This is a genomic window from Variovorax sp. Varisp46 (assembly GCF_059491885.1).
On the sequence record NZ_CP168515.1, the window covers coordinates 563,540 to 676,005 of the forward strand.

Consider the following 112,466-nt stretch of genomic DNA (forward strand, 5'->3'; position numbering starts at 1 on the left):
CCCGGCGACTACGTGGTGCTGTCGGCCGAGCCGCTGGCCATGGCGCGCATCAAACGCAGCACCGATGCGGCGGGCTGGCAGCTCGACCGCCTCCACGATTTCTCGGGCTACGCGCAGTCCCTGAAGAAAGACAGCGGCGCCGAGCAGCCCGAGGCGCGCCTGTCGCTCGCGCCCGCGCTCTATCCGCTGGCCGAAGGCAAATGGGCCGTGGCAGTGCTGCAGACCGTGTCGGAGATGTACTCCGGCGGCGGCGCCTCGTTCGACACCGCGGACTTCGTGCCGCTGGAAGGCGGCAAGGCGGTGCATGAGGACATTCCGTTCTCGTGCTTCAAGATGATCCGCGCCTGCTTCAGCGAGAAGGAATACAAGACCTCGAAGCACTGCCACGACGAGAGCAACGGCAGTCTGCGCATCGCCTACGGCGAGGCCGCGAAGCCGGGCGCGCCCTACGAGTGGCAGTACACCTGGCTGCAGAGCAAGTGGCCGCAGAACGAGCCGCAGAGCGCCGCGACCACCACGCGCATCCGCTTCACCGCGAAGACCACCGAGCGCGCGGATTTCTGCGGCGGCCCGCAATGAGGCTGTTCAGCGACTGGGCACGGTCGTCGCGCCCACATGCATCGTGCGGCCCGCGCCCAGCCCCGCGGCCACGAGCGCCACGCCCAGCCCGATGAACAGCCACGACGAGGCGCGGAAGCTCCCCGTCCAGCCGTGCAGCAGCCCGGCCACCAGCGGCCCGAAGGCGGCCACCATGTAGCCCACGCCCTGCGCCATGCCCGAGAGATGCGCGGCCACGTGCGAATCGGGCGAGCGCAGCACGATCATCGTGAGCGCCAGCGCGAAGGTGCCGCCCTGCGCAATGCCCAGCAGCACGGCCCAGGCCCACACGCCGCCCACACCGCCGAGCGGAGCGAACAGCATCGCCAGCATCGCGCCCACCGTGAGGAGTGCCAGCGCGACCGCCAGGCCGCGCTGGTTGCGCAGCTTCACCGCCAGCGCGGGCACCACGAGGCAGGTCACCACCTGCGTCATGACCGACAGCGACACCACGTAGCCGGCCGTTTCGCTGGCGAGCCCGCGCTCGCGCAATATCGGCGCGAGCCAGCCCATCACGATGTAGGCGAGCGCGGACTGCAGGCCCATGAAGAAAGTGACCTGCCAGGCCAGCCTGTCGCGCCACAGGCCGCGCACCGTGAAGCCCGATTCGCTCGCCACCGGCTTCAGCGGCAGCGCCTGCGGCGCCCAGATCAGCGTGACCAGCGCGGCCGGCAGCGCCCACATCGCGAGCGCCATGGTCCAGCCGCCGCCCAGCGCGTGCTCGATGGGCACCGTCAGGCCTGCGGCGCTGGCCGCGCCGCCCCCCCCCGCCATGGTGTAGAGGCCCATCATCAGCGCGGCCTGCTTCGCGAAGTCGCGCTTCACGAGGCCCGACAGCAGCACGTTCGACACCGCGATGCCGCTGCCCGCGATAGCCGAGGCGAGGAACAGCAGCGGGATGCTGCCGGTGCCGCGCAGCACCGTGCCGGCCAGGATCAGCACCATGCACGCGAGCAGCGTGCGCTCGGTGCCGAAGCGGCGGCCCAGCCCAGGCGCGAGCGGCGCGAACACACCGAGGCAGACGATCGGCAGCGTGGTCAGCAGGCTCGCGGCCGTGGCCGAGAGCCCGGTGGCCTTGATGATCTCCGGCAGCACCACCGAGAGGCTGGCGAACACCGGGCGCAGGTTGAAGGCGATCAGCACCACGCTGGCGGCGAGCAGGATGCGGCGCGCGAGGGTGGGCGCGGGCGTGGGGCGCGGGGCGGGTTGGCTGTCGACTTCGGCGTCGATCAGCAGGTCGTCGGCGGTGCTGCTGCGGGAAGCTAGCGTGAACGAACTCATCGCGTGCCCAGCGCCAGCGCGTTGATCATCGGCGCCATGAAGGCGCGCACCGCCGCGGCGGCCACGTCGGGGTCGCGGCTGGCAATGCCTTCGACGATCGCGCGGTGTGCGGCGTCGTCGGGCTCGGGCAGGTCGGTGCCGCCCATCGAGCTCGCGATCGTTTCCTTGATGTAGCCCGTGATGAAGCGGCAGGTTTCGGCCAGCGCGAGGTTGCCCGATACGTCGACGATGGCGAGGTGAAAGGCGAGATCGCGCTCGATGAAGCTCGCACCGTTGTCGTTGGCGTCGGGCACGCCGCGCTTGTCGAGCAGGGTGTGGAGGCGGCGCAGGTCGCGCGAGGTGTGGCGCACCGCGGCGAGCCGGGCGGCTTCCACCTCGAGCGCGCGGCGCACTTCGAACTGGTCGCGCAGGCTGGCCAGGCGCAGCTTCTGCAGGCTGGACGAGGGGTCGAAGCCCGAACGAACATAGGTGCCGGAGCCTTGCCGCACTTCGAGCAGCCCGCGCGACACCAGCGTCTTGACCGCCTCGCGCACCGTGCCGCGGCTCACGCCCAGCAATTGCGCGAGCTGAGGCTCGATGGGGATGCGGGAGCCGACGGCCCAGCGGCCGGCAGAGATCTCGGCGCGGATGCTGTCGGCGGCGGTGTCCGCCAGGGAGGTTCGGGGGGCTTGGGCAAGCATCGGGAGGACCTGGGTCATTCAATGATTGGACGAATTTTGCCGCCAAACAAAGCCCGGACTGTACATGTGGTGGTTGGCCTGGACAGCATCTTTACCAAGCGCCGGCCCTCTCCTCGCGCCCCGAAGCGCGTCGCCCGAGGTCTTTACCGGCGCGCGCTTTTCGTCACCACGCCGGCGCCGCGCACTTCGAGCCGGCGCTGGTCGACCACCTTGCCGCCGGCGTCCACCAGCTCGATCACGTGGCGCCCCGGCCAGGGAAACCACTGCACGCTGTTGCCGCGCTCGAAGGGCTTGCCGTCGATGCGCCACTGCACGCCGCGGCCTTCGGAGTCGAAGCGCACGCGCTGGCGCTGCGGCGGGATGTCGGGGTCGAGCGCGATGATGGTGCCGTCGGCCGGCGCGGTGATGCGCGCCGAGGCGGCGTCGGTCGCCATGCCGGCGTCGAGCGCGAACAGCGTCTGCTCGGTGCCCTGCAGGAACCACTCGCTGCGTGCCGCTTCGAGCGGGTTGCCGTCGGCGCCGTTGCCGAAGCTCACGCGCGCTTCGACGAGGCCGGGCGGCGGCGCGGGCGCGCGGCTGGGCTCGCGCGCGTGCAGGAAGCGCATCACCTCGGCCCACACCGGCGCGGCGCCGCTGGTGCCGCTCACGTCCCACATCGATTCGCCGCTGGCGTTGCCGACCCACACGCCCACCGTGTAGCGCTGCGACCAGCCCACGGCCCAGTTGTCGCGCATGTCCTTGCTGGTGCCGGTCTTCACGGCGGTCCAGAAGCGGGTGGAAAGGATGCTGTCGAGGCCGAAGGTGCGGGTGCGCGCGTTGGGGTCGGAGAGGATGTCGCCGACGATGAAGGCGGCGCGCGGGTCGAGCATCGGCGGCTTCGATCTTTCGGCCGGGACGGGTGGCCGCATGGTCAGCGTCGTCGTGCCGTAGCGCCCGCCGTTGGCCAGCATGCGGTAGGCGTTGGTGAGCGACAGCAGCGACACCTCGGCGCTGCCGAGCGCGAGGCTGTAGCCGTAGTAGTCGCCGCTCTCGCGCAGTGGCAGGCCGGCGGCGCGCAGCTCGCGCGCGAAGGCTTCGGGCGACACCATCACCAGCGTGCGCACGGCCGGCACGTTGAGCGAGGCGGCCAGCGCGGTGCGCGCCGACACCGGGCCCTTGAAACGGCGGTCGTAGTTCTGCGGAATGTAGAGGCCGCTGGCGGTGCTGATCTGCGCCGACGAGTCTTCGATCAGCGAGGCCGCGGTGATGCGACGCTCGGCAATCGCCTGGCCATAGAGCAGCGGCTTGAGCGTGGAGCCGGGCTGCCGCAGCGCGGTCACGCCATCGACCTCGGCCGCCTGGCTCAGCGGGCCGGAGGAGCCGACCCAGGCAAGCACCTCGCCGGTCGTGTTGTCAAGCACGACGAGCGCGCCGTCTTCCACGTGGCGCTCGCGCAGTTCGCGCAGGTGGCGCTGCAGCGTGTCCAGCGCAAAGCGCTGCAGCGGCGCGCGCAGCGTGGTGCGCACACCGGTTTCCTTGCTGTCTTTCTCCCTCCCCCTCTGGGGGAGGGCCGGGGTGGGGGCTGCCACCGCATTCGCATCCCGAATCTCGCGCAGCACGCGCCGAGCCGCATGCGGCGCAATCCCTTCGTTCGTCTCGAAGGCGCGCCGCTGCACCGCTGCGCTCGTGAACATGTCGAGCGCCTCGCAGTCGACCTTCTGCTGCGGCTCCATCGCGCGCAGCACCTCGCAGGCGCGCTGCGCCACCGTGGCAGGCTTTGCATTCGGCGCGCGCACCAGCGCCGAGGCCACGGCGGCCTCGCGCGCATCGAGCCCGCTCGGTGCCTTGCCGAACAGCGTGCGCGAGAGCGCATCGATGCCCACGATCTCGCCGCGGAACGGCACGGTGTTGAGGTAGGCCTCGAGGATCTGGTCCTTGCGCCAGTTGCGCTCCAGCTGCGCGGCCGCCACTGTCTGGCCGATCTTCTGCGTGAAGCTGCGTCCGCCAGAGGCGCGGCGCAGGTCGTCGTCGAGCAGGCCCGATAGCTGCATCGTGATGGTCGAGGCGCCGCGCGTGCGCGTGTTCCACACGTTGGCCCAGGCCGCGGCCGAGACCGCGCGCCAGTCGATGCCGCTGTGTTCGTAGAAGCGCTTGTCCTCGCTCAGCACCATGGCCGTGCGCAGCGCGGGCGACACGTCGGCCAGCGCGGTCCACCGGCCGCGCCGCACGGTGGGATCGGTGCGCACGCGCTGCAGCAACTCGCCGTTGCGGTCGAGCACCTCGGTGTCGGACGAGCGGAAGTCGCGCTTCACTTCTTCGAAGCTCACGAGGGCCCAGGCCGGATGGACGCAGGCCGCCGCCAGCAGGGCTGCGGCGAGGGCCTTGCGGACGGGAACGAAGAGGGGCGCGGATTGCATCGAAAAGGTCGGTGTCCGGAAGCGTGGGCGCCGACATTCTCTGCGATGCACCACGGGAACGGCGCCTACCCCGCGACGGGCGGCTTGCCGCCTTGCGGGCATGAAGACTTCGGCCCAAAGTTCTCGCCATGTTCCACATCCGGTAACCAACTTCACGCAAGCGCTTCAATGGAGAAACCCGATGCGTACCGGCGTGGCCTTCAATGCGGTACCGGCTCGCAGGAGGCGAAGCCCGGTTCCACAAACACTCCAAGGAGAACTCACATGACGAAGACATTGGCGATCCTGCTGGCTGCGTCGGCCATCCTGGCCGGCTGCGTGGTCGCGCCTTACGACCGCCCGCCGCCGCGCGGCCACTACTACGGCGACCGCGACCGCGACGGCGTGCCGAACCGCTACGACAGGGACCGCGACAACGACGGCGTGCCCAATCGCTACGACCGCGCCCCGAACAATCCGTACCGCTACTGACTGCCGCAGGCAAAGGCCGCGAAGGCATGGCGCTTCGCGGCCTTTTTCATGAGCACGCGCGGGCCGCTCAGCCCGGCCGGCGCGCCATCAGCGCCCAGATGCCGGCCGCGCCCAGCAGCGAGCCACCCGCGAAGTTGAAGCGCCGTTGCGCGCGCGGCGATGACAGCAGCCTGCGCGCCGAGCCCGCGAACACCGCATAGAGCGTGGCATTGGTCGCTGCCATCACGACGAAGGTGACGGCCAGCACCCACAACTGGTACGTGACATTGGCCGCCGGGCTGATGAACTGCGGCAGGAAGGCCACGAAGAACACGATGCCCTTCGGGTTCAGCGCCGTCACCAGGTAGGTGTTGGCGAACAGGCGCAGCCGCGAGGCGGGCGCGGCCGGCGCGGCGATTTCGGTGGACGAGATGCCCGCGCGCAGCAGCTTGATGCCGAGGTACAGCAGGTACAGCCCGCCCACCCACTTGACTACCGTGAACCAGAAGGCCGAGGTGGCCAGCAGCGCACCCAGCCCCAGCAGCGACACCACCAGAGCGGTCGAGTCGCCGAGCGCCACGGCCGCCACCAGCGGCACGTTGGCACGGCGCCCGTGCGACATCGAATAGCTGATGACAGTGAGGATGGTCGGCCCCGGAATGACCAGCATGACGGCGGAGGCCGCGACGAAAGCGAGCCAGAGTTCGATAGGCATGGGTTGTGTTCCTGTGTGGCTGTTGGTTGGATGGAGGCTGTCGCTTGTCTTCTATCACGCGGGGCTGTTGCCGAAGCGCAGGGCCGCGCGGGCCTTGGCGCGTTCGGCCTCGGCGCCCCGGTCGCGCGGCTCGGCCGTGGTGACCAGCGATTCGATCAGCCGAGCCGCGGTGGCGGCCACTTCATCGACCGCGCGCCCGAAGGCTTCCTCATTGGCCTTGGACGGCACGCTGAAGCCGCTGAGCTTGCGCACGAATTGCAGCGCCGCGGCACGAATTTCCTGCTCGGTGGCGGGCGGCTCGAAGTTGTAGAGGGTCTTGATGCTGCGGCACATGGGTGCTCTCCATTCGACGACGCCATCCAGTCTAGCGAAGGAGGGCCATGGCGTGAGAGTCGTAGTAGATGCCATCGATGTGGCGCAGCACGGGCTCGGCAGCCAGCGCCGCCGCCGCCAGCCGCGCATCGTCGCCGTGCACCGACGCCAGCATCAGCCCCACCGGCAGTTCGCCCGGCGCATGGCATGGCAGGCTGAAGGCGCAGCCGTCAAGCAGGTTGATCGCGAAGGTGTTGCGCAGCAGCAGGCCGTTGGCCTTGAAGAAGGCCGCGTCTTCCGCCAGCGCATCGATGGGCGGCGCGACGATGGGCACGGTCGGACACACGAGGGCGTCGAAGCCTTCGATGGCGCGTTCGACGCGGCCGATCCAGTCGCGCCGGCGGTCTTGCATGGCGATGTAGTCGGCGGCGCGTACTTCAGTGCCGAGCGCGATGCGGGCGGCCACGCGCGAATCGAAGCCGCTGCGCTTTGCGGCGAAGCGCTCGCGATGCACCGCAGAGGCCTCGACCGGAGAGAAGCCGCCGGGCGCGTTGACAGTCGCGATCTCGGCGAGTTCGGCCAGCGTGATGTCCACGATCTGCGCACCCGCCGCCGAGAGCGCCTGCAGCGCGCGGTCGAAGGCGCGCGCCACCGCGGGCTCGATGTCGTCGAACATCAGCGTGCGCGGAACGGCCAGGCGCATGCCCTGCAGCGGACGGCGGCGCACCGCGAGCGGCGCGTCGGCAATGGCGGCATCGGCGATCAGGCAGTCTTCCACGCTGCGTGCCATGGCGCACACCGTGTCGAGCGAGCGCGCGAGCTCGAAGGCGCCCGTGCGCGGCACGCGCGACTGCGTGCTCTTGAAGCCGACCAGGCCGCACAGCGCGGCGGGGATGCGGATCGAGCCGCCCGTGTCCGAGCCCAGCCCAGCCACCGCGAGCCCGAGCGCGACCGACACTGCAGCGCCGGACGACGAACCGCCCGGAATGCGCGGCGTCTGTGCATCGGCCGGGTTGCGCGGCGTGCCGTAGTGCGGGTTGATGCCCACGCCGGAAAACGCGAACTCCGTCATGTTGGTCTTGCCGACGATGGCCGCACCCTGTGCGCGCAGCCGCGCCACGGCGGTCGCGTCGTGCGCCGCCGGCGCTTCGCCCGCGCAGACGGCGGAGCCCGCCATGGTGGGTTCGCCGGCCACGTCGTACAAGTCTTTCACCGACACCGGCAGCCCGGCGAGCGGGGCGGTCTCGACGCCGGCCTTGCGCGCCGCATCGGCATGGCGCGCGGCGGCGCGGGCTGCGTCGGCGTAAAGGCGCGTGAAGACATGCTGTGCAGCAGGCTGTTCAGCCGCTTCGAGCACCTCGTCGATCAGCGCCTCGTGCGACAGCTCGCCGCGCGCGATGCGCTCGCGCAGCGCCGTGATGGTGTTGCCGTTCTTCATCGTCATGCCACCACCGGCAGTGCTTCCACCGCGTAGCGATGCACGATGCGGCGCTGCAGCTTCGGGTCGTGCAGCTCGATCTCCATCTGCGTCGCGGGCCGGATGCCTTCGCCCTTGGCGTTGGGCAGCGCGCCCAGTGTGCCGCAGGTCATGAAGAGGCCCTCGGGAACCGCATCGGCACCGGGCATGCCGTCGCGCAGGCCCGCCAGCGGTCGGATCGATGCAAGCGTGCCGCGCTGGTAGTCGACCCAACGGCCGTCCTCCAGGATGCGCGAGCGCAGCTCCAGCGTGTCCTGGTGCGCCTGCACGTCGCGCCAGCGCCATGCGGTCTCGGCCACGGGCTTGGCGCACATCTGCTTCGACACCGCCACCGAGTAGCTCTCGACCTGCCGGTCGGTGTGGTCCGAGGCCACGCTCAGCCACCACTCGCCCTGCGAGAAGAAGAGCACCGGCTCGGCCTCGCCGGAGCTCTGGTCGCCCAGCGCTTCGATGGTGGGCGATTGCGTCAGCAGCTGGGCTGCCACGCGGTAGTACAGCGGCACGCTCGAAGGACGCGGCACGCCGAGCGCGGCCAGCTCCTCGATGTGGTGCTCGATGGCGGCGATGTCGCGCCCGGTCCAGCCCGCTACCACCAGCGCGCGCGGCGCGACGAGGTGCAAGGCGGTGGAGCGCGTGCCGTCGTCGGCGATGCTCTCGCAGGCGAAGCGCAGGCGGGAATTCGTGTTGCTCGTCGTCATCGGTCAGCTCTCCAGCGGGCGCTTGGCGGTTTCGCGCGCCACCACCAGGGCGATCAGCGTCACGCCCAGCGCGGCCACGACGTAGAACGACACGGCCACCGTGCTGCCCCACGACTTGAACAGGCTCGCGATGATCAGCGGCGCGAAGCCGCCGCCCACGATGCCGGCCAGCGTGTAGGCCAGCGAGGCGCCCGCGTAGCGCACGCGGCCGGGGAACTGCTCGGTGACGAAGGCGGCCTGCGGGCCGTACATCATCGCGTGGATCAGCAGGCCCACCACCACCGCCGCGCAGATCGCGACCGGGTGCGCGCTGTCCATCAGCACGAAGAACACGAAGGCCCAGACCATGCCCAGCAGCGCGCCGGCGATGTAGACCGGGCGGCGGCCGATGCGGTCGGACAGGCTGCCGAACCACGGCACCGCGATCGCGTTGCAGGCGGCGCCGATCATCGTGGCGGTGAGCGCCAGCGGGCGTGATAGATGCAGCACCGTCGTCACGTAGGTCAGCGTGAACACCACCACCAGCGCATACAGCACGTCGGAGCCGATGCGTGAGCCGCCGGCCACCAGCAGGCGGCGCCAGTGCTGCGTGAGCACTTCCTTGATGGGCGTCTTGGCGGTGGCCTTCTTCTCTTCCATCTCGCGGAAGACGGGCGTCTCGTCCACGCCCCGGCGCAGCCACAGGCCGAACAGCACCAGCGCGACGCTGGAGATGAAGGGAATGCGCCAGCCCCAGCTCTGGAAGTCCTCAGGGCTCAGCCAGGCCGACACGATGGCGATGAAGCCGGTGCCGATCAGCGTGCCGCACGAGGGCCCCACCTGCGTGAACGAGGCATTGCGGCCGCGCTCGTCGGGCCTGCCGTGCTCCATCGACAGCAGCACCGCGCCGGCCCATTCGCCGCCGAGCGCCACGCCCTGCACGAAGCGCAGCGCCACCAGCGCGACGGGTGCCCAGATGCCCCAGTTCGCATAGGTGGGCAGCAGGCCCATCAGGCCGGTGGACACGCCCATGATGACCAGCGTGGCCACCAGCACGAAGCGCCGGCCCAACCGGTCGCCGAGGTGGCCGAACACCACGCCGCCCAGCGGGCGCGAGATGTAGCCGACCGCGTAGGTCGAGAACGCGAGGATGGTGCCGGTGAGCGGGTCGAACGAGGGGAAGAACACCGCGTTGAAGACCAGCGCCGCCATGATGTTGTAGACGGTGAAGTCGTACCACTCCAGCGTGGTGCCGATGGAGCTGGCCATGGCCAGCCGGCCCATCTTCGCGGAGGCCGGCGCGGCCTGCCCGGGTGCCACGGAAGCCGCGGCGGGAAGAACATGTTCGGTCATTGGATGCCTTTGTTCGGTGAGGGGATGTGTAGGGGACAGATGCCTGCTGTTTCAGGCCAGCTCTGCTGCAGTCAGCTTCCAGCCGAGCGTGAGCAGCCAGCCGCTGGCCGGATCGGCGTCGAATGCGGCGGCAGCCGTGGCGCGCGCCGCGCCTTCGCTGCTGGTCTCGATCACCAGCAGCGACTGCAGCACGCGGCCTTCGGTGGATTCGCGCGGCAGCGGCGTGCTGAGCGCAGCATCGGGCACGAGCAGGTACGACTGCACGAAGCCTGCCTGCGCCTTGCGCAGCTGCGCGCCGGTGCTGGCGGCGGCTGCCACCTGGGCTTCGGCATCGGCGGCGGGCGCCAGGGGGAGCACGGCCACGTGGCTGCCGCTGCCGAAGCCGGTGACGGCACGCACGGCGCACACGCGGCGCATCGGCTGGCGCATGCAGTCGAGGTTGGAGACCGACCACGGCGTCTGCTTCTCGAATGCGGCGCGGTAGCCGGGCGAGCCGAACACCGCCAGCGACTCGGTGCGGTACAGCCCCAGGTACTTGCGGCCGCCTTCGAGCGAGAAGTAGCGCGCGCCCGAGAGAAAGCCGGGAATGCGCACGCGCTCTTCCACATGCTCCTGGTCGTACCAGCGGTTGAAGTCGGCCTCGTCGGCGGGCTCGACGTCGGAGGCGACGAACAGCAGGCCGTTCACTGCTGCTGTTGCTGCTGCCGTTGCGGAAGAAAGGGAGTCAGGGGGGGGCATGACGGCGAAAGAGGAGCGGGCCTTCGAAAAAATGAAGGCGCGATCTTCCGCCGCGTGGTCGGGCTGTCACAAACGAGTTTTTCTGGGCGACAGCCACAAGAATTACTGGCCCCTTTTCGGGGCCGAAATGCGCCATTTCGAGGGTTAATCCTCTGTGGCCGTGCTCCAGGTTGGTGCGACAGCCGAGGTGGTGAACTGGTCGGAGGCCCGGCAGGCCAGTTCGGCCACGAGCCGGATGGCGTCGGAGTCGGCGGCTTCCAGGTGGCTCACCACGATGCGCTGGGGTGAGATGAGCGCGTCGCACTCGATGATCTTCACGTCGCCGATGGCCACGTATTCATAGCACGGCGGCAGCGGCACCAGCGCGTTGCCGAAGCCCGCCTTCACCAGCCGCGCCAGCGCCGAGATCGAGCTCACGCAGTGCACCTTGCCCAGCGGAATGCCCGCCGCGCGGAACAGGTTCTTCAACGCCTCGTGCGGCTGCGAGCCGGGGCTCATCGTGAGCACGGGCTGGCGCAGGAGCTGCTCGACGGTCTGCACGGGCTCCGCACCGGGCGCGCCCACCCAGCCCATGGGCATCGGCAGGCAGGGTGTGCTCACGATGCCCGCGCCGGCGATGTGGTCGGTCTGCAGTGCGATGTCGAGCGCGCCCTCGCGCAGGCCGCGATGCAGCGCCAGAGTGGTCTCGGAGGTGAGCTGCACCTCGATGCCCGGATAGGTGGAGCGAAGGTTGGTGAGAAAGCCCAGCAGCCAGGTGTGGACCACGGTCTCGATGGCGCCGATGCGCACCAGCCCGAGGATGTCTTCCCGCGGCCGGCCGAGCGAGACGATCTCGCGCCGCAGCTCCAGCAGGCGCTCGCCGTAGTCCATCAGCCGCACGCCCACGGGCGTGAGCCGCAGTTCGCGCGCGTCGCGCTCGAACAGGCGCGCGCCGATGTCTTCTTCGAGGGAGGCGACGCGGTTGGACACCGCCGCCTGCGTGATGTGGAGCCGGTCGCTCGCCGCGCGGAAGCTGCCGAGCCGGGCGGCCCAGAGGAAGGCTTCTACAAATCTTGTGTTCATGAGGGCACCTGCGGGGCATTCTGCCCGCATCGCGCCTACAGGAGAACTTGCTTCCTACTTGTGCCTGCGTGAGGAAGGCTGCCGGCGCTTATTCGCCGGTGTCGTAGAAGAACTCTTCCCGCACGATCTTCCCGTCCTTGACGGTGTAGAGCGCCATCTCTTCCATCGTGAAGCGGTGGCCGTTGGACTTCATGGTCACGTCGAAGCGGAAGCCGACGATGAAGCGGTCGCCATGCGGCCACGGGCCTGCGACCTGCGCGGAATGCACCTCGTGGTTGGCGACCCACCAATCGCCCTTGGCCTTGATGGCCGCAAGGCCGGCCGCTTCGCGCGCCTGGCCGGGCGGCGCACCGGCCTCGACGCTCACGGCCTCGGGTGCGTAGAGCACCTTGGCATCCTCGTATTTACCTTCCTTGCACAGCGCCACGAGCTTGTTGGCGATCTCCAGGGTGTCCATGCGTTTCTCCTGCACTGATCGAGGCGCGAGTGTAGGCCGGTGTGCCTGCCGAAGCTACATGCGTGTGTGTGTCTTCAGCAGGGGCCGGCTCGCTTCAGGTGCTGCTCCACCCCCCACCCAGGGCCTTGTAGAGGTTGACCATGTTCACGGCTTCCTTGAGCTGCAGCTCGATCAGCTGCTGCTGCTCGGAATAGAGTTCGCGCTGCGCATCCTGGCTGGAGAAGTAGTCTTCCAGGCCGCTGCGAAAGCGCGTGCGCGAGATGCGCGCCACGTTTTCCAGCGCCTGCACGCGGGACTGCTGCGCCTGCAGCTGCGGGCGCAGGTGGTCGCTGGCGATCAGCGCATTGGCGGTTTCGCGGAAGGCCACTTGCGCGGCGGATTCGTACGAGGCCATCGCTGCCGCAAGCCGCTCTTCGCTGCCCGTGATGTTGGCCGAGCGGCGTCCCCAGTCGAACAGAGGCAGCGACACGCCGAGCACGCCGGCCCAGCTCCGGCTGCCGCTGCTCAGCAGCGTCGACAGCTCGCCGCTGACGCCGCCGGCGAGGGCCGTCAGCGAGATGGTCGGCAGCATGGCCGCCTTGGCCGCACCGACGCCCGAGTTCGCAGCCTCGACGCGGGCATAGGCCGCGAGAAGGTCGGGCCGGCGCTGCAGCAGGCTGGACGGCAGGCCCGCCGCCACGGATTCCGTCGACTGCTCGGGCCAGGGCCGCGCGATGCCGGTGTCCGGCGACACGGGCTGGCCCACCAGCACGTTGAGCCCCTGCAGGTCCTGGGCAACGCGCATGCGGTATTCCTCCTGCCGCACGCGGGCGTTCTGCAGCAGCGACTGCGCGCGGAAGACGTCCAGCTGCGCCGCACCGCCCGCGGCCTTGGCGCGGCCGATCATGTCGGCGTTGGAAGACAGCGAGGCCTCGTTGGCATTGGCCAGTGCGAGCTGGGCGCGGTCGGCGCGCAGCGTGAGATACGCATTGGTCACTTCGCCCACCAGGCTCATGCGGGCTGCGGCGTAGTCCTTGTCGCCGGCCTCGGCGAGAGAGCCGCTTTGCTGGGCGGTGCTCTGCTGGCGGCCGAAGAAGTCGAGCTCGTACGACGTGACGCCGGCCTGCACGTCGAAGCTGTTCGAGATCCGCCCGTCGGACGGCACGTTCCCCACCGGGCTGAGCGAACCCTGCGCCGTGGTCTGGGCGCGCTGTGCATGGCTCGACAGCCCGATCTGCGGGAACAGCGAGGCGCGGCTGCCCGCGTAGGCCGCGCGGGCTTCGCGCGCACGGGCCGCATAGACGCGCAGGTCGCGGTTCTGGTTCAGGGCAGTGGCGATCAGGCCGCGCAGTTCATCGTCCCGCACGAAGCTGCGCCAGTCCGCGGGCTCCGATGCCGGCACCGCTTGGCCGGCGGGCCAGCTGGAAGGCACCGCCAGGTCGGGCTGCTTGAGCGGCGGCGTGAGGTTGCAGCCGCTCACCACCAGCAGGAGGCCGGCCGCCAGGACGAGCAGCGACAGCCGCAGGAACAGGCGCACGAAGCCGGCGCCAGGCGCACGGAACCCCGCACTCGCGAGCAGCGCCGAAGCCGCCCCCCACGGGCGCACCTGCACCGCGACGTGGCTCGGCAGCACGTTGAAGACATGGCTCACCAGTTGCTCGCGCTGCGTCTCGGTGCCGGCGAAGCGCAGCTCCGCGCTGGTGCGCCTGCGACCGGCGACGAGCGCGGGCAGCCAGCCCACCGCATCGACGTAGACCTCCAGGGCCTGCCCCACGCGCAAGCGTTTCAGCAGGGCGCCGCCTTCGAGCAGCGCCCCGTCCACGGCGATATTGACGAAGCGCGAATCGCCTTCGCCCGTCGCCGTGCGGACCCGCGTCGCGGCGCGCCAGGGGAAGCGCTCTTCCTGGTCGGGCCGCGGCAGGTCGACGCAGGCGATGAGCGCGCCAAGGCACAGGATGAGCGCGATGCCGGTCCACACCAGATTGAGCTGGTCGCCCGGCGTGAGCGCATCGCCGCTCATGACGGCCGATGCACCGCCGCCCTGCAGTGCGACGAGCAGCCCGCCGAACACGGCGACCAGCTTCCAGTGCACCACCGTCTTGGAGCGGTCCAGGCCCTTGGCGGTCACCTTGAAGGGGTGGCCGAAGGGCTTCAGCATCGCGGCGAGCAGCGTGCTGGTGACGGCCATCGCCGCCACGAGCTGGCTCACCTCGCTGAACACGGGCAGGCAGCGCCGCTGGCTGATCCAGTAGCTGTAGGCCCAGAACATCACGAGCGGCGGCAACCCGTAGGCTGCGAAGGCCTGCGGCGCCGCGTGGAAGACCGAGACGCCGGCATACCAGTACAACGCCGGCGCCACCATGATCATCGCCATGAACGGCTTGCCCAGCCAGTGCAGGAGCCCGTGCAGGAAATGCAGCCGCGCCGACAGGCTGTAGCCCTTGCCGCGCAAGGGTCCCTGGGGCAGCAGTGCAAGCTGCACCGTGCCGAGGCACCAGCGGCTGCGCTGGTTGATGTAGTCGACGATGCTCTCGGCCGACAGGCCGTGCGAAAGCCGTTCGCCCAGCCAGCGCGTGATGTGGCCATGCCGCAGCAGCAGGTAGGTGGTGTGGATGTCCTCGCAGACGCTGCCGACGGGGAAGCCGCCCGCGGCCGTGATCAGGTCGCGTCGCACGATGAACGAAGTGCCCACGCAGAAGGCCGAGTCCACGGCATCCTTCGCGGGCTGCAGCACGTCGAAGAACACGCGCTGCTCGTCGACCCAGCTGTTGGTGGCGCGCAGGTTGTGCTGGATGGGGTCGGCGTTGTAGTAGAACTGCGGCGTCTGCACCAGGCCCACCTTGGGATCGTCGAACAGGCCCAGCATGCGGTAGGCGATCTGGCGCTGCGGCGCGAAGTCCGCGTCGAGCACCAGGATGAAAGGCGCGTTGGTCACCTCCGCCGACAGCCGCAGGCCGTTGTTGAGGTTGCCGGCCTTGGCGTGGCTGTTGTCGGGCCGCCGCGCGTAGTGCACGCCCCGGCGCTCGCAGTAGTCGCGCAGCCAGTCGCGGCGGGTGTCGTCCAGCACCCAGACCTTCAGTTGCGGGTAGTCGATGGCCTGGGCGGCGATGATGGTTTTCTCGAGCACGGCCAGCTCCTCGTTGTACGTGCAGATGAACACGTCCAGCGCCGGCACCTGCTCGCCACGCCCGCGCAGCGCAGCCTCGCCGCGATCGGCCAGTCCGTGGTTGTCGCGCCGCCGCAGCAGCATGTGGATGGACATCAGCGTGTAGACGATGGCCGTCAGCTCGAAGACCAGGAAGACCCAGGCGAACAGGGTCTCGAAGCCGAGATCCGAGGGCGGCATGGTCGCCACCACGCGCCAGACGGCGTAGCGCATCAGCAGCAGTGCAGCGAGTGCCCCGAACAACGCGCGGTGGCCGATGCGCTCGACGCGGCCCCACGTCATCAGGAGAAGCGCGAGCCCCGCCACGAGGGCATTGAGCTGGAACTCCGGCGTGGCGATCAGGTGGGACATGATGGATTGGCTCCGGTTGCGGCGGTCTTGCCGGTGAATGGGTTGAAGCCGGTGGCGGCCAATGCGATCCACGCAGTGGCGCCCAGGTGCGGCCAGTGGTAGTAGAAGAAGTCGGCGCCCGCCGAGTCGGGCCCGATGGCCAGCCCGGTGGAGATGCGGGGAGCGGGGGTGGCGTAGTACAGGCCGTTGTCGGCGCGCTGCGACGCCAGCAGGCGCCACAGCGCTTCGGGCGCCGCGCCCTTGCGGGCCACCAGCGTGGCGGCGACCTGCGCGCTGCCTTCGGTCCAGATGCCGTCGGGGCTGCGCGAGAAGCCGTAGCCTTCGCCGAAGCGATGGTTCTTCTCCACCCATTCGAGCCCCCGCATCCAGCCGCAGGAACGGTCGGTAGCCGCCAGCAGCGGCCAGAGCTGGGCATCGAGCCCGGAGCCTTCGGTGGCGATGGTGGCGCCGTCTTCCTTGGTGCCGATGTTGAAGCGCTGCTCGGACGGGTTCCACATGCGGGTCACGAAATCGAGCGCGGTGCGCGCCTGCTGGGTCTCGGCCTCGCCTTGCCCGCCGGCGCGCGCCGCCCACGCAGCGACCACTGCGACATCGATGTTGTGCTCGGTCGACTTCCAGGTCTGGGGGCGCTGCTTGTTGTCCCAGCCGTACCAGCCGCCGTTGTAGCCGTCGGGGGCGTTCCGGGCGCGCGTGCGCTGCTCGATCCAGCCGAGCAGCCTGCGCGCGCTCGCCAGATAGGCTGGCGACGGTTCGGCCTGGTTCAGGTTCAACAGCAGCAGCGCGGCCCATGCCACGTTGCCCGTCGCGGTGCTCACCTGGTAGGCGTCGGCGATCCATTGCTTCTTGCCCGCATCCCAGTAGCCCGGCAGCGCGGCCTTGTCCTCCGTCATCGGCCCGGCGCGATAGGCGTTGCGCACGCGCCCGTCGGCCACGTTCGGGTCGCGCTCGAGCGCGCGGACGATCGCGTCGCCGATGCGCCTGGCCGAGCCCGCGTCGCCGCATGCCAGCAGCGCGATGCCGGCCAGTGCGTTGTCGTAGGTGAAGGCTGCGCCCGCCAGCGCGGGTTCCAGCGGTGGCGTGCCCTGGCCGCCTGCAGCGAGCCTGTAGCTGGCAAGGAAGAGCGGGCCGGACGCAGCGCCCTTCTGGTCTTCGGCCACCGCCCGTCGCAAACCCTCACAGCTTTGCTGTGCGAGCCGCTGCTGCGTGGCACCAGGTTGCTGGGCGAGCGCCGGCGGCGAGGCCAGCGCCGCCAGGGCGGCCGCGCAATGCGCCAGGGCCAGGCCGCGGGGGGAAAAACGCATGCTTGTCTTTCGATGCAGGGCAGTTCATTGCCTGTACTCAGGATCTGAGGCTGGCCGAGACCACCTTGCCGGGCGCGCACAGGTTGCTCTCGCCAGCGGACTGCGCCTTCGGCGGCTCGTTGCTGTCGATGCGCGCCACGGCGTAGATGGAGCCCTGCTCGGCAAAGGGGAAGGGCACGCTGTAGGTGCTCTGCAGCGCGTCCGATGCCACCGGCAGCAATTGCTCCACGCGCGCCGGCACCGATGCGACGGCCTGGCCGACCTTCACGTCAAGCACCGAACCGATGCTCAGCCGCTTGGCCAGCCGGGCCGGAAACACCGCCACCACGCCCAACCGGCTGCAATCGGTGATGCGCACCAGCGACTGCCCCGCCGTCACGTACGCGCCCTCGGGCGCCAGCACGGTGTGGACCTGCCCCGGCTGGCTGGCCTTGATCTCGTAGGAGGACAGTTTCTCCACCCGCTGGCGCTCCTCTTCCTCGAGCGCCGCGACCTGCTTGAGCTGCTGGAGGATGGCGGTGCCGTCCTGCCGGGCACGCTCGACACTGTTGCGCAGCACGCCGCGCCGGCTCTCCAGCGTCTGGAACAGGCTGTTGCCGCCTGTTCCCACGAAGGCGCCCTGTCCGGCGCTCGCCACCGTCTGGGCCTGCCCGGCGAAGGCCTGTGCCGCCACCGCGGCGTTGGCGCGCGCCGTGTTCAGCTGGGCCTCCGACGCGTTCATCACCTGCTCGCTGATCGCCCCCTGTTCCAGCAGCGCCTGGTTGGTGCGGACCTTGTTCTCCTGCTCCTCCACCACGCTCTGCGCCACGTCGCGCTGGCGCTGGGCGATCTGCCAGGCCTCCCAGGCCTGGGCCAGCGAGGCCTCGCGATGGACATTGGCCTCATGGCCGACGAACTTCATTTCCTGGCTGTCGGCCTTGAACTGGTTGCCCAGCTGCGCAAGCTGGCTCTGCAGCGCGAGGTGCTGCGATCTCAGGGTGGTCAGTAATTCCTGGCTGACGGTCGGATTGCGTACCGTGGCCACGACGGTGCCGGCTTCGACCGCATCGCGCGTGTGGACCACCATCCGGGTGACCACGCCGTTGATCGGCGAGGTGATCAGCCCTACCGGTGCCTGCAACACGGCCCGGGTGGCCTGCGAGGACAGCAGCGGCTGGATCAGCGTCTCGACCATCAGCCACAGCACGAACGCGAGCAGCCCGTAGCCCGCGAGCTTGGGCACGAAAGCGCCCCGCTGCCGGTGGCGGCCGGACGAGCCGGAAGGTCGGCGGGCCGAGGCGCGGGCATTGCGCCTTAGGGCGCGCGAAGGACGGAACGAACCGGTTTTCGAGACATGCATACCAACCTCTCGTGGCGACGGCGCACGCCGGAACGTCGGCGTGCATCCATAGGATTGAAGAGACTGCCCGCGGCCCTCACGTGGCATGCTGCAGTGCAATATAAAGGTAGGGCAAAACCCGGGTTTGGGCTGCTTCGAGGCGAAACAAAGTGTGCAAACTTCACATTTCAGCCACAGCGCGAGTCAGGCCAAAGTCCTACAAAGGCGTCGGATTGCGCGCTGTTGACGATCAAAAGGCGCAGCGGCATGCCGGCCGAGGCGGGGCCGGGCTTCTCAAGGGAAAGCATGGGGTGGGGGCGCCGAAAGACGCCGATGGGCGGTCGATGTCCTTCCGCCATGCGGGACGGCGGGAGGCGAACCGGCGGGGTATTCAGTAACGATGCTGACCGCGGCCGCACAACCTGGCCAGGTTGCGCCGCTCGCCGATCCCCCCGCGCTGCGCTCGCCCGCGGCCGGGGCGAAACAGCCGGATGCGCCGCGGGGTGCGGAGCCGGCCGGGGCGACGAGGTAAGGAAGCCGGAAGAAGCGCGGTGGACCGCTACTTCGCCGCTTCCACCTTCACCCGCGCATTCGGCGTCTCGCCGAACATCTCGGGCGCGTACATCGCCTCGACGCGGCTCGGGGGCAATGCGAAGTCGCCGACGTTGTTCAGGCGCACCGTGTATTCCATCTTCACGACGCCCTTGGGCAGGTATTCGTAGTAGCTGCGGAAGGCCTCGAAGCTGCGCTCCTCGAATGCTGGCCAGCCGGAGCCGCTCTTCTTCTCGCCTTGCGTGGCGATCTGCGAATCGCGACCCAGGCCGCTGCCGAGGATGGTGGCGCCGCCGGGGATCGGGTCGCTGATGACGACCCAGGTCATGTCGGTGCTGGCGTTGACCTCGATGCTCACGCGCAGCACGTCGCCGCGCGTGTACTTGCCGGCCACGGCCTGCTCGACCGGGGTGATGGTCTTCTTGAGCGCATAGCCGGCCGCGAACGGCGCCTTCAGCTGTACGGCCGCGATCGACTGCAGCGTGAGCCACGGCTTGCCGGTGCCCTGTTGCGTGACCAGCAGCGTGTCGCGCACGGGTGCACCCGACGGCGATGCAGCCCACGGCAGGAACATCGTGTTGTTCTTCAGGTTGCCCGGCGAGGCGGGCGCGCCGAAGAAGGTGGTCTGGTTGGGCGCGCCAGCCGCGTCGCTGGTCTTCACGCGCTCGACCTTGCTCCAGTCGACCTGCGCCTTCACCGCGCCGAGCGTGGCGGCGGTCACGCCGGCCACCGGCGTGCTTTCGAACACCTTGCTGAACTTCTCCAGCGCCAGCCCGCCCCACAGGTTGGCGGTGGTGGTGTGCCAGGCGCCGTTCTGCTGGCGGCCGATGAAGCCGTTGGCCAGCTTGCCGATGTCGTCCTTCCAGGCCGGGTCGTCCATCACGCTGAGCAGCAGGCGGGCGGTGTTGACGTCGCCATTCGTCATCAGCCACCACCAGTAGTCGTCCTGCTCGGTGCTGAAGATCAGCTTGGTGCCCTGGTACGACAGGCGCGCCTTCAGCACGTTGTTGGCTTCGTCCAGGCGCTGCTGGCGCTGCGGCACGTCGTTCACGCGCTTGAGGATGTTGAGCCAGTCGATCACCGCGCCGGTGGGCCACTGGTTCGGCGCGATGGTGATGCTGCCGAGCATTGCCCCACGGGCCTTGCCGTAGCGCGAGAGCGCTTCGAGCGCGGCGAGCTTGCGCACGTCGAGGTCCTTGCGCGGGCTCCAGAACTCGCGCGTGATGCGGCCTTCGACGAAGGCGATCAGGCCCGACTCCATCGGCGCGCGCACGTCGTCGGCGAGCGCGAAGGCGGGGTTGAGCTGCGCGGCCTCGTTCGTCGCCGCGAGCAGGTACGAGGTGAGGATGTCGCTGCCGCGGTTCGCTTCGCCGTCGCGCGGCGGGAAGTAGTTGGCCAGGCCGTCGCTGTCGAGGTACGTCGGCAGCTGGGCCAGCACGCCCTGCCACATCTTCGCGTCGCGCAGGCCGACCGACTTGCTGGTCTTCTGCTCGAGGCAAATGAAGGGATAGTTTGCGAACCAGTCGCGCACGCCCGGCAGGCCTTCGGCCAGTTTGGGCTGCAACGACATCTTCAGGCCGCCGCGGCCGGGCAGGGCGTCGGCGGGCGGCGCCACGTCGAGCGTGAAGGGGCCATCGAGCTGCACCAGCGTGGCCTGCTGCACCGTGAGCGGCACCGACGGGATGATGCGCTGGCGCACCTTGAGCGCGTCGCGCGCGCCGCCGATGGTGTCCTTGGCCTCGATCTCCCACAGGATGGCTTCGGCGCGCGTCTGCGCGAGCTGCGCGGGCGCGGTCACGGTCCAGGCCACCTCGCGTGCTTCGCCGGCCGGGATGTCCACGGTCTGCGTCTCCAGCGTGAGCAGGGTGGCGCGCGGCGTGGCCTCGACCTTCATCGGCTTCTGCGTGGTGTTGCGCAAGGTGATCTGCGCGCGGAACTGGTCGTCCTCGCGCACCAGCGGCGGCAGGCCGCTGATGATCTGCAAATCCTGCGTGGCCTGGATGCTGGCCTGGCCGGTGCCGAACAGGCTGGCGCCCGAATCGGCCACCGCCACGATCTTGAAGGTGGTGAGCGCGTCGTTCAGCGGCACCGTCACCACGGCCTGGCCGTTGGCATCGAGCACCACCTTCGGGTTCCACACCAGCAGGGTGTCGAGCAGTTCGCGCGTCTGGCCCTTGCCGCCGCCGCCGCCCGCGGGCACGGCCTTGCGCCCGTAGTGGCGCCGGCCGACGATTTCCATCTGCGCGGTGGAGGTGCTCACGCCCCAGCTGCGTCGCTGCAGCATGGCGTTGAGCAGGTTCCAGCTGTCGTTGGGCATCAGCTCCAGCAGGGCCTGGTCGACCGCGGCCAGCGCCACTTCGGCACCTGCCGCCGGCTTGCCGTCGGGCAGCTTGGCGCTGATGGTGACCTGCGCCTTGCTGCGGATCGGGTAGCTGGGCTTGTCGCTCGTGACGGTCACGTCGAGCTGGTGGGCGCGCGTGCCGACGCGGATCTCGGCCATGCCGAGGCGGTAGGCGGGCTTGCTCAGGTCGACCATGGCGGTCGGCGCCACGTATTCCTTGCCTTCGTACCAGAAGGCCGTCCACCACTCGCGCGGCGACTTGAAGCCCCATGTGAAGAAGCTGTACCACGGCACCTCGCGCAGCCGGCCGCGCAGCGCGAGCACGCTCACGTAGGCGTTCGGGCCCCACTCGGGCTTGACCTGCAGGGTGACGGTCGGGTCCTTGCCGTCGAGCTGCACCACGTGCGTCTCGATGATGCCTTCGCGTTCCACTGCGACCAGCGCGGTCGCGAAGCGGAACGGGCTGCGCACCTGGAACTTGGCGACTTCGCCGGGCTGGTAGCTCTTCTTCTCGGGCAGCACGTCGATGCGGTCGTTGTCCTCGCCGCCGAACCAGAGCTCGCCCTGCTTCGTCACGTAGACGGAGCTCACCGCCTTGGCGTCGCGGCCTTCGCCGTCGGTGGCGCTGGCGATGAGTTCGACTTCGCCGGCTTCCTTCAGCTCCGACTCGCACAGCAGCAGGCCGCGCGCGTCGCTCTTGCCGCTGCAGACGGTGCCGATGTCCTTGGTCTCGGTCTTGTTGTCGTAGGTGTAGAAGCCGCCCACCATGCGCTTGCGGCTGGTGGTGGTGATGCGCGCCACGGCGCGCACGTTGAGCGTGACGTTGGCCTGGGGCTTGCCCGAGAGGTCGAGCGCCAGCGCCTGGAACTTCAGCTTCTGGCTGGTCGAAACCCAGCCTTCGGTCTTGATGCCGGCGATGACGGAGGCGGGCCACAGCGTCTGCGTGCTGCGGATGGTCTGCACCTCGCCGTTCGGGTCGGCGTACGTGGCTTCGAGCAGCAGCTCGCGCGCGGCCTTCACTTTCGGCACCTTGTCGATGGTGACCTTGCCGGCGCCGTCCTTGTTCAGCGTGAGGGGCAGCTTGTCGGCGATCACGCGGGTGTCGTTCACGCTGTTGAGGTCTTCCTCGCCCGAGCCGGCCTCGGCCGCGGCGCTGACTGCGGTGGCGGCCTCGCTGCCGTCCCCCTGCGCTGCGCGCGGCGGGTTGAAGCTGAAGGCGTCGTAGTCGGAGAAGCTCAGGCTCTTGCCGCGCACCATGGCCGACACGCGCACCGGCAGGTTGGCGGCGCCGCCGCCGGCCACGTAGTTGATCTGCACGTCGGTGGGCACGCTGGTGGCGGCCACCAGCGGCTTCTTGTCGGTGGGCGCGATGCGGCCTTCGAGCACGGGCAGGCGGAACTCCTCGACGCGGAACATGCCGGTGGAGAAGCTGCGGCCGTAGCCTTCGTCGCCATCGCTTTCGCCCTCGCCGTTGGCGTCCTTGCCGCCGCCGGTGCGCAGCATCACCTCGTACACGCCGAGCTTGGCGGCCGGCGGAATGGGGAATGTGTTCTCCGCGCTCAGGCCGCCGGTGGCGGTCTTGCGCCATTTCAGCGGCTGCGTGAAGCGCTGGCCACTGCCCACGTGGGTGATGACCAGCGTGTCGGGCCGGTTCTCGGGCAGGCCGAAGCCCTTGCTGGTCTGCGTGCGGATAAGGCTCTTCATCGACACCGTCTCGCCGGCGCGCAGCAGCGTGCGGTCGAAGATGGTGTGGGCGACGCGGTCGGCCTCGGCCTGCAGGCTGGTGGGCACGTTGAAGCGCCAGGGCTCGATGCCGCGCTGCCAGTCGCTCCAGGTGAAGGCGAGGTCTTCCACGCCCTTCTCGTCCTTGGCGCGGGCGCTGACGAACCAGGCGCCGCTGTCGTATTCGTTCGGGCCGTTGCACGAGGGCGCCTGCGGCGACACGCCGCTGAGCATGACCACGCCGTTGGCGTCGGTGGTGCCGCTGGCCACGGCCTTGCCGTCGCAGCTGGACACGCGCACCTCGGCACCGGCCACGACCTTGCCCTTGTCCAGCGTGGTGACCCAGGCCATCGAGTTCTCGCGGCCCAGCTTGAAGTGCACCGCCAGGTTGGTGGCCAGCGCGGTGGTGCGCACGTACATCGTGCGCCCGGCGTTGTAGCGCTCGTCGAGCAGCGCCTCGCCCAGCTTCTGCGAGGCGATTTCAAGCACGTGGAAGCCCGGCGTCAGCGGGATGCCGATGACTTCGAAGGGGCGCGGGTCGCCCGAGTCGGCCTTGGGCATGTCGAGCGCCTTCACGCCCGACTGGCCCGCCAGCAGCGACAGCATGCGGGTCTGCAGCGAGGTGCGGTCGTCCTTGTCGATGACCGGGGGCAGCGGGCCCTTCACGTCCTTGCGGGCCTGTTCGCGCGAGATGGTGAAGCTGTCGTAACGGCGCACCTTGCGGAACCACGCGATGATTTCCGCGTCGGTCTTCGGGTTCATGTCGCTCACCTTGCCGGGCGTGAGGGCGTTCACCATCAGCTTCGGCTCCACGCGGCGCACGGTGACCGGCATCATGGCCGGGGTGTCGGGCTCGGCCAGGCGCTCGACCACGCCGAAGGGCGAGGCGGCGAACTTGGCCAGCGGCGGCATCGCGCCGGTCGCCACCTTCAGCGGAAAGCTGCCGGGCGAGGCCAGCGGGCGGCCCGAGGCGTCCTCGAACTTCGAGGGCAGCTCGATGCTGAACTGCGCGCTCTCGGCCAGCGGGGGACCGAAGTACACGCCGTTGACCACGTCATCGTCGCTCTGCGTGCTGCCTTCGATCTGGGCCTTGACGGTCTCACCCTTGCCCTTGAGCTCGATCTGCGAAGCCAGTTTGCGCGTGACCGGCGCGTTGAAGGTCAGCTGCATCGGGCGCAGCGGCAGGCAGCCGGCCTGCGCGTTCTCGCGCTCGCAGGTGAACGACACGGCGAAGGGCTCGCGCACCTGGAAGTCGAAGCGGCGTTCCACGTTGTTGGGCACGCCCGAGGGCGTGGCCACGCCCTTGCCATAGACGATCTGCACCTTCGCACCGGGCGTCAGCGTGCGGTTGCATTGCATCGTGACGAAGCGCAGCGGGTCTTTCTCTGCCGCCTTGTCGCGGCCGAAGGCCTTGAGCAGGCCGGTGCGCTGATCGCCATCGAGCAGCTTGACCGGAATGCGCTCGCCCACGCCGTCGGCCGCGCACCAGACGTTCTGGCGCACGCTGTCGAGCGTGGCCGCGCCGTTGAGCTCCAGCATGAACATCTGCTGCTCGTCGATGCGGCTGTAGCTGCCCGGCATGTAGTTGCGCACGAACGGGCCGCCGGTGTTGAACTGGTAGCGCTCGGGTCCGGTGAGTTCGCCGGACGCGGGCTTGAAGGTGGGAATGCGGGTGACCGTGCAGCGCACGCCGGGTGGCAGGTCGTTCTCGAAGTCGTAGACCCAGGCCTTGGCGTCGGTCCAGCGGCCGGTACCCTTGGCGGCCTGCGCGTCGGTGCAACTCACCGCAAGCGGGGCAGGGGCCTTGGGGTCGCCGAAGTTGACGGCCGCCTGGTCGAACTTGGCGACGACCTGGCGCACGCGGGCGACTTCGCCCTGGGGCGTGAGGCTGGTGATCTGGAGGGCAAAGCCCGGGGCGGCCGCGAGGACACCGCCAGCCAGGAGCAATGTTGGAAAGAAACGATTCACTTTTTTGTATCTCCACCTGAAGGCAGCGCGCAGCGTAGCCGATTTGCGCGACGGTTCGGGAGTGCCAACAGTCATAAGCCGTTGGCTTGATCGCCGGGCGCGGCGGGCTTTACGCCGGTCTTCTTACAATCGGGGCCGTCGTGCGTGCGCCGCGCGGACCGCCACCAAGACCTCGCCGCCGACCGATGAAACGCTACTGGGAAATAGACGCCTTGCGCGGGCTGATGCTCGTGCTGATGACCGTCACCCATCTGCCCACCCGCTTGACCGATCCGCTGGGTCAGCCTTTCGGCTTCGTCTCGGCCGCCGAGGGCTTCGTGCTGCTGTCGGCCTTCGTGGCCGGGCTGGTGTACAGCCGCATCGGCTACCTGCGCGGCGTCGACTCGATGCGCCAGGCCTTCTGGCGGCGCGTGGTGAAGGTCTACCTGTGCCAGGCGGCGATCCTGCTGTTCCTGTTCACGGTGATCGCGGCGGTGGGGTTGCACATCGACCAGCCGGCGGTGAAGAACCTGGTGTCGTATTACCTGGCGGAGCCGCGCGACGGCTTCCTGTTCGGGCTGCTGCTGATCTACGAGCCGGCGCTGCTCGACATCCTGCCGATGTACATCTTCTTCATGCTCATGAGCCCCTGGGTGCTGGCCTTTGCCATGCGCCACGGCTGGACGGGGGTGATGGTGGCGAGCGCGACCGTGTGGGCGGCGGCGCAGTTCGGGGTCAGCGAATGGATCTATGCATTGGCTGTGCGCTACCTGGACGTGCCGGTGCCGTTCCATGAGATGGGCGCGTTCAACACCTATGCGTGGCAGTTCCTGTGGTTCGCGGGTCTGTGCATCGGCGCCACGCGCAGCGGCCCGGAAGCCCGGCCCCTGCGTTTTCCGTGGTGGCTGCTGATGCTTGCGGCGGGCATTGCGCTCTACGGGGTCTACTGGCGCCACACCGGCATCAACGGCCAGGCGCCGTTCGGCGGCGACGTCGAGCTGAACCTGCTGTTCGACAAATGGCAACTCGGCCCGCTGCGGCTGGTGAACCTCGTGGCGCTGTGCATCCTGGCAGTGCGCTTCGGGCCGTGGCTGATGCGCCGCATTCCGCGGCTGCGCTGGCTGGAGGCGATGGGTTCCGCCTCGCTGCCGGTGTTCTGCGCGCACCTCGTGGCGGTGCTGCTGGTGCTGGCCTTCTACGGCGACAACCAGATGGCGCGGCCGTGGTGGGGCGACGGCCTGCTGCTGCTGGCGGTGTTCTCGGGGATGTACTTCGTGGCCCGCTTCACGCGCGGGGCTGATGTGCCGCCGCCGGCGGACGACATGCCGTCGGAGACCGCGCCCGCCTGAGGTCTTTTCCAGGAACACCGTGGAACCGGCTTTGCCGGGCCACTGGTGTTGCCCCCGGTAGGGGGAAGGCGCGCGCGACACGAAGTGCGCGAAGCCTGGGGGCGAGTCAAGGATTCGGCAGGTGCGGCGCAATGATCGAATGCCACAGCCGGTAGCCTTCGTCCGTCATGTGCAGCCTGTCGCCCCGGAACAGCTCCGCGCGCGGCCGCCCGTCGGCGCCCAGCATCGGCGTGTAGACGTCGATGAACTCGCTGTTGGGCAGCAGGTTCAGGTAGGCCGAGATCACGTGGTTGGTCTCGCGGATCTGCGGCATCAGCTGCTCGCGCGACGGGCTGGGCTTGACCGAGATGAAGCTGATGCGCGTGTCGGGCAGCTCTGCGCGCACCGCGTTGGCGAAGCGCGCGAAGCTGTCGAGCACCTGCAGCGGGGTGCGGCCCTCGGCCAGGTCGTTGTCGCCCGCATAGACCATCACCTGGCGCGGCTTGTAGCGCACCACGAGGTCGCGCGCGAACAGGCTGCAGTCGGCCAGCGTCGAGCCGCCGAAGCCGCGGTTGACCACGCCGCCGGGCACACGCGCGAAGTCCTGCGAGAGGCGGGTCCACATGCGCACCGTGGAGCTGCCGACGAACACCACGCCGCCGGGCGCCGGAAAGCGCTCCTGGTCGGCGCGCGCGAAGGCCGCGAGCTCGTTGTGCCAGCGCTCCTTGGCGGCGAGGTAGTCGCGCGCGGACGCGGCCTCGGCGGCGGCCGTCTCCGATTCCTGGGGAAAGAAGGCGGACTGGGCATGCGAGGCGAGTGCCGCAGTCAGCAGCGCGACCGCGGCCAGCGCGGTTTTCATCGAAGGCATCGGAAGGGCAGCAAACAGGTCAGATGGTTTTTTCAATGAGGGCGCCGTGGAAGAGCACCGGGCCGGTCGGGCCGCCCTCGCTGGGCACGCCGCCCTTCGGTTCGAGACTGATCGCCAGGGCCGGCACGCGCACGTCGGATTCTGACGCAGCCAGCCGCAGCGCGGGCGCCTTGTCGAGCACGCCCAACGAACGCGGCGCGCCGCCCGGGGGCAGGGCCCAGAGCTGCAGCGACTTGTCGTTGCCTTCGTCGAAGCCACCCACGCGCTGCAGCACCAGCTGCTTCTTCTTCGGATCGAAGGTGACGAGCATCGAGGGCGCGGCCTTGTCGTCGTTCAGCACGGCCACGTACTGCACCGCCGGGGCGTTCTGCAGCTGGTCGCGCAGGTTCAGCCCGACCACCACGGCCAGCACCGTGGCCAGTGCGCCGGCGGCCGTGGCGCCGCGCCACAGCGCGAGGCTGCGCTGCCAGCCGCCTTGCGGCTGCGGCTTGCCGGCGGCGGCATTGCGCTGGCGTTCGATGGCGAGCGCGGACTGCTCGGCGTCGATCGTGTTGCGGATGCGGGTCCATACGGCCGGGTCGGGCACGACCGGGGACTGCATTTCGGTCATGCCCGCGAGCCGGCTCTGCCAGACCAGCGCGGCGGCGCGTACCGGCGCCTGTTCGCGGGCCAGGGTCTCGAAGCGGCGGCGGGCGCCGCCGCGCAGCGTGCCGAGCGCGTGGTTCGCGGCCAGCAGTTCGAGCAGCTCGGGGTGTTCGAGGAGATTCATGGGAGGGCCGCCTTCTTCTTCGCCATCGCTCTCACGCAAAGCGCCCCATGCAGATGCGCAGCCTTTCCAGCCCGCGCCGGATCCATGTCTTGACCGTGCCCAGCGGCAGCCTGAGCTGCTCGGCCAGCTCGCCGTGGCTCATTTCGCGCAGGTAGGCCAGGCTGACCACCTCGCGCTGGCGGCCCTCGAGCTGGCTCAGGCACTGGTGCAGCGCCCAGGCCTGCTCGCTGGCATCGGCGGTGTCGGCGGGGTTGGGCGCATCCGATTCGAACTGGTCGGCCATGAGTTCGTCGAATTCCTGGGTCAACCGGGTGCGGTCGGCGGCGCGGCGACGCAGCAGGTCGAGCGCCCGGCTGCGCACGATCAACCCGAGCCACGCGAGCGGAGGGCTGAGCGAGGCGCGATAGTCGCCGGCGACTCGCCAGACAGTCAGGAAGGCTTCCTGGAGCACGTCCTCGGCCCATTCGCGCTGCCGCACCACGCGCATCGCGAGGCCCATCAGCTTGGGTGAGGTGCGGTCGTACAGCTGGCGCAGGGCGGCTTCGTCGCGACGGCCGATCCGGTCGATCAGTGCCATCAGTTCGGCGTCGGGGCTGGGTGCTGGCATTCGGGGATTGTCGGGCATCGATGCACATGCCCGGTATACGGGGCGCCCGGGCGGCCGGATTCAGGGGCACGAACTCGTTTCGACGCCTCCAGGAAACATTCGGCAACGTATACTGCCCCGCAAAATCAAGAGGGATGCGCGCAGGCGCGGGCGGGAAGAAATGAAGCAAATTGCGATCGTGATCGCGCTCTGCGTGGGCGCGTGGTATTTCTTTATCGGCGGCCGCAAGCTTGATGAATCGATGGTGCGCGACTTCTACCAGAAGGAAGCCCACGCCATCTACTCGCGCGACGCCGAGATGCTGTGCAAGCAGCTCAGCCGCAAGGCCCGGATCGAGAGCAAGACCACCATGATGGGGAAAACGGTGGAGCGCTCCCACAACCGCGACGAGGCCTGCCAGGCGAACCGCGAGGCCTTCGAGACCTTCAGCAGGGTCGGCGAGCGCATGGGCGGCATCCTCACCATCGAGTACGACTACCACATCGACACCATCGAGGTGGCCACCGACCGCAAGAGCGCGACCGTCACGGGCACCAATGTGCTGAAGATGGGCGAGTCGCTGCTGCAATACAAGACCAGCTTCACCCAGCGCCTGGAACGCGAGCTCGGCCAGATGCGCCTCGTTCATGCCGACGAGGTCACGGTGATGCGCATCGGCGGTGCCGGCGCCATGAGCCAGAGCGAGTTCTTCCGCAAGTAAGCGGATACAGGCACAAGAAGAAAAACAGGAGGAATTGCCATGATCGCCGTCAAGGATTCGCTGCCGCCGCCACCGCCGTTCTGGCGCCGGCTGAACAGCTTCTTCGCGTTCCCGTTCCAGATGCGGCCGCTGGCCTATGGCCTGCTGCTGTCTTTCTGCAGCCTGCTCTTCGACGCGATCTTCTTCCTGCCGGATGCGCTGGCGCTCTTCGTCATCGAGGTCGGCATCATGCTGGCGGCCAGCCGATACGGCTTCAAGATCATCGCGCTGGGCGCGCGCGGCATTCGCGATTCGGCCGACTTCGGCCGCGAATCGAGCGACGACTGGACCTACCTGCCGTGGAAGCTGTTCGCGATCACGCTGGTGCAGGCCTTCCTGATCGGCTGGCTTGCCTGGTATGCGCCGATCCTGGGCACGGTGGGGCTGTTCGTCATGTCCTTCACCTTCCCGGCGGCGGTGATCGTGCTGGTGCAGTCGGCCAGCTTCTTCCAGGCGATGAACCCCGGCCACGTGATGGACGCAATGCGCACCATCGGCTGGCCGTATGCGCTGCTGTGCTTCTTCCTGTTCCTGCTGAGCACGGGCGCGCAGGTGGCGCTGTCGCTGCTGCTGCCGATGTTCGACGGGCGCATCGCGCTGCCGGTCGTCAACTTCGCGTTCATTTACTTCGGCTGGGTCATGGCGAGCTTGCTGGGCTACGTGATGTTCCAGCACCACGACGCCTTCGGTTTCGACGCGGTGCCGGGCAGCGAACTGGGCGACGGCTCCCCGGTCGACCGCCGCACGCCCGAGCAGATCGCGGCGCAGCGCATCGACGCCGAGGTGGCCCATCTGGTCACCGAGGGCGATCTCGCGGCCGCGCTGGGCACGGCCTACGAGGCCCAGCGCACGGCCGCGTCCGACGACCTTGCGGCGCAGCGCCGCTACCACCGCGTGCTGGCGCTGATGCCCGAGAAGAAGGACACCATGCTCGACCAGGCGCGGCGTTTCATTCCGCTGCTGATGCGGCGCGACCTCGCCTCGGAGGCGCTCAAGGTCTTCAAGGCCTGCAAGGAGAAGGACAAGGCCTTCGCGCTCGACGACGCGGCGATGGTGGTCGCGATGGCGCGCGCCGAATGGCGCAGCGGCGACGCGCACGCCACGCTGGCGCTGCTGTCGGGCTTCGACAAGCGTTTTCGCGGCCACGAGGCGATTCCGCAGGCCTACGAGCTGGCGGCGCGTGCGCTGGTGCAGGGGCTGGGGCGCTCGGACATGGCGCAGCCCATCCTGGCGACGATGGAGTCGCGCTACCCCGACAGCGAGCAGACGCAGGAAGTGCGCTGGCTGCTGCGGCCGGCGGCGGCCGCCTAGTTCTTCAGGCTCCTCAGGCGCTCTGCAGTGCGCGCGTCACCATGTCGTTCGGCGCGAGGCGCAGCAGGTGCGGCAGCAGGCCGATCGCCTTGTCGCGCTCGCCCGCATGCAGCAACCCGTTTGCACAGGCCGACAGCGTGTCGGCCAGTTCCGGATGGTCGGGCGCCGTCTTCAGCAGGATGCGGCAGAGCTTGTCGGTGTCTTCGAACTGGCGGATGCGGGCAAAGCGGCGCGCGAGCCGGGCCATGTCCTCGGGCTTCAGCCGTGCGCCGGGCTTGGCCTGGTCGAGATAGGTCTTGTAGCTGGCGTGCTGCAGCGCCATCGTGCCCTCGTCGGTGGCGGGCAGACGGAAGATGCGGCGGGCGGCCTGGTGGAAGTCGTCGCTCGCGGGCTGCAGCCGCGCGGTGTTGAACCAGGCGCGCAGCGTGTCGCTGTCGCCGGGGCGCAGCGCGGCGGCGGCGCGCCATTCGCCACACGCCTTGTCGAACTTCATCGCGGCGCCGAACTTCTGGGCCGCGGCCACATGCTCGCCGAAGCGGTCGGGCTCGGGTGCGGCGGCCGTCTCCGGCGCCTGCACCCGGCGCAGCAGCAGCGCGCCGGTCATCAATGCTGCACCGGTCAGCAGGCCGCCCAGGTGGGCCATGTAGGCGATGCCCTGGCCGCCCAGCCAATGCTGCATCAGCTCGTTGACGATCCATGCCGGCAGCAGCAGCAAGGCCGGCGCGGTGACGTAGTTGAAATAGAAGAACAGCTGGTAGAAGAAGCGGATGCGCTTGAGCCGGTACATCACCGCGTACATGCCCATCAACGCCGAGATGGCGCCCGAGGCGCCCAGCCCATAGCCGTCCTTGCCGGCATAAGCCCAGCCGGCCAGCGCCGAGGCGCCGACGGCGCCCAGCAGATAGAAGCTCAGGTAGGTGCCGCGTCCGAGCGCCAGCTCGACCGAGAAGCCGAACAGGAACAGGAACAGCATGTTGCCCAGCAGGTGGCCGGTGCTGCCATGCAGGAAGGCGGCGGTGATCCAGGTCCAGGGCTTGAACTCGGCGTCCTTGGTGTAGTCCTGCGACCAGCGCGCGGTGAAGGGCGCGGGCAGCATGGCCTCGTACTGCTGGCGGTCCCGCTTCCATTCGCCGTACTGCGGGTTGGTGGGCGTGATGATCCCGTCGGCTTGCAGCTTCGCCAGGAACTTCCTGTCGTTCTGCAGGCTTTCAAGAAGCTGCGGATAGGTTTCCTCGTGCGGCAGCATCCGGCGAGCCAGCTTGCCGCGCTTGGGGTCCGTCTTTTCGAGCCATTCCACGAAAGGCGGCAGCTCGAGTTCGGGCAGCACGCTGTTCACGTAGTAGTGGGCGGCGCGCTCGCGTGCGTTCTCCTCGCTGCGCTGCGGCCCCCACCACACGATCATGTTCACGAGGATCAGCAGCACCGTCATCCACGGTGGATTGCGCCAGCTCGGTTTGTTCTCGAGCGGTATGGCGTAGAACACGGTGCGTTTCCCAATTGTTGGGTTGGCCGCTTACGGGCGGCTGCCGCCGGGCCGCCCCAAGGCGGGCCGCGCCTCCCCCTTGGGGGGTGGAGTTACACGAGTGCAGCGAGTGAAAAGCCGGGGGGCCGACATTTCTAGCCGAGGCGGGCGCGGTGGCGGACTACCTGCGCCTTCACCTGCGCGGGCGCGGTGCCACCCAGGATGTTGCGCGCGTTCAGCGAGCCGCGCAGGCTCAGCACGTCGTACACGTCCTTTTCGATGCTCGGGTTGAACTGCTGCAGCACGGACAGCGGCAGTTCGGCCAGGTCGACCTTGTGCGAGGTGGCGGCCTTCACGGCATGGGCCACGGTTTCGTGCGCGTCGCGGAAGGGCAGGCCCTTCTTCACGAGGTAGTCGGCCAGGTCGGTGGCGGTGGCGTAGCCGCGCAGCGCGGCGGCTTCCATCGCCTCGGGCTTCACGGTGATGCCGCCAATCATCTCGGCGAAGATGCGCAGTGTGTCCTTGAGCGTGTCGACGGTGTCGAACAGCGGCTCCTTGTCTTCCTGGTTGTCCTTGTTGTAGGCCAGCGGTTGGCCCTTCATCAGCGTGATGAGCGCCATCAGGTGGCCGACCACGCGGCCGGTCTTGCCGCGCGCCAGCTCGGGCACGTCGGGGTTCTTCTTCTGCGGCATGATCGACGAGCCCGTGGTGAAGCGGTCGGCGATGTTGATGAAGCCGAAGTTCTGGCTCATCCACAGGATCAGCTCTTCACTCATGCGGCTCACGTGCACCATGCACAGGCTGGCCGCAGCGGTGAATTCGATGGCGAAGTCGCGGTCGCTCACGGCGTCCAGGCTGTTCTGGCAGACGCCGTCCATGCCCAGCGTCTTGGCGACCAGCTCGCGGTCCAGCGGGTAGCTGGTGCCGGCCAGTGCGGCGGCGCCCAGCGGCAGGCGGTTGACGCGCCGGCGCACCTCGGCCATGCGTTCGGCGTCGCGGCTGAACATTTCCACGTACGCCAGCATGTGGTGGCCGAAGCTCACCGGCTGCGCCACCTGCAGGTGGGTGAAGCCCGGCAGGATCACGTCGACGTTTTTCTCGGCGATGTCCACCAGCGCCTTCTGCAGCTCGACCAGCAGGTCGCCGATGAGGTCGATCTCGCCGCGCAGCCACAGGCGCACGTCGGTGGCGACCTGGTCGTTGCGGCTGCGGCCGGTGTGCAGGCGCTTGCCGGCGTCGCCGACCAGCTGGGTCAGGCGGGCCTCGATGTTCAGGTGCACGTCTTCGAGGTCGAGCTTCCACTCGAAGGCGCCGGATTCGATCTCGGCGCGAATCTGCGCCATCCCGCGTTCGATCGCGGCGTGGTCCTGCACGCCGATGATGCCCTGCGCAGCCAGCATGCCGGCGTGGGCGAGCGAGCCCTGGATGTCGGCCTGCCACAGGCGCTTGTCGAAGAAGACGCTGGAGGTGTAGCGCTTCACCAGGTCGCTCATCGGTTCGGAGAACAGGGCCGACCAGGCTTCGGATTTCTTGTCGAGTTGGTTTTGGGTCATGGGAGCCGTCCAGGAGGCAATAATGGGTTGGTCACCCGATGTAACTGATGTCTGCGATGCGCAACCCGGCGATTTTATCGGCCAGCTCCACAACCACGCCCCCGCCATCGCCCGAAAGGGCGCGCGCGCCCTTGCGCGGCAGTCCGTCCATCTTCGACGCCTGCCAGATCGGGGTGGTGCTGCGCACCGTGGTGTTCGTCGAGGTGGTGGTGGCGATTGCGACCCTGTTCGTGGCGTCCACGCCCGGCGAATGGCTGGTGCAGGCGGCCACGGTCACGGGCGGGGCCCTGCCTGCCACGCTGCTGTGGCTGGTGAGCGCCTGCGGGCTCAAGAAGCCGCTGCAGCGCCTGCCGAAGCAATGGCAGTACACGGCCGGCGCCGTGCTCGGCGCGGTGTCGGCGCTGTATGGCTGCGGCCTGTTGCGCCTCACGGGCGTGCTCTCCACCGCGCCCTGGCTGGCCAGCGCCCTGGCCGGCACCCTGTTCTCGGCGCTGGTGATGGCCGCGATGGTGCTGCGCGCGCGCGGCCAGACGCCCGCGGCGATGACGGCCCGGATCGAAGAGCTGCAGTCGCGCATCCGCCCGCATTTCCTGTTCAACACGCTCAACAGCGCCATCGCGCTGGTGCGCGAGGAGCCGGCCAAGGCCGAGACCATGCTCGAAGACCTGGCCGAGCTGTTCCGCCAGGCGCTGGCCGACCCGGGCGAATCGGGCACGCTGGCCGACGAGATCGCGCTGGCCGAGCGCTACCTCGCCATCGAGCAGGTGCGCTTCGGCGACCGCCTGCGCATCCGCTGGGACCTGGATGCCGCCGCCAGCAACGCGCGCCTGCCGCCGCTGCTGCTGCAGCCGTTGGTCGAGAACGCCATCAAGCACGGCGTGGAGCCCAGCCCCGAGGGCGCCAAGGTGCGCATCCGTACCGAGCGGCGCGGCGGCATGGTGGTGATCGAGGTGGTCAACAGCCTGCCGCCGCTGCGCTGGGCCGACGAGCCGCTGCCGCGCGGCCACGGCATTGCGCTGGCCAACGTGCGCGACCGTTTGCGGCTGCTGCACGACATGCAGATGCAGTTCAGCGCCGGCATGGACCAGAAAAATTACCGGGTTCGCATCGCCATTCCCGCCGAATCATGACGGATCAGGCTCGCCCCCTGCCGGGGGCAACACCTGCGGCCCGGCAAAGCCGGTTCCGCGGTGTTCACCGAAAGAGAAGAAGAGAGACTGCATGACCCTCAGGACACTGATCGTCGACGACGAAGCCCTGGCGCGTTCGCGCATGCGCACGCTGCTGCGCGACTGCACCTCGCCTGCCGCCGACGTGGTGGCCGAGGCCTCGCAGGGCGCCGAAGCGCAGCGGCATCTTGCTGCGCTGGCGCTCGACCTGGTGCTGCTCGACGTGCACATGCCCGGCGTCGACGGCATCGAGGTGGCGCGCGCACTGCGCAGCCGGCCCGACGCGCCGGCCGTGGTGTTCGTGACCGCGCATGCGAGCCATGCGGTGACGGCCTTCGATCTCGATGCGGTCGACTACCTGACCAAGCCCGTGCGCGCCGAGCGCCTGCAGCAGGCGCTGCAGAAGGCCGAGCGCTTCCTGAAGGAGCGCCGTGCACTGCAGGCCGAGGCCCAGGTACCCGAGACGGTGCTGATCCAGGACCGTGGCCGCGCCGAACGCGTGCCGCTGTCGGAGGTGCTCTACCTCAAGTCCGAATACAAGTACCTCACCGTGCGCACCGCCACGCGCAGTCACATCCTCGACGGTTCGCTCAACGAGTTCGAGGAGCGCTATCCGAACCGCTTCCTGCGCGTGCACCGCAATGCGCTGGTGGCGCGCTGGGCCATCCGCGCTTTGGAAAAGTACGACGATGGCGAGGACGCCGAAGGCTGGGCGCTGCGGCTCGACGCCATTCCCGAACCCGTGGCCGTGTCGCGCCGCCAACTTGCCGCGGTGCGCGAAGTGCTGAAGGAAACGCGATGAACGACGAGCAGAAGACCCCGGCCTCCGAAGAAAAGCCCGCACCCGCCGAAGCCTCCGCGGAGCCTCCGGCTGCCGCGCCTGCATCCGGGGCCGCGTCCGAACCCCCGCCCGAACCTTCGCCGGAGGAACTGCTCGCGCAGCCCGCGCCGACCGGGCGCGAACGCCTGGTGCTGGACATGCCGATCGACGTGCGCAGCGCCTCCCTGGTGCTGCTCGCGGTGCTGGCCACGGTCTTCACGCTGCAGTGGGCGAAGGCGGTCTTCATTCCGCTGATGCTGAGCCTGCTGCTGGCCTATGCGCTGTCGCCGCTGGTCGAGCGCCTGTATCGCTGGAAGCTGCCGCGCTGGATCGGCGCGGCGCTGATCCTCGCGGGCGTGTTCGGCGGAGTGGGCTGGACTGGCTACTCGCTCTCGGGCAATGCCTCGCAGCTGCTCGATGCACTGCCGGTCGCCGCGCAGAAGCTCGGGCAGGCGATGCGCAGGGACAGGAACGCCAGCGCGACGCCGCTCGAAAGCGTGCAGCAGGCCGCCGCCCAGCTCGAACGCGCCGCCGAGGAAAACTCGGCCCGCGTGGCGGCGCGCAAGGGCGTGGCGCGCGTCATCGTCGAACGGCCCAACTTCAATGTGCGCGACTACCTGCTGAGCGGCACCGTCGGGCTGCTCGGCGCCATGGGGCAGCTCACGCTGGTGGCCTTTCTCACCTACTTCGCGCTGTGCTCGGGCGACACCTTCCGGCGCAAGCTGATCAAGATCACGGGGCCGAGCCTGCAGAAGAAGAAAGTCACCGTGCATGTGCTCGACGACATCACGCGCAACATCGAGCGCTATCTGCTGGTGCAGATCTTCACGAGTGCGCTGGTCGGCCTCGCCACCGGCCTCTCGTTCTGGGCCATCGGCCTCGAGAACGCTGCCGTCTGGGGCATCCTCGCGGCGGTCACCAACCTCATTCCCTACATCGGCTCGGTGATCGTGCTTTCGGCGGCCGGACTCGTGGCCTTCCTGCAGTTCAACACGCTGCAGATGGGCCTGCTGGTGGCCGGCACCTCGCTGGTCATCCACACGCTGGTCGGCAACCTGCTCATGCCCTGGCTTACCAGCCGCACCAGCCGCATGAACCCGGTGGCGGTGTTCGTCGGGGTGATCTTCTGGGGCTGGCTCTGGGGTATCTGGGGGCTGCTGCTGGGGATTCCGATCACGATGGTGATCAAGTCGATCTGCGACCGGGTCGAGGACCTGCAGCCGGTCGGAGAGCTGCTGGGGGAGTAGGGCTGCGCACAGCAGCGCAAGCCAGCCGCTCCCGGGCGCCGTCGTGTCGCTCAGCGCAGGGCGCGCTGCATCAACACGGTGTCCACCCACTGCCCGAACTTGAAGCCGACGTCGCGCAGCACGCCGACCCGATCGAAGCCCAGCTTTTCGTGCAGCCGCTGCGAGCCCATGTTCGCGCTGTTGCCGACGACCGCCACCATCTGCGTGAAGCCGCTGTCAGTGCAGCGGCGGATCACTTCGTGCAGCAGCGCCTTGCCGATGCCGCGGCCGTGCACGCCGTGCGCGACGTAGATCGAGTCTTCCACCGTATGGCGGTAGGCGGAGCGGGCGCGGTAGGCCGTGGCATAGGCATAGCCGGCCACTTCGCCGCCGATCGTCGCCACGAGGTAGGGCAGGCCGCGAGCGGTTACGTCGGCACGTCGCGCCTGCATCAGCTCGACGGTGGGCACATCCTCCTCGAAGGAGCAGAGGTCGTGCAGCACGTAGTGGCTGTAGATGGCCTGCACGGCGGCCATGTGGTGCGGTTCGGCGTCGAGGACTTCAACGGTGGTGGAAGCGATGGGTTGTGATGGCATGCCCCGATCTTGACGACCCACATTCGATAAGTGAAGCTTCGCCGAGATATGCAAGGCATGAGAAATACTTTGGATAAGTCGCTGAACCTCGACCAGCTCAGGTCCTTCGGGCTGGTGATCGAAACGGGCAGCTTTTCGGCGGCCGCCGAGCGGCTCGGGCTCTCGCAGCCGGCCGTGAGCCTGCAGGTCCGCCAACTGGAACGTCGCCTGGCGGTGCGGCTTGTCGAGCGTGTCGGCAAGCGCGCGAAGGCCACGCCCGCGGGCATGGAGTTGCTGCGCCACATGCCGCACATCGACGCCGCGGTGGAGAACGCGATCGATGCGCTGGCCGACCATGCGAGCGGCATCGCGGGCCGGGTGCGGCTGGGCACGGGCGCCACGGCCTGCCTGCATTTCCTGCCGGCCGTGCTGCGCGGCCTGCGCGAACGGTTTCCGGAACTCGGCGTGGTGGTGAGCACCGGCAACACGGAAGACCAGGCGCGCAAGGTGGAAGAGAACAGCCTCGACCTCGCGCTGGTCACGCTGCCGGTGGCGGGGCGTTCGCTGGCGGTGATGCCGGTGCTCGACGACGAGTTCGTCGCGATCGGTCGGGCGGACTTCGCGCCGCTCAAGGCGAGGGTGGCGCCGGGTGACCTTGGCGCGTTGCCGCTGGTGCTGTTCGAGCCTGCCGCCAACACGCGCAAGCTGGTCGACCGCTGGTTCGCCGCGCAGGGCCTGCATCCGCAGCCCGTGATGGAGCTGGGCAGCGTCGAGGCGATGAAGGAAATGGTGGCCGCGGGGCTGGGCCACGCCATCGTGCCCGGCATGTCGATGGCGGGCCGCGGCGCCCATCCCGAGCTGAAGACCAGCCGGTTGAATCCCCGCATGCACCGCACGCTGGCCGTGGTGATGCGGCGGGACAAGCCCGTCAGCAAGGCCTTGCGCGCGGTGCTCGATGCCATCGTGGCGGCCGGAAAGCCCGGCCGCCGCTAGCCAGGTTTCCGTTACTCGGGAATGGCGGCCAGCGCCGCGCCGCCGCGTGCCCGGCCCAGCGTGCCGACAATCAGCGCGGCGATCAGCACCAGCACGCCGCTCAGCACCATCGCGCTGGAGATACCGAAGCTGTCGACCGTCACGCCGCCGATCAGCGCGCCCGAGGCGATCGCCACCTGGAAGCCGCTCACCAGCAGGGCCTGGCCGGCTTCGGGCGCGTCGGGCACCGCTTCCATCATCCAGCCGGTCAGCGCCACCGGGATGAGGCCGAAGGCCACGCCCCAGATCACGACCACCACTGCCCCGGGCACGAAGCCAGAGCCGATCACGGTCGTCAGCAGCAGCGCCGTCGCGAGCATCAGCGCCGCCAGCAGGGTGGTGCCGCGCACGCTTCGCGCCACGAGGCTGCCGCCGACGAAAGTGCCGACGAAGCCCACCGCGCCGTAGACCAGCAGCAGCGTCGAAACCGAGTTGGGCGCCAGTCCGAACACCTGCTGCAGCAGCGGCTTCAGGTAGGTGTAGGCCGCGAAGTGGCCGGCGATGAAGAACAGCACCGCGAGCAGGCCGACCTGCGCCATGCGGCGCGTGAGCGGCGTCAGCAGGTCGCGCGCGCCGATGGCGCGCACCGGCGGAATCGATGGCAGCAGCCACAGCTGCACCAGCAGCACGAGCGCGGCGAGAGCACCGGTCACGGCGAACGAGGCACGCCAGCCGAACAGCGTGCCGAGGAACGAGCCGGCCGGCACGCCGAGCACGGTGGCGGCCGACACGCCGGCGAGCACGTACGACATGGCCCGCGCCTGCGAGGCATGCGGCACCAGTTGCGTGGCGGCGGCGGGTGCGAAGGTCCAGAAGCCGCCGACGCACAGGCCGAGCAGCAGGCGCGCGACCAGCATGGTGGCGAAGTTGGGCGCGAAGGCGGCGAGCAGGTTCGAGGCGATCAGCAGCGTGGTGAGCGCGATCAGCACGGTGCGGCGGTCGAGCTTGCCCGAAGCGACGATCAGCGCCGGGCCGGCGAAGGCGGCCAGCACGCCGGGCATGGTGACCATCAGGCCGGCCGTGCCGTCGGACACGTTGAGCCCGCGCGCAATGTCGGTCAGCAGGCCGATGGGCATGAACTCGGTCGAGACCATGGCGAAGGTGCCGACGGCGATGGAGCCGACGGCAAGCCATGCGGAGCGGGAGGCCGAGGCCGGTGCGGGTGCCGCCGCGCTCGCGAGCTCGTCGATGCAGGGGTTGCTGCTGGGTGAATTCATCATGGAATGCGGTCCTTGGAAGCACCGGCGACGAACTCGCCAATGCTGGTGAAGAGGCATTCGAGTGTGCGAGCGGTCGCGTGCGCGACATAGGGGCCGGGAAGCAGTAGTCAGTTTCCCGAGGGCGAACAATCGGCCCTTTTGATGGCTATCGCCATCCGCATGCCCGCTGGCGCGGCTCAGGTGAGCGTTGGCCGCAGCTGCAATATCCGGCCATCGGCGATGAACGAGTCGCCGATCAGCATGCGAAAGGCCGCGCCCTGCGGAAACTTCGGTTGGGCAATGGCCGGCGAGAGAAACTCGATCTCCAGCGCCGCAGGCTTGCCGCGCTCCAGCGCATCGCCCGGCGGCACGACCCAGCGCGCCGAGAAGCCTTCCTTGTCGATCACCAGCGCGCAGCGGTATTCGCCCGGCGCGATCGGAATGTCCTGCGAGGGCAGGGCCGGCTTGCGGAAGGTGAGCTCGGCGAGCACATGCGGCGCGAAGGCGCCCAGCGTGTCGAAGCTCGGTGGCGCCACGGCCGCGGGCGGCGGCGCGCGGCGTGGCCGCTTGCTGATGAGCCACGCGATGACGTTGCCGATGATCGGCACCCACAGCACCATCAGCAGCGTGCCGATGTCGCGGGTGGTGGAGCCGGGTACTGCGTAGTGCCGCACGACGGCGCCGCCGATGGCCACGCACAACAGCACGGCGACGATGACCTTTCGGCGGAACTGGATCTTCGTGCTCATGCCTTGGGCGGTGCTGCTTCCGCAAAGGAGGGAATGTCGCAAGCGTGGTCCAACCACGGCACTTCGTGCGAGGTCCAGATGTGCGCGCTTGGACGCTGGCCCGGGTCGTCGTCGAGCGAACCCAGACGCAGGATCACCTGCGGCTGCGCCACCCATTCGGCCACGAGGTGCGTGCCGCAGCGGGTGCAGAAATGGCGCAGCTTGCCGGGCGTCGACTCGAACGAACCGATGGCGTCTTCGCCCGCGGTCCAGCGGAAGTCGGACCTGTCGACGCGAGCGGTCGTGGTGAAGGCCGCGCTGTGCGCCTTGCGGCAGGTCGCGCAATGGCAGTGGGCGATGGGCCCGGCGAGGCGGGCGGCTTCGTACCGGACGGTGCCGCAGAGGCAGGAGCCTTTCATGGCGATCTCTCTTGGGTGTTGGGGCAGCGAGTCTATGCCCGCTTTCGCCTCTCCCCCGGATGCGTCATCCCGTGTTGCGCAGCCCCGCCGCCACCCCGTTGATCGAGATGTGGATGCCGCGCTGCAGCCGCTCGCCGCCGTCGCCCGCGCGGTAGCGCCGCATCAGCTCGACCTGCAGGTGATGCAGCGGATCGATGTAGGGGAAACGGTGGCGCACCGAGCGCTGCATCTCGGCATTGCCTTCGAGCCGCTGCTTCGCGCCGGTGATGAGCGTGAGCGCATCCGACGTGCGGTGCCATTCGGCGTCGATCATCGAGAACACCTTCTGGCGCAGCTTGCGGTCCGTAACCAGCTCGGCGTAGCGCGACGCCAGTGCGAGGTCGCTCTTGGCCAGCACCATGTCCATGTTCGACAGCAGCGTGCGGAAGAAGGGCCATTGCGCGTACATCCGCTGCAGCAGGGCCACGCGTTCCTTCTTGCCCGCGGCGGTGCCGGCGGCGGCCAGGAATTGCTCCACGCCCGAACCGAAACCGAACCAGCCCGGAATGGTCAGGCGGCACTGGCCCCAGCTGAAGCTCCACGGCACTGCGCGCAGGTCGTCGATCTTGTGGCTCGGGTTGCGCGACGCGGGGCGCGAACCGATGTTGAGTTCGGCGATCTCGCGGATCGGAGTGGAGCCGAAGAAGTAGTCGCCGAAGCCCGGGGTTTCGTACACCAGCTTGCGGTATGCGGCCATGCTCGCTGTCGAGAGTTCGCCGGCCGCCGAGAGGAAGGTGGCCGGCGCCAGCTTGCCCTGCGGCAGCAGCGTGGCTTCGAGCGTGGCGGCCACCAGCGTCTCGAGGTTGCGCCGGCCGATCTCGCGGTTGGCGTACTTAGAACCGATGACTTCGCCCTGCTCGGTGAGGCGGATCTGGCCGCGCACCGTGCCCGGCGGCTGCGCAAGGATCGCCTGGTAGCTCGGGCCGCCGCCGCGCCCCACCGTGCCGCCGCGGCCGTGGAACATGCGCAGGCGAATCGGGTTGGCCTTCTTCTTGTTCAGCTCGTCGAACAGCGATACCAGCGCGATGCCCGCGCGGTAAAGCTCCCAGTTGCTGGTGAAGATGCCGCCGTCCTTGTTGCTGTCGCTGTAGCCGAGCATCACGTCCTGTTCGGCGCCCGAGCGTTCGATGAGCGCCTGGATGTTCGGCAGCGCGTAGAAGGCGCGCACGATGGGCGCGGCGTTGCGCAGGTCTTCGATGGTTTCGAACAGCGGCACCACGATCAGGTCGCAGGTGGCGTTGCTGTCCATCGCGCCGCGCAGCAGGCCCACTTCCTTCTGCAGCAGCAGTGCTTCGAGCAGGTCGCTCACCGTTTCGGTGTGGCTGATGATGTAGTGGCGGATGGCCGCGGCGCCATAGCGCGCACGCGCGGTGCGGGCGGCGGCGAAGATGGCCAGCTCGCTCTTCGCGAGCGGCGAGTAGTCGGCGTCGGGCACGCGCAGCGGGCGGGCGTCGTCGAGCAGCTTGAGCAGCAGCGTCTGCTTGGCCTCTTCGGCCAGCGAGGCATACGAAGGCTCGATGCGCGCGGTGGCCAGCAGCTCGGCGATCACGGCCTCGTGCTTGTCGGAGCTCTGGCGCAGGTCGACTGTGGCCAGGTGAAATCCGAACACCTCCACCGCACGAATCAGCGGCAGCAGGCGCGGCGCGGCGAGCACGGTGCCGTGCTTTTCCTCGAGCGACTCGGCCACGGTGCGCAGGTCGGCCAGGAACTCTTCGGCCGTGGCGTACGGGTTCTGCGGCGCGACGGCGTGGCGCGCGGCCTCGCCGCCAGTGAGCTCGCGCAGCGTGGCCGCGAGGCGCGCATACACACCGGTGAGCGCGCGGCGGTAGGGCTCGTCCTTGCGGTGTTCGCTCTTGTCGGGCGAGCGCTCGGCCAGCGCCTGCATCTCGACCGACACGTCGACCAGCGTGGCCGACAGCGACAGCTCGCTGCCGAGGTAGTGCACCTCGGTGAGGTAGTAGCGCAGCGCCAGTTCGCACTGGCGGCTCAGTGCGTATTCGAGCGTCTCGGCGGTGACGTTGGGGTTGCCGTCGCGGTCGCCGCCGATCCACTGGCCCATGCGCAGGAAGGGGGCGACCGAGGGTGTGTGGCCGCCCTGGGCCAGGGCCTTTTCGAGGTCGGCGTACACGCGCGGGATCTCGCGCAGGAAGGTAGCTTCGTAGTAGCTCAGCGCGTTCTCGATTTCGTCGGCCACGGTGAGCTTGGAAAAGCGCAGCAGGCGCGTCTGCCAGATCTGCGTGACGCGGATGCGCATCTGCGTTTCGTTCTCGGCGAATTCGAGTGGCGTGAGCGCGTCCTTTCCCCCGGCGTAGGCGCTCTGGCGCAGCTTGATCTCGTCGCGCGCGGTGAGCAGTTGCGCGATGGCGCGCTCGGCGTCTAGGATGCTCTTGCGCTGCACCTCGGTCGGATGCGCGGTGAGCACCGGCGAGACGTAGCTGTGGGCCAGCGAGGCAACGATTTCGTCGGGCTTCACGCCCGCCTTGCGGATGCGGGCGAGGGCGGTCTGCAGGTCGCCGTCGACGCTTTCGCCGGCGCGCTCGGTTTCGGTGCGGCGGCGGATCTGGTGACGGTCTTCCGCGAGGTTGGCCAGGTGGCTGAAGTAGGTGAAGGCGCGGATCACGCGCACCGTCTCGGCCGCGCTCAGGCCCTTGAGCAGGTTCTTCAACGCGCGGTCGGCGGCGTGGTCGGCATCGCGGCGAAAAGCCACGGACAAGGTGCGGATCTTCTCGACCAGCGCGTAGGTCTCGTCTCCCTCCTGCTCCCGGATCACGTCGCCGAGGATCCGGCCCAGCAGCCGGATGTCGTCGATCAACGGCTGGTCTTCGGCCTGGCGGCGCTTGGGGGGAGCAGGGGTCTTGCTGGCTTTCATTCGATGTTGGTCCTGGACTTCTTGAATGGATGCGCCGTCTGCGTTGCTGCGGCGCAACATGCTAGCATTCCAAGGGTTTGGAACACGTACTTTTGGAACAGGTCTTGAGCAATATCGTGATCGCCACGCGCGAAAGCCGCCTGGCACTCTGGCAAGCCGAACACGTGCAGGTGCTTTTGCAAGAAAAGGGCCACACGGTCAGCCTGCTCGGCCTGACCACCACCGGCGACCAGATCCTCGATCGCTCGCTCAGCAAGGTGGGCGGCAAGGGGCTCTTCGTGAAAGAGCTCGAACTCGCGCTCGAAGAAGGACGCGCCGACATCGCGGTCCATTCGCTGAAAGACGTGCCGATGGACCTGCCGGAAGGCTTTGCGCTCGCCTGCGTGCTGGAGCGCGAAGACCCGCGCGATGCGCTCGTCTCTCCGCGCTACGACTCGCTCGACGCAGTGCCGCAGGGCGCGGTGGTCGGCACCTCCAGCCTGCGCCGCTTGGTGCTGCTGCGCGCGCTGCGGCCCGACCTGCGCATCGAACCGCTGCGCGGCAACCTCGACACCCGCCTGCGCAAGCTCGACGAAGGACAGTACGACGCCATCGTGCTGGCGGCGGCCGGGCTCAAGCGGCTGGGGCTCGAGAGCCGCATCCGCGTGGCCTTCGACCCCGACACCATGCTGCCGGCCGCGGGGCAGGGTGCATTGGGCATCGAGGTGCGCGCGGACCGCACCGACCTCATCGGGCTGCTGGGCTCGCTGGCCCATGACGGCGACTGGCTTTCCACCACCGCCGAGCGCGCGGTGAGCCGCGCAATGGGCGGCAGCTGCTCGATGCCGCTCGCGGCCCACGCGCGATGGCAGGCCGATGGCGCGTTGCGCATCGATGCAGCGTGGGGCGACCCGGAAGGCAACGCGCCGCTGGTGAAGGTGCATGCGCTGGCGCCCGCCGCCGGCTTCGCCGAGGCCGACGCGCTCGGCCAGCGCGCCGCGGCGCTGCTGCGCGACGCCGGAGCCCACTGACATCCGTGGTCATCGCATGACCGCCCGTCCCGTCATCGTCACGCGGCCGGCGCGCGAGGCAGTGCAATGGGTGAGGGACCTGCGCGCAGCGGGACTCGACGCAGTCGCGCTGCCGCTCATCGTGATCGAGCCGGTGGTCGATGCCGAGCCCTTGCGCACGGCGTGGCGGCAACTCGCGGACTACTCGGCGCTGATGTTCGTGAGCGCCACGGCCGTCGAGCATTTCTTCCAGCACAGGGAGCCTGCCCGCGCATTGGCGGGATGCCGCTTCTGGGCCACGGGCCCGGGTACCACGCGCGCCTTGCTTCGTGCCGGCGTGCCGACCGGGTCCATCGACGCGCCGCCGCCCGAAGCCACGCGCTTCGACTCCGAAGCGCTGTGGGAGCGCGTGCAGGCCCAGGTATCGGCCGGCGTGCGCGTGCTGATCGTGCGCGGCGGCGACGAGGCCGGACGACCGACGGGGCGCGACTGGCTCGCCAACGAGATCGATGCCGCGGGCGGCCATCGCGACACCGTGGTGGCATACCGCCGGCTGTCGCCATCGCTGGACGTCGTACAACGCCAGTTGGCCATCGATGGTGCCGAGGGCCGCGCGATCTGGCTCTTCAGCAGTTCCGAGGCCATCGGCAATCTCCAGCGGGCGATGCCTGGCGTCGACTGGCATGCCGCAAGCGCGGTCGCCACGCATGCACGCATCGGCGAAGCCGCGCGGGCCGCGGGTTTCGGGGCGTTGCGTGTAAGCACGCCGCTGCTGGATGCGCTGATCGCGTCTATAGAATCCCTGGCATGAGCGCCGCGTCCCCGTCAGACGATCTTTCCCCTTCTTCCCCAACCGCTGCCACCGCGCCGGTGCCTGCCACGCTGGCACCGCACCAGACGCCGGCCGCGCAGGCCGCGGGCGCGCTGCTTCTCTCCCGCGTGGCGTTCGGCCTGGTGGCCCTCGTGGCGCTGGCCGCATTGCTGATTGCGATCGCGCTGTGGCAGAAGGTCAGCGGCATGAAGGAGCAACTGGCGCGCCAGAGCGCTGACGCCATCGCGCAATCGATGGAGGCGCGCACGCTGGCGCGCCAGGCGAGCGACACGGTGCGCGACGCTTCGGCCCGTGTGGCCCTGGTCGAAACCCGCGTGGCCGAAGTCGCGCTGCAGCGCTCGCAGCTCGAAGAACTGATTCAAAGCCTCTCGCGTTCGCGCGACGAGAACCTCGTGGTCGACATCGACTCGGCCGTGCGCCTTGCCTTGCAGCAGGCACAGGTCACGGGCAGCGTCGAGCCGCTGCTGGCCGCGCTCAAGGCCGGCGACGTGCGCATCGCGCGTGCCGCGCAGCCGCGGCTGACCCCCCTGCAGCGAGCCATGCAGCGCGATGCCGACCGCTTGCGCAGCAGCGTCAGCACCGACAGCGCCGAAGCGCTGCAGAAGCTCGACGAACTGATGCGCGGCGTAGACGACCTGCCCACGCTCAACGCAGTTGCCGTGCGCGGCAACGGCACCAACGCCTGGCAGGCCGAACCGATTCCCGCCGATGCGCCGTGGTGGCAGCGCGCACTGCTCACGGTGCGCGGCGAAGCCCGCTCGCTGGTGCGCGTCGGCCGCATCCAGAGCCCGGAGGCGATCCTGCTGGCGCCCGAGCAGTCCTATTTCCTGCGCGAGAACCTCAAGCTCAAGCTGCTCAACGCGCGCCTTTCGCTGCTGTCGCGGCAGATGGAAGCCACGCGCAGCGAGCTGTCGCAGGTGACCGCGTCGCTCAACCGCTATTTCGATCCCGCATCGCGCCGCACCCAGGCTGCCGCCACGCTGCTGCAGCAATTGCAGGCCCAGCTGAAGACGACCGAGCCGGTGCGCATCGACGACACGCTGGCGGCACTGGCCACCGCGGCCGCAGGGCGCTAGAACGAATGACCCACCGGCTTTTCACTTGCTTCGCTCCGTGCAATTCGCCATCCCCCTTGGGGAAGGCGCGGCTCGCCTTGGGGCGGCCCGGCGGCGATCGCTGACATGCGCGCTGCAATCTGGCTCCTCGCCCTGTTCGCCGTCGCCGCGGCGGTCGCCCTGTTCGCGGGCAACAACCAGGGCACGATCACCGTGTTCTGGCCGCCATGGCGCGTCGATCTGTCGCTGAACCTCGTGCTCGTGATCCTGCTCGTGGCCTTCGTGCTGCTGCACGCGGCGCTGCGGGCGCTGGCGGCGCTGTTCTCGCTGCCGACGCAGGCGCGCCAGTGGCGGCTGCAGCAGAAGGAGCGCACGCTGCATGCGGCGCTGCTCGATGCGATGGTGCAGCTGATCGCGGGCCGTTTCTCGCGCGCGCGCAAGGCCGCGCAGGCCGCGCTCACGCAGGAGAAGACGCTGGCGGCACTCGGCGCCGGCCTGCCGCAGGCGCAGCAGGTGCGCGTGCTGTCGCACCTGCTGGCCGCCGAGAGCGCGCAGGCCCTGCAGGACAAGCCGGCGCGCGACGCGCATCTGCAGCAGGCCCTCAACGAAAGTGTGGACCGCGCCGTGCTCGCCAGCCCGGAGACGCGTGAAGGCGCGCAGCTGCGCGCGGCGCGCTGGGCGCTCGAAGACCGCGATGCGGCGGCGGCGCTCGCGCGGCTCGAAGAGCTGCCGCAAGGCGCGCAGCGCCGCACGCTGGCCCTGCGGTTGCGGCTCAAGGCGGCGCGGCAGGATCGCCGCACGCTCGAGGCGCTCGAAACCGCGCGCCTGCTGGCCAAGCACCGGGCGTTCTCGGAAGCCGCGGCGCAGAGCATCGTGCGCGGCCTCGCGACCGAGTTGCTGTCGGGCGCGCACGATCCTGCGCAGTTGCTTCGCGCCTGGACCGAACTCGATGCCAACGAACGCGGAATGCCCGAGGTGGCGATCCATGCCGCACAACGCATGGTCGCGTTGCGCGGCGACCTCGCGCTGGCGCGCGGCTGGCTGTTGCCGGCCTGGGAGCGCATGGTGGCCAATCCGCGTGGGCTGGGCGACGCGTTGCGCGTCAAGCTCGCGCGCGCGCTCGAAGCCGGGCTCGATTCGGTGGACGCCGACTGGCTGGCGCGCATTGAAAGTGCACAGCGCAACAACCCGCGCGACCCGAACCTGCAATACCTTGCGGGCATGGCCTGCATGAAGCGCCAGCTGTGGGGCAAGGCCCAGCAGTTGCTGACGCAGGCCGGCCTGGGACTGCAGGACACCGAGCTGTACCGCCGCGCCTGGCTCGCACTGGCCAGGCTGGCCGAAGACCGCAACGACACCGAGCAGGCTGCCGAGGCGTGGAAGCGCGCGGCGCAGGTCGAGAACAGCTGAGCGTCTGCAGCGGCGGGTGCAATGAGCGCGGGCGGGGCGCACTCCCGGAGTCCCGAGCGGGCCGCCATGACCGCGTCGTAGCCCGACGCGCCCTGAAGATATCCCGGCGATCCAGCCATGGTATTCGCGCGGCGATCCGAGCTGCCGGCTCATTGCAAGGCATAAAAAAACGGCGCCAGATGGCGCCGTTTTTGGTTGCGGGCGTGTGTCGCTCAGAGCGTGCGTTGCTGCTGCTCGAACGGCAGCGACATCGAGCCGAGGTCGCGGCGGGTTTCGACCAGCACCAGCGGACCTTCGTCGAGCACGACCACCGGCGGGCGTTCGCGCGGCACATGCACCGGCTTCGGCTCGGCCTCGATGGCGGCGCGGGCCTGGGCGATGCGCTCGGCGTCCGAGTTGACCCACTGCAGGCCCGAGTTCTCGGCGATCTGCGCGAGTTCGGCCAGCGGCAGCTCGAAGGACTGGACCTTGGGCAGTGCGCGGCCGTTGGCGGCTGCGGGCGCCTTGGCGCTTTCAACCACGATCGGTGCGGACACCGGTGCCGGGCGCTCGCTGCGGACCTGCTGTGGTGCGGCAACTTCTTGAGCTGCTTCGGCGCGTTCCGACACCAGCGGCAGTTGCTGCTGCGGACGGGACTCCGGGGCTTCCGCCGCGGCGCCTTCGGCGACCGGCGCGCCGGCCGTGTTGCCGGCTTCGGCTTCGTCGCGCGGGCCGCGTTCGCGGCGGTCACGGCCGTAGCGGTCGCGCGAACGGCCGCGGCGCTCGTCGCCTTCGCGGCGGGGCATCTGCTCGTTGTTGCCGTTGATGGCTTCATTGCCTTGCGCTGCATCGGAAACCGCGGCTTCGGCGCCGCGTGCATCCGCTTCGGCTTGCGGCGCATCGTTGCGGCGTTCGCGGCGGCCGTCGTTGCGGTCGCCACGATCGCCACCACGGTCACCACGCGGAGCGCGCTGTTCGTCGCGGCCGTTGCGGGGCTGGCGCTCGCCTTGTGCGGCTTCGTCGCCAGCGGGTGCCGCGTCGCCGCGCGGCTGGCCGTTGTCGCCGTTGCGCTCGGCGCGTTCGCCGCCACGGTCGTTGCCGCGTTCAGCACGTTCGCCACGCTCATTGCGCTCGCCACGTTCACGGCGTTCGCCGCGGGCGCGGGGTGCGCGTTCAACTGCGTTGCCTTCGTCGCCTGCGACGGCGCCGGATGCCAGTTGCTGGGCTTCCAGGCTGATGTTGCCGTCGAGGGCCTCGACCGGTGCGTTGTTGCGGCCTTCACGGCCTTCGCCTTCGCGGCGCTCGCCACGGCCGTTGCGGCGCTGTTCGCCGTCACGCGGTGCGCGCGCTTCACGCGGCTCGCGGGGCTCACGCTGCTCGCGCGGTTCGCGTTGTTCACGCGGCTGGTTGATGCCGTCGTTGCGCTGCTCGCTGCCGCGGCCTTCACGACCTTCACGACCTTCACGGCGCTCGCCGCCACGGCCACCACGGCGTTCGCCGTCGCGGCCACCGGAGCGCCCGCCGCTCTCGCCACGGCCTTCACCGCGACCTTCGCCACCACGGCCGCCGCGGCGCTGTTCGCCGTCACGTGCGCCGCCGCGTTGTTCGCCATCGCGGCCCGGACGGCCGTCGCGGCGGGGCTTCGGCGCCTCGACCGGAATCGCAGCCGGCGCAGGTGCTGCAGCGGGTGCCGGCGTGCTGCCGAACAGGTTCTTGATCCAGCCGAAGAAGCCGGTCTGCGCCGGAACCGGCGCACTCACCACGGGTGGAGCGACCGGCGCGGGCGCGGCGACAGGCGTGCGCACCGCTTCGGGCTTGGGTGGCACCACCGGCGCGGGAGCATCGGGCAGCACGCCCTTGATGACCGGCGTCTGCTTGTTGGTGGGCTCCTGCGAGCGGCGCGTGACCGAGGTCGGGTCTTCGATCTCGTCGGCCATCTTGTAGCTGGCTTCGATATGGTCGAGGCGCGGATCGTCGTGCTTCAGGCGCTCGAGCTTGTAGTTGGGCGTTTCGAGCGTCTTGTTGGGCACCATCAGCACGGTGACGCGCTGCTTGAGTTCGATCTTGGCGATTTCGGGGCGCTTTTCGTTCAGCAGGAACGAGGCGACTTCCACGGGCACCTGCACGTGCACGGCGGCCGTGTTGTCCTTCAGGCACTCTTCCTGAATGATGCGCAGGATCTGCAGCGCGCTCGACTCGGTGTCGCGGATGTGGCCCGAGCCGCCGCAGCGGGGGCAGGGGATCGACGAGCCTTCGCTGAGCGCGGGCTTCAGGCGCTGGCGGCTCATTTCCATCAGGCCGAACTTGCTGATCGAGCCGAACTGCACACGGGCGCGGTCTTGCCGCAGCGCGTCGCGCAGGCGGCTTTCGACCTCGCGGCGGTTCTTCGACTCGTCCATGTCGATGAAGTCGATGACGATCAGGCCGCCCAGGTCGCGCAGGCGCATCTGGCGGGCCACTTCGTCGGCGGCTTCGAGGTTGGTGCGGGTGGCGGTTTCCTCGATGTCGCCGCCCTTGATGGCGCGCGCCGAGTTCACGTCGACCGAGACCAGCGCTTCGGTGTGGTCGATCACGATGGCGCCGCCCGAGGGCAGCTGCACGGTGCGTGCGTAGGCCGATTCGATCTGGTGCTCGATCTGGAAGCGGCTGAACAGCGCCGCGTCGTCGCGGTAGCGCTTCACGCGGGCGGCATGCTCGGGCATGACGTGCGCCATGAACTGCTGCGCCTGGTCGTAGATGTCGTCGGTGTCGATCAGGATGTCGCCAATGTCGTGATTGAAGTAATCACGAATGGCGCGGATGACGAGCGACGATTCCTGGTAGATCAGGAAGGCGCCCTTGCCGCCCTTGGCCGCGCCGTCGATGGCGCTCCAGAGCTTGAGCAGGTAGTTCAGGTCCCACTGGAGTTCGGACGCGATGCGGCCGATGCCGGCGGTGCGCGCGATGATGCTCATGCCCTTGGGGTACTCGAGCTGGTCCATCGCCTCCTTGAGCTCGGCGCGGTCGTCGCCCTCGATGCGGCGAGAGACGCCGCCGCCACGGGGGTTGTTCGGCATCAGCACGACGTAGCGGCCGGCCAGCGAGATGAAGGTGGTGAGGGCCGCGCCCTTGTTGCCGCGTTCTTCCTTCTCGACCTGGACGGTGAGTTCCTGGCCTTCGCGGATCGCGTCCTGGATGCGGGCCTGGCTGGCCGACACGCCTTCGGCGAAGTACTGCTTGGAGATTTCCTTGAACGGCAGGAAGCCGTGGCGGTCTTCGCCGTAGTCGACGAAACAGGCTTCGAGCGAAGGCTCGACGCGGGTCACGACCGCCTTGTAGATGTTGCCCTTGCGCTGTTCGCGCCCTTCGATTTCGATTTCGTAGTCGAGCAGTTTCTGCCCGTCGACGATGGCCAGGCGGCGTTCTTCGGCCTGCGTGGCATTGATCAGCATCCGCTTCATGATGCGTTGTCCTTATATGTATCGTTCTACCGGCTCTTGACGAGCCAACGATGCACGGACGACGCCCGCGAAACCAGGGGAATTGCCGCTTGGGCCCCGGATGCTGTGACTGCCGCGCCGAGCGCGAGCAGGCCTCTCGAGCTTTAGCTCAAGAAGACAGCCGGGGTGGGGGCGCGTGGATGGGCGCGAGCCAGATTCGGTGTTGAGTGGCTATCTTTTTGATAGCCGGTTGCGCAAGGGTGGCGCGCGCCGCAGACGATTCAATGCCTGAGGCCGCTGGTCGAAACCAGGTCGGCCAGCGCAGGCACATTTGAATCAGCAGCATCAACACAACAAGGGACTCGCTTCGATCCGCCGGCAGCTTGGAAGCTGCAGGCTGGGTATTCCGTATCGGTGTTTCGTGGGTGTCGGCTTGACTTGGGTGCCTGGTCTGCCACTTTGCGCCATTGCGCGGGGTTTGCAGCTCGGCGCCAAAGCGGCATCGACCTCGCAGCGCTGTCCTGGGTATTTGATGGCAGTGGACTAAACTTCTGTCTAATCAAGCACTTACATGACCGCGCTGGTGAAAAACATTATAGGTGCGAAGCAGGGCCCGGCGGCTGCTCCAAATCCCGCAGACCCAAAAGCCCCAACCGAAACCGGGGCGCCGCATTCGGCCATCAAATTCCTCACGGTCGACGCCGAATCTGCCGGGCAGCGGCTCGACAACTTCCTGTTCCGCCATCTGAAAGGCGTCCCGAAGACGCACGTCTACCGGATCATCCGGTCCGGCGAGGTGCGCATCAACAAGGGCCGGGCGCAGGCCGAAACCCGCATCGAGGTGGGCGACGTGCTGCGGCTGCCGCCGATCCGCATCTCGCCCCGCGCGGAAGAGGGCGCGGCTCCGCCCGCGCCGGCGCGCGAGTTCCCGGTGCTGCTGGAAGACGATGCCGTGCTGGCCATCGACAAGCCGGCCGGCGTGGCCGTCCATGGCGGCAGCGGCGTGAGCTTTGGCGTGATCGAGCAATTGCGCACGGCGCGGCCCGCCGCCAAATTCCTGGAACTGGTGCATCGGCTGGACCGCGAAACCTCCGGCATCCTGCTGGTCGCCAAGAAGCGCAGCGCGCTGGTCGCGCTGCAGGACCAGTTCCGTGAACGCGAGACCGGCAAGACCTACCTGGCGCTGGTCGAGGGAGCCTGGCCCGCCAACAAGAAGGTGCTCGATGCGCCGCTCGCCAAGTATCTGTTGCCCGACGGCTCCGGTGCGGGCGCCGGCGAGCGCCGTGTGCGCGTGGTCGCCAAGGACCATCCGGATGCCATGCGCGCCGTCACGCTGGTGCGCGTGCTGGCACGGTTGTCGCTGCCGGGGGATGCCACGCCGCTGTCATTGCTTGCGGTGACGATCAAGACCGGCCGCACGCACCAGATCCGCGTCCACCTCGCGTCGGCCGGCCATCCGATTGCGGGCGACGACAAATACGGCGAGTCCGAACGTCAGCGTGCGCTGCAGAAACTCGGCCTCAAGCGCATGTTCCTGCATGCCTGGCGGCTGCAATTCAACCACCCGGCCAGCGGTGATCGCGTGGCGCTGCAGGCCGGCTTGCCGCCCGAGTTGCACGCGCTCATGCCGCCTGCTGCCCTCGAGGCACTGGCCCAACACCCCGTTCCGACGCTCCATGACTGATTCCCCCAGCCCCCTTCGCTTCGACCTGATCGCCTTCGACTGGGACGGCACGCTCTACGACTCCACGCGCCTGATCGTGCGCTGCATCCAGGCGGCGGTGATCGACGTCGGTGGTGCCAAGCCGAGCGAGAACGACGCCGCCTGGGTGATCGGCCTGGGCCTGGCCGAGGCGCTCGCCCGCGCGGCGCCCGACGTGCCGAAGGAAAAATATGCCGAACTCGGCGCGCGCTACCGCTATCACTACCTCCAGCACCAGGACGACCTCGTGCTTTTCGACGGCGTGCTGCAGATGCTCGATGCGCTGCGCGCGCGCGGCCACAAGCTGGCCGTGGCCACGGGCAAGTCGCGCCGCGGCCTCAACGAAGCGCTCAGGTCGGTCGCGCTGCGCGACCGCTTCGACGCCTCGCGCACGGCCGACGAAACCTTCGGCAAGCCGCATCCGCGCATGCTGCTGGAGCTGATGGAAGAACTCGACGTGCCGCCGGAACGCACCCTGATGATCGGCGACACCACGCACGACCTGCAGCTCGCCCAGAACGCGGGCGCCGCCAGCGTGGGCGTGAGCTACGGCGCGCACGAACCGGCCAGCTTCGACGAATTCAAGCCGCTGCACATCGCGCATTCGGTGGCCGGGCTGGAAGCCTGGCTTCTCGACAACGCCTGAGACCCCGCCATGAGCGACGAAGAACGCATTCCGCTGTGCAATGCCTCGGACCTGGTCGAAGGTGGCCTGGCCGTGCCTTTCGACGTGGTCTACGGCGGGGAAACATGCCGCGCTTTCGCGGTGCGTTTCGAGGGGCGGCCGCATGCGTTTCTCAACCGGTGCAGCCATGTCGCGATGGAGCTCGACTTCCAGCCCGACCGCTTCTTCGACGACACCGGGCAGTGGCTGCTGTGCGCCACGCACGGCGCGGTCTACAAGCCCGACACCGGTGAATGCATGGGCGGCCCATGCCGCGGTGGCCTCGTGAAGATCGCCCTGAGCGAGCAGGACGGCGTGGTGCACTGGCATACTGACTGGAACCTTCACCCCCTGACCTTCTGACATGACCGACCCGAACCGAACGGAACCCGAAGGGTTCGAGCCATTTGAGCCGGCCCCCTCCAAGAACATGGCCAAAGATCCCACGCAGCGCCCCGGATGGGAGCGCGCCACGCTCGAAAAGCTCGCCTTCGCTTCGCTGAACGAACAGAGGGCCACGCGCCGCTGGAAGACCTTCGTACGCCTGTCGTGGCTGGCTTTCTTCGTCTTCCTGGCGTGGTTCGCGCTCTCGCGCGGCACGCCGAGCGCGGCCAAGACCACGGCCCACACGGCCGTCGTCGAGATCAAGGGCGAAATCGCCAACGGCGGGGATGCGAGCGCGGAATTCGTGGTCGCTGCGATGAAGACGGCCTTCGAGGACGAGGGCGCCAAGGGCGTGGTCTTGCTGATCAACTCGCCCGGCGGCAGTCCGGTGCAGGCCGGCATCATCAACGACGAGATCAAGCGCCTGAAGGCCAAGTACAAGAAGCCGGTCTATGCCGTGGTCGAGGAAACCTGCGCTTCGGCTGCCTATTACATCGCTGCTGCCACCGACAAGATCTTCGTCGACAAGGCCAGCATCGTCGGCAGCATCGGCGTGCTGATGGACGGCTTCGGCTTCACGGGCGTGATGGAGAAGGTTGGCGTCGAGCGCCGCCTGCTGACCGCCGGCGAGAACAAGGGCTTCCTCGATCCCTTCAGCCCGATGAGCGATGCGCAGCGCGCCCATGCGCAGACGATGCTGAACCAGATCCACACGCAGTTCATCAACGTGGTCAAGGCCGGCCGCGGCGACCGCCTGAAGCTCGACACTCCGGGCCTGTTCAGCGGCCTGTTCTGGAGCGGCGAGCAGGCGGTCGAATTCGGCCTTGCCGACCAGCTGGGCAACGTCGACTTCGTGGCGCGCGAAGTCATCAAGGCCGAAGAGGTGATCGACTACACGCGGCGCGACAACGTGGCCGAGAAGCTGGCCAAGAAATTCGGCGCCGCGATGGCCGAAACCACGGTGCGCCTCATGCACACCGCTCCGGCCCTGCGCTGATTTCCTATTTGTTGTTCTCGCCGCTGGCGGTGTAGCGCGCCGACGCCGCCAGCGCCGCGGCGAAGGCCACGACCACATAGAGCGCGGCGGTCAGCGAGGTCGCCCGCGCCAGCAGCCCGATTGCCGCCGGGCCCGCCATGAATCCCAGGTACGCCAGGGCCGAGACCGATGCAATGCCTCGCGCAGGCTCGATGCCCGGCACCTTCGCCGAAGCCGAAAACAGGATCGGCACCACGTTCGCAAAGCCGACGCCTACTCCCGCGAAGCCGATCAGCGCCAGCCACGGCAGGTCGGTGGCCAGTACCAGCGTCATCGCTAGCGCTGCCAGGAGGCCGCTGCCGAGCAGCAGGGTGGTCGGTGCGAAGCGGGCGCGCATCGCGTCGCCGCCGAAACGCGCCGCCGCCATTGCGGCCGAGAAGCTCGCATAAGCCAGCGCGGCCTGTTGTTGCGGGCTGCCGATTTCCTGCTGCATGTAGAGCACGCTCCAGTCGTAGATGGCGCCCTCGGCGATCAGTCCCAGCGCGGCCAGCACGCCCAGTACCGCGAGTGCGCCGCGGGGCAGCAGGAAGCCATGATCGGCCTCGGTGGCTCCGCTGGTGGCGGCTCTGGGCAGCATGCGTGTCGAGGCCGCGGCGACGAGCAGCGCCATTGCTGCGGCGACCAGAAGCAGGTGCGCCTGCGCGCCGAGTCCGGCTGCCAGCGCGGCGCTGCCGCTCGCGGCGCCGGCCATGCCGCCCAGGCTGAACATGCCGTGCATGCCGCTCATCAAGGGCGCGTCTCCGTGCAGTTCGAGCTGCGCCGCCTCGGTGTTGATCGACACGTCGAACACGCTGGTCACGAGGCCGAAGGCGGCCAGCAGGCCCAGCAGGGCGGCATAGCCGGGCATCGCGATCAGGCCGGCCAGCAGCAGCGCGTAGATGCAGCCGCAGATGCCGGCCACGCGGCGCGGGCCGTGGCGTCCGATCCAGCGGCCCGCGCTGGTCAGGCCGAACATCGCGCCGGCACCGGCCGCGAGCATCGCCAGGCCGAGCTGCGCCTCGTCGATGCCGTAGTGCGCCTTGACCGTCGGCACGTGCACGCCCCAGGTCGCGAAGATGAAGCCGGCGCAAAAGAACTGCGCGCGCGATGCCCATCGCGTGGCTGCGGTAACGCCGCCCATCGTCAGCGTCCGATGGCGAACACGGCGGGCAGGCGTTCGTCTGTCGTGGCTTGCGGCTTGGCGGCGCGCCAGGACTTGATCGTCTCGCTGCGCACGTGGGCGGTGGCGAGCGTCAGGCCGCGCGCCACGGCGAGCCGGGTGTTGTGCTGCAGGGTCTGCACGAGCGCCTGCAGCAGCGCGGCGTTGCGGTAGGGCGTTTCGATGAACAGCTGCGTCTGGCCGGACTTGAGCGCGAGCGCTTCGAGCTCGCGGATGCGGGTCTGGCGTTCAACGGCGTCCTGCGGCAGGTAGCCGACAAAGGCGAAGTTCTGGCCATTGAGCCCGCTTGCTGCAAGCGCCAGCAGCAGTGAAACGGGGCCGGTCAGCGGCACCACCGTGATGCCCAGGTCGTGAGCGGCGCGCGCCACCGAGGAGCCCGGATCGGCCACCGCCGGCATGCCGGCTTCGCTCAGCAGGCCGATGTCGTGGCCTTCGAGCGCGGCGGCCAGCAGGGGGCGGGCATCGAACTGGCCGGCATGATCGCCTTTCTTGTGCACTTCGCGCGGCAGCTCCTGGATGGCTTGAGCCTGCAGTGGTGCAGCCAGCGGCGCGACTGCGTCGATGCGCTTGAGGTAGGCGCGCGCGGACTTCGCGTTCTCGCAGATCCAGTGGGTGATGCCGGCGGCCGCCTGCAGCGTGCCCAGCGGCAGGGCGTCCTGCAGCGGGGCTTGCACATCGCAGCCGAAGTCGAGCGGCGCGGGTACGAGGTAGAGCTTGCCCTTTTGTCGTGTCACAGCAGATCGACCCCCGCTGCGCGCAGCATCTGGCAGGTGCGGATCAACGGCAGGCCGACCAGTGCGGTCGGGTCGTCGCTGTCGATCGCGCTCAGCAATGCGATGCCCAGGCCTTCGCTCTTGGCGCTGCCGGCGCAGTCGTAGGGCTGCTCGGCTTGCAGATAGTGTTCGATGGCGGTGTCGGTGAGGTCGCGAAACACCACGCGCACGGGGGCGGTGTCGCGCTGGGCGAAGCCGGTGGCGTGACAGACGACGGCCACGGCTGTCTGAAAGATCAGCGTCTGGCCGCGCATGCGGCGCAGCTGGGCGGTGGCGCGGGCGTGGTCGCCGGGCTTGCCGAGCGCTTCGCCCGCCAGGTCGGCCACCTGGTCGGAACCGATGACCACGGCGTCGGGAAAGCGGGCGGCCACGGCGTTCGCCTTTTCCAGCGCGAGGCGAACGGCGAGGTCATGCGGTGTTTCGCCGGCAAGAGGTGTTTCATCGACTTCCGGCGAGTGCACTTCGAAGGGCAGGCGCAGGCGGGAGAGCAATTCGCGGCGGTAGCGCGAGGTCGAGGCGAGGATCACGGTGCGTTGCATGGGGACGATTGTGCGTGAGCCGCTCAAGACCCTCCGCCATGTCCCGCCCGGGGGGGCGTCCGGCGCGCTAGACTGCCGCGGATGAAGAGAGAATTTGCCCCCGAACGGCTCAATGTGCCGGGCTTTGCCGCCGCTGCCGCCACCCTGGAAGCCACCGACCCGGTTCCTGACTACGAGCGCCTGGCCGCCGAACTGGCCGTTCCGGCGCCCGATGCGTTGGTCCGGTGGGCGGCCCATGGGGAAGAACGCCCCGGCGCGGATGGCAAGGCAACGCCCTGGCTGCATCTGGAGGCCGAAGCCGTGGTGCCACTGGTTTGCCAGCGCTGCCTGTCGCCCGTCGATTCCCTGCTGTCGGTGGATCGCTGGTTCCGCTTCGTGGCCGATGAGGCCACCGCCGAGGCGCAGGACGAGGAGTCCGAGGAAGACCTGCTCGTCGTGAGCCGGGATTTCGACCTGCGCGCCCTGATCGAGGACGAACTGCTGATGGAAATCCCCGTCATGCCCGCCCACGATGTCTGCCCGACGCCGGTACAGCTTTCGTCCAGCGACGAAGACTTCAAGGCGGCCGAAGAAGCCAAGCCGAACCCTTTTGCGGTGCTCGGTGCGTTGCGTTCGCGCAAGCCGGAAGATGAGAAATAGCTCTTTCCTGCCGGCTGGGCTATAATCATGGGCTTCGCGCGCGCCGCCGTGAGCAGCGATACAGGTAGCAACGAGAGGGGCATTCCATACATGCCGCTGAAGTTTCTGTATTGCCACCGCTTGAGCCCGCATCCAATCACTCACCTAACAGTCCAGGAGCCATCATGGCCGTCCAGCAAAACAAGAAGTCGCCTTCCAAGCGCGGCATGCACCGTTCCCACAATGCGCTGGTCGTTCCCGGCATCGCCGTGGAGCCGACCACCGGCGAAACGCACCTGCGCCACCACATCAGCCCCAACGGTTTCTACCGTGGCCGCCAGGTGCTCAAGAACAAGTCCGAAGCCTGATTCCGCATCCCAAGGCCAAGGCCCGAAGCTACTTCTGCCGTAGCGTCGGGCCTTTGTTTTGATGGCTACGCCTTCTTCTCCCGAAATCACTGCTGCGCCTTCCGCAATCACGCTCGCCGTGGATTGCATGGGGGGCGACCATGGGCCGCGCGTCACGCTCGCGGCCTGCCGCGCATTTCTCGAGCGGCACAGCGAGGCCTCGTTGCTGCTGGTCGGTGCGCCGGCCGCGCTGGCGGGATTTGCCGCGCATCCGCGTGCCCGCATCGTCGCTGCCAGCGAAGTGGTGGGCATGGACGACCCGATTGAAATCGCTCTGCGCAAGAAGAAAGACTCTTCGATGCGCGTGGCAATCCAGCAGGTAAAGGACGGCGCTGCCCAGGCAGCGGTCTCGGCCGGCAACACCGGCGCCTTGATGGCAATTGCCCGCTATCTGCTCAAGACGCTGGAAGGCATCGACCGCCCGGCCATCGCGCCACAGTTGCCGAACGCGAAGGGCGGGGCGACAACGGTGCTCGACCTGGGCGCAAATGTCGATTGCGATGCTGAGGACCTGCTTCAGTTCGCGGTGCTCGGTTCGGCGCTGGTCTCGGCGTTGACCGGTAACGAGGCGCCTTCGGTCGGCTTGCTCAATATTGGCGAAGAAGCCATCAAGGGCAGCGAAACCATCAAAAAAGCAAGCCAACTGCTGCGTACAGCTGCCAATTCCAAGGATCTGAACTTCTACGGAAACGTGGAAGGCAACGATATCTTCAAGGGCACCACCGATATCGTCGTTTGCGACGGGTTCGTCGGAAACGTGGCTCTGAAGGCCAGCGAAGGCGTGGCCTCCATGATTGGCGAGTTCATTCGAGTCGAGTTTTCGCGAAGCGTTTTCACGAAGCTTGCTGCAATTGTTGCCTATCCGGTCCTAAAAGCATTTAAAACTCGCCTGGATCATCGGCGGTACAACGGCGCAGCGCTGCTGGGCCTGCGTGGCCTGGTTTTCAAGAGCCATGGCTCGGCTGACGAAGTGGCTTTCGGCCATGCGCTGGATCGCGCTTATGATGCCGCTCGCAACAACCTGCTCGATCGCGTGCGGGCCCGCATCGCCCACGCCGCGCCTTTGCTCGCGCGGCAGGACCCGGCGGCGCCGGTCGACGCGACGGCCCTTCACGTTTGATGACCCCTCCTTACTCACGCATTACCGGCACCGGCAGCTACCTGCCTCCACGCCGCGTGACCAATGACGATCTCGCCAAGGATCTGGCGACGCGCGGCATCGAAACCTCCGACCAATGGATTGTCGAACGCACCGGCATCCATGCGCGGCACTTCGCCGCGCCGGACGTCACGAGCAGCGACCTTGGTTTCGAAGCGGCCCGGCACGCCCTGGAAGCCGCCGGCCGCAAGGCCAGCGACGTCGACCTGATCATCGTCGCGACCTCGACGCCCGACATGGTGTTCCCGTCGTCGGCCGCCATCCTGCAGAACAAGCTCGGCATTGCCGGCTGCCCGGCATTCGACGTCCAGGCGGTCTGCAGCGGCTTCGTCTATGCGCTCACCGTTGCCGACGCGATGATCCGCACCGGCTCCGCGCGCTGCGCACTGGTGGTGGGCGCCGAAGTGTTCTCCCGCATCCTCGACTTCAATGACCGCACCACCTGCGTGCTGTTCGGCGACGGCGCGGGCGCGGTGGTGCTCGAAGCCAGTCAGGAGCCCGGCATCCTGGCCAGCGACCTGCATGCGGACGGAAAGCACGTCGGCATTCTTTGCGTGCCGGGCCACGTGTCCGGCGGCAACGTGCTGGGCACGCCGCTGCTGCACATGGATGGCCAGGCCGTCTTCAAGCTCGCAGTGCGCGTGCTCGAGGAAGCTGCGCGCACCACGCTGGCCAAGGCCGGCAAGACCGATGCCGATATCGACTGGCTCATCCCGCACCAGGCCAACATCCGCATCATGGAAGGTACGGCGAAGAAGCTGAAGCTTCCGCGCGAGAGATTGATCGTCACGGTGAACGAGCACGGCAACACCTCCGCTGCATCGATTCCGCTGGCGCTCGATGAGGGCGTGCGCTCCGGCAAGGTGAAAAAGGGCCAGACACTCATGCTCGAGGGCGTGGGCGGCGGCTTCACCTGGGGCGCGGTGCTGTTGAATCTGTAGTGCGTTGCAGCGCCCGGAAGAGGGTGCTGCGATGCAAGATGACGCTTGAAACAATGAAATCCTTTGCTTTTGTCTTTCCGGGTCAGGGCTCGCAGGCCGTCGGCATGCTCGACGCCTGGGGCGATCATCCGGCTGTGGCCGAAACGCTTCGCGAAGCTTCCGAAGCGCTCGGCGAAGACATCGGTGCGTTGATCAAGAATGGTCCCAAGGAAGAGCTGGCGCTCACCACCAACACCCAGCCCGTGATGCTGGTTGCCGGCGTGGCCGCGTGGCGTGCCTGGCTGGCGGAGGGAGGCGCGACGCCTTCCGCCGTGGCCGGCCATTCGCTTGGCGAGTATTCCGCGCTGGTGGCTTCGGGCGTGCTCACGCTCGCGCAGGCCGCGCCGCTGGTGCGTTTTCGCGCGCAGGCGATGCAGCAGGCGGTGCCTGTCGGTGTCGGCGCAATGGCTGCGGTGCTTGGCATGGAGTCGGGCAAGGTAGTGGCCGGGTGTGCGGAAGCCACGGCCAGTTTTGGCGCCGGCAGTGCGGAAATCGTCGAGGCGGTGAATTTCAACGACCCGATGCAGACCGTGATCGCCGGCAGCAAGGCCGCGGTCGACAAGGCCTGCGAACTGCTCAAGGCCAACGGCGCCAAGCGCGCGCTGCTGCTGCCGGTTTCGGCTCCGTTCCATTCGAGCCTCATGAAACCCGCGGCGCAAGCATTGCGCGAGAAGCTGGCTTCCATTGAACTGGCCGCGCCACAGATTCCCGTGCTGAACAATATCGACGTTGCCGTTGAAACCGATGCCAACCGCATTCGCGACGCCCTGGTGCGGCAGGCTGCCGGCCCGGTGCGCTGGGTCGAGAGCGTGCAGGCCTTGAAACTGCGCGGTATAGCCGCCATCATCGAATGCGGTCCCGGCAAGGTGCTGGCCGGCATGGTGAAGCGCATCGCCCCCGATCTGGAAGCCGCGTCGGTGTACGACCCGGCCACGCTCGCGGACACCCGACAATCGCTCGCCGGCTGAACCGGCAAGGCCCCGACACTTTTTCTTATGAGCATTCCCAAATTCGAAGGGCAAGTCGCCCTGGTCACCGGCGCAACGCGCGGCATCGGCGCGGCGATCGCGCTGGAACTTGCCCAGCGCGGCCTCAAGGTCGTGGGCACCGGCACCACCGATGACGGCGCGGCCAAGATCACCTCGGCCCTCAGTGCCTTCGACGGCCGCGGCCGTGCACTCGACGTGAATGACGGCGCCGCCGTCGAGGCCCTGATCGACGAGATCGTGCAGGCCTACGGCGCAATCCACGTGCTGGTGAACAACGCCGGCATCACGCGCGACACGCTCGCCATGCGCATGAAGGACAGCGACTGGGATGCGGTGCTCGACACCAACCTCAAGGCCGTCTTCTCGCTCTCGCGCGCGGTGATCCGGCCGATGATGAAGCAGCGCTACGGCCGCATCATCAGCATCACCAGCGTGGTTGGCGCTTCCGGCAACGCCGGCCAGGCCAACTATGCGGCCGCCAAGGCCGGCGTCGCGGGCATGACCCGTGCGCTGGCCCGCGAACTGGGCAGCCGCAACATCACCGTCAACTGCGTCGCACCCGGTTTCATCGAGACCGACATGACGGCCAGCCTTCCCGAAGCCCAGCAACAGGCGCTGCTCCAGCAGATTCCGCTGGGCCACCTGGGCAAGCCGGCCGACATCGCGCACGCGGTGGCTTACCTCGCATCGCCCCAGGCGTCCTACGTCACGGGGCAGGAGCTGCACGTCAACGGCGGCATGCACATGTAGCCGCAAGGCGCAAATTTCCCCGTACCGGGTGCACGGCAAATGCCACAATGCGCCCGGCTAAAATCCACCGATTACCTACAACCCTCAGAGGGAACCAAATGAGCGATATCGAAGCACGTGTCAAGAAAATCATCGCCGAGCAGCTCGGCGTGGAAGAGTCCCAAGTGACGAATGAAAAGGCCTTCGTGGCCGACCTCGGCGCGGACTCGCTCGACACGGTCGAACTCGTGATGGCACTCGAAGACGAATTCGGCATCGAAATTCCCGACGAAGATGCCGAGAAGATCACCACGGTGCAAAACGCCGTCGACTACGCCACCAAGAATCAAAAGGCCTGATAGGCCAGCTGACAACACTGCAACTGCGGCCGGCGGCTTTTACTTGAACCGCTCGCGCCGACAGGCAACTGTTCAGCGCTTCCAGAAAGGTTTGCCGGCATGACCAAACGCCGCGTCGTCGTGACCGGACTCGGTTGCATCGCTCCTGTCGGAAACACCGCAACCGAATCCTGGGCCAACCTGTTGGCCGGGAAGTCGGGTATTGCGAACATCACCGCGTTCGATGCAAGCGCCTTCGCCTGCAAGTTCGCCGGTGAGGTCAAAGGTTTCGACATCACCCAATACATCTCGGAGAAAGAAGCGCGTCACATGGACCGCTTCATTCATCTGGGACTCGCCGCCGCCATCCAGGCGGTGCAGGATAGCGGACTGCCGACCGGCGAAGCGCTGTCCTATGAAAAAGCCGTGCGCATCGGCTGCAACATCGGCTCCGGCATCGGCGGACTGCCGATGATCGAAGAAACGCACGGCGAATACGCGAATCGCGGCCCGCGCCGCATCTCGCCGTTCTTCGTGCCGGCGTCGATCATCAACATGATCTCGGGCCACGTCTCGATCAAGTACGGCTTCAAGGGCCCGAACATCGCTGTCGTCACGGCCTGTACCACCGGCCTGCATGCCATTGGCACGTCGGCACGCATGATCGAGTACGGCGATGCCGACGTGATGATCGCGGGCGGTGCGGAATCGACCATTTCCCCGCTCGGCATCGGCGGCTTCACGGCGCCTCGCGCGTTGAGCACGCGCAACGACGATCCCGCCACGGCCTCGCGCCCGTGGGACAAGGACCGCGATGGTTTCGTGCTGGGCGAGGGCGCCGGCGTGCTGGTGCTTGAAGAGTACGAACACGCCAAGGCGCGCGGCGCCAAGATCTATGCCGAAGTCGCGGGCTTCGGCCTGACGGGCGATGCGTACCACATGACCGCGCCGGACGTCGACGGCCCGCGCCGCTCGATGGCCATGGCGCTGGCCAATGCCGGCGTCAATGCCGACCAGGTGCAGTACCTCAACGCGCACGGCACCTCGACGCAGATCGGCGACCTCAACGAGACCAACGCGGTCAAGCTGGCATTCGGCGATCACGCGAAGAAGCTCGTCGTGAATTCGACCAAGTCCATGACCGGCCACCTGCTGGGCGGCGCGGGGGGCATCGAATCGGTGTTCACGGTGATGGCGCTGCACGAGCAGAAGAGCCCGCCGACCATCAACATCTTCAACCAGGATCCGGAGTGCGATCTCGACTACTGCGCCAACGAGGCGCGCGATCTGAAGATCGATGTCGCGGTCAAGAACAACTTCGGCTTCGGCGGCACCAACGGCACGCTGGTGTTCAAGCGCGCTTGAGCAGCATTGCTCTTTCATGCACAGCGCGCCGTCGGTGACCTATCCGGTGGGGCGCTCGCGTGGCGCAACCCGGATTCTCGTTGTTCTCTGGGCCCTGGGCGCTTGCTGTGCGGGCGCGTCCTGCTATCTCTTCGATAGCGTCGGATGGCGCCAGCTGCTGCTGGTTTTCAGTGTCGTGTTCGCGGGCGTCGCTGCGGGCTTCGGCTTGCGGCGCGATGGCGCGGGCGTGCTGCATTTCGACGGCCTCCATTGGTCGCTGACGGGAGCCCCTGCCTCCCGCACCGTGCATGCCGCCCGGGCATTTGCAGCGCTCGATTTCCAGTCGCTGATGCTGGTCGGCCTCACCGAGCCGGGCCGCGCCAGGCGCTGGCTCTGGATCGAGCAGAGGGCCATGCCGGAGCGCTGGCGCGACGTGCGCCGCGCGATATATGCGCGCGCCCCGTCCGCGGCTTCTGCTGGCGATCCCTGGCGCGCGACGGCGCCGGCAGACGCGCCCTGAACTCCCGTCGATGACCACTTCCGTGCCTCCCGTGCCGCCGGAATCCGGCCTGACCGATGTGCCCGCCGCGGCGCCGCGTCCGGGCGAGGTCGATTTCCAACTGGTCCAGCGTACCGTCGCGGGTGACCAGAAGGCATTCGAACTGCTGGTCATCAAGTACCAGCGCCGCATCGAGCGGCTGATCGGGCGGATGGTGCGCGACGTCGACCTGATCGAGGACATCGCGCAGGAAACTTTCATTCGTGCCTACCGCGCGTTGCATCAGTTCCGCGGCGAGGCGCAGTTCTACACCTGGCTCTACCGGATCGCCGTCAACACGGCCAAGAAGGCACTGGTGGACATGAAGCGCGATCCAACCATTTCCGAGGCTGCCCTGAGGCCTTCTTCTGAGGACGACGATGAAACTTACCGTCCCGGAAACGAACCAACCACCGACGAAACCCCCGAATCGGTCATGGCGGCGAACGAAATCGCCAGTGCCGTCGAGGCAGCCATGGAAGCGCTCCCTGTCGAGCTGCGCCAGGCGGTCACGCTGCGTGAAATCGAGGGCATGAGTTACGAAGAGATTGCCGAGGTCATGGATTGCCCCATCGGTACGGTGCGTTCGCGTATTTTCCGGGCGCGCGAGGCCATTTCGGCCAGGGTCAAGCCACTGCTGGACAACCAGTCCGGCAAGCGTTGGTAAGTAAGCAGGTGAATGAAATGAATCAGACGATGACGGTTCGGGAACAGGTGTCCGCACTTGCGGATGGTCATTTGCAGGGCGAGGCGTTCGCGCAGGCGATCGAAGCAATCTGCGCCGATGGCGAGGCGCGGGCGGCATGGCAGGCCTTCCACGTCGCGGGCGACGTGCTGCGTTCGGGTTCGCATTCGCCGTGCAGCGACACCTCCACATTCTTGGCGCGCTTCCAACAGCGATTGGCGGCGGAGCCCGTGATGGTCGCCCCTGCGTCGACGCCGGTCGCCGCATCGGTGGCACAGCCTGTGCAGCGCAGGGCGGAAGCGGCCAACGAGCCGGTGTTCCGCTGGAAGCTGGTGGCCGGCGCTGCGTCGCTGATGGCCGTGGCCGCCATCAGTTGGACCCTGGTCGGCAACGGCACCGCGGTTCCGCAGGGAGGCGCGCAGCTGGCGTCTGTCCCGCAGCAACAGCAGCCGGCGGTGAATTCGGTGCTGGCGGCAGCAGCGATCAACAGCCCGCAGCCCGCCGGCAGCGTGCTGACCCCGACGCGCGTGCTCGTGGGCAATGGCAATCCTCAAGTCATGTTGCGCGATCCGCGGCTCGACCAATTGCTCGAGGCGCACCAGCAGGCCGGCGGCGCATCGCAAATGCCTTCCGGTTTCCTGCGCAATGCCACTTTCGAGGGACCGACGCGCTGAGCGCGCGCAACTCCTACCCGCCGCCCGCAATGACCGTTCAGATGCCGATCTCCGCACGCGCCTGCGTGCTTGTGTTTGCCGCTTTCTGCCTTGCGCAGGCTGCCACCGCGCAGACCCGCTCGGGCGCTGCAAATGCGAAGAGTGCGGCCACCGCACAGACGGACGAGCCGCCGGCCATGGGCGTGACCGAGTGGTTGCAGCGCATGCACGCGGGGGCCCGGCAGCGCAACTATGTGGGCACCTTCGTGGTGTCGGCGCCGGGCGGCGATCTGTCGAGCGCGCGCATCTGGCATGTGCGCGACGGCGAGCACCAGATCGAACGCATCGAAGCCTTGTCGGGGCCGCAGCGCTCGACCTTCCGGCGCAACCGCAATGTCATGACCTTCCTGCCGGAAGCAAAAGTTGTGAAGGTCGAGAAGCGCGAGAACCTCGATCTCTTCCCGAACCTGCCGGACCAGCCCGATTCATCGATCGGCGATTTCTACGACGTGCGCGCGATCGGCAAGGACCGTGTGGCCGGTTTCGACGCCGACGTGGTGCAGTTGGTGCCGCACGACGGGCTGCGCTTCGGCTATCGCATCTGGAGCGAGCGCCGCTCGGGACTGGTGGTGAAGCTGCAGACCGTCGACAGCGAATCCCGCGTAGTGGAGCAATCGGCCTTCTCCGAACTGCAGCTCGACGCGCCGGTGAAGGCGCAGGCGCTCTCGCAGATGATGTCCAACACCTCGGGCTACCGCGTCGAGAAGCTGGAGCTCGAGCGCAGCAACGCGCAGGACGAAGGCTGGATGCTGCGAACACCCGTGGCCGGATTCAAGCCCCGAAGCTTCTTCCGCCGTCCGACAGCAGGCAGCGAAGGCAGCGGCGGCAAGCCGAAGCAGGACGCGGCCACGGTCCAGTGGACCTTCTCCGATGGCCTGGCCTCGGTGTCGCTCTTCATCGAGCGCTACGACGCGGCGCGCGCGCCCCGCGACGGCGTGCTGACCATCGGCGCGACCAATGCCATCCGCCGGCGTCTGCCCGAACCGGCCGGCGACTGGTGGCTGACCGCGGTCGGCGAGGTGCCGCAGCAGACGCTCAATGCATTCGCCCAAAGCCTCGCGCGTACGCGCTGACAGGCCGCACAAGCGCCAATTGCGCTGAACCAAGCGGACGATGCAGACTCACAGCACTTGTTTTTCAGCCGCTCTGTTCTTTTGAAAGAAAACCGATGATCTTCAAAGTCGAGGGACACAAGTTTCGTTCCGGCCTGCTGGCTCTTGCGCTCGCAGTGACAGCTGGCTCCACATTCCTGCCGGTCGAGCCGGCCCATGCGCAGACGCGCACACTGCCCGATTTCACCGACCTGGTCGATCAGGTGGGCCCCTCCGTGGTCAACATCCGCACCGTCGAGAAGGTCGCACAGCGCGGCAGCAACGGCGAGATGGACGAGGAAATGCAGGAGTTCTTCCGCCGCTTCTTTGGCCAGCCGCTGCCCGGCACACCGCGCTCGACCCCGCGGCCGAACCGGCCGCAGCAGCCGCAGGAAGAGGAGCGTCCGCGCGGCGTCGGCTCCGGTTTCATCCTCACGGCCGACGGCTACGTGATGACCAATGCGCACGTGGTCGAGGACGCCTCCGAAGTGCTGGTCACGCTGACCGACAAGCGCGAGTTCAAGGCCAAGATCATCGGCGCCGACAAGCGCACCGACGTCGCGGTCGTCAAGATCGAGGCCGCGGGCCTGCCCGCGGTGAAGATCGGCGACATCTCCAAGCTGCGTGTCGGCGAATGGGTGATGGCCATCGGCTCGCCCTTCGGCCTCGAGAACACCGTCACCGCCGGCATCGTGAGCGCCAAGCAGCGCGACACCGGCGAATACCTGCCGTTCATCCAGACCGACGTGGCCATCAACCCCGGCAACTCGGGTGGCCCGCTGATCAACATGCGCGGCGAAGTGGTCGGCATCAACAGCCAGATCTACTCGCGCTCGGGCGGTTTCATGGGCATCTCGTTCTCGATCCCGATCGACGAGGCGATCCGCGTGAGCGAGCAGCTGCGCACGTCGGGGCGCGTTTCGCGCGGCCGCATCGGCGTGCAGATCGACCAGGTGACCAAGGACGTGGCCGAAGCCATCGGCCTGGGCAAGGCGCAGGGTGCACTGGTGCGCGGCGTCGAAGCCGGTTCGCCGGGCGAGAAGGCCGGCGTGGAGCCGGGCGACGTCATCACCAAGTTCGACGGCAAGGCCATCGAGAAGCCGAGCGACCTGCCGCGCCTGGTGGGCAACACCAAGCCGGGCACCAAGAGCACGCTCACGGTGTTTCGCCGCGGTGCTTCGCGCGAGCTCAACGTGACCATTGCCGAGATCGAGCCCGACAAGCCCGGCAAGCGCGCGAGCGACCGCGACGAGCCGGCGCCGAAGCCGTCGGCATCCGCTGCCCTCAAGTCGCTCGGCCTGGCCGTGAGCGATCTCACCGATGCGCAGAAGAAAGAACTCAAGCTGAAGGGCGGCGTGAAGGTCGATGCCGCCAACGACGCCGCGGCTCGTGCGGGCCTGCGCGAAGGCGACGTCATCCTGGCGGTGGCGAATGTCGAGGTTTCGAGTGTGCGCGAATTCGAGTCGGCCGTCGGCAAGGCCGACAAGAGCAAGCCGCTCAGTGTGCTGTTCCGTCGCGGCGACTGGGCGCAGTACGCGCTGATTCGTCCCGCACGCTGATCCGGCGTTGGCGTCAAGTGGCCCCACCCGGCAGTCGGGTTTGGGGCCATTTTTTGAGGTGTTTGCGACGTTCTGGGGCCAGCCTCGAAAAAAATCTGACGGCCTGGAAATGCCAATATTTGTTTGCGATTACTAACTTATCGGAAGGCTAAGGACGGATTTCGGTAGAATAGGGCACCCTCGGCGGGCGGTCAGCGCATAAGGAGTGCCCTGACCTTCACGATGCGAGATGTCAGACGGCAGTCCACCGGTGCTCCACAGATCGCCCACAAGTTGTTCAGCAACTGCTCCACCGATCCTGTGGATAACCTGTTCGTATCTTTGATGTTGTGGACCTGCAACGACCCCTTTGGACCCTGTTCCCGGATGTACGTGCTTCCCTTTTTGCCTACAATGAAGTTCCAACTACTGCAGTTGCCATTGCTTGTTGGTTCAGGGCGCGTCTCCAGAAGACGCGCCCTTTTTTCTTGCCTGTCGCACTCTGCGCACGAGCCAATTCAAGTACTTAAGCGTTCCCGTTGATGAATCACATCAGAAACTTTTCGATCATTGCGCACATCGACCACGGCAAGTCGACGCTCGCAGACCGTTTGATCCAGCGTTGCGGCGGCCTCGCAGAACGCGAGATGGAAGCGCAGGTGCTCGACTCGATGGACATCGAAAAAGAGCGTGGGATAACCATCAAGGCACAGACCGCTGCGCTGCACTACAAGGCACGCGATGGGCAGGTCTATAACCTCAATCTGATCGACACGCCAGGCCACGTCGACTTCTCGTATGAAGTGAGCCGCTCGCTGTCGGCATGCGAAGGCGCATTGCTCGTCGTCGATGCATCGCAAGGCGTCGAAGCGCAGACAGTGGCCAACTGCTACACCGCGCTCGACCTCGGCGTCGAAGTGGTGCCCGTGCTCAACAAGATCGATTTGCCCAACGCGGATCTCGACAACGCACGCACCGAGATCGAAGACGTGATCGGCATCGACGCGACCGATGCGATCCCGTGCTCGGCAAAGACCGGCGTGGGCATCGACGACATTCTCGAAGCCATCGTCGCCAAAATGCCCGCGCCGCGCGGCAATCCCGACGGTCCGCTGCGCGCGATGATCGTCGACAGCTGGTTCGATGCGTACGTCGGCGTCGTCATGCTGGTGCGCGTGGTCGACGGCCGGCTCGCGAAGGGCGATCGCATCAAGATGATGGCGTCGGGTGCGATGTACAACGCCGACAGCGTCGGCGTCTTCACGCCCGCCAACGAAGCGCGTGCGTCGCTCGAGGCGGGCGAGGTGGGCTACATCATCGCGGGCATCAAGGAACTGCAGGCGGCCAAGGTCGGCGACACGGTCACGCTGATCAAGCCCGGCAGCGGCGGCGCGGCGGCCACGGCCACCGAGGCGCTGCCCGGCTTCAAGGAGATCCAGCCGCAGGTGTTTGCGGGCCTCTACCCGACCGAAGCGAGCGAGTACGACTCGCTGCGCGACGCGCTCGAAAAGCTCAAGCTCAACGATTCGTCGCTGCGCTACGAGCCCGAGGTGAGCCAGGCGCTCGGCTTCGGCTTTCGCTGCGGCTTCCTCGGCCTGCTGCACATGGAGATCGTGCAGGAGCGCCTGGAGCGCGAGTTCGACCAGGACCTGATCACGACCGCGCCGAGCGTGGTCTATCAGGTGGTCAAGAACGACGGCGAAGTGCTCATGGTCGAGAACCCGTCCAAGATGCCCGACGTCGGCAGGATGGCGGAGATCCGCGAGCCCATCGTCACCGTGCATCTCTATATGCCGCAGGAATACGTCGGCTCCGTCATGACGCTGGCCAACCAGAAGCGCGGCGTGCAGATGAACATGGCCTACCACGGCCGCCAGGTCATGCTGACCTACGAGATGCCGCTCGGCGAGATCGTGCTCGACTTCTTCGACAAGCTGAAATCGGTGAGCCGCGGCTACGCCTCGATGGACTACGAGTTCAAGGAGTACCGCGCTTCGGACGTGGTCAAGGTCGACATCCTGCTCAACGGCGACAAGGTCGACGCGCTGTCGATCATCGTGCACCGCAGCCAGTCGCAGTACCGCGGCCGGGCGGTGGTGTCGAAGATGCGCGAGATCATTTCGCGCCAGATGTACGACGTGGCGATCCAGGCGGCCATTGGGGTCACCATCATTGCGCGTGAGACAATCAAGGCGCTTCGCAAGAACGTGCTGGCCAAGTGCTATGGCGGCGACATCACCCGCAAGAAGAAGCTGCTCGAGAAGCAGAAGGCGGGCAAGAAAAGAATGAAGCAGATCGGCTCCGTCGAGGTCCCGCAAGAGGCCTTCCTCGCGATTCTGCAAGTCGAAGACTGATCAAAAAATGGCATTCCTCACCTCCCTGGTCCTCGCGGCTTTTGCCGCCTATGTCGGCGCCTGGTATTTCAACGCGATCGAAGGCAACTTCGCCTTGCTGCTGTTCCTGGCCACAGTGGTCACTGGGCTGTACTGGCTGGCCGAGCGCTTCTATTTCCTGCCCCGGCGCGAACGGGCCGCCGCCAGGCTCGAAGACTCGCTGACCGAGCGCAATGCGCGCCTGGCCGAGCAGGGCATCAGGCAGGTCGATACGGCCGACGCGAAGGCGAGCGAGCGGCTGTTGATGCAGCCCTGGTGGCTCGACTGGACCGCGGGCCTGTTCCCCGTGATCCTGGTGGTGTTCCTGCTGCGCTCGTTTCTCTACGAGCCCTTCAAGATTCCCTCGGGCTCGATGATGCCCACGCTGCTGACCGGTGACCTGATCCTGGTCAACAAGTTCACCTACGGCCTGCGCCTGCCCGTGATCAACACCAAGATCACCGACGGAACGCCGCTGGCGCGCGGCGACGTGGTGGTGTTCCGCTACCCGCCCAAGCCGAGCATGGACTACATCAAGCGCGTGGTCGGTATTCCCGGCGACGAAGTGGCCTACCTGAACAAGAAGCTGACGATCAACGGCCAGCCGGTGTCCAAGGTGGCGGATGCCGACTACCTCGACAGCGAGTCGATGCGCCTGCTCAAGCAATACGGGGAGGACCTGGGCGGCAAGCAGCACAAGCTGCTCAACGACGAGGCCGCGCCGTCTTTCGTTCCGGGCGCCAGCGACTTTCCGTTTCGCGAAAACTGCCGCTACTCGGTCGAAGGCGTGGTCTGCAAGGTGCCGGCCGGCAACTATTTCATGATGGGCGACAACCGCGATAATTCGGCGGACTCGCGTTTCTGGGGCTTCGTTCCAGACAAGAACATCGTGGGCAGGGCGTTCTTCGTCTGGATGAACTTCGGCGATCTGGGTCGCATCGGTCCGTTTCAATAAGCATTCATCAGCATAGTTCGAGGGGTATGAGGGCATGAGAACACATCGGTTCGTTCGCAGCAGGGCTGCGCAGCAACGCGGCATTTCGTTCATCGGCTTGGTGTTCGTCGCGGTGGTGCTCGGGTGCCTGGGCGTGGTCGTCGCGCAGGTCATCCCGACGCTGATTGAATGGCAGGCCATCGACAAGGCCGCCAACAAGGCCAAGGAGGGGGCAACCGTGCCCGAAGTGCGCGCGATTTTCGATCGCGCCCAGGCCATCGACGACTTCAAGTCGGTCAGCGGCAGGGACCTCGAGATCAAGAAGGTCGGCGACAAGGTGGTCGTGTCGTATTCGTACGAGCGCGAGATCCCCTTGTTCGGCCCCGCCTTCCTGACGCTCAAGTACAAGGGCGAAACCCGCTGAACACGGCGCCAAAAAAGGTGGACGGCAGCCTCGCCGCGCTGCAGGCGCGCCTCCAGCACACCTTCTCCGACCCGCGGCTGCTCCAGCTCGCGCTCACGCACCGCAGTTTCTCGGCCGACCACAACGAGCGCCTCGAGTTTCTCGGCGACTCGGTGCTGAACCTGGCGGTCTCGCACCTGCTCTACATGCGCCTGTCGGCTTTGCCCGAAGGCGACCTGTCGCGCGTGCGTGCCAACCTCGTCAAGCAGGACACGCTGCATCGCCTGGCGGTAGGACTGGCGCTGTCGCCGCTGCTGCGGCTCGGCGAGGGCGAGGCGCGATCGGGCGGGCCCAACCGGCCGTCGATCCTGGCCGATGCGCTCGAGGCGCTGATCGGCGCGGTCTATCTGGACGCCGGCTTTGCCGCCGCCGAGGCGCTGGTGCACCGGCTCTACGAGTCGGTCGAAATCAACCCGCGCATGGAAGCCGCGGCCAAGGATCCGAAGACCGAATTGCAGGAATGGCTGCAGGGTCACAAAATGAAGCTGCCGGTGTATCGCGTGGCTGCCACACTGGGCGCGGCGCACAAGCAGACTTTCGATGTCGAGTGCGAGGTGCCCGAGTTGGGGCTTCGCGAACGCGGCATCGGCGGCTCGCGCCGCGCCGGTGAGCAGGCGGCCGCGGCTGCCATGTTGATCCGGCTCAAGGCACGCGGTGCCGCGTGAAATCACTATGAACGATGCTATCAATCCCGTAGCCGGGCCCGAAGACGCAGAAGGCGGCGCGGGTACCGGCGGTCCCCAGCACTGTGGGCTCATCGCCATTGTCGGCAAGCCCAATGTGGGCAAGTCGACGCTGCTCAACGCGCTGGTGGGCCAGAAGATCAGCATCACCTCGCGCAAGGCGCAGACCACGCGCCACCGGATCACCGGCATGCGCACGCTGGGCGCCACGCAGTTCGTGTTCGTCGACACGCCGGGTTTCCAGACCCTGCACGCCAACGCGCTGAACAAGTCGCTCAACAAGACCGTGCAGGGCGCGGTCGGCGACGTGGACCTGATCCTGTTCGTGGTCGAGGCCGGCAGCTTCACGCCGGCCGACGAGCGCGTGCTCAAGCTGCTCGGCAAGGGCATCCCCACCGTTCTGCTGGCCAACAAGCTCGACAACGTGCACCGCCGCGGTGACATCGCGCCCTGGCTGAAGACCATGCAGGAGAAGCACAGCTTCGCCGAGTTCGTACCGATGTCGGCGAAGAACGCCAAGGATGTCGAGCGCCTGTTCGGCATCTGCGAGAAGTACCTGCCCGAACAGCCCTGGTTCTACGACGAGGACGAGCTGACCGACCGCAGCGAGAAATTCCTCGCCGGCGAGCTGGTGCGCGAGAAGCTGTTCCGCCTCACCGGCGACGAGCTGCCCTACACCTCGACCGTCATCATCGACAAGTTCGAGGAAGAGCCGCCCCAGAAGAAGGGCCAGAAGCGCCTGCTGCGCATTGCCGCCACCATCGTGGTCGAGCGCGACGGCCACAAGGCCATGGTGATCGGCGACAAGGGCGAGCGCATCAAGCGCATCGGCATGGAAACGCGCGTCGAGCTCGAAAAGCTGGCCGACGCCAAGGTGTTCCTCGAACTGTGGGTGAAGGTGCGCTCGGGCTGGGCCGATGACGAAGCCCGCGTGCGTTCCTTCGGCTATGAGTAGGCAAACCCCCAGGCTTGCTCGCTTCGCGTAGCCGCCAACCCCCTTGCAGGGGGCAACGCCAGTGGCCCGGCGAAGCCGGTTCCACGGCGTTTGCCGCCTTCAAGCCTCGATGCTCCATAGCGCACTGACATGGCCACCCACCGCGTTTCGCACGAGCCGGCTTACGTCCTCCATCGCTACGACTGGAGCGAGTCGAGCCTGATCCTCGAGGTATTCACCCGCCACCACGGTCGCATCGCGCTCGTGGCCAAGGGGGCGAAGCGGCCGAGCTCCAACTTCCGTCCCGTGCTGCTGCCGCTGCAGCCGCTGCAGCTCAACTACGGTGGCGACGCCGAGATCCGCACGCTCAAGGGCGCCGAATGGATGGGCGGCCACGTCATGCCGACCGGCGAGGCGCTGCTGTCGGGCTACTACGTCAACGAACTGCTGCTGCGACTGCTGGCGCGCGATGACGCCCACGAAGCGCTGTTCGACGCCTACGCCGGGGTTGTTCAGGTGCTGGCGGGCGATCACGCCGAGGCCCAGGCGGCCACCCAGGCGGCGGCGCTGCGCGCTTTCGAACTGCTGCTGCTGCGCGGGGTCGGCCTGCTGCCCTCGCTCGATGCGCAGACCCTCACGCTGGAACCGCTCGCCGCCCGGGAGCGCTACAGCCTCGTGCCCGAAGCCGGATTGCGCCAGGCCGCCGCCGACGAGGCAGCACTGACCGGTACCGAGTGGCAGGCTCTGCAGGCCGTTCTCGACGACCGGGCTCCTTTTACCGCCACGTTGCGTGAAATTGCCACCATGAACGCCGGTAGCAACAGTGCCCTGCGCAACCAGTTGCGCGCCTTGCTCAACTACCATTGCGGCGTGTCCACGCTGCGCACGCGGCAAATGATGAGAGATCTGCAAGCACTATGAGCACTTCAGGCCACGCCGGCATCGCCACTGCCACCTCGCTGTCGGTCAACCTCAACAAGGTCGCCCTGGTCCGCAACACGCGCCACCTGGGCATTCCGAGCGTGGTGAAGGCTGCCCAGGCCTGCCTGGCCGCCGGTGCGCACGGCATCACGGTGCATCCGCGGCCCGATGCACGCCATATCCGCGCGCACGACGTCAGCGACCTGTCGGCGCTGCTCGCCAAGGACTGGCCGGTCATCGAGTTCAACATCGAGGGCAACCCGTTCCAGAACCTGATGGATTTCGTGCGCACGCTGAAGCCGCACCAGGCCACCTTCGTGCCCGACAGCGAAACCCAGTCGACCAGCGACCACGGCTGGACCTTCCCCGACGACGCCGACCGCCTTCGCCCGCTGATCGCCGAAGCCAAGGCGCTGGGCGTACGCGTCAGCCTGTTCATGGACCCGATCCCCGAGATGATGGCCGCGGTCAAGGCCGTGGGCGCCGACCGCGTCGAGCTCTACACCGAAGGCTACGCGGCATCACGCGGCACGCCCGACGAGCAGGCGGTGCTGGCGCGCTATGCCGATTCGGCGCGCGCGGCGCTGGCCGCGGGTTTGGGCGTCAATGCCGGGCACGACCTGAGCCGCGACAACCTCGCCGCCTTCCTGCGCGCGGTGCCCGGCGTGCAGGAAGTCTCGATCGGCCATGCCTTCGTGGCCGACGCGCTCGAGCTTGGCTACACGGCCGCCACGCGCGACTACCTGCGCTGCATCGACGAGGCGCAGCAATGAACGCCAGCGCCGCATGATCTACGGCATTGGCACCGACATCTGCGACTTGCGTCGCATTGCAGCGACCTTCGAGCGGCAGGGTGAACGCTTTGCCCGCAAGGTGCTGAGCGATGCCGAGTTCAAGGTCTGGGAAGCCCGCCGCGCTCGCTGGCCCAAGCGCGGCCTGAGCTACCTTGCGACCCGGTTCTCCGCCAAGGAGGCCTTCAGCAAGGCTATCGGCCTGGGCATGCGTTCGCCCATGAGCTGGCGGCTGTGCGAAATCGCGAACCTGCGCAGCGGCAAGCCCGTCATCGTGCTGCATGGCGACCTGAAGGATTGGTTCGAGGCGCAGGGCCTCACGGCCCACGTGACCGTGACCGACGAAACCGAATACGCCGCGAGCTTCGTGGTGGTGGAGAAAACATGACTGCCGGGCTTGCCGATCGCCCCCACGCGCCGCTGATCATCGATGTGGCGGCCACCGAACTCAACGACGCCGACCGCCGGCGCCTCGCCAATCCGCTTGTCGGCGGCGTGATCCATTTCGCCCGCAACTGGCGGGATCGCGCCCAGATGACCGTGCTCAACGCCGAGATCAAGGCAATCCGGCCCGACCTGCTGATCTGCGTCGACCACGAAGGTGGCCGCGTGCAGCGCTTTCGCACCGACGGCTTCACGCGCCTGCCGTCGATGCGCGCGCTGGGCGAGCTGTGGATGCGCGACGCCATGCGCGCCACCCAGGCCGCGACCGCTGCCGGACAGGTACTGGCGGGCGAGCTGCGCGCCTGCGGCGTCGACTTCAGCTTCGCACCGGTGCTCGACCTGGACTACGGCGGCAGCAGCGTCATCGGCGACCGCAGCTTCCACCGCGACCCGCGCGTGGTCGCGCTGCTGGCCAAGAGCGTGATGCACGGCATGCTGCAGATGGGCATGCGCAACTGCGGCAAGCACTTCCCGGGACACGGGTTCGTGCATGCGGATTCGCACGTCGAGATTCCGGTGGACGAGCGCGGCCTCAAGGCCATCCTGGACGACGATGCCAAGCCGTACGACTGGCTGTCGGGCACGCTCGCTGCGGTGATGCCTGCGCACGTGATCTATCCGAAGGTCGACAAGCGGCCGGCGGGGTTTTCGTCGAAGTGGCTCAAGGCGATCCTGCGCCAGCGCCTTGCCTTCGGCGGCGCCGTGTTCAGCGACGACCTGAGCATGGAGGCGGGCCGCTATATCGATGGCCGGTTGCTCAGCTACGCCGATGCGGCGCTGGCTGCGCTCGAAGCCGGGTGCGATCTGGCGATGCTGTGCAACAAGAGCGTTGGCGACGGCGCGCCGCTGGATGAAATGCTCGAAGACTTCGCTCTCGCGGCGCGCACTGAGCGCTGGAAGCCTGACATGCGCAGCGAAGCGCGCCGCAGGGGCCTGTTGCCAAGTGGCCCCTCGATTGCCTGGGACGCACTGGTGGCTTCCACGGCCTACCGTGACGCCAAGCGTGCGTTGGCCCAGCCCGGCCTTGCGGAGTAAGCCATGCCCTTGTGCCTCAGTATCCTTCAGCGCCAGGACGAAGCGGTGCTGCGCAACCACGCGCACTACTGCAGGCTCTACGGCTATCCCCACAAATGGATCGAGAGCGACCGCATCCTTCACCCGGCGCTTCGCGCCAGCGCCAAGTACAGCGAGATCCTGCGCCATCTGCGCACGCTGACCGAAGGAGACTGGCTGTTCTTCATCGATGGCGATTCGGTGGTCTTCCACCCCGTGGCGATCGACGTCCTGATGCAGGGACGTGACCTGCTCGCGGTCGAGAGTCCTCCCGTGGGCAGCCAGACGGGCCTGGCCATGACCAACATGATGGTCGTGCGCAACACGGCTGCCAACCGGTCGATGCTGCACCAGTTGATCGTCGATTCAGGGCACGTGATCGCGCTGGCGGCGAAACGCATCGACGAGGCCGCGCGCCTGCGGCCTGCGGGCCTGCTGGGATGCAATGCCATGGAGCAGGGGTTCTACGTCAACGTGTCCTGGCGCATTGCGCAGTGGTACCAGGCGTCGATCTTCGTGGTCAACCTGGGAGCGCTGCCGGTCGAGGTGGAGGGCGAACTGCGCGAGGACATGCTGCACGATCTGAACCTGCAGCGCTTGCTGGCAGAGCAGGTCGACGAGGCGTTGACCCAGGGGCGCCCGGTCCTGCAGGAACCGGCGTACCCGGAGGTATCGCCGGCGGCGGTGGACAGCTACAACCCGGAGGCGCCCGTCGCCTTTCTGACGCTCTATACGCCGCATATCCGGAGCTACGCGCGCGTGTCCGAGCACAACGTGCGCCGCTATTGCGGCAGGCATGGCCATGCGTACCACGTGTACCGCGACATTCCCGCATCCATCGGTCCGAACATCAACGGCTCCTGGATCCGGAGCTGGCTCATCAACCAGCACCTGGCCCGTCATGAGTGGGTCATCTGGGTGGATGCGGATGTCGTCTTCTACAACCAGGCGAAACGCATCGAGCCACTGCTCGAAGGCCGCGACCTGCTGCTTGCCAAGGACGTCGGCGCCTGGCAGTTCAACTCTGGCGTCATGGGTTTTCGGAACACGCCCGGCAACTCGCGCCTGCTCGACCGCATCTGGGAGCGCATCGGCGGCGTGGCTGACAAGTCGGCGGTCTACAGCAGCCAGGGCGACCAGTACTACACGAACGAGGTGCTGATGGAAGAGGGCCTTGTCGGCGAGCAGAACATCCTTGACAACCTCAGCATCAACACGCCGCCGCATCTGGCCAGCGAGGACTCCTTGCTGGTGCATTTCATCAATCTCGGCGAGCCTTACCGCTCCGTGTACATGGCCGCGATGGATGCCCGCTCGCAACGGATCCGATAGCAGTTGGCGAAAGGAAACGACATGACGATGGGCGTGCTGGTCTACATCGACAACAAACGGGAAATCATCGACGAGTTTTCATGGCTCTACAAAAGCATGATCTTCTCGAACCTGTTCTCGCGTGCAAGGATCATCGCCGTCTGCCATCCGGACGCCGTCGGCGCACTGCCTCAAGACGAGCGGATCGTCGTGATTCCGAGCGAGCCCTACGCGCAGCGCAATGCCGACTGGAACGGCTACGGCTACATCAATTCCGTGGCGAACCTGTGCAAGCCGGCCGTGATCGAGGAGTGCAGGAAGTACGACACCCTGCTGAAGACCGATTGCGATACCTTCGTCACGCCGGCGCTCACGAACTTCACGCCGACCGGCCTGTGCTTCGGCTTCGGCGCGTACGCCTATGAAGAAGAGGTTCGCCGCAAGCTGTCCGAGTGCAGCCAGCGCTGGGGTTTTCCGCATTCCGGCCTGCACAACGTCGGCGCTTCGGTGCTCGGGCCGTCCGAGTTCGTCTGCAATTTCGTGGAGTCCCAGCTCGACTACTGCAACAAGCTGCTCGACGAGGAGTTTCGCCACTTCCAGGGTACATGGCCGGGCTGGTGCAAGAACGTCGTCACGATGTACGCGGGCGAACTGGCCTTGCGTCGCACCTACCCCCAGCAATGCTCGCTGGGACTGCTTGACCATCTGCCCTATGCGAACCGCGCGCTGGGCAGCGACGTCCTGCACATCCATGCGTGGCACACCGACCAGTACTGGTCCAAGCACCAGTACCGCGCTGGCAAATATGCCGGCATGGCGCTCGACGAAATCGACCGGCGCACCTCGGGCGGCTACTGCCACTGGCTGGCCGTCGCCGACGTCGAGCAGGTAAGGGCCGCGGTGGACTGAGGAAGACGCGGGAAGTCTTCAGCGCCCGATGCGTGCCAGCGTCTCGCGGACGGCTTCGGTCGGCGGGGTGGACATGGGTGCGGTCGATCCGTGGAAAAGGGAAAGGCGGGCGGTCACGGCGCCTTCGAGGCCGTCGACCAGAGCGGTTCGCCGCCGGTGTCCAGGTGGGTCAGGTAGAGCCGCAGGTCAAATTCGAGCTGATGGTAGTCGGGCTCCATGTGCGCGCATAGCGCGTAGAAGGCCTTGTCGTGACTCTTTTCCTTGGTATGTGCGAGTTCGTGCACAACGATCATCCGCAACCAAGCCAGGGGCACGCCCTTGAACAGGCTCGCCACCCGGATTTCACGCTTTGCCTTGAGCTTTCCGCCCTGCACGCGCGAAACTGTTGTGTGTGTCCCGAGCGCGTTGCGGATCACATGCAGCTTGTTGTCGAACATGACCTTCGACAGCGGCTCGGCCTTGCGCATGAACTCGCTCTTGAGGTCGCTCACGTAGTCGTAGAGCGCGCGGTCGGTCTGCACGCTGTGCATCCCGTCGGGATAGCGCTTGCCGAGCATCGCGGCCAGCTTGTCCCCGGCCATCAGCTGGCGGACCTGATCCAGCAGGGGCGCCGGATAGCCCGCCAGGTATTTCATGCCCGGTACCCGGTGCGCGCCGCGCAGGCGAGTCCCGTAGCCACGCCGCCGAACAGGTCACCCTCGACCAGATTCACGCCCGCGAAGCTCCTGCGCAGAGCGTGCTGGAACGGCCGAAGGGCGGAAGAGCCGCCGGTGAGATAGATCGCGTCGAGGTCACCGCTGCGCAGGCCCGCGCGCTTGACGCAGGCGTGCGCGCAGGCGATCACGTTCTCGAGCGAACCTGCCAATTGTTGAGCCATGTCGGCCGGCGTGAGCGAGGCCACCAGCCCGCGCTCGGCACAACCGAGGTCGATGGCGGTTTCGGCGTCGGTGATCGACGCATCGATCTTGGCCGCTTCCACCGCACTCGCGATGCGATGCCCGTGCCGTTCCTCGAGCACGGTCATCAGCCGGTCGTGCAGCCGCGTGTCGCTGTAGCTCGTGCGCAGGTCTTTCGCCTGGCGCACTGCCTTGGCGGCGTAGAGCCAGTTGATAAGGTGCCAGGAGGAGAGTTCGAAGAACACCTTGCTCGGCACTTCGCGCCCCTGCGGGCCGTGGTGCCGGAAGCCGAACTGCGGCATCACGCGCTCGAGGTTCAGGCGTTGGTCGAAATCGGTGCCGCCGATGTGCACGCCGCTGGTGGCCAGCACGTCGTCGCTGCGGTCCTCGCGGGTCGCGCGCTCGGGTCCGACGCGCACTACGGTGAAGTCGGAGGTGCCGCCGCCGATGTCGACGATGAGCACGATCGACTCCTTGGCGATGCGCTGCTCGTAGTCGAACGCGGCTGCGATCGGCTCGAGCTGGAAGGCGATCTCGCGGAACCCCGCTGCGCGTGCCGCGTGGCGCAGGCTTTCCTCGGCACGCTCGTCGCGCTTCGGATCGTCGTCCACGAAGTGCACGGGCCGGCCGATCACCACGCGCTCGGGCATCTGGCCGAGTTCACGGCTGGCGCGCACGGCCAGCTCTCGCAGGAAGCGGGCGATGATGTCCTCGAAGCTCACGAGGCCGTCGTAAATGGCGGTCTTCTCTTGCATCAGCGCGCTGCCGAGCAGGCTCTTCAGCGAGCGCATCAGCCGGCCTTCGGTGCCCGAGAGGTACTGGCCGATGGCGTCGCGGCCGAAATGCGTGGTTCGGTCTTCGGCATTGAAGAAGATCGCGGTGGGCAGGGTGGTGGCCGCGCCTTCGATGGGCAACAAGCGGGTCTCGCCGTCGACCCGGCAGGCCACGGCGGAGTTGGAGGTGCCGAAGTCGATGCCGATCGTCGGCAGCGACGACGGTAACTGCACGTTCAAGATTCCCTGCGCAGCGCCGGGAACAGAATCACATCGCGGATGCTCGGCGAATCGGTCAGCAGCATCATCAGCCGGTCGATGCCGATGCCGCAGCCGCCGGTGGGCGGCATGCCGTATTCGAGGGCGCGAACGAAGTCGTGGTCGTAGAACATGGCTTCGTCGTCGCCGCTGTCCTTGGCGACCACCTGGGCGTTGAAGCGCGCGGCCTGATCTTCGGCGTCGTTGAGCTCGCTGAAGCCATTGCCGAATTCGCGGCCCGTGATGTAGAGCTCGAAGCGCTCGGTGACTTCGGGGCGCTCGTCGTTGGCGCGCGCCAGCGGCGAGATCTCGGTCGGGTGCTCCATGATGAAGGTCGGCTGCCAGAGCTTTTCTTCGACGGTTTCCTCGAAGTACATCACCTGCAGGCTCGCGAGGCTGCGCTGCGAGAGCTTGTCCTTCTCTTCGCTGAGGCCGATCTTGCGCAGTGCATTGATCAGCCAGGCGCTGTCGTCCACACCGTCGCCGGCGTCGGTGTGCTTGAGGATCGCTTCGCGGATCGTCAGGCGTTCGAAGGGCTGCGTCAGATCGACGGCCTTGCCGCCGTACGTGAGTTGCTGCGTGCCCACGGCCTTGTCGGCGATGGTGCGGATCAGCGTCTCGGTGAAGTCCATCAGGTCGCGGTAGTTCCAGTAGGCCGCGTAGAACTCCATCATCGTGAACTCGGGGTTGTGCCGCACCGAGATGCCCTCGTTGCGGTAGCTCCGGTTGATCTCGAACACGCGCTCGAAGCCGCCGACGATCAGGCGCTTGAGGTAGAGCTCGGGCGCGATGCGCAGGAACATTTCCTGGTCGAGCGCGTTGTGGTGCGTCTTGAAAGGCTTGGCGTTCGCGCCGCCCGGAATCGGGTGGAGCATGGGCGTCTCGACTTCGAGGAAATCATTGGCCACCATGAATTCGCGCAGCGCGCTCACTGCCTTGCTGCGCGCGGTGAAGCGCACACGGGCGGTTTCGTCGGTGATCAGGTCGACGTAGCGCTGGCGGTACTTCTGCTCCTGGTCGGCCATGCCGTGGAACTTGTCGGGCAGCGGGCGCAGGCTCTTGGTAAGCAGGCGCAGCTTCGTGACCTTGACCGACAACTCGCCGGTCTTGGTCTTCATCAGCGTGCCTTCGGCGCCCACGATGTCGCCGAGGTCCCAGCGCTTGAAATCGGCGTAGACGTCTTCGCCGACCGCGTCGCGCGTCACGTAGAGCTGGATGCGGCTCGTGGCGTCCTGTACGGTCGCGAAGCTGGCCTTGCCCATCACGCGCTTGAGCATCATGCGGCCGGCCACGCTCACGGAAACGGCTTGCGCTTCGAGGGCCTCGGCCTCGGTGGCGCCATGTGCCTCGACGAGTGCCGCGGCGCGGTGGCCCGGCTTGAAGTCGTTCGGGAACGCAACCCCCTTGCCCTCGGTCTGCGCTGTGCGCAGCAGCTTGAGCTTCTCGCGGCGTTCGGCGATGAGCTGGTTGTCGTCGACGGCCGGCGCCGAGGCGGGCGCTGCAGCGGGCGTGGGAATGGGAGGGGTCAGGTGATCGGACATGGAGAGCGGGTGAGGCGCAACGGGAGCGTGCGCGAGCCCGGCATTTTAGCCGATCGGATTCAGGCGAAGCCGCTGTCCAATGCCCGCCGATCCTGCGTAATGCGCTACGAAAAATATAGCGATCTATTGAGCAATACCCGTGCGTGCGAGCAGATCGCTGATCAGCTCGAGGCGCATCAGCGGGCTGTCGAGCTCCATCAGGCGCTGCTTCAGTTCGAGCTGCATCGGCACCAGTTCGCACCAGCGGTTCGCCACCCAGCCGCAATCGTCGAGCAGGTAGGGCATGCCGATGGGCAACCGTACCGATCCGCCCTGTTCGCGGCGCCGCTCCTCGAGCGTGTCGATCAGGCGTTGCAGTGCCGTGGCGGTGTGTTTCAGGTCGTCGGGAATTTCCAGCGCGACGTCGTCGGCCACGGCCTCCACTTCGGCGACCCACAGACCGTGCTTCTGCAACTCAGTGTCGCGCACCCGGAAGCGTTGCGTGCCCACGCATTCGATCTGCAGCAGCCCGCTTTGCGGCGATTCGAACTCGCGAATCATCGCCAACGTCCCGATGGCAGCGAAGCTCTCCGCATCGGCGCCGGCCTTGCGCACTTCGCTGCCGCTGGTGAGGCTCACCACGCCGAAGGGCGCGTCGGCCTTGCGGCATTTGCCGATCATGTCGAGATAGCGGACCTCGAAGATGCGCAGCGGAAGAAGGCCGCCCGGAAACAGGACCGTACCGAGCGGAAACAATGGCAGTGAATGCAAAAGGGGTAGTGTCGTCATCGAAGAGCCTTGCGTGGCTATCATCGCATTCCGCTCACGGCTGCGCCCCATGCTCTATCAGATTCCCTCGTTCCTCCTCGACGTGATCGTCGGCCTGCTCGGCGGCGCCTGCCTGCTGCGCCTCTACATGCAATACCACCGGGTGCCGTTCGGCAATCCGCTCGGGCGCTTCGTGTTCGCCATCACCGACTGGATCGTGCTGCCGCTGCGGCGCATCGTGCCGTCGGTGAAGCGCTGGGACCTTGCCAGCCTGATCGCCGCGTGGCTGCTGGTGCTGCTGAAGTTCCTGCTGCTGTGGCTGCTTGCCGGCAACCTGGGACGGATTGCGACCCTTCCCCTGGTGTCGCTGGTCGGGCTGATGCAGCTGGCCGTCTCGGGCCTGACCGCACTGCTGGTGGTTTATGCGGTGCTGTCCTGGATTCCGGGCGCGTCGCCGATGCTGCTTGACTTGATCTCCCGTTTGGCCGAGCCGCTGGTGCGGCCCTTCAGGCGCTTCATCCCGCTGATCGGCGGCGTCGATCTCTCGCCGCTGGCGGCCATCGTGGTACTGCAGGTGATCGCGATCGTGCTGGGCAACCTGCTGGTGTTTGCCTATCAACTGACGTTCTGAGCCTCGCAAGCAAAAGAGCCCGGGTGCATCGCACCCGGGCTCTTTTGCATTGGCTTGCTGTTCGTTCCTCAGCTGACCGCGTCGGCCGGCTGGCGCAGCAGCATGGCCAGCGAGCTGGCAATGGTCTTGCGCAGTTCGCGGCGGTCGCTGATGAAGTCGATGGCGCCCTTGGTCTGCAGGAACTCGGCGCGCTGGAAGCCTTCGGGCAGCGTCACGCGCACGGTCGACTCGATCACGCGAGGGCCGGCGAAGCCGATCAGCGCCTTGGGCTCGGCAATGACCACGTCGCCCACGAAGGCGAAGCCGGCCGACACGCCTCCCATCGTCGGGTCGGTCAGCACGCTGATGTAGGGCAGGCCCTTCTTCGCGAGGCGCGTGAGCGCGGCGTTGGTCTTGGCCATTTGCATGAGCGAGAGCAGGCCTTCCTGCATGCGCGCGCCGCCGGTTGCGGTGAAGCAGATGAAGGGCACCTTCTGCTCGATGGCGGTTTCGACGCCGCGCACGAAGCGCTCGCCGACCACGCTGCCCATGGAGCCGCCCATGAACTCGAACTCGAAGCAGGCCACGACCACGCTGATGCTGTGCACCGAGCCGCCCATGACGACCAGCGCGTCGGTCTCGCCGGTGTTCTCCAGCGCTTCCTTGAGCCGCTCGGGGTACTTGCGGCTGTCCTTGAATTTCAGGGCGTCGACCGGCAGCACTTCCTGGCCGACTTCGTAGCGGCCCTCGGCGTCGAGGAACGCGTCGAGCCGCGCGCGGGCGCCGATGCGGTGGTGGTGGCTGCAACTGGGGCAGACGTTCTGGTTGTGCTCGAGGTCGGTCTTGTAGAGGACGGTCTCGCAGGCGGGGCACTTGATCCACAGGCCCTCGGGCACCTGGCGGCGCTCCGATGGGTCGGTTTGTGCGATCTTGGCGGGTAGCAGTTTTTCAAGCCAGCTCATAGGACTCCGAATTAGCTCCCCTCTCCCGCATGCGGGAGAGGGGCTGGGGGTGAGGGGCAGCAGCGATTATCGGCCAGCCGCATTCTTCGGGATAGCCGCCGGCAGCGCATCGAGCGCCTCGCGGATGCCGGCGAGGAATTCGCGCACCACGGGCACGACCTTTTCGCGGGGCTGGTCTTCGATCAACTGGATGATCTTCGTACCGATCACGACCGCATCGGCGGCCGAGCCGACCGCCTGCGCGGTGCGCGCGTCGCGAATGCCGAAACCCACGCCGACCGGAATGCTCACGTGCTGGCGGATGCGCGGAATCATCTGCCCGACCGCCTCGGTGTCGAGGTGTCCGGCGCCGGTCACGCCCTTGAGCGACACGTAGTAGACGTAGCCGCTCGCGATGCGCGCGACCTGCGCCATGCGCTCGTCGGTGCTCGTTGGCGCGAGCAGGAAGATCAGGTCGATGCCGGCCGCCTTCAGGTCCGCGGCGAAAGCTTCGCATTCCTCGGGCGGGTAGTCGACCACCAGCAGGCCGTCGACGCCGGCCGCGGCCGCATCGCGGATGAAGGCTTTCTTTCCGTGCACGAGGTCGTAGCGCTCGACCGGGTTGGCATAGCCCATCAGCACCACGGGCGTGGTCGCGTCCTTCTGGCGGAAGGCGGCGACGATGGCCAGCACCTGCTTCATGCCGATGCCCAATGCCAGCGCGGCCTCGCCGGCCTTCTGGATCACGGGCCCGTCGGCCATGGGGTCGGAGAAGGGCACGCCCAGCTCGATCACGTCGGCGCCGGCCTCGACCATGCCGTGCATCAGCTCGGGCGAGATGTCTGCGAACGGGAAACCGGCGGTGACGTAGGGAATGAGGGCGCGGCGGCCGTCTTTTTTCAGTGCGTCGAAGGTGGTTGCAATGCGGCTCATCACTTGCCTCCCTTCACGCTGAGGCCGCGCATCGAGGGGCGGTCATAGAAGTCGACGCCCGAAAGGTCGGCCACGGTGCCGATGTCCTTGTCGCCACGGCCCGAGAGGTTCACCAGGATGGATTGATCGGGGCGCATGGTCTTCGCGAGCTTCATCGCGTGGGCCACGGCATGGCTGGATTCGAGCGCGGGAATGATGCCCTCCGTTCGGCACAAATAATGGAAAGCTTCGAGCGCCTCGGTGTCGGTGATGCCGACGTATTCGGCCCGGCCGATGTCGGCCAGGTACGCGTGCTCGGGGCCCACGCCGGGGTAGTCGAGCCCCGCGCTGATGCTGTGCGTCTCGGTGATCTGGCCGTCGTCGTTCTGCAGCAGGTAGGTGCGGTTGCCGTGCAGCACGCCCGGGCTGCCGCGCAGGATGGAGGCCGAGTGCTTGCCGCTGTCGAGCCCTTCACCCGCGGCCTCGACGCCGATCAGGCGCGTGCCGGCAAACGGAATGTAGGGATGGAAAATCCCCATCGCATTGCTGCCGCCGCCCACGCAGGCGACCACCACGTCGGGCTGCCTGCCCTCCGCTTCGCCGGTGATGCCGTCGGCCGCGAGCATGGCGGGCATCTGCTCGATGCACTCGGTGCCGATCACGCTCTGGAAGTCTCGCACCATGGTCGGGTAGGGGTGCGGACCGGCCACGGTGCCGATGATGTAGAAAGTGTTTTCCACGTTCGTGACCCAGTCGCGCATCGCCTCGTTGAGCGCGTCCTTCAGCGTCTTGCTGCCCGATTCGACGGGCACCACGGTCGCGCCGAGCAGGTTCATGCGGTAGACGTTCGGGCTCTGGCGCTTCACGTCCTGGCTGCCCATGTAGACCACGCATTCGAGGCCGTAGCGTGCGCAGATGGTGGCGGTGGCCACGCCGTGCTGGCCGGCGCCGGTCTCGGCGATGACGCGGGGCTTGCCCATGCGGCGCGCGAGCATCGCCTGGCCGATCACGTTGTTGATCTTGTGCGCGCCGGTGTGGTTGAGGTCTTCGCGCTTCAGGTAGATCTGCGCGCCGCCCATTTCGCGGCTGGTGCGCGCGGCGTGGTAGATCGGCGAGGGACGGCCGACGAAGTGCTTCAGCTCGTAGTGGAATTCGGCAAGGAAGGCCGGATCGTCCTTGAACCTGGCGTACGCGTCGCGCAGTTCGTTGATCGCGTGGGTGAGCGTTTCGCTCGCGAAGGTGCCGCCGTAATTGCCGAAATGGCCGGTGGCGTCGGGTTGCTGGTAGTTGCTTTGCATGGTTCTCGATCGGTGGGCCGCAGCCCGACATCGATCGGCTGCGGCGGCTAGCTGGAGAAGGACGCGTCGGCCGCCCTGACGGCTGCGACGAATTGCCGGATCTTTCCGGCGTCCTTGAGGCCCTTGTTCCCGGGACCGTCGATTTCGACGCCCGAGCTCACATCAACGGACAGCGTCTTGCAGCGCGTCCGCAGGATGCGAATGCCATCGCTCACGTTTGCAGGTGTGAGCCCACCACTCAAGACGAGGTGAGCGTCGACGGCGGGTGGAAGAAGTGACCAATCGAATGCCTTGCCGCCACCGCCATAACCTTCGACATGCGCGTCGAGCAGGATGGCCTGGGCGTGGGAGTAATCGGAAGCGTATTTTACGAGGTCGAAGCCGGCGCCGGCAGCCCCCAGTGGAATGCGGGCGGCGCGCATGTAGCGGAAGCGGCCTGGGCCGGTGGCTTCCTCGCACCGTTCGGGCGTTTCCTCGCCGTGGAACTGGGCGATCGCGCCCTTCACATGGGCGAGTGCTGCTATGACTTCAGGAGCATCCTCGTTGACGAACAGCAGCACCGGTGTGATGAACGGGGGCAGGCGCGAAGCGAGTTCGGCAGCGCGTTCGGCCGTCACTGCGCGGGGGCTTTTCGCATAGAGCACGAAGCCGATGGCATCGGCACCCGCTTCGACCGCGGTATCCACATCGGCCTCGCGTGTGAGGCCGCAGATCTTGATGCGGGTGCGGGGAGACGTCATGGAGGTCCATCATAAGGAGCGCCGCCGGCCTGCAGCGTCGCCTCGGCCGGCAGACCCCACTTGGCGTCGTACAACGGGCCCAGGAAGTACAGGCCGTCCGCGGAGAAGGTCGGCGCCGCCGCCTTGCGGCTGCGCGCCTCGAGCACCTCGGCAATCCATTCGGGCCGCTCGTCGCCGCGGCCGATGCGCACGAGGCAGCCCATCAGGTTGCGGATCATGTGGTGCAGGAACGCGTCGGCCTCGAACTCGAAATGCCAGCGGCAGCGTTCGCCTTCGCCAACCCGCGTGACTTGGATGCGGCGCAGGTTCTTCACGGGCGACTTGGCCTGGCAGGCCGAAGCACGGAACGAACTGAAATCATGCGTGCCGATGAGCACGGCGGCGGCGTTGCGCATTGCATCGCCGTCGAGCGCATGCATCGACCAGCCGACCCGGCCCGAATCCAGGCTGGGCCGCACCGGCGACTGCGAGAGCACATAGAGGTAGCGGCGTGCCAGCGCGCTGGCGCGGCAATGGAATTCATCGGGCACCGGGTGCGCCCACTGCACCGCGATGTCGTCGGGCAGGAAGCGGTTGGTGCCACGCGTCCAGGAGAAGGGCTCGCGCTCGACGTCGGTGTCGAAGTGCACCACCTGCATCAGCGCGTGGACGCCGGCGTCGGTGCGGCCGGCGCACAGTGTGCCGATCTTGCCGGATGGCTGCGCGGCGAACTTCGTGAGGGCCGCTTCGAGCTTGTCCTGCACCGTGCGGCCCGAGCGCTGGCTTTGCCAGCCCTCGTACGCCTGGCCGTTGTACCGGATGCCGAGTGCCAGCCTCACGAATTCAGGGACGGTACAACAACAACCGCTCAGCGCAGTTCTGCGAGCAGCTGACGGGCTTGCGACTTGAGATCGCCGGCGCTTTCGGCTTCGACTTCCTCGACCAGCGAACGGGCACCTTCGACGTCGCCGATGGCTTGCAGTTCGCGAGCCAGCGACAGCTTGACGGCGTGCGGGCTGTCGTCGCCTTCATCGTCATCGTGCGTGGCGGCTGCGGCGGGCTTCGCGGTTTCGGCGGGGCGGGCTGGCAGGCCTGCCAGCGCGCTCATGTCGAACTCGATGAAGCCCGAGTCGGCCGGCAGCGCATTGCGCAGCATGGCGGGGCGGGTGTTGTCCGCATCGCTCAGCGAACCGGGGAGCGTGTCGACCGTCAGCGCGCCGGGGGCGGTGTCGAAATCGTTTTCGAGATCGACAGGCGTGGCGGCGTGGCCGTTCGACAGGGGGGCTGGGGGGCGCGCGGTCGTCGGAGCGGACGCGTAGATTGACTTCGGCAGGCTGGCGCTGACCGGTGCATGTTGCTGGGCCGGTGCGGGGGCGGGTGCCGGCGGCGTGGTCAGGTCGAGGTCGAAGTCCAGCGGTGCCACCGAGGGCACGAAGGCGGGCGGAGCAACGGCAACCGGCGGTGCAACGGGAGCAGGTGCTGCCGGCTTGGCGGCCGCGGCGAGGGCGCCCGCGAAGGCGGCCGTCTCCGCCGCGCTGGCGCCGCCGCTGCGGGGAGCGCCCGATTCGTACAGCGGGTTGCCCGGATCGAGATCCTTGCCCATGTCGACCACACGGTTCCAGTCGGAGCCGAGGCCGCCCGTCAGCTTGTGCACTTCGGTGGCGAGGCCTTCGTAGGCACGCACGTCGCGGCGCTTGGCGTGGATCTCGAGCAGCTTGAGGTGGATGGCGGTGCGGTCCGGGTTCAGGCGCAGCGCTTCGCGCAGGATTTCCTCGGCCTGCAGGTCGCGGCCATAGGCCAGGTAGACGTCGGCTTCGGCCACGGGATCGACGTCGCCCGCGTCGAGTTGGCTCGGCGAGTACGACAGCGACGAGACGGTGGAGTCGCCACGATGCTTGGTGTCGACCGATTCGCCGCCGCTGGCGCCGAAGAACGAGTCCTTCGGGATGCGGCTTTCGAGGAACACGCTCTCGCTCATTTCCTCGCGCCGGCGGCCCAGCACGCGGTACAGCAGGAAGCCGATGAGCAGCGCGATCAGCGCCGCGCCGGCCAGCATCAGCGGGTTGTCCAGGAGCTCTTCGAGGAAGGTGGGCTCCGGCGGGGGCGGCGGTGCCGGCTTCTTCACGGCCGGCTTGGGTGCCGTGGCAGCCACGGCGGCGCTCGCAGCCGGAGTTGCGGGAGCAGCAGCTGCATCGGTTGCGGCTGCTGCCGGTGCGGCAGCGGCGGCCTCTGCCGTCGGGGCAGCAGCAGGAGCGGCAGCAGTTGCCTCGGTCGTGGGCGCGGCGGGGCTCGGTGCTGCCGTTGCCGCTGCAGGAACTGCGGGTGCGGCCGCGACGACAGGAGCTGGGGCCGGGGCTGGCGCCGGCGCAGCAATGGGGGCAGGGCTTGCGGCGACTGGAGGTGCGACCGTCGCGCTGGTGGCCGGTGTCGGAACCGGGATGCCCGGCTTCGCCGGTGCCGGTGCAGCCGCACCGGCAGCAGCAGGTGCCGACGAACCGGTGCCCGTTGCAGCCTTGAGCTTGTTCAGCTCGCTGATGTTCTTCGACAGTTCCGCGACGCGGTTGCTGCTGTCCTGCGCCTGGCGGCTCTGGGCGACCTTCTCGTCGGCGGCGCGGGAGGCCGCGCTGCCTTGCGAGATCGTGAGCTTGTCGGGTGTGCTGGCCGCTGCGTTGCGGTCTTCGACGTTGGCCTGCAGCTTGCCCGAGGCCTTGCGGCTCGCGGCCGCGACGTTCGAGGTCGGCGCGTTGTCGGCCAGCCGCTGGCGATAGGCGCCGAAGTCGCGGCTTTGTGCCGTGACCGTGCGGCGGGCTTCGTCCGGCAGGACGGCGGCCGCCTCGGCGCTGCTCGGCAGATCGAGCACGGCGCCGGCGCGCATGCGGTTGATGTTGCCGCCCGAGAACGCATCCGGATTGGCGAGCAGCAACGCGACCAGCATCTGGTCCAGGGACACGTCGGCGGGCTTGTGGGCGGCCGCGATCTTGCTGGCGGTGTCGCCGCGCTGCACCGTAACCTGTTCGCCGCCACTGCTGCGAGCAGGTGCGGCCGCAGTGACCGGCGCGGGCGCTGCTGCAGCCGGCGCAGGCGCCGCGGGTGCTGCCGATGGCGCCGCCACAGGGGCGCGCTCGCGGCGCGCACGCGCTGCCGGGGCAGTGCGTTCGGTCGGCGTGGCGATCCGGGGTGCGATGGGCGTGGCCGGCGCGCTGGTCGTTGGCTGGCGCGTGGCCGGCGGATCGAGCAGCACGGTGTAGTCGCGCACGATCCGGCCGGAGGCGCCGTTGGCTTCGAGCAGCAGGTCGACGAACGGGTCGTTCAATGGGCGGTTGCCGCTCAGGCGCACCACGTACTGGCCGCCGGCGCGACGCTGCAGCGTCGCCTTGACGTCGCTCAGTGCCGAGTTGTACGGAACGCCCGCGTTTTTGAAGGCTTCGGCCGTGGCGATGTTGATCTTCAGACCGTCCGCCTCGTTGGCGGCGATTTCGGTCACGTCGATCTCGGCGCGCAACGGTTCGCCCAAGGCCGATTGCACCTTCAGCTGACCCAGCGCAAAAGCGCTGGCGTCGGTGCTGGCGATGCCCAGGGCCACGGCTGCCGCCGCGCCGAGGATGGAAAGCCGCCAGCCATTCGATGGCAGAAGCGGGCGAGCGGCCGATGGGCTGGCCGCAGGCAACAGATGTCTTGTCATGCTGATAGGGGGCGGCTCAGGCCCAGAATTTGTAAGAGGACGTTAGCACCATCACCGGGTACTGACAAGGCAGTGCGCGTGTTCTACCCAGTGCGCGCATACTTACGATCACATCTTCCGTTGCCAGAAGGCAACAGTTTGTGTTTCAAAAGGCCCTGAGCTGCCCGCATCAGGCTTCGAGCAGGATGCGCAGCATGCGGCGCAGGGGTTCGGCGGCGCCCCACAGCAGCTGGTCGCCGATGGTGAAGGCACCGACGTACTCAGGGCCCATCGCCAGCTTGCGGATACGGCCGACCGGAATGTTCATGGTGCCCGTCACGGCCACCGGCGTCAGGTCCTTCACGGTGGCTTCGCGCGTGTTCGGCACCACGCTGGCCCACGGGTTGTCCGCGGCGATCATCGCCTCGATGTCGGCCAGGGGAACATCCTTCTTGAGCTTGAAGGTCAGGGCCTGGCTGTGGCAGCGCATCGCACCGACGCGCACGCAGAAGCCATCGACGGGTACGGCGGCAGTGCCGAAGCCCGCACCCTGGCCGAGGATCTTGTTGGTTTCTGCACCGGCCTTCCACTCTTCCTTGGACATGCCGTCGCCCAGGTCCTTGTCGATCCAGGGGATCAGCGAGCCGCCCAGCGGCGCGCCGAAATTGGCCGTTTCGGCTGCGCTCAGGTTCTGCTGCTTGTGCAGCACCTTGCGGTCGATCTCGAGAATGGCCGACTTCGGGTCGTCCAGCAGCGCGCGCACTTCGGCGTTCAGGGTGCCGAACTGGGTCAGCAGCTCGCGCATGTGCTGAGCGCCGCCGCCAGAGGCTGCCTGGTAGGTCATGCTGGTCATCCACTCGACAAGGCCGGCCTTGTAGAGGGCGCCAACGCCCATGAGCATGCAGCTCACGGTGCAGTTGCCGCCGATCCAGTTCTTGCCGCCGTTGGCGAGCGCGTTCTGGATCACCGGCAGGTTGACCGGGTCAAGCACGATGACCGCGTCGTCCTGCATGCGCAGGGTGGAGGCGGCGTCGATCCAGTGGCCGGCCCAGCCCGCGGCGCGCAGCTTGGGGAAGACCTCGCTGGTGTAGTCCCCGCCCTGGCAGGTGATGACGATGTCGCACTTCTTCAGTGCCTCGATGTCGTTCGCATCCTTCAGCGCGGTTTCGTTCCTGGCCATTGCCGGAGCCTTGCCGCCAGCGTTGGAGGTCGAGAAGAAGACTGGCTCGATGAGACCGAAGTCGCCTTCGGCCTGCATGCGGTCCATCAGGACCGAGCCGACCATGCCGCGCCAGCCTACGAGGCCGACCAGAGGTTGATTGGATGCGTTCGCCATTTCAGTTTGCCCTTGTGAAAAAAGAAAAAGTTGTCTTTTTTTGCCCCCGACTCGTCGAGCCGGGGAGGGGCGTGACGAAGCGGGCTGCGGTTAGCCGGTAATCGTCTTTTTGGTGATTGCTGCAACGACCGCGTCGCCCATCTCGCGGGTGCCGACGCGCTTCGTGCCTTCCGACCAGATGTCGCCCGTGCGCAGCCCCGAAGCGAGCACGTCCTTGACCGCCGACTCGATACGGTCGGCAGCTTCGGGCTGGTTGAGTGAAAAGCGAAGCATCATGGCAGCAGACAGGATTGTAGCCAAAGGATTGGCAACCCCTTTGCCGGCAATGTCCGGCGCGCTGCCGTGGCTGGGCTCGTACAGGCCCTGGTTGCTCGAATTGAGCGATGCCGAGGGCAGCATGCCGATCGAGCCGGTGAGCATCGCGGCTTCGTCCGAGAGGATGTCGCCGAACATGTTGCCGGTGACGACCACGTCGAATTTCTTGGGCGCCTTCACGAGCTGCATGGCCGCGTTGTCGACGTACATGTGGTCGAGCTCGACGTCCGGATAGTCCTTGTGCACCTCCGTGACGACGTCCTTCCAGAACTGGAAGGTCTCGAGCACATTGGCCTTGTCCACGCTGGTCACGCGCTTGCTGCGCTTGCGGGCGGCCTCGAAGGCCACGCGGGCGATGCGTTCGATCTCGGGGCGCGAGTAGCGCATCGTGTCGAAGGCTTCCTCGGCGCCCGGGAAGTGGCCGTCGACCGCAGTGCGGCGCCCGCGCGGCTGGCCGAAGTAGATGTCGCCGGTCAGTTCGCGGATGATCAGGATGTCCAGGCCCGCGATCAGCTCGGGCTTCAGGCTCGATGCGCCCACCAGCTGCTCGTAGCAGATGGCCGGGCGGAAGTTCGCGAACAGGCCCAGGTTCTTGCGCAGCCCCAGGATGGCCTGCTCGGGGCGCAGCGGCCGGTCGAGCTTGTCGTACTTCCAGTCGCCGACCGCACCGAACAGCACCGCGTCGGATTCCTTTGCCAGCTTCAGCGTCGAATCGGGCAGGGGATGGCCGTGGGCCTCGTAGGCGGCACCGCCGACCAGCGCCGACTCCATCTCGAACTTCAGGTCGAGGACTTCGAGCACCCTGACGGCTTCCGCCACGATTTCGGTGCCGATGCCGTCACCGGGGAGAACTGCGATTTTCATAAGTTGGTCCGAGGTTTTTTCTTGAAAACGGAAATGCGGTCGATCACGAGATCATCGTGTGCGCCAGCCAAGGCTTCGATGCCAGGCGCTCGGCCTCGAAGGCCTTGATCTTGTCCTTGTGGCGCAGCGTCAGGCCGATGTCGTCCAGCCCGTTGATCAGGCAGTACTTGCGGAAGGCCTGCACGTCGAACGCAAACTCCTGGCCGTCAGGCTTCACGACCACCTGGCGCTCCAGGTCGATGGTCAGCGTGTAGCCCGGGAAGGCGAAGGTCTCGTCGAACAGCTGGGCCACCTGCGCTTCGGGCAGCACGATCGGCAGCAGGCCGTTCTTGAAGCTGTTGTTGAAGAAGATGTCCGCGTAGCTCGGCGCGATGATCGCGCGGAAGCCGTACTGGTCGAGCGCCCACGGCGCATGTTCGCGCGACGAGCCGCAGCCGAAGTTCTTGCGCGTCAGCAGCACCGAGGCGCCGGCGTAGCGCGGCTGGTTCAGCACGAAGTCGGGGTTCGGCTTGCGGCTGGCCGGGTCCTGGCCCGGAAAGCCGGCGTCCAGGTAGCGCCATTCGTCGAACAGGTTCACGCCGAAGCCGGTCTTCTTGATCGACTTGAGGAACTGCTTCGGAATGATCGCGTCGGTGTCGACGTTCTCGCGGTCCATCGGGGCCACGAGGCCCTTGTGCACGGTGAATTTCTGCATGTGAATCTCTCTGGGGTCAGGCGAACGTACGGACGTCGACGAAGTGGCCGTGCACCGCGGCGGCGGCGGCCATGGCCGGGCTCACGAGGTGGGTGCGGCCACCGGCGCCCTGGCGGCCTTCGAAGTTGCGGTTGCTGGTGGATGCGCAGCGCTCGCCGGGTTCCAGGCGGTCGGCGTTCATCGCCAGGCACATCGAGCAGCCGGGCTCGCGCCATTCGAAGCCCGCGGCCTTGAAGATCAGGTCGAGTCCTTCGCGCTCGGCCTGTTCCTTCACCACGCCCGAGCCGGGCACGACCAGCGCGAGCTTCACGTTCTTGGCGACCTTCTGGCCCAGCTTCTTCACCACGGCAGCGGCTTCGCGCATGTCCTCGATTCGGCTATTGGTGCACGAGCCGATGAACACCTTGTCGATGAAGATGTCGTTCATCGCCTTGTTCGGCTCCAGGCCCATGTAGACGAGCGCGCGCTCGATGGCGCTGCGCTTGCTGGCGTCCTTTTCCTTGTCGGGATCGGGCACGCGGCCGTTGATGTCGACCACCATCTCGGGCGAGGTGCCCCAGGTGACCTGCGGCTGGATCTGCGTGGCGTCGAGTTCGACCACGGCATCGAACTTCGCACCCGGGTCGGACTGCAGCGTGCGCCAGTAGGCCACGGCCTGGTCCCATTCAACGCCGGTGGGCGCGAGCGGGCGGCCCTTCACGTAGGCGATGGTCTTCTCGTCGACCGCCACCAGCCCGGCGCGCGCGCCGGCCTCGATGGCCATGTTGCAGACCGTCATGCGGCCCTCCATGCTCAGGTCGCGAATGGCCGAGCCCGCGAATTCGATGGTGTAGCCCGTGCCGCCGGCCGTGCCGATCTTGCCGATGATGGCCAGCACGATGTCCTTGGCCGTGCAGCCCAAAGGCAGCTTGCCCTCGACCTTCACGAGCATGTTCTTCGCCTTCTTGCCGAGCAGCGTCTGCGTGGCCATCACGTGCTCGACCTCGCTGGTGCCGATGCCGTGCGCCAGCGCGCCGAAGGCGCCGTGCGTGGAGGTGTGCGAGTCGCCGCAGACGACCGTCATGCCCGGCAGCGTCGCGCCCGATTCAGGGCCGATCACGTGCACGATGCCCTGGCGCTTGCTCAGGAACGGGAAGAACGCCGCCGCGCCGAACTCGGCGATGTTGTGGTCCAGCGTGGTGACCTGTTCCTTGCTGGTCGGGTCGGCAATGCCTTCGTAGCCGCGCTCCCAGCCGGTGGTCGGTGTGTTGTGGTCGGCCGTGGCCACGACCGAGCTGATGCGCCACAGCTTGCGGCCGGCTTCGCGCAAGCCTTCGAAGGCCTGCGGGCTGGTCACTTCGTGCACCAGGTGGCGGTCGATGTAGAGGATCGCGGTGCCGTCTTCCTCGGTGTGGACGACGTGTTCGTCCCAGATCTTGTCGTAGAGCGTGCGTGCCATGTCGGTCTCTTCTGTCTTTCGTGGGGAGGTGAATTGTCTTGCGTTCTATGCGGCGAGAGGCTCGGCGGCATCGGCGGCGGCCGCCGACGTGCGCAGATGGTTGACCAATGTGCGCGCGGCCACCGGCAAGGTGGAGAAGTCGCGTGCCACCAGTCGGATCTCGCGCCTGGACCAGGTGTCGTTCAGCGCCACGCTGCGCAGGCGGCTGCCGATGCCTGCCTGCAGCAGTTCGAATGCGCGCTGCGGCATCACGCCGATGCCCAGTCCGTTGTCGATCATGCGGCACATGGCGTCGAGCCCGGTCACGTGAATGCGCAGCTTGACGCCGCGGCCCGCCTCCAGCGCGGCCTGGTGCATGGCCACGTAGATCGAGCTGTTGGTGTGCAGGCCGACGTGGTCGAAGTCCAGCGAGGCGGAGAAATCGATCGGCTCCTGCGTGACCAGCGGGTGCCCGGCCGGCACGATCAGCACGAGCCGGTCGTGGCGGTAGGGAAGCGTCTGCAACTCGTTGGTGCCGTCGGGAATGTGGCAGATGCCAAGGTCGGCGGCGCCTTCCTGGATCGCGCGCACCACCTCGTTGCTCAGATGCTCTTCGAGGTCGATCTTGATCGCGTCGTGCTCGTGCGTGAAGGCGCCGAGATCCTCGGGGAGGAACTGCACGATGGCCGAGATGTTGGCGTGCACGCGGACATGGCCGCGCACGCCCTCGGCGTATTCGCTGAGTTCGCCCTGCATCTTCTCGAGGCTGTAGAGCACCGAGCGCGCATGGTGCAGCAGGCTCTCGCCCGCGGGGGAAAGGTCGACGCCTCGCGCGTGGCGGTAGAGCAGGGTGGTGCCCAGGGTGGCTTCCAGGTCCGAAAGCCGCTTGCTGATGGCCGAAGCGGCAATGAATTCGCGTTCCGCGGCCCGCCCGATGCTGCCAAGTTCGCAAACGGCCACGAACAGCTGCAGCGACGTGAGGTCGATGCGCCGGGCGAAGTTGCGTTCGGAAGAGGTCATACGGGTTTTGGCATCTCATATGGAGATGGAGGCCCGTATTTTCCCCTTGTTTTCAGGTCTTGGTCATCGCCATGCGCGATGCCATTACTGTCGTCGCGCGATGAGCGAAAGAGGCGTCACTGACGCTTCTTGGCCGAATCCTCCATCTTTTCCCCTGCCTTCTGGACGTCCTGACCGGCTCCTCTCCAGGTGTTGCAACCCGACAGTGGCACGGCAAGAGTAAACGCGACCGCGAACAATGCGACGAGCGACTTCATGATGAAACTCCTTCGACTAAGTGCGTTGCAGGCTATCGCCGATTTCCGCGCGCTGCATGTCAGCCAAGACGCAAAAAAGCTGCCCGAGGGCAGCTTTCCGTATTGAGCGCAGGCGGCGCGATCAGCGCTTGCCGATGGGCTGCACGTCGCGCTTGGGCGAGCCTTCGAACAGCTGGCGCGGGCGGCCGATCTTGTACTCGGGGTCGCCGATCATTTCGTTCAGCTGGGCGATCCAGCCGACCGTGCGGGCCAGTGCGAAGATCGCGGTGAACAGCGGCACCGGGATGCCGATGGCGCGCTGCACGATGCCCGAGTAGAAGTCGACGTTCGGGTAGAGCTTGCGCGACACGAAGTACTCGTCTTCCAGCGCGATCTTCTCGAGTTCCTTGGCCAGCTTGAACAGCGGATCCTGCTCCAGGCCCAGCTCGGTCAGCACTTCGTTGCAGGTTTCCTGCATCAGCTTGGCGCGCGGGTCGTAGTTCTTGTACACGCGGTGGCCGAAGCCCATCAGCTTGACGTTCGAGTTCTTGTCCTTGACCTTCTTGATGAACTCGCCGATCTTCTCCACGCCACCTTCCTTCTGGATGTCGTAGAGCATGTTGAGCGCCGCTTCGTTGGCGCCGCCGTGGGCCGGGCCCCAGAGGCAAGCCACGCCGGCCGCGATGGCCGCGAAGGGGTTGGTGCCCGACGAGCCGCAAAGGCGCACGGTCGAGGTCGAGGCGTTCTGCTCGTGGTCTGCGTGCAGGATGAAGATGCGGTCGAGCGCGCGCTCGAGCACCGGGTTCACCTTGTACTCCTCGCACGGCGTGGCGAACATCATGTGCAGGAAGTTGCCCGCATAGCTCAGGTCGTTCTTCGGGTACATGTAGGGCTGGCCGACGGTGTACTTGTAGGCCATGGCCACGAGCGTGGGCATCTTCGCGATCAGGCGGATCGCGGCGATCTCGCGGTGCTCGGGATTGTTGATGTCCGTGCTGTCGTGATAGAAGGCCGACAGCGCACCCACGAGGCCGGTCATGATGGCCATCGGGTGCGCATCGCGGCGGAAGCCGCGCAGGAAGAACTGCATCTGCTCGTTCACCATCGTGTGGTTGGTCACGACCTTGGTGAAGTTGGCCTTCTTGGCGGCGTCCGGCAGTTCGCCGTACAGCAGCAGGTGGCAGGTCTCGAGGAAGTCGCAGTTGGTTGCGAGCTGCTCGATGGGGTAGCCGCGGTACAGCAGTTCGCCCTTGTCGCCATCGATGTACGTGATGGCTGATTGGCAAGCCGCCGTCGACATGAAGCCCGGGTCGTACGTGAACATGCCGGTCTGCGCATACAGCTTGCGGATGTCGATCACGTCGGGGCCCACGGTGCCCTTGTAGATCGGCAGGTCGACGCTGTCGCCGCCGTTGCTGAACGACAGCGTGGCCTTGGTATCGGATGCTTTCATTTCGGTTTACTTTCAGAGGTGGATTCAGGACGAAGGAGAGATGGCGGGACGCTGTGCGCCGTCGGTTCGCATCAGCTGCAGCAATGCGACCACCTCGGCCCCGGCCCATTCGGGCTCGGGCTCCTTTCTGCGCAGAAGGAGGTCGAGGAGATCGTTGTCCGACAGGTCCATCAATGTCTCCATCGCTCCCGCCTGACCCACGGTCATGCGGAATTCGTGCCGCTCGAAGAAGCGGGCGATGAACAGGTCGTTCTCGAGCAGTCCGCGCCGGCAGCGCCATTTCAGCTTGCTCAGCGCACGTTCGCTGAGCGGCTGGTCGGAGTCGGCGGCGGTTTGCATGGTGACTTCTTGCAGGACGTGCGTCAGATGGCGCGGCGCACCATCAGTTCCTTGATCTTGCCGATGGCCTTGGTCGGGTTCAGGCTCTTCGGGCACACGTCCACGCAGTTCATGATCGTGTGGCAGCGGAACAGGCGGTACGGGTCTTCCAGGTTGTCCAGGCGCTCAGCGGTGGCTTCGTCGCGGCTGTCGGCGATGAAACGGTAGGCCTGCAGCAGGCCGGCCGGGCCCACGAACTTGTCGGGGTTCCACCAGAAGCTCGGGCAGCTCGTGGAGCAGCTCGCGCACAGGATGCACTCGTACAGGCCGTTGAGCTCGTCGCGCTCCTCGGGCGACTGCAGGCGCTCCTTCTCGGGCGGCACGCTGTCGTTCTGGAGGTACGGCTTGATCGAGTTGTACTGCTTGAAGAACTGCGTCATGTCCACGATCAGGTCGCGGATGACGGGCAGGCCCGGCAGCGGCTTGAGCACCACGGTGCCCTTGAGCGTGTTCATGTTGGTCAGGCAGGCCAGACCGTTCTTGCCGTTGATGTTCATCGCGTCGGAACCGCAGACGCCTTCGCGGCACGAGCGGCGAAACGACAGCGTCGGGTCCTGCGCCTTGAGCTTCATCAGGGCGTCGAGCAGCATGCGCTCATGGCCGTCGAGTTCGATCTCGACCGTCTGCATGTAGGGCTTGGCGTCCTTGTCCGGGTCGTAGCGGTAGATCTGGAATGTGCGCTTCATCGTGTGTTCCTAATTTTTAGAATGTCCGGACCTTCGGGGGCACCGATGCGACCGTCAGGGGCTGCAGCTTGACCGGCTTGTACGAGAGGCGGTTGTCCGCGCTGTACCAGAGCGTGTGCTTCATCCAGTTGGCGTCGTCGCGGCCGAGCGGCGCGACAGGATCGTCCGCCGGGCGTTCGTAATCTTCCACGGTGTGGGCGCCGCGGCATTCCTTGCGGGCGGCGGCCGAGACCATCGTGGCCTGCGCCACTTCGATCAGGTTGTCGACTTCCAGCGCTTCGATGCGGGCGGTATTGAACACCTTGGACTTGTCCTTCAGGCCGATGGCCTTGACGCGTTCGCGCACGGCGGCGATCTTGGTCACACCTTCGTCCATCGAGGCCTGCTTGCGGAACACGGCCGCGTGCTGCTGCATGACGGCTCGGATCTCGCCGGCCACGTCCTGCGCGTATTCGCCGCCGGTGGTCGACTCGAGGCGGTTCAGGCGCTCCAGCGTGCGGTCGGCCGCATCCTTGGGCAGTTCCTTGTGTTCCTTGAGCTTGTCGTTGAACTCGACGATATGGTTGCCGGCCGCCCGGCCGAACACCAAGAGGTCGAGCAGCGAGTTGGTGCCCAGGCGGTTGGCGCCGTGCACGCTCACGCAGGAGCATTCGCCCACGGCGTAGAGACCGTTCACCACGGCGCTGTTCTCTTCACCCTTCTGGATGACGACCTGGCCGTGGATGTTGGTCGGAATGCCGCCCATCTGGTAGTGGATGGTCGGCACCACGGGAATCGGCTCCTTCGTGATGTCGACGTTGGCGAAGTTGACGCCGATTTCGTACACCGAAGGCAGGCGCTTGTGGATGGTGTCGGCACCGAGGTGGTCGAGCTTGAGCAGCACGTAGTCCTTGTTGGGACCGCAGCCGCGGCCTTCCTTGATTTCCTGGTCCATCGAGCGCGAGACGAAGTCGCGCGGTGCCAGGTCCTTCAGCGTGGGCGCATAGCGCTCCATGAAGCGTTCGCCGTTGCTGTTGAGCAGGATGGCGCCTTCGCCGCGGCAGCCTTCGGTCAGCAGCACGCCCGCGCCGGCCACGCCGGTCGGGTGGAACTGCCAGAACTCCATGTCCTGCAGCGGAATGCCCGAGCGCGCGGCCATGCCGAGGCCGTCGCCGGTGTTGATGAAGGCGTTGGTCGAGGCCTGGAAGATGCGGCCTGCGCCGCCGGTGGCCAGCAGCACGGTCTTGGCCTGCAGGATGTGCAGGTCGCCGGTTTCCATTTCGAGCGCGGTCACGCCGACCACGTCGCCTTCGTCGTCACGGATGAGGTCGAGCGCCATCCATTCGACGAAGAACTGGGTGCGGGCTTCGACGTTCTTTTGATAGAGCGTGTGCAGCATCGCGTGGCCGGTGCGGTCGGCCGCGGCGCAGGCGCGCTGCACGGGCTTCTCGCCGTAGTTGGCCGTGTGGCCGCCGAACGGACGCTGGTAGATCGTGCCGTCGGGGTTGCGGTCGAAGGGCATGCCGAAGTGTTCGAGCTCGTACACGACCTTCGGTGCTTCGCGGCACATGAACTCGATCGCGTCCTGGTCGCCGAGCCAGTCGGAACCCTTGATCGTGTCGTAGAAGTGGTAGTGCCAGTTGTCCTCGCTCATGTTGCCGAGCGAGGCGCCGACGCCGCCCTGCGCAGCAACGGTGTGCGAACGCGTGGGGAACACCTTCGAGAGCACGGCCACGTTGAGGCCGGCGCGTGCGAGTTGCAGCGAGGCGCGCATGCCGGAACCGCCGGCACCGACGATCACGACGTCGAACTTGCGTTTGGTGATTTTTTCTTTTGTGTAGGTCATGGTGGGGTCAGATCTTCCAAAGCACTTGAATGGCCCAACCCGCACAACCGACAAGCCAGACGATGGTGAAAATTTGCAGGGCGAGGCGAATACCGACGGGCTGGACGTAGTCCATCCACACGTCGCGCATGCCGACCCATACGTGATAGAGCAGGGCAGCGATCACGGAGAAGGTCAGCACCTTCATCCACTGCGCGGCGAAGATGCCGGCCCAGAGGTCGTAGCCGATGGGGCCGCGCGAGAAGATCAGCTGTGCGAGCAGGATGATCGTGAAGAGCGCCATCAGGCCGCCCGTGATGCGCTGGCTGAGCCAGTCGCGCAAACCGTAATGAGCGCCGACGACGATGCGCTTGGAGCCGTAATTCACAGACATGGTTGGCTCCTTCTCAGTACAGGCCGAACAGCTTGGCGCCGAGCACCACGGTGAGCAGGATGCTCAGTGCCAGCGTGACGACGGCCGAGGTATGGCCGAACTCCTTGGTCACGGCAGCGTGGCTCACGTCCATCCAGAGATGGCGCAGGCCGGCGATGAAGTGGTGCAGGTAGGCCCAGATGAGCGCGAGCGCGACGAGCTTGAAGAACCATCCCGGAGCGAAGCCGATGCCGACGTTGAAGGCGCTCTTGAATCTCGCGAACGAATAGTCGGATGACAGCGACGTGTCGAACATCCAGATGATGAACGGCAGCAGCAGGAACATCAGCACGCCGCTGACGCGATGCAGGATCGACACGATGCCCGCCGGCGGCAGCCGATAGGTCGTGAGGTCCGTGAAGGCATTGATGTTGCGGAATTCGCGACGCGGTGGCCGGGGAGGGGTTGCAAGCTCTGTCATTGGGGGGATTGCTTTCGTGGCTTTGTGACTTGTTGGCTTGTTCTGAGAGCGAACGCTTTTGTTTCTTCTGCGGAAATGCAAACAACGCAAAATTCTATTGCAATGCACCATCGGGCAGCGGACGCATGCGAGTCAGTGCACCGTTGCAGTCGGATGCTCTTGACTTCGCTGCGCTTCGCACGCGTTGTGTGCGCACGCTGGCGCACCGGTATCCGGCTTTCGTCTGCATCGGGTCAGCCCAGCTGGTTTCTGTAGTGGTGGGTGTCGGTGCGATAGAGCCCGCGACGCAGTTCCATCGGCATGTCATGGTAGGTGTGCGCCACGCGCTCCACGCTCAGCAGGGGCATCTGCGGTGTCACGTCGAGCAGCGCGGCCTGTTCGGCATCGGGCAGCACGGCGCGGATCTTTTCTTCGGCACGCACCATGCGCACGCCGAACTCCGTCTCGAACAGCGCGTACATCGGGCCGGGCCACGCGCGCAGCCGCTCGGCGGTGAGTCCCTTGAAGGGTGTGCCAGGCAGCCAGAGGTCTTCGAGGATGGTCGGCACGCCGCCGTAGGCGAGCACGCGCCGCACCTGCAGCACCGCGTCGCCCGTGCGCAGGCCGAGGGCACGCGCCACGTCGGCCGATGCGCGCAGGCGCTTGCAGTCGACGATGGTGCGTACCGCGGGACCTTCGGTGTTCGGGTCGCCCGCATCGGGTACGAGCTTGAGGAAGCGGTACTGCACATGCTGCTCGGCATGCGTGGCGACGAAGGTGCCCTTGCCCTGGCGGCGCACCACCAGGTTTTCGGCCGAGAGTTCGTCGATGGCCTTGCGCACCGTGCCCTGGCTCACGCGAAAGCGCACGGCCAGTTCCATCTCGCTCGGGATGGGCTCGCCCGGCTTCCACTCGCCCGCCTGCAGGCTCTGCAGGATCAGGGTCTTGATCTGCTGGTAGAGCGGACTGAAGGACGGCGTCGGGGGCTCGTCGAGTGTGGTGGGCGTGTTCATGGCAGCGGTGGGGTGCGCCTTGGCGGACCCCAGGAGGATATCTTATATAAGACATAAGACGAGGCTCATTGAATCGGCTTAAAATGCGGCCGGTCCCGCGCTGCGGGAAGGTATTCCGATCCCGCAGGACCCTGGCGCCCCACGAGAGCGCCAACACCGTTTTCATCACCTTCTGGAGTCTTCCCATGAGCAAAAAGCCCGTCCGCGTTGCCGTCACCGGTGCCGCCGGTCAAATCGGTTACGCCCTGTTGTTCCGTATCGCCTCCGGTGAAATGCTCGGCAAAGACCAGCCGGTCATTCTTCAGCTGCTCGAAATCCCCGACGAGAAGGCCCAGAAGGCGCTCAAGGGCGTGATGATGGAACTCGACGACTGCGCCTTCCCGCTGCTGGCCGGCATGGAAGCCCACGGCGACCCGATGACCGCCTTCAAGGACGCCGACTACGCACTGCTCGTCGGCTCGCGTCCCCGCGGCCCCGGCATGGAACGTGCCGAACTGCTGGCCGTCAACGGTGCCATCTTCACCGCACAGGGCAAGGCACTGAACGCCGTCGCCAGCCGCAACGTCAAGGTGCTGGTGGTCGGCAACCCGGCCAACACCAACGCCTACATCGCCATGAAGAGCGCACCGGACCTGCCGCGCAAGAACTTCACCGCCATGCTGCGCCTGGACCACAACCGCGCTGCCAGCCAGATCGCCGCCAAGACCGGCAAGCCCGTGGCCGACATCGAAAAGCTCACCGTCTGGGGCAACCACTCGCCCACGATGTACGCCGACTACCGTTTCGCCACGATCAAGGGCGAGTCCGTCGCCAAGATGATCAACGACCAGGAATGGAACGCGAACACCTTCCTGCCGACCGTCGGCAAGCGCGGCGCGGCCATCATCGAAGCTCGCGGCCTGTCGTCTGCCGCCTCGGCCGCCAACGCTGCCATCGACCACATGCGCGACTGGGCCCTGGGCACCAACGGCAAGTGGGTCACGATGGGTATCCCGTCGGATGGCCAGTACGGCATTCCGAAGGACGTGATGTTCGGCTTTCCGGTCACCTGCGAAAACGGTGAGTACAAGCTGGTCGAAGGCCTCGAGATCGATGCATTCAGCCAGGAACGCATCAACAAGACGCTCGAAGAGCTCGAAGGCGAACGCGCCGGCGTCGCCCATCTGCTGTAAGCAACTCGCTCAGCATGCTCGACTGGAATCCCGCGCTCTACCGTCGCTACGAGGACGAGCGCACACGACCCGCGCAGGAGCTCCTCGCGCGGGTGCCGCTGACCGAAGCCGACCGCGTGGTCGACCTCGGTTGCGGGCCGGGCAATTCCACCGAGCTGCTGGTGCAGCGGTTCCCGAAGGCGCAAGTCCTCGGAACCGACAACTCCGAAGCCATGCTGGTCAGCGCGCGCGAGCGGCTGCCGAAGGCAGGCTTCGAGTTGAGCGACATCGCGACCTGGGCGCCGCAGTCTCCGGAACAAGCGCCCGACCTCATTTACGCCAATGCGTCCCTGCAATGGGTGCCCGATCACGAAAAGCTGATCCCGCGCCTGTTCGACGCGCTGGCCCCGGGTGGCGTGCTCGCCATCCAGATGCCCGACAACCGTCAGGAACCTACACACCGCCTGATGCGCGCGCTGGCGGCCGAAGCGCCGTGGGCCGAGCCCATCGGCGATGCCGACAGGCTGCGCACCCTGCTGCTGCCGCTCAGCGGCTACTACGACCTGCTGGCGCCGCATGCCGCCAGCGTCGATGTCTGGCACACGATCTACCAGCACCGCATGGCCGATGCCGCCTCCATCGTCGAATGGGTGCGCAGCACCGGCCTGAAGCCTTTCGTCGACCGCTTGCCGGTCGACCTGCAGGCGAGCTACCTCGCCGAGTATCAGCGCCGCGTGGACGAGGCGTATCCCGCCCGCGCCGACGGCAAGCGGCTGCTCGCCTTCCCGCGCATGTTCATCGTGGCGCAAAAGGGCAGGGCATGACCCACACCGCCCATCCCGCCGAAGTGCTGCTGGGTGCACAGGCCGGCGCCGTGACGCTGCCCGTGTGCGATCACTACAGCGGCGTCGAGGCGCGCATGAAGAAGAGCCTCGCGCTCCAGGCCGAGATGGCCGAGGAGTTCGGCGCCTGCGTATTCGACGTCACCCTCGATTGCGAAGACGGCGCCCCCGTGGGTGGCGAAGCCGAGCATGCCGCGCTCGTTACCGAACTGGCGCTGGCCGCGAAACCCGGCATGCGCGTCGGCGTGCGCGTGCACCCCGTCGATCACCCCGCCTTTGCTGGCGACGTGATCACCATTGCGGGCCGTGCCGCCCAACGCCTGAGCCACCTGATGGTGCCGAAGGTCGAATCGGTGGCCGATGTGTTGCAGGCTGTTGCGGCGCTCGAGGCGGCGGATGCCGACGCATTGCCGCTGCACGTGCTGATCGAATCGCCGCTCGCCGTGCACAACGCCTTCGAGATTGCGGCCCATCCGCGCGTGCAGTCGCTGAGCTTCGGCCTCATGGATTTCGTCTCGGCGCATGCTGGTGCGATCCCCGCCGATGGCATGGGGGCGGCAGGGCAGTTCAGCCACCCGCTGGTGGTGCGCGCCAAGCTGGCCATCGCGTCGGCCGCACATGCCTATGGCAAGGTGCCGTCGCACTGCGTGGTTACCGAGTTCAACAACACCGATGCCATGCGTACGGCGGCGCGCAAGGCGGCCGACGAATTCGGCTACACGCGCATGTGGAGCATCCACCCGAACCAGATCCGCCCCATCCTCGAGGCCTTTGCGCCGGATGAGGCGCAGATTCAGATCGCCTCACAAATCATTGCAAAAGCCGCGGCCGCGGATTGGGCTCCGACACAAATTGATGGCACATTGCACGACCGCGCGAGCTACCGCCACTTTTGGCAGGTCTTGACGCGTGCCCATGCAACAGGGCGCGCGTTGCCCCCCGAGGCGAAAGCCTGGTTTGCGCTCGCGGCCTCCTGAAACCACCCCTGAATCCAGCCTCAAGGAAACCCACACATGAAGAAAATTGCCCTGATTGCCGCCGTCGCGTTGGCGCTGCCGTTCGCCGCACTGGCCCAGGATGCGGCCAAGCCCGCCGCCAAGACGACGGCCAAGAAGGCGCCGGCCAAGCATCAAGTCACCCGCCGCGCCGCCAAGGCCGTCGAGGAAGTCACCCCGGTCAACACCGATACCGACGTGACGCTCAACGACGCTGACCTGGCCGTGGCCCAGCGCGTGTCGACCGGCCGTGCCCAGTGCGAACTCGGCGCCGACGTGACCGTCACGCCCGACGAGAAGAAGCCCGGCTTCTTCACCGTGACCACCAAGGGCCTGAAGTACCGGATGCACCCGGTCGAAAGCCGCACCGGCGCCATCCGCCTCGAAGACCCGCGTGCCGGCGCCATGTGGCTGCAGCTTGGCAACAAGTCGATGCTGATGAACCAGAAGGCCGGACTGCGCATCGCCGACGAATGCCAGACGGCCGCCCAGGTCGCGTTTGCAGAAGAAATGAAGAAAAACCCGCCGAAGAGCCTTTTCGAAGGCGCCGACCCGGCCAAGAAGTAAGTAACGAAACGGCGTGCGGCGCGGCTCTTGCTTGCTGCGTTGCACGCCCGCCAGCCCAGTTTCCGGAGAAAAGAAGATGTTGCAAGCCTACGTTGACCATGTTGCCGAACGCGCCGCGCTCGGTATCCCGCCGCTGCCTTTGAGCGCGAAGCAGACCTCTGAAGCGATCGAGCTCCTCAAGAGCGCGAATGCCAAGGACGGCGCCTTCCTGCTCGATCTGCTCACCCATCGTGTGCCTGCCGGCGTCGACGACGCGGCCAAGGTCAAGGCGAGCTACCTTGCGGCCGTGGCCCACGGCACCGAGAAGAGCGAGTTCCTGTCGCGCGCCCGCGCCACCGAACTGCTTGGCACCATGCTCGGCGGCTACAACATCAGCCCCATGATCGACCTGCTCGACGACGCCGAAGTCGGCGCCGTGGCGGCCGAAGGCCTGAAGAAAACCCTGTTGATGTTCGACCAGTTCCACGACGTCAAGGAAAAGGCCGACAAGGGCAACGTGCACGCCAAGGGCGTGCTGCAAAGCTGGGCCGACGCCGAGTGGTTCACCAGCCGCCCCGAAGTGCCGAAGAGCATCACCGTCAGCATCTTCAAGGTGGCTGGCGAAATCAACACCGACGACCTGTCGCCCGCCCCCGACGCGACGACCCGTCCCGACATTCCGATGCACGCCCTGGCGATGCACAAGAACGCGCGCCCCGGCATCGTGCCCGAGGAAGACGGCAAGCGCGGCCCGGTGAAGTTCATCGAAGACCTGCGCGCGCGCGGCCACCTCGTGGCCTACGCGGGCGACGTGGTCGGCACGGGTTCGTCGCGCAAGAGCGCCACCAACTCGGTGCTCTGGTTCACCGGCGAAGACATTCCCTTCGTTCCTAACAAGCGTTTCGGCGGCGTCTGCCTCGGCGGCAAGATCGCTCCCATCTTCTACAACACGATGGAAGACTCGGGCGCGCTGCCGATCGAACTCGACGTCACGCAGATGGAAATGGGCGACGTGGTCGAACTGCGTCCCTACGAGGGCAAGGCGCTGAAGGACGGCAAGGTCATCGCCGAATTCCAGGTCAAGAGCGACGTGCTGTTCGACGAAGTGCGCGCCGGCGGCCGCATTCCGCTGATCATCGGCCGCGGCCTGACGGCCAAGGCGCGCGAGGCACTGGGCCTGCCCGTGTCGACGCTGTTCCGCCTGCCGACCAGCCCCGTCGACACCAAGAAGGGCTTCTCGCTCGCGCAGAAGATGGTCGGCCGCGCCTGCGGCCTGCCCGAAGGCCAGGGCGTGCGCCCGGGCACGTATTGCGAACCCAAGATGACCTCGGTCGGCTCGCAGGACACCACCGGCCCGATGACGCGCGACGAGCTGAAGGACCTGGCTTGCCTGGGCTTCTCGGCCGACCTCGTGATGCAGTCGTTCTGCCACACGGCCGCATACCCGAAGAAGGTCGACGTCAAGATGCACCACGAACTTCCCGAGTTCATGGCCAACCGCGGCGGCGTGTCGCTGCGCCCGGGCGACGGCGTGATCCATTCCTGGCTCAACCGCCTGCTGACGCCCGACACCGTCGGCACCGGCGGCGACAGCCACACCCGCTTCCCCATCGGCATCAGCTTCCCGGCCGGCTCCGGCCTCGTGGCCTTCGCGGCCGCCACCGGCGTGATGCCGCTGGACATGCCCGAGTCGGTGCTCGTGCGCTTCAAGGGCAAGATGCAGCCCGGCGTCACGCTGCGCGACCTGGTCAACGCCATTCCGCTGTACGCCATCAAGGCGGGCCTGCTGACCGTGGCCAAGCAAGGCAAGAAGAACATCTTCTCGGGCCGCATCCTCGAAATCGAAGGCCTGCCCGACCTGAAGGTGGAACAAGCCTTCGAGCTGAGCGACGCTTCGGCCGAACGCTCGGCCGCTGGTTGCACCGTGCACCTGAACAAGGAGCCGATCGCCGAGTACATCAACAGCAACATCACGCTGATGAAGTGGATGATTGCCGAAGGCTATACCGACGCGCGCACGCTGCAACGCCGCATCGCCGCGCAAGAGGCATGGCTGGCCGACCAGCAACTGCTCAAGGGCGACGCCGACGCCGAATACGCCGCTGTCATCGAAATCGACCTGGCCGAGATCCACGAGCCCATCGTGGCCTGCCCGAACGACCCCGACGACGTGAAGACGCTCAGCGACGTGGCCGGAGCCCAGATCGACGAAGTGTTCATCGGCTCGTGCATGACCAACATCGGCCACTTCCGCGCCGCGTCGAAGCTGCTCGAGGGCAAGCGCGACATTCCGGTCAAGCTCTGGATCGCGCCGCCTACCAAGATGGACGCACACCAGCTCACCGAAGAGGGCCACTATGGCGTGTTCGGCAATGCAGGTGCTCGCACCGAAATGCCGGGCTGCTCGCTGTGCATGGGCAACCAGGCGCAGGTGCGCGAAGGCGCCACGGTGATGTCGACCAGCACCCGCAACTTCCCCAACCGACTGGGCAAGAACACCAACGTGTACCTCGGCTCGGCCGAGCTGGCCGCCATCTGCTCGCGCCTCGGTCGCATCCCGACCCGCGAGGAGTACATGGCCGCCACGGGCGTGCTCGATGCGTCCAGCGCGCAGATCTACCAGTACCTGAACTTCGACAAGATCGAAGACTACAAGGGCGTGGCGGACACGGTCGCGGCCTGATCTTCTTCGGATCGCTCCAATCAAAAAGCCCCGCTTCGGCGGGGCTTTTTTGTGGGCGATGCGCCCCTCGTTGCTCAGAGCGACGGCGCGTTGGGCTGCAGGTACTCCTGGCCCGTGAGCACCATCTTCGCGCCGACCGGGCCGCCCACTGCATGGGGCAGGGAGGTCAGCAACGAGTTGGCGAAGTCGCCGCGGTACAGCTTGGCGCCCTGGTGCGTCAGGTTGGAATTGGCATCGATGTAGATCGACTCGCCCAGCCCCGACCACAGGCGGCAGAAGCCGTAGTCTTCCGAGAGATAGCGACGCGTCTGCGGGTCGACCATGACATCGAAGAAGCGGTAGTGCAGGCCGAGGTCGGCCTCGCCGATGCTGTCGGGTACGTAGCGGAGATCAGGGTAGCTCGCCATGAGCCGCTCGAACACAGCACGCTTGATCACCATGAAGCCGGTCGGCGCCTCGGTCATCTCCATGAAGCCGTCAGGCTGGATCGTGAGCTCGACCTGCGAAGTGGTCTCCGAAGCTTTGGCGTTGACCGTGTAGCGGGTGAAGGTGGCCTCGAACTGCTGCTGCGTCGTGCCCGCGGCCACGCCGCCATCGGGCCAGTTCTCCCGCTTCAACGGGTAGACGCCGGCCGCGATGTCGTAGCCCGACAGCAGCAGCCGGAAGGCCGCCTGCGCCGAGAAGCCGATGTCGGCGTCAATCCAGAACAGGTGGGTCCATTGCGGATTGGCGAGGAACTGGGCCACGCAGTTGTTCCGCGCGCGCGTCACCAGGCTCTCGCCCTGGTGCATCAGCACCTGCATCCGCATGCCGGCGCGCTCGGCCTGGACCGTGAAGTTCAGCATCGAGGCGACGTAGTTCTGGAAGAACTTGCCGTCGTGACTCGGCGTCACGACCACGGGAAAGAACTGCCCGAGTTCGGACGGGTCAAGCATTGCGGGCTCCGTGTGCCTGTCTATCGGGCAGGGCGCTGCATCAGGCCGAGCAGCAGGTTGTTGTAGACCTCGGTGGCCGCGGCGTTGCCGGGGAGGTAGCGGTCGATCAGGCTGCGCTGGCGCTCGCGATAGGCGGCTGCCTGCGCATCATGCGTGTCGATGGCTTCGAGCACCCGGTCGCTGCCACCGGCCACATCGTTGCCCTCGTAGTAGTAGCCGAGGTCCGCGCACAGATGCGCGTTGTGCACCAGCGGATAGCCCTGCCAGCAGGTTTCCAGGTAGAAGTAGTTGAGCGGGTTCTCCCACTGGTGCGAGACAACGATGTCCGTGTTCTGCGCCAGGAAAACAGGCGTTTCGTGCCGCCCGAGGAACACCGCCTTGTGCTCGCGGACGAGGTCGAGCTGGTTCATCAGCGTGATGAACTCCATGTTCTCCCTGGCCAGGCGTTCGGCGTTGGTGACCTGCAGCAGTGCGATGGAGCCGGGCCGCGCGCGGTAGGCCAGTTCGGCGATCAGGACGGGGTAGAGGCAGAACTTCACTACGTTGATGTTCGGCTCCATCACGCTCAGCCGGCGCGGCCCGGCGTGCGGCTGATAGACGCCGGCATCGGGCAGGGCGCGCGTGCGTTCGTCGAGAAACACGGGGCTCCAGACGAAGGGCACGGGCCGCGCTTCGGCCCGACGCAGCACCTCGAAGTAGGGTTGGCTGATGTTTGCCACCTGCGGAACCATCCAGATGTCGTCGTAGCGCTGGTTCACGAACAGGTTTTGCCCCCAGAGCGGCTTGTTGAACAGCATCGACTCCATGGCGTGCACGTATTCGAAGCCGCAGCAGTAGGACACCAGCCGCGCGCCTCGTCGCTTCAGGTAGTCGGTCTGCGCCGGGTCGATCTGGCCACCGAGCTCGATCAGCACGTCCACGTTGTCCCTGGCCGCCTCGAAGGTCACGGTGGGCCAACGCATCTGGTCCCAGGGCAGGGAAGGGGTGATGGGGGTCGCCGTGGTGTTGACCAACACCACCGAGGCCACGCCCGGGCAGTGCTTTAGCGCTTCTGCAAGGAACACGGCGTTCTGCTTGATGCCGTTGTTCCAGAGGGTTTCGGCCTCGTGGTGGAGGCCGATGGTGATGCCGATGCGAAGCTTGGAAGCGGGTGGCATTAAATTGTTTCGTAAATGTTAATTGCCTAGGGCAGGCCATTTAAGACCGTATCCGTATATCGAATTCGTCCGGATTTTTGTGATGAATTTCATATTTTTCCGGGTAGTCACCCTTGAATCTTGCGAAAAAGAGAGTGGATCGCCGATCGCCCAGAAGGCAGCAGTAAGGGCAGCGTTGAGCGAAGTTGCTCTCTGTTGGCATTCTAGAAGTTGCTCTTCTGGCCGTAGTACTCCGACAACTACCGCCTCCGGGAAAAGTAACTCTTCGCCGGGTTTTGTGAA

At 67.2% G+C, this 112,466-nt stretch carries 102 protein-coding genes (1 of these 102 cut by a window edge); 47 read left to right on the top strand and 55 right to left on the bottom strand.

Translation table 11 applies throughout. The features are described from left to right. Positions 1-579, top strand: partial view of a hypothetical protein gene (locus ACEN9N_RS02580; RefSeq protein ID WP_413315923.1) — the 3' portion only. It extends 189 nt beyond the left edge of the window; the window shows 579 of its 768 coding nt (coding positions 190-768); the start codon falls outside the window, past its left edge; it ends in the stop codon at positions 577-579. 6 nt (positions 580-585) lie between these two features. On the opposite strand, the gene ACEN9N_RS02585 is transcribed toward ACEN9N_RS02580, so the two are convergent. The 3 genes from ACEN9N_RS02585 to pbpC all read right to left on the bottom strand — a co-directional run bounded on the left by ACEN9N_RS02585 (position 586) and on the right by pbpC (position 4,954). After that, the gene (locus ACEN9N_RS02585) at positions 586-1,878 is read right to left on the bottom strand and encodes a CynX/NimT family MFS transporter (RefSeq protein ID WP_495655300.1); all 1,293 of its coding nucleotides are present in this window, start codon (positions 1,876-1,878) and stop codon (positions 586-588) included. After that, positions 1,875-2,576: a FadR/GntR family transcriptional regulator gene (locus ACEN9N_RS02590; protein WP_495655301.1), complete on the bottom strand. Its 702-nt coding sequence runs from the start codon at positions 2,574-2,576 to the stop codon at positions 1,875-1,877. Before ACEN9N_RS02590 ends, ACEN9N_RS02585 begins: the two co-directional genes overlap by 4 nt. A gap of 125 nt (positions 2,577-2,701) precedes the next feature. Beyond that, positions 2,702-4,954: a penicillin-binding protein 1C gene (gene pbpC / locus ACEN9N_RS02595; RefSeq protein WP_495655302.1), complete on the bottom strand. Its 2,253-nt coding sequence runs from the start codon at positions 4,952-4,954 to the stop codon at positions 2,702-2,704. A gap of 264 nt (positions 4,955-5,218) precedes the next feature. On the opposite strand from pbpC, the gene ACEN9N_RS02600 reads away from it, so the two are divergent. Continuing rightward, positions 5,219-5,425: a thrombospondin type 3 repeat-containing protein gene (locus ACEN9N_RS02600; protein ID WP_007830422.1), complete on the top strand. Its 207-nt coding sequence runs from the start codon at positions 5,219-5,221 to the stop codon at positions 5,423-5,425. Positions 5,426-5,492: 67 nt separating this feature from the next. On the opposite strand, the gene ACEN9N_RS02605 is transcribed toward ACEN9N_RS02600, so the two are convergent. The 12 genes from ACEN9N_RS02605 to ACEN9N_RS02660 all read right to left on the bottom strand — a co-directional run bounded on the left by ACEN9N_RS02605 (position 5,493) and on the right by ACEN9N_RS02660 (position 24,893). Continuing rightward, the gene (locus ACEN9N_RS02605; protein WP_007830424.1) at positions 5,493-6,119 is read right to left on the bottom strand and encodes a LysE family translocator; all 627 of its coding nucleotides are present in this window, start codon (positions 6,117-6,119) and stop codon (positions 5,493-5,495) included. 54 nt (positions 6,120-6,173) lie between these two features. After that, the gene (locus ACEN9N_RS02610) at positions 6,174-6,452 is read right to left on the bottom strand and encodes a DUF2277 domain-containing protein (RefSeq protein WP_495655303.1); all 279 of its coding nucleotides are present in this window, start codon (positions 6,450-6,452) and stop codon (positions 6,174-6,176) included. A 31-nt stretch (positions 6,453-6,483) separates the two neighbouring features. Continuing rightward, a complete protein-coding gene (locus ACEN9N_RS02615; RefSeq protein ID WP_495655304.1) occupies positions 6,484-7,875 on the bottom strand; it encodes an amidase in 1,392 nt (463 codons plus the stop codon). Then, entirely contained in the window at positions 7,872-8,606 is a 735-nt protein-coding gene (locus ACEN9N_RS02620; RefSeq protein ID WP_007830427.1) for a DUF2848 domain-containing protein, read from the bottom strand. Before ACEN9N_RS02620 ends, ACEN9N_RS02615 begins: the two co-directional genes overlap by 4 nt. A gap of 3 nt (positions 8,607-8,609) precedes the next feature. Beyond that, complete coding sequence (locus ACEN9N_RS02625) at positions 8,610-9,938, bottom strand: MFS transporter (protein ID WP_495655305.1); 1,329 nt, start codon at positions 9,936-9,938, stop codon at positions 8,610-8,612. A 51-nt stretch (positions 9,939-9,989) separates the two neighbouring features. After that, entirely contained in the window at positions 9,990-10,676 is a 687-nt protein-coding gene (locus tag ACEN9N_RS02630; RefSeq protein ID WP_495655306.1) for a hypothetical protein, read from the bottom strand. Between the two features lie 144 nt (positions 10,677-10,820). Then, the gene (locus ACEN9N_RS02635) at positions 10,821-11,738 is read right to left on the bottom strand and encodes a LysR family transcriptional regulator (RefSeq protein WP_413315913.1); all 918 of its coding nucleotides are present in this window, start codon (positions 11,736-11,738) and stop codon (positions 10,821-10,823) included. A gap of 88 nt (positions 11,739-11,826) precedes the next feature. Beyond that, complete coding sequence (locus ACEN9N_RS02640; protein WP_495655307.1) at positions 11,827-12,195, bottom strand: SnoaL-like domain-containing protein; 369 nt, start codon at positions 12,193-12,195, stop codon at positions 11,827-11,829. A gap of 94 nt (positions 12,196-12,289) precedes the next feature. Continuing rightward, positions 12,290-15,691: an efflux transporter outer membrane subunit gene (locus ACEN9N_RS02645; protein WP_495655308.1), complete on the bottom strand. Its 3,402-nt coding sequence runs from the start codon at positions 15,689-15,691 to the stop codon at positions 12,290-12,292. Continuing rightward, on the bottom strand, positions 15,679-16,992 hold the full coding sequence (locus ACEN9N_RS02650; protein WP_495655309.1) for a hypothetical protein: 1,314 nt from the start codon (positions 16,990-16,992) through the stop codon (positions 15,679-15,681). Before ACEN9N_RS02650 ends, ACEN9N_RS02645 begins: the two co-directional genes overlap by 13 nt. A gap of 37 nt (positions 16,993-17,029) precedes the next feature. After that, the gene (locus ACEN9N_RS02655) at positions 17,030-18,214 is read right to left on the bottom strand and encodes an HlyD family secretion protein (protein WP_495655310.1); all 1,185 of its coding nucleotides are present in this window, start codon (positions 18,212-18,214) and stop codon (positions 17,030-17,032) included. Between the two features lie 655 nt (positions 18,215-18,869). Next, complete coding sequence (locus ACEN9N_RS02660; protein WP_495655311.1) at positions 18,870-24,893, bottom strand: alpha-2-macroglobulin family protein; 6,024 nt, start codon at positions 24,891-24,893, stop codon at positions 18,870-18,872. Positions 24,894-25,078: 185 nt separating this feature from the next. On the opposite strand from ACEN9N_RS02660, the gene opgC reads away from it, so the two are divergent. Further along, entirely contained in the window at positions 25,079-26,221 is a 1,143-nt protein-coding gene (opgC, locus tag ACEN9N_RS02665) for an OpgC domain-containing protein (RefSeq protein WP_413315907.1), read from the top strand. A gap of 106 nt (positions 26,222-26,327) precedes the next feature. Here opgC and ACEN9N_RS02670 read toward each other — a convergent pair whose 3' ends face one another. The 3 genes from ACEN9N_RS02670 to ACEN9N_RS02680 are packed head-to-tail and all read right to left on the bottom strand — an operon-like array spanning position 26,328 to position 28,462. Beyond that, positions 26,328-27,059: an SGNH/GDSL hydrolase family protein gene (locus ACEN9N_RS02670; protein WP_007830437.1), complete on the bottom strand. Its 732-nt coding sequence runs from the start codon at positions 27,057-27,059 to the stop codon at positions 26,328-26,330. A gap of 28 nt (positions 27,060-27,087) precedes the next feature. Further along, positions 27,088-27,837 (bottom strand): anti-sigma factor, encoded by a 750-nt coding sequence (locus ACEN9N_RS02675; protein ID WP_495655312.1) that lies wholly within the window; start codon positions 27,835-27,837, stop codon positions 27,088-27,090. Positions 27,838-27,868: 31 nt separating this feature from the next. After that, positions 27,869-28,462: an RNA polymerase sigma factor gene (locus tag ACEN9N_RS02680; RefSeq protein ID WP_413315904.1), complete on the bottom strand. Its 594-nt coding sequence runs from the start codon at positions 28,460-28,462 to the stop codon at positions 27,869-27,871. A gap of 142 nt (positions 28,463-28,604) precedes the next feature. On the opposite strand from ACEN9N_RS02680, the gene ACEN9N_RS02685 reads away from it, so the two are divergent. After that, positions 28,605-29,144 carry a hypothetical protein gene (locus ACEN9N_RS02685; protein ID WP_007830440.1) on the top strand — a complete coding sequence of 180 codons (540 nt, stop codon included), beginning with the start codon at positions 28,605-28,607 and terminating at the stop codon, positions 29,142-29,144. A 39-nt stretch (positions 29,145-29,183) separates the two neighbouring features. Further along, positions 29,184-30,494, top strand: coding sequence for a hypothetical protein (locus ACEN9N_RS02690; RefSeq protein ID WP_478178547.1), 1,311 nt, complete (start codon positions 29,184-29,186; stop codon positions 30,492-30,494). Positions 30,495-30,507: 13 nt separating this feature from the next. Here ACEN9N_RS02690 and ACEN9N_RS02695 read toward each other — a convergent pair whose 3' ends face one another. The 3 genes from ACEN9N_RS02695 to ACEN9N_RS02705 form a co-directional block, all read right to left on the bottom strand. Further along, positions 30,508-31,977, bottom strand: coding sequence for a rhomboid family intramembrane serine protease (locus ACEN9N_RS02695; RefSeq protein WP_413315900.1), 1,470 nt, complete (start codon positions 31,975-31,977; stop codon positions 30,508-30,510). A 134-nt stretch (positions 31,978-32,111) separates the two neighbouring features. Further along, positions 32,112-33,509 carry an argininosuccinate lyase gene (argH, locus tag ACEN9N_RS02700; protein ID WP_413315899.1) on the bottom strand — a complete coding sequence of 466 codons (1,398 nt, stop codon included), beginning with the start codon at positions 33,507-33,509 and terminating at the stop codon, positions 32,112-32,114. Positions 33,510-33,540: 31 nt separating this feature from the next. Beyond that, the gene (locus tag ACEN9N_RS02705) at positions 33,541-33,696 is read right to left on the bottom strand and encodes a hypothetical protein (protein WP_235507842.1); all 156 of its coding nucleotides are present in this window, start codon (positions 33,694-33,696) and stop codon (positions 33,541-33,543) included. Here ACEN9N_RS02705 and ACEN9N_RS02710 point away from each other — a divergent pair. From ACEN9N_RS02710 to ACEN9N_RS02720, 3 genes are all read left to right on the top strand, one after another. Next, the gene (locus tag ACEN9N_RS02710) at positions 33,641-34,639 is read left to right on the top strand and encodes a sensor histidine kinase (RefSeq protein WP_413315898.1); all 999 of its coding nucleotides are present in this window, start codon (positions 33,641-33,643) and stop codon (positions 34,637-34,639) included. The genes ACEN9N_RS02705 and ACEN9N_RS02710 overlap by 56 nt on opposite strands. Before the next feature lie 91 nt (positions 34,640-34,730). Further along, positions 34,731-35,480 (top strand): LytR/AlgR family response regulator transcription factor, encoded by a 750-nt coding sequence (locus tag ACEN9N_RS02715; protein WP_007830445.1) that lies wholly within the window; start codon positions 34,731-34,733, stop codon positions 35,478-35,480. Further along, the gene (locus ACEN9N_RS02720; RefSeq protein ID WP_495655313.1) at positions 35,477-36,745 is read left to right on the top strand and encodes an AI-2E family transporter; all 1,269 of its coding nucleotides are present in this window, start codon (positions 35,477-35,479) and stop codon (positions 36,743-36,745) included. The genes ACEN9N_RS02715 and ACEN9N_RS02720 overlap by 4 nt, the downstream gene beginning before the upstream one ends. Positions 36,746-36,795: 50 nt before the next feature. On the opposite strand, the gene ACEN9N_RS02725 is transcribed toward ACEN9N_RS02720, so the two are convergent. After that, positions 36,796-37,320: a GNAT family N-acetyltransferase gene (locus ACEN9N_RS02725; RefSeq protein ID WP_495655314.1), complete on the bottom strand. Its 525-nt coding sequence runs from the start codon at positions 37,318-37,320 to the stop codon at positions 36,796-36,798. A gap of 48 nt (positions 37,321-37,368) precedes the next feature. Between ACEN9N_RS02725 and ACEN9N_RS02730 the strand changes: the two genes are divergently transcribed. Further along, on the top strand, positions 37,369-38,292 hold the full coding sequence (locus tag ACEN9N_RS02730) for a LysR family transcriptional regulator (protein WP_495655315.1): 924 nt from the start codon (positions 37,369-37,371) through the stop codon (positions 38,290-38,292). 11 nt (positions 38,293-38,303) lie between these two features. On the opposite strand, the gene ACEN9N_RS02735 is transcribed toward ACEN9N_RS02730, so the two are convergent. The 4 genes from ACEN9N_RS02735 to ppc all read right to left on the bottom strand — a co-directional run bounded on the left by ACEN9N_RS02735 (position 38,304) and on the right by ppc (position 43,585). Beyond that, the gene (locus ACEN9N_RS02735) at positions 38,304-39,551 is read right to left on the bottom strand and encodes an MFS transporter (RefSeq protein WP_413315006.1); all 1,248 of its coding nucleotides are present in this window, start codon (positions 39,549-39,551) and stop codon (positions 38,304-38,306) included. A gap of 176 nt (positions 39,552-39,727) precedes the next feature. Continuing rightward, entirely contained in the window at positions 39,728-40,279 is a 552-nt protein-coding gene (locus tag ACEN9N_RS02740) for a hypothetical protein (protein ID WP_495655316.1), read from the bottom strand. Continuing rightward, complete coding sequence (locus ACEN9N_RS02745; RefSeq protein WP_007830451.1) at positions 40,276-40,677, bottom strand: GFA family protein; 402 nt, start codon at positions 40,675-40,677, stop codon at positions 40,276-40,278. Before ACEN9N_RS02745 ends, ACEN9N_RS02740 begins: the two co-directional genes overlap by 4 nt. Before the next feature lie 64 nt (positions 40,678-40,741). After that, entirely contained in the window at positions 40,742-43,585 is a 2,844-nt protein-coding gene (gene ppc, locus ACEN9N_RS02750; protein WP_495655317.1) for a phosphoenolpyruvate carboxylase, read from the bottom strand. A gap of 104 nt (positions 43,586-43,689) precedes the next feature. Between ppc and hemC the strand changes: the two genes are divergently transcribed. The 4 genes from hemC to ACEN9N_RS02770 all read left to right on the top strand — a co-directional run bounded on the left by hemC (position 43,690) and on the right by ACEN9N_RS02770 (position 47,871). After that, positions 43,690-44,595 (top strand): hydroxymethylbilane synthase, encoded by a 906-nt coding sequence (hemC, locus tag ACEN9N_RS02755; protein ID WP_495655318.1) that lies wholly within the window; start codon positions 43,690-43,692, stop codon positions 44,593-44,595. Between the two features lie 16 nt (positions 44,596-44,611). Continuing rightward, positions 44,612-45,385: a uroporphyrinogen-III synthase gene (locus ACEN9N_RS02760; protein ID WP_413315003.1), complete on the top strand. Its 774-nt coding sequence runs from the start codon at positions 44,612-44,614 to the stop codon at positions 45,383-45,385. Continuing rightward, the gene (locus ACEN9N_RS02765; RefSeq protein ID WP_413315002.1) at positions 45,382-46,482 is read left to right on the top strand and encodes a uroporphyrinogen-III C-methyltransferase; all 1,101 of its coding nucleotides are present in this window, start codon (positions 45,382-45,384) and stop codon (positions 46,480-46,482) included. Before ACEN9N_RS02760 ends, ACEN9N_RS02765 begins: the two co-directional genes overlap by 4 nt. 105 nt (positions 46,483-46,587) lie before the next feature. Then, entirely contained in the window at positions 46,588-47,871 is a 1,284-nt protein-coding gene (locus ACEN9N_RS02770; RefSeq protein ID WP_495655319.1) for a heme biosynthesis protein HemY, read from the top strand. Positions 47,872-48,083: 212 nt separating this feature from the next. Here ACEN9N_RS02770 and ACEN9N_RS02775 read toward each other — a convergent pair whose 3' ends face one another. Then, a complete protein-coding gene (locus ACEN9N_RS02775; RefSeq protein ID WP_495655320.1) occupies positions 48,084-51,290 on the bottom strand; it encodes an Rne/Rng family ribonuclease in 3,207 nt (1,068 codons plus the stop codon). A 562-nt stretch (positions 51,291-51,852) separates the two neighbouring features. On the opposite strand from ACEN9N_RS02775, the gene ACEN9N_RS02780 reads away from it, so the two are divergent. From ACEN9N_RS02780 to ACEN9N_RS02795, 4 genes are read left to right on the top strand one after another with little or no spacing between them, the layout of a single operon-like run. Then, on the top strand, positions 51,853-52,953 hold the full coding sequence (locus tag ACEN9N_RS02780) for an RluA family pseudouridine synthase (RefSeq protein WP_413315009.1): 1,101 nt from the start codon (positions 51,853-51,855) through the stop codon (positions 52,951-52,953). Then, complete coding sequence (locus tag ACEN9N_RS02785) at positions 52,946-53,617, top strand: HAD family hydrolase (protein WP_007830459.1); 672 nt, start codon at positions 52,946-52,948, stop codon at positions 53,615-53,617. The genes ACEN9N_RS02780 and ACEN9N_RS02785 overlap by 8 nt, the downstream gene beginning before the upstream one ends. Before the next feature lie 9 nt (positions 53,618-53,626). Continuing rightward, entirely contained in the window at positions 53,627-53,998 is a 372-nt protein-coding gene (locus ACEN9N_RS02790) for a Rieske (2Fe-2S) protein (RefSeq protein ID WP_495655321.1), read from the top strand. A gap of 1 nt (position 53,999) precedes the next feature. Beyond that, entirely contained in the window at positions 54,000-55,016 is a 1,017-nt protein-coding gene (locus ACEN9N_RS02795) for a S49 family peptidase (protein ID WP_007830461.1), read from the top strand. 4 nt (positions 55,017-55,020) lie between these two features. Here the strand turns inward: ACEN9N_RS02795 and ACEN9N_RS02800 are convergent, their stop codons facing one another. Genes ACEN9N_RS02800 through ACEN9N_RS02810 form a run of 3 tightly spaced genes read right to left on the bottom strand, consistent with a single transcriptional unit; the run spans position 55,021 to position 57,526 of the window. Beyond that, positions 55,021-56,175, bottom strand: a complete 1,155-nt coding sequence (locus ACEN9N_RS02800; RefSeq protein ID WP_413314999.1) for an MFS transporter — start codon at positions 56,173-56,175, stop codon at positions 55,021-55,023. Between the two features lie 2 nt (positions 56,176-56,177). Beyond that, positions 56,178-56,948: an SAM-dependent methyltransferase gene (locus ACEN9N_RS02805; protein WP_413314998.1), complete on the bottom strand. Its 771-nt coding sequence runs from the start codon at positions 56,946-56,948 to the stop codon at positions 56,178-56,180. Beyond that, on the bottom strand, positions 56,945-57,526 hold the full coding sequence (locus ACEN9N_RS02810; RefSeq protein WP_413314997.1) for a Maf family nucleotide pyrophosphatase: 582 nt from the start codon (positions 57,524-57,526) through the stop codon (positions 56,945-56,947). The genes ACEN9N_RS02805 and ACEN9N_RS02810 overlap by 4 nt, the downstream gene beginning before the upstream one ends. An 81-nt stretch (positions 57,527-57,607) precedes the next feature. On the opposite strand from ACEN9N_RS02810, the gene ACEN9N_RS02815 reads away from it, so the two are divergent. From ACEN9N_RS02815 to ACEN9N_RS02930, 24 genes are all read left to right on the top strand, one after another. Beyond that, positions 57,608-58,165 carry a YceD family protein gene (locus ACEN9N_RS02815; protein ID WP_495655322.1) on the top strand — a complete coding sequence of 186 codons (558 nt, stop codon included), beginning with the start codon at positions 57,608-57,610 and terminating at the stop codon, positions 58,163-58,165. A gap of 164 nt (positions 58,166-58,329) precedes the next feature. Beyond that, positions 58,330-58,512: a 50S ribosomal protein L32 gene (rpmF, locus tag ACEN9N_RS02820; protein ID WP_007830466.1), complete on the top strand. Its 183-nt coding sequence runs from the start codon at positions 58,330-58,332 to the stop codon at positions 58,510-58,512. A 61-nt stretch (positions 58,513-58,573) separates the two neighbouring features. Further along, a complete protein-coding gene (gene plsX / locus ACEN9N_RS02825) occupies positions 58,574-59,671 on the top strand; it encodes a phosphate acyltransferase PlsX (protein WP_081502619.1) in 1,098 nt (365 codons plus the stop codon). After that, positions 59,671-60,651: a beta-ketoacyl-ACP synthase III gene (locus tag ACEN9N_RS02830; protein ID WP_007830468.1), complete on the top strand. Its 981-nt coding sequence runs from the start codon at positions 59,671-59,673 to the stop codon at positions 60,649-60,651. The genes plsX and ACEN9N_RS02830 overlap by 1 nt, the downstream gene beginning before the upstream one ends. Positions 60,652-60,704: 53 nt before the next feature. Next, on the top strand, positions 60,705-61,658 hold the full coding sequence (gene fabD / locus ACEN9N_RS02835; RefSeq protein WP_007830469.1) for an ACP S-malonyltransferase: 954 nt from the start codon (positions 60,705-60,707) through the stop codon (positions 61,656-61,658). Between the two features lie 27 nt (positions 61,659-61,685). Next, positions 61,686-62,429 (top strand): 3-oxoacyl-ACP reductase FabG, encoded by a 744-nt coding sequence (gene fabG, locus ACEN9N_RS02840; protein WP_056510018.1) that lies wholly within the window; start codon positions 61,686-61,688, stop codon positions 62,427-62,429. Positions 62,430-62,527: 98 nt separating this feature from the next. Continuing rightward, a complete protein-coding gene (acpP, locus tag ACEN9N_RS02845) occupies positions 62,528-62,767 on the top strand; it encodes an acyl carrier protein (RefSeq protein ID WP_007830471.1) in 240 nt (79 codons plus the stop codon). Between the two features lie 99 nt (positions 62,768-62,866). Next, positions 62,867-64,111 carry a beta-ketoacyl-ACP synthase II gene (gene fabF / locus ACEN9N_RS02850; RefSeq protein ID WP_007830472.1) on the top strand — a complete coding sequence of 415 codons (1,245 nt, stop codon included), beginning with the start codon at positions 62,867-62,869 and terminating at the stop codon, positions 64,109-64,111. Between the two features lie 16 nt (positions 64,112-64,127). After that, a complete protein-coding gene (locus ACEN9N_RS02855) occupies positions 64,128-64,610 on the top strand; it encodes a hypothetical protein (protein WP_007830473.1) in 483 nt (160 codons plus the stop codon). Between the two features lie 10 nt (positions 64,611-64,620). Beyond that, positions 64,621-65,295 (top strand): RNA polymerase sigma factor RpoE, encoded by a 675-nt coding sequence (gene rpoE / locus ACEN9N_RS02860; protein WP_413314991.1) that lies wholly within the window; start codon positions 64,621-64,623, stop codon positions 65,293-65,295. Positions 65,296-65,312: 17 nt separating this feature from the next. After that, a complete protein-coding gene (locus ACEN9N_RS02865; RefSeq protein ID WP_413314989.1) occupies positions 65,313-65,987 on the top strand; it encodes a sigma-E factor negative regulatory protein in 675 nt (224 codons plus the stop codon). A 29-nt stretch (positions 65,988-66,016) separates the two neighbouring features. After that, on the top strand, positions 66,017-67,099 hold the full coding sequence (locus tag ACEN9N_RS02870; protein WP_007830476.1) for a MucB/RseB C-terminal domain-containing protein: 1,083 nt from the start codon (positions 66,017-66,019) through the stop codon (positions 67,097-67,099). A gap of 95 nt (positions 67,100-67,194) precedes the next feature. Next, complete coding sequence (locus ACEN9N_RS02875; RefSeq protein ID WP_413314988.1) at positions 67,195-68,676, top strand: DegQ family serine endoprotease; 1,482 nt, start codon at positions 67,195-67,197, stop codon at positions 68,674-68,676. A gap of 521 nt (positions 68,677-69,197) precedes the next feature. Then, positions 69,198-71,009, top strand: coding sequence for a translation elongation factor 4 (gene lepA / locus ACEN9N_RS02880; protein ID WP_007830478.1), 1,812 nt, complete (start codon positions 69,198-69,200; stop codon positions 71,007-71,009). A gap of 7 nt (positions 71,010-71,016) precedes the next feature. After that, complete coding sequence (gene lepB, locus ACEN9N_RS02885) at positions 71,017-71,982, top strand: signal peptidase I (protein ID WP_413331408.1); 966 nt, start codon at positions 71,017-71,019, stop codon at positions 71,980-71,982. Positions 71,983-72,016: 34 nt separating this feature from the next. Next, entirely contained in the window at positions 72,017-72,385 is a 369-nt protein-coding gene (locus ACEN9N_RS02890) for a DUF4845 domain-containing protein (protein WP_007830480.1), read from the top strand. Positions 72,386-72,402: 17 nt separating this feature from the next. Beyond that, on the top strand, positions 72,403-73,089 hold the full coding sequence (gene rnc / locus ACEN9N_RS02895) for a ribonuclease III (RefSeq protein WP_007830481.1): 687 nt from the start codon (positions 72,403-72,405) through the stop codon (positions 73,087-73,089). A 7-nt stretch (positions 73,090-73,096) separates the two neighbouring features. After that, positions 73,097-74,062, top strand: coding sequence for a GTPase Era (era, locus tag ACEN9N_RS02900; RefSeq protein ID WP_007830482.1), 966 nt, complete (start codon positions 73,097-73,099; stop codon positions 74,060-74,062). Between the two features lie 129 nt (positions 74,063-74,191). After that, positions 74,192-74,962, top strand: coding sequence for a DNA repair protein RecO (recO, locus tag ACEN9N_RS02905; RefSeq protein WP_413314986.1), 771 nt, complete (start codon positions 74,192-74,194; stop codon positions 74,960-74,962). After that, positions 74,959-75,735: a pyridoxine 5'-phosphate synthase gene (locus ACEN9N_RS02910; RefSeq protein WP_495655323.1), complete on the top strand. Its 777-nt coding sequence runs from the start codon at positions 74,959-74,961 to the stop codon at positions 75,733-75,735. The genes recO and ACEN9N_RS02910 overlap by 4 nt, the downstream gene beginning before the upstream one ends. A gap of 13 nt (positions 75,736-75,748) precedes the next feature. Further along, positions 75,749-76,141 (top strand): holo-ACP synthase, encoded by a 393-nt coding sequence (gene acpS, locus ACEN9N_RS02915; protein WP_007830485.1) that lies wholly within the window; start codon positions 75,749-75,751, stop codon positions 76,139-76,141. Beyond that, on the top strand, positions 76,138-77,232 hold the full coding sequence (nagZ, locus tag ACEN9N_RS02920; protein ID WP_495655324.1) for a beta-N-acetylhexosaminidase: 1,095 nt from the start codon (positions 76,138-76,140) through the stop codon (positions 77,230-77,232). Before acpS ends, nagZ begins: the two co-directional genes overlap by 4 nt. Before the next feature lie 3 nt (positions 77,233-77,235). Then, on the top strand, positions 77,236-78,582 hold the full coding sequence (locus ACEN9N_RS02925; RefSeq protein ID WP_495655325.1) for a glycosyltransferase family protein: 1,347 nt from the start codon (positions 77,236-77,238) through the stop codon (positions 78,580-78,582). Between the two features lie 21 nt (positions 78,583-78,603). Next, a complete protein-coding gene (locus ACEN9N_RS02930) occupies positions 78,604-79,470 on the top strand; it encodes a DUF7164 domain-containing protein (RefSeq protein WP_495655326.1) in 867 nt (288 codons plus the stop codon). Positions 79,471-79,583: 113 nt separating this feature from the next. On the opposite strand, the gene ACEN9N_RS02935 is transcribed toward ACEN9N_RS02930, so the two are convergent. From ACEN9N_RS02935 to ACEN9N_RS02950, 4 genes are all read right to left on the bottom strand, one after another. Further along, positions 79,584-80,105: a M48 metallopeptidase family protein gene (locus ACEN9N_RS02935; protein WP_495655327.1), complete on the bottom strand. Its 522-nt coding sequence runs from the start codon at positions 80,103-80,105 to the stop codon at positions 79,584-79,586. Further along, positions 80,102-81,379, bottom strand: coding sequence for an Hsp70 family protein (locus ACEN9N_RS02940; RefSeq protein WP_495655328.1), 1,278 nt, complete (start codon positions 81,377-81,379; stop codon positions 80,102-80,104). The genes ACEN9N_RS02935 and ACEN9N_RS02940 overlap by 4 nt, the downstream gene beginning before the upstream one ends. After that, a complete protein-coding gene (gene lysS, locus ACEN9N_RS02945; RefSeq protein WP_413314979.1) occupies positions 81,376-82,938 on the bottom strand; it encodes a lysine--tRNA ligase in 1,563 nt (520 codons plus the stop codon). Before lysS ends, ACEN9N_RS02940 begins: the two co-directional genes overlap by 4 nt. Positions 82,939-83,061: 123 nt before the next feature. After that, a complete protein-coding gene (locus tag ACEN9N_RS02950; protein WP_478178688.1) occupies positions 83,062-83,730 on the bottom strand; it encodes an LON peptidase substrate-binding domain-containing protein in 669 nt (222 codons plus the stop codon). A 25-nt stretch (positions 83,731-83,755) separates the two neighbouring features. Here ACEN9N_RS02950 and ACEN9N_RS02955 point away from each other — a divergent pair, with 25 nt between their 5' ends. After that, positions 83,756-84,316, top strand: a complete 561-nt coding sequence (locus ACEN9N_RS02955; protein ID WP_007830493.1) for a YggT family protein — start codon at positions 83,756-83,758, stop codon at positions 84,314-84,316. A 68-nt stretch (positions 84,317-84,384) separates the two neighbouring features. Here the strand turns inward: ACEN9N_RS02955 and accD are convergent, their stop codons facing one another. From accD to ACEN9N_RS03050, 19 genes are all read right to left on the bottom strand, one after another. Beyond that, positions 84,385-85,257, bottom strand: coding sequence for an acetyl-CoA carboxylase, carboxyltransferase subunit beta (accD, locus tag ACEN9N_RS02960; protein ID WP_007830494.1), 873 nt, complete (start codon positions 85,255-85,257; stop codon positions 84,385-84,387). 66 nt (positions 85,258-85,323) lie between these two features. Then, a complete protein-coding gene (gene trpA / locus ACEN9N_RS02965) occupies positions 85,324-86,169 on the bottom strand; it encodes a tryptophan synthase subunit alpha (RefSeq protein ID WP_413314977.1) in 846 nt (281 codons plus the stop codon). Further along, complete coding sequence (gene trpB, locus ACEN9N_RS02970) at positions 86,169-87,446, bottom strand: tryptophan synthase subunit beta (RefSeq protein ID WP_413314976.1); 1,278 nt, start codon at positions 87,444-87,446, stop codon at positions 86,169-86,171. The genes trpA and trpB overlap by 1 nt, the downstream gene beginning before the upstream one ends. A 47-nt stretch (positions 87,447-87,493) precedes the next feature. Further along, positions 87,494-88,186: a phosphoribosylanthranilate isomerase gene (locus tag ACEN9N_RS02975; protein ID WP_495655329.1), complete on the bottom strand. Its 693-nt coding sequence runs from the start codon at positions 88,184-88,186 to the stop codon at positions 87,494-87,496. Further along, positions 88,183-89,004, bottom strand: a complete 822-nt coding sequence (truA, locus tag ACEN9N_RS02980; RefSeq protein ID WP_495655330.1) for a tRNA pseudouridine(38-40) synthase TruA — start codon at positions 89,002-89,004, stop codon at positions 88,183-88,185. The genes ACEN9N_RS02975 and truA overlap by 4 nt, the downstream gene beginning before the upstream one ends. A 29-nt stretch (positions 89,005-89,033) precedes the next feature. Beyond that, positions 89,034-91,847 (bottom strand): FimV/HubP family polar landmark protein, encoded by a 2,814-nt coding sequence (locus tag ACEN9N_RS02985; RefSeq protein ID WP_413314974.1) that lies wholly within the window; start codon positions 91,845-91,847, stop codon positions 89,034-89,036. Positions 91,848-92,016: 169 nt separating this feature from the next. Beyond that, entirely contained in the window at positions 92,017-93,162 is a 1,146-nt protein-coding gene (asd, locus tag ACEN9N_RS02990) for an aspartate-semialdehyde dehydrogenase (RefSeq protein ID WP_007830500.1), read from the bottom strand. Positions 93,163-93,252: 90 nt separating this feature from the next. Further along, positions 93,253-94,341, bottom strand: a complete 1,089-nt coding sequence (gene leuB, locus ACEN9N_RS02995; RefSeq protein ID WP_007830501.1) for a 3-isopropylmalate dehydrogenase — start codon at positions 94,339-94,341, stop codon at positions 93,253-93,255. Between the two features lie 43 nt (positions 94,342-94,384). Beyond that, a complete protein-coding gene (gene leuD / locus ACEN9N_RS03000; RefSeq protein WP_007830502.1) occupies positions 94,385-95,035 on the bottom strand; it encodes a 3-isopropylmalate dehydratase small subunit in 651 nt (216 codons plus the stop codon). A 16-nt stretch (positions 95,036-95,051) separates the two neighbouring features. Continuing rightward, positions 95,052-96,473, bottom strand: coding sequence for a 3-isopropylmalate dehydratase large subunit (gene leuC / locus ACEN9N_RS03005; protein WP_007830503.1), 1,422 nt, complete (start codon positions 96,471-96,473; stop codon positions 95,052-95,054). 45 nt (positions 96,474-96,518) lie between these two features. Continuing rightward, positions 96,519-97,472, bottom strand: a complete 954-nt coding sequence (locus ACEN9N_RS03010; protein ID WP_495655331.1) for a LysR family transcriptional regulator — start codon at positions 97,470-97,472, stop codon at positions 96,519-96,521. A gap of 116 nt (positions 97,473-97,588) precedes the next feature. After that, positions 97,589-97,729, bottom strand: coding sequence for an entericidin A/B family lipoprotein (locus ACEN9N_RS03015; RefSeq protein WP_056586789.1), 141 nt, complete (start codon positions 97,727-97,729; stop codon positions 97,589-97,591). 121 nt (positions 97,730-97,850) lie between these two features. Beyond that, positions 97,851-99,161 (bottom strand): citrate synthase, encoded by a 1,311-nt coding sequence (gene gltA, locus ACEN9N_RS03020; RefSeq protein WP_056586793.1) that lies wholly within the window; start codon positions 99,159-99,161, stop codon positions 97,851-97,853. Positions 99,162-99,185: 24 nt separating this feature from the next. Then, the gene (locus tag ACEN9N_RS03025) at positions 99,186-99,500 is read right to left on the bottom strand and encodes an FAD assembly factor SdhE (RefSeq protein WP_413314970.1); all 315 of its coding nucleotides are present in this window, start codon (positions 99,498-99,500) and stop codon (positions 99,186-99,188) included. 23 nt (positions 99,501-99,523) lie between these two features. After that, positions 99,524-100,225 carry a succinate dehydrogenase iron-sulfur subunit gene (locus ACEN9N_RS03030; protein WP_007830508.1) on the bottom strand — a complete coding sequence of 234 codons (702 nt, stop codon included), beginning with the start codon at positions 100,223-100,225 and terminating at the stop codon, positions 99,524-99,526. Positions 100,226-100,241: 16 nt separating this feature from the next. Continuing rightward, the gene (gene sdhA, locus ACEN9N_RS03035; RefSeq protein ID WP_007830509.1) at positions 100,242-102,050 is read right to left on the bottom strand and encodes a succinate dehydrogenase flavoprotein subunit; all 1,809 of its coding nucleotides are present in this window, start codon (positions 102,048-102,050) and stop codon (positions 100,242-100,244) included. Positions 102,051-102,057: 7 nt separating this feature from the next. Beyond that, complete coding sequence (gene sdhD / locus ACEN9N_RS03040; RefSeq protein WP_007830510.1) at positions 102,058-102,423, bottom strand: succinate dehydrogenase, hydrophobic membrane anchor protein; 366 nt, start codon at positions 102,421-102,423, stop codon at positions 102,058-102,060. 13 nt (positions 102,424-102,436) lie between these two features. Further along, positions 102,437-102,883 (bottom strand): succinate dehydrogenase, cytochrome b556 subunit, encoded by a 447-nt coding sequence (sdhC, locus tag ACEN9N_RS03045; RefSeq protein ID WP_007830511.1) that lies wholly within the window; start codon positions 102,881-102,883, stop codon positions 102,437-102,439. A gap of 233 nt (positions 102,884-103,116) precedes the next feature. Further along, positions 103,117-103,875, bottom strand: a complete 759-nt coding sequence (locus tag ACEN9N_RS03050) for a GntR family transcriptional regulator (RefSeq protein WP_056586796.1) — start codon at positions 103,873-103,875, stop codon at positions 103,117-103,119. A gap of 185 nt (positions 103,876-104,060) precedes the next feature. Here ACEN9N_RS03050 and ACEN9N_RS03055 point away from each other — a divergent pair, with 185 nt between their 5' ends. The 5 genes from ACEN9N_RS03055 to ACEN9N_RS03075 all read left to right on the top strand — a co-directional run bounded on the left by ACEN9N_RS03055 (position 104,061) and on the right by ACEN9N_RS03075 (position 110,092). Next, positions 104,061-105,047 carry a malate dehydrogenase gene (locus ACEN9N_RS03055; protein WP_007830514.1) on the top strand — a complete coding sequence of 329 codons (987 nt, stop codon included), beginning with the start codon at positions 104,061-104,063 and terminating at the stop codon, positions 105,045-105,047. Positions 105,048-105,061: 14 nt separating this feature from the next. Further along, positions 105,062-105,850, top strand: a complete 789-nt coding sequence (tam, locus tag ACEN9N_RS03060; RefSeq protein WP_413314969.1) for a trans-aconitate 2-methyltransferase — start codon at positions 105,062-105,064, stop codon at positions 105,848-105,850. After that, on the top strand, positions 105,847-106,845 hold the full coding sequence (locus ACEN9N_RS03065; RefSeq protein ID WP_413314968.1) for an HpcH/HpaI aldolase/citrate lyase family protein: 999 nt from the start codon (positions 105,847-105,849) through the stop codon (positions 106,843-106,845). Before tam ends, ACEN9N_RS03065 begins: the two co-directional genes overlap by 4 nt. 36 nt (positions 106,846-106,881) lie before the next feature. Beyond that, complete coding sequence (locus ACEN9N_RS03070; RefSeq protein WP_007830517.1) at positions 106,882-107,430, top strand: hypothetical protein; 549 nt, start codon at positions 106,882-106,884, stop codon at positions 107,428-107,430. Between the two features lie 76 nt (positions 107,431-107,506). Beyond that, positions 107,507-110,092 (top strand): bifunctional aconitate hydratase 2/2-methylisocitrate dehydratase, encoded by a 2,586-nt coding sequence (locus tag ACEN9N_RS03075; RefSeq protein WP_413314966.1) that lies wholly within the window; start codon positions 107,507-107,509, stop codon positions 110,090-110,092. A 74-nt stretch (positions 110,093-110,166) separates the two neighbouring features. On the opposite strand, the gene ACEN9N_RS03080 is transcribed toward ACEN9N_RS03075, so the two are convergent. Both ACEN9N_RS03080 and ACEN9N_RS03085 read right to left on the bottom strand, forming a co-directional pair. After that, positions 110,167-111,027 carry a hypothetical protein gene (locus ACEN9N_RS03080; RefSeq protein WP_495655332.1) on the bottom strand — a complete coding sequence of 287 codons (861 nt, stop codon included), beginning with the start codon at positions 111,025-111,027 and terminating at the stop codon, positions 110,167-110,169. Positions 111,028-111,047: 20 nt separating this feature from the next. Beyond that, the gene (locus tag ACEN9N_RS03085; protein ID WP_495655333.1) at positions 111,048-112,184 is read right to left on the bottom strand and encodes a DUF2827 domain-containing protein; all 1,137 of its coding nucleotides are present in this window, start codon (positions 112,182-112,184) and stop codon (positions 111,048-111,050) included. Positions 112,185-112,466: the final 282 nt, after the last annotated feature.

What these genes read in the sequence shown, in the direction of transcription:
- ACEN9N_RS02585 (WP_495655300.1), bottom strand. Translation starts at nt 1,878, where the DNA reads ATGAGTTCGTTCACGCTAGCTTCCCGCAGCAGCACCGCCGACGACCTG.
- ACEN9N_RS02590 (WP_495655301.1), bottom strand. Translation starts at nt 2,576, where the DNA reads ATGACCCAGGTCCTCCCGATGCTTGCCCAAGCCCCCCGAACCTCCCTG.
- pbpC (WP_495655302.1), bottom strand. Translation starts at nt 4,954, where the DNA reads ATGCAATCCGCGCCCCTCTTCGTTCCCGTCCGCAAGGCCCTCGCCGCA.
- ACEN9N_RS02600 (WP_007830422.1), top strand. Translation starts at nt 5,219, where the DNA reads ATGACGAAGACATTGGCGATCCTGCTGGCTGCGTCGGCCATCCTGGCC.
- ACEN9N_RS02605 (WP_007830424.1), bottom strand. Translation starts at nt 6,119, where the DNA reads ATGCCTATCGAACTCTGGCTCGCTTTCGTCGCGGCCTCCGCCGTCATG.
- ACEN9N_RS02610 (WP_495655303.1), bottom strand. Translation starts at nt 6,452, where the DNA reads ATGTGCCGCAGCATCAAGACCCTCTACAACTTCGAGCCGCCCGCCACC.
- ACEN9N_RS02615 (WP_495655304.1), bottom strand. Translation starts at nt 7,875, where the DNA reads ATGACGATGAAGAACGGCAACACCATCACGGCGCTGCGCGAGCGCATC.
- ACEN9N_RS02620 (WP_007830427.1), bottom strand. Translation starts at nt 8,606, where the DNA reads ATGACGACGAGCAACACGAATTCCCGCCTGCGCTTCGCCTGCGAGAGC.
- ACEN9N_RS02625 (WP_495655305.1), bottom strand. Translation starts at nt 9,938, where the DNA reads ATGACCGAACATGTTCTTCCCGCCGCGGCTTCCGTGGCACCCGGGCAG.
- ACEN9N_RS02630 (WP_495655306.1), bottom strand. Translation starts at nt 10,676, where the DNA reads ATGCCCCCCCCTGACTCCCTTTCTTCCGCAACGGCAGCAGCAACAGCA.
- ACEN9N_RS02635 (WP_413315913.1), bottom strand. Translation starts at nt 11,738, where the DNA reads ATGAACACAAGATTTGTAGAAGCCTTCCTCTGGGCCGCCCGGCTCGGC.
- ACEN9N_RS02640 (WP_495655307.1), bottom strand. Translation starts at nt 12,195, where the DNA reads ATGGACACCCTGGAGATCGCCAACAAGCTCGTGGCGCTGTGCAAGGAA.
- ACEN9N_RS02645 (WP_495655308.1), bottom strand. Translation starts at nt 15,691, where the DNA reads ATGTCCCACCTGATCGCCACGCCGGAGTTCCAGCTCAATGCCCTCGTG.
- ACEN9N_RS02650 (WP_495655309.1), bottom strand. Translation starts at nt 16,992, where the DNA reads ATGCGTTTTTCCCCCCGCGGCCTGGCCCTGGCGCATTGCGCGGCCGCC.
- opgC (WP_413315907.1), top strand. Translation starts at nt 25,079, where the DNA reads ATGAAACGCTACTGGGAAATAGACGCCTTGCGCGGGCTGATGCTCGTG.
- ACEN9N_RS02670 (WP_007830437.1), bottom strand. Translation starts at nt 27,059, where the DNA reads ATGAAAACCGCGCTGGCCGCGGTCGCGCTGCTGACTGCGGCACTCGCC.
- ACEN9N_RS02675 (WP_495655312.1), bottom strand. Translation starts at nt 27,837, where the DNA reads ATGAATCTCCTCGAACACCCCGAGCTGCTCGAACTGCTGGCCGCGAAC.
- ACEN9N_RS02680 (WP_413315904.1), bottom strand. Translation starts at nt 28,462, where the DNA reads ATGCCCGACAATCCCCGAATGCCAGCACCCAGCCCCGACGCCGAACTG.
- ACEN9N_RS02685 (WP_007830440.1), top strand. Translation starts at nt 28,605, where the DNA reads ATGAAGCAAATTGCGATCGTGATCGCGCTCTGCGTGGGCGCGTGGTAT.
- ACEN9N_RS02690 (WP_478178547.1), top strand. Translation starts at nt 29,184, where the DNA reads ATGATCGCCGTCAAGGATTCGCTGCCGCCGCCACCGCCGTTCTGGCGC.
- argH (WP_413315899.1), bottom strand. Translation starts at nt 33,509, where the DNA reads ATGACCCAAAACCAACTCGACAAGAAATCCGAAGCCTGGTCGGCCCTG.
- ACEN9N_RS02715 (WP_007830445.1), top strand. Translation starts at nt 34,731, where the DNA reads ATGACCCTCAGGACACTGATCGTCGACGACGAAGCCCTGGCGCGTTCG.
- ACEN9N_RS02720 (WP_495655313.1), top strand. Translation starts at nt 35,477, where the DNA reads ATGAACGACGAGCAGAAGACCCCGGCCTCCGAAGAAAAGCCCGCACCC.
- ACEN9N_RS02725 (WP_495655314.1), bottom strand. Translation starts at nt 37,320, where the DNA reads ATGCCATCACAACCCATCGCTTCCACCACCGTTGAAGTCCTCGACGCC.
- ACEN9N_RS02730 (WP_495655315.1), top strand. Translation starts at nt 37,369, where the DNA reads ATGCAAGGCATGAGAAATACTTTGGATAAGTCGCTGAACCTCGACCAG.
- ACEN9N_RS02735 (WP_413315006.1), bottom strand. Translation starts at nt 39,551, where the DNA reads ATGATGAATTCACCCAGCAGCAACCCCTGCATCGACGAGCTCGCGAGC.
- ACEN9N_RS02740 (WP_495655316.1), bottom strand. Translation starts at nt 40,279, where the DNA reads ATGAGCACGAAGATCCAGTTCCGCCGAAAGGTCATCGTCGCCGTGCTG.
- ACEN9N_RS02745 (WP_007830451.1), bottom strand. Translation starts at nt 40,677, where the DNA reads ATGAAAGGCTCCTGCCTCTGCGGCACCGTCCGGTACGAAGCCGCCCGC.
- ppc (WP_495655317.1), bottom strand. Translation starts at nt 43,585, where the DNA reads ATGAAAGCCAGCAAGACCCCTGCTCCCCCCAAGCGCCGCCAGGCCGAA.
- ACEN9N_RS02760 (WP_413315003.1), top strand. Translation starts at nt 44,612, where the DNA reads ATGACCGCCCGTCCCGTCATCGTCACGCGGCCGGCGCGCGAGGCAGTG.
- ACEN9N_RS02765 (WP_413315002.1), top strand. Translation starts at nt 45,382, where the DNA reads ATGAGCGCCGCGTCCCCGTCAGACGATCTTTCCCCTTCTTCCCCAACC.
- ACEN9N_RS02770 (WP_495655319.1), top strand. Translation starts at nt 46,588, where the DNA reads ATGCGCGCTGCAATCTGGCTCCTCGCCCTGTTCGCCGTCGCCGCGGCG.
- ACEN9N_RS02775 (WP_495655320.1), bottom strand. Translation starts at nt 51,290, where the DNA reads ATGAAGCGGATGCTGATCAATGCCACGCAGGCCGAAGAACGCCGCCTG.
- ACEN9N_RS02785 (WP_007830459.1), top strand. Translation starts at nt 52,946, where the DNA reads ATGACTGATTCCCCCAGCCCCCTTCGCTTCGACCTGATCGCCTTCGAC.
- ACEN9N_RS02790 (WP_495655321.1), top strand. Translation starts at nt 53,627, where the DNA reads ATGAGCGACGAAGAACGCATTCCGCTGTGCAATGCCTCGGACCTGGTC.
- ACEN9N_RS02795 (WP_007830461.1), top strand. Translation starts at nt 54,000, where the DNA reads ATGACCGACCCGAACCGAACGGAACCCGAAGGGTTCGAGCCATTTGAG.
- ACEN9N_RS02800 (WP_413314999.1), bottom strand. Translation starts at nt 56,175, where the DNA reads ATGGGCGGCGTTACCGCAGCCACGCGATGGGCATCGCGCGCGCAGTTC.
- ACEN9N_RS02810 (WP_413314997.1), bottom strand. Translation starts at nt 57,526, where the DNA reads ATGCAACGCACCGTGATCCTCGCCTCGACCTCGCGCTACCGCCGCGAA.
- ACEN9N_RS02815 (WP_495655322.1), top strand. Translation starts at nt 57,608, where the DNA reads ATGAAGAGAGAATTTGCCCCCGAACGGCTCAATGTGCCGGGCTTTGCC.
- rpmF (WP_007830466.1), top strand. Translation starts at nt 58,330, where the DNA reads ATGGCCGTCCAGCAAAACAAGAAGTCGCCTTCCAAGCGCGGCATGCAC.
- plsX (WP_081502619.1), top strand. Translation starts at nt 58,574, where the DNA reads ATGGCTACGCCTTCTTCTCCCGAAATCACTGCTGCGCCTTCCGCAATC.
- ACEN9N_RS02830 (WP_007830468.1), top strand. Translation starts at nt 59,671, where the DNA reads ATGACCCCTCCTTACTCACGCATTACCGGCACCGGCAGCTACCTGCCT.
- fabD (WP_007830469.1), top strand. Translation starts at nt 60,705, where the DNA reads ATGAAATCCTTTGCTTTTGTCTTTCCGGGTCAGGGCTCGCAGGCCGTC.
- fabG (WP_056510018.1), top strand. Translation starts at nt 61,686, where the DNA reads ATGAGCATTCCCAAATTCGAAGGGCAAGTCGCCCTGGTCACCGGCGCA.
- acpP (WP_007830471.1), top strand. Translation starts at nt 62,528, where the DNA reads ATGAGCGATATCGAAGCACGTGTCAAGAAAATCATCGCCGAGCAGCTC.
- fabF (WP_007830472.1), top strand. Translation starts at nt 62,867, where the DNA reads ATGACCAAACGCCGCGTCGTCGTGACCGGACTCGGTTGCATCGCTCCT.
- ACEN9N_RS02855 (WP_007830473.1), top strand. Translation starts at nt 64,128, where the DNA reads ATGCACAGCGCGCCGTCGGTGACCTATCCGGTGGGGCGCTCGCGTGGC.
- rpoE (WP_413314991.1), top strand. Translation starts at nt 64,621, where the DNA reads ATGACCACTTCCGTGCCTCCCGTGCCGCCGGAATCCGGCCTGACCGAT.
- ACEN9N_RS02865 (WP_413314989.1), top strand. Translation starts at nt 65,313, where the DNA reads ATGAATCAGACGATGACGGTTCGGGAACAGGTGTCCGCACTTGCGGAT.
- ACEN9N_RS02870 (WP_007830476.1), top strand. Translation starts at nt 66,017, where the DNA reads ATGACCGTTCAGATGCCGATCTCCGCACGCGCCTGCGTGCTTGTGTTT.
- ACEN9N_RS02875 (WP_413314988.1), top strand. Translation starts at nt 67,195, where the DNA reads ATGATCTTCAAAGTCGAGGGACACAAGTTTCGTTCCGGCCTGCTGGCT.
- lepA (WP_007830478.1), top strand. Translation starts at nt 69,198, where the DNA reads ATGAATCACATCAGAAACTTTTCGATCATTGCGCACATCGACCACGGC.
- lepB (WP_413331408.1), top strand. Translation starts at nt 71,017, where the DNA reads ATGGCATTCCTCACCTCCCTGGTCCTCGCGGCTTTTGCCGCCTATGTC.
- ACEN9N_RS02890 (WP_007830480.1), top strand. Translation starts at nt 72,017, where the DNA reads ATGAGAACACATCGGTTCGTTCGCAGCAGGGCTGCGCAGCAACGCGGC.
- era (WP_007830482.1), top strand. Translation starts at nt 73,097, where the DNA reads ATGAACGATGCTATCAATCCCGTAGCCGGGCCCGAAGACGCAGAAGGC.
- recO (WP_413314986.1), top strand. Translation starts at nt 74,192, where the DNA reads ATGGCCACCCACCGCGTTTCGCACGAGCCGGCTTACGTCCTCCATCGC.
- ACEN9N_RS02910 (WP_495655323.1), top strand. Translation starts at nt 74,959, where the DNA reads ATGAGCACTTCAGGCCACGCCGGCATCGCCACTGCCACCTCGCTGTCG.
- acpS (WP_007830485.1), top strand. Translation starts at nt 75,749, where the DNA reads ATGATCTACGGCATTGGCACCGACATCTGCGACTTGCGTCGCATTGCA.
- nagZ (WP_495655324.1), top strand. Translation starts at nt 76,138, where the DNA reads ATGACTGCCGGGCTTGCCGATCGCCCCCACGCGCCGCTGATCATCGAT.
- ACEN9N_RS02925 (WP_495655325.1), top strand. Translation starts at nt 77,236, where the DNA reads ATGCCCTTGTGCCTCAGTATCCTTCAGCGCCAGGACGAAGCGGTGCTG.
- ACEN9N_RS02930 (WP_495655326.1), top strand. Translation starts at nt 78,604, where the DNA reads ATGACGATGGGCGTGCTGGTCTACATCGACAACAAACGGGAAATCATC.
- ACEN9N_RS02935 (WP_495655327.1), bottom strand. Translation starts at nt 80,105, where the DNA reads ATGAAATACCTGGCGGGCTATCCGGCGCCCCTGCTGGATCAGGTCCGC.
- lysS (WP_413314979.1), bottom strand. Translation starts at nt 82,938, where the DNA reads ATGTCCGATCACCTGACCCCTCCCATTCCCACGCCCGCTGCAGCGCCC.
- ACEN9N_RS02950 (WP_478178688.1), bottom strand. Translation starts at nt 83,730, where the DNA reads ATGATAGCCACGCAAGGCTCTTCGATGACGACACTACCCCTTTTGCAT.
- ACEN9N_RS02955 (WP_007830493.1), top strand. Translation starts at nt 83,756, where the DNA reads ATGCTCTATCAGATTCCCTCGTTCCTCCTCGACGTGATCGTCGGCCTG.
- accD (WP_007830494.1), bottom strand. Translation starts at nt 85,257, where the DNA reads ATGAGCTGGCTTGAAAAACTGCTACCCGCCAAGATCGCACAAACCGAC.
- trpA (WP_413314977.1), bottom strand. Translation starts at nt 86,169, where the DNA reads ATGAGCCGCATTGCAACCACCTTCGACGCACTGAAAAAAGACGGCCGC.
- trpB (WP_413314976.1), bottom strand. Translation starts at nt 87,446, where the DNA reads ATGCAAAGCAACTACCAGCAACCCGACGCCACCGGCCATTTCGGCAAT.
- ACEN9N_RS02975 (WP_495655329.1), bottom strand. Translation starts at nt 88,186, where the DNA reads ATGACGTCTCCCCGCACCCGCATCAAGATCTGCGGCCTCACACGCGAG.
- ACEN9N_RS02985 (WP_413314974.1), bottom strand. Translation starts at nt 91,847, where the DNA reads ATGACAAGACATCTGTTGCCTGCGGCCAGCCCATCGGCCGCTCGCCCG.
- asd (WP_007830500.1), bottom strand. Translation starts at nt 93,162, where the DNA reads ATGGCGAACGCATCCAATCAACCTCTGGTCGGCCTCGTAGGCTGGCGC.
- leuB (WP_007830501.1), bottom strand. Translation starts at nt 94,341, where the DNA reads ATGAAAATCGCAGTTCTCCCCGGTGACGGCATCGGCACCGAAATCGTG.
- leuD (WP_007830502.1), bottom strand. Translation starts at nt 95,035, where the DNA reads ATGCAGAAATTCACCGTGCACAAGGGCCTCGTGGCCCCGATGGACCGC.
- leuC (WP_007830503.1), bottom strand. Translation starts at nt 96,473, where the DNA reads ATGGCACGCACGCTCTACGACAAGATCTGGGACGAACACGTCGTCCAC.
- ACEN9N_RS03010 (WP_495655331.1), bottom strand. Translation starts at nt 97,472, where the DNA reads ATGACCTCTTCCGAACGCAACTTCGCCCGGCGCATCGACCTCACGTCG.
- ACEN9N_RS03015 (WP_056586789.1), bottom strand. Translation starts at nt 97,729, where the DNA reads ATGAAGTCGCTCGTCGCATTGTTCGCGGTCGCGTTTACTCTTGCCGTG.
- gltA (WP_056586793.1), bottom strand. Translation starts at nt 99,161, where the DNA reads ATGAAAGCATCCGATACCAAGGCCACGCTGTCGTTCAGCAACGGCGGC.
- ACEN9N_RS03025 (WP_413314970.1), bottom strand. Translation starts at nt 99,500, where the DNA reads ATGCAAACCGCCGCCGACTCCGACCAGCCGCTCAGCGAACGTGCGCTG.
- ACEN9N_RS03030 (WP_007830508.1), bottom strand. Translation starts at nt 100,225, where the DNA reads ATGAAGCGCACATTCCAGATCTACCGCTACGACCCGGACAAGGACGCC.
- sdhA (WP_007830509.1), bottom strand. Translation starts at nt 102,050, where the DNA reads ATGACCTACACAAAAGAAAAAATCACCAAACGCAAGTTCGACGTCGTG.
- sdhD (WP_007830510.1), bottom strand. Translation starts at nt 102,423, where the DNA reads ATGTCTGTGAATTACGGCTCCAAGCGCATCGTCGTCGGCGCTCATTAC.
- sdhC (WP_007830511.1), bottom strand. Translation starts at nt 102,883, where the DNA reads ATGACAGAGCTTGCAACCCCTCCCCGGCCACCGCGTCGCGAATTCCGC.
- ACEN9N_RS03050 (WP_056586796.1), bottom strand. Translation starts at nt 103,875, where the DNA reads ATGAACACGCCCACCACACTCGACGAGCCCCCGACGCCGTCCTTCAGT.
- ACEN9N_RS03055 (WP_007830514.1), top strand. Translation starts at nt 104,061, where the DNA reads ATGAGCAAAAAGCCCGTCCGCGTTGCCGTCACCGGTGCCGCCGGTCAA.
- tam (WP_413314969.1), top strand. Translation starts at nt 105,062, where the DNA reads ATGCTCGACTGGAATCCCGCGCTCTACCGTCGCTACGAGGACGAGCGC.
- ACEN9N_RS03065 (WP_413314968.1), top strand. Translation starts at nt 105,847, where the DNA reads ATGACCCACACCGCCCATCCCGCCGAAGTGCTGCTGGGTGCACAGGCC.
- ACEN9N_RS03070 (WP_007830517.1), top strand. Translation starts at nt 106,882, where the DNA reads ATGAAGAAAATTGCCCTGATTGCCGCCGTCGCGTTGGCGCTGCCGTTC.
- ACEN9N_RS03075 (WP_413314966.1), top strand. Translation starts at nt 107,507, where the DNA reads ATGTTGCAAGCCTACGTTGACCATGTTGCCGAACGCGCCGCGCTCGGT.
- ACEN9N_RS03080 (WP_495655332.1), bottom strand. Translation starts at nt 111,027, where the DNA reads ATGCTTGACCCGTCCGAACTCGGGCAGTTCTTTCCCGTGGTCGTGACG.
- ACEN9N_RS03085 (WP_495655333.1), bottom strand. Translation starts at nt 112,184, where the DNA reads ATGCCACCCGCTTCCAAGCTTCGCATCGGCATCACCATCGGCCTCCAC.